At 36.1% G+C, this 115,343-nt stretch carries 104 protein-coding genes, 1 tRNA gene, 4 pseudogenes and 2 riboswitches (2 of these 111 only partly in view); of the genes and pseudogenes, 94 read left to right on the forward strand and 15 right to left on the reverse strand.

Translation table 11 applies throughout. The features are described from left to right. The 7 genes from sipW to nagB form a co-directional block, all read left to right on the forward strand. A protein-coding gene (sipW, locus tag BN1066_RS13425) for a signal peptidase I SipW (RefSeq protein ID WP_077319978.1) crosses the window boundary here: on the forward strand, window positions 1–488 show its 3' portion. 79 nt of this gene lie to the left of the window's left edge; 488 of the gene's 567 nt are visible here — the last part of the coding sequence; the start codon falls outside the window, past its left edge; the stop codon is at window positions 486–488. A 26-nt stretch (window positions 489–514) separates the two neighbouring features. Next, window positions 515–1,159 carry a TasA family protein gene (locus BN1066_RS13430; protein WP_179104396.1) on the forward strand — a complete coding sequence of 215 codons (645 nt, stop codon included), beginning with the start codon at window positions 515–517 and terminating at the stop codon, window positions 1,157–1,159. A gap of 831 nt (window positions 1,160–1,990) precedes the next feature. Beyond that, window positions 1,991–2,134: an anti-repressor SinI family protein gene (locus BN1066_RS13435; RefSeq protein WP_143695831.1), complete on the forward strand. Its 144-nt coding sequence runs from the start codon at window positions 1,991–1,993 to the stop codon at window positions 2,132–2,134. 58 nt (window positions 2,135–2,192) lie between these two features. Continuing rightward, on the forward strand, window positions 2,193–2,519 hold the full coding sequence (locus BN1066_RS13440) for a helix-turn-helix domain-containing protein (protein ID WP_077319981.1): 327 nt from the start codon (window positions 2,193–2,195) through the stop codon (window positions 2,517–2,519). 823 nt (window positions 2,520–3,342) lie between these two features. Beyond that, window positions 3,343–3,489 (forward strand): hypothetical protein, encoded by a 147-nt coding sequence (locus tag BN1066_RS20300; protein WP_179104397.1) that lies wholly within the window; start codon window positions 3,343–3,345, stop codon window positions 3,487–3,489. A 669-nt stretch (window positions 3,490–4,158) separates the two neighbouring features. Next, entirely contained in the window at window positions 4,159–5,343 is a 1,185-nt protein-coding gene (nagA, locus tag BN1066_RS13445; protein ID WP_077319982.1) for an N-acetylglucosamine-6-phosphate deacetylase, read from the forward strand. After that, window positions 5,343–6,068: a glucosamine-6-phosphate deaminase gene (gene nagB, locus BN1066_RS13450; protein ID WP_077319983.1), complete on the forward strand. Its 726-nt coding sequence runs from the start codon at window positions 5,343–5,345 to the stop codon at window positions 6,066–6,068. The genes nagA and nagB overlap by 1 nt, the downstream gene beginning before the upstream one ends. Before the next feature lie 772 nt (window positions 6,069–6,840). Here nagB and BN1066_RS13455 read toward each other — a convergent pair. Beyond that, window positions 6,841–7,473 carry a YigZ family protein gene (locus BN1066_RS13455; protein ID WP_077319984.1) on the reverse strand — a complete coding sequence of 211 codons (633 nt, stop codon included), beginning with the start codon at window positions 7,471–7,473 and terminating at the stop codon, window positions 6,841–6,843. Window positions 7,474–7,648: 175 nt separating this feature from the next. On the opposite strand from BN1066_RS13455, the gene BN1066_RS13460 reads away from it, so the two are divergent. The 3 genes from BN1066_RS13460 to BN1066_RS13470 all read left to right on the forward strand — a co-directional run bounded on the left by BN1066_RS13460 (window position 7,649) and on the right by BN1066_RS13470 (window position 10,833). After that, entirely contained in the window at window positions 7,649–8,788 is a 1,140-nt protein-coding gene (locus BN1066_RS13460) for a sensor histidine kinase (RefSeq protein ID WP_077319985.1), read from the forward strand. 112 nt (window positions 8,789–8,900) lie between these two features. After that, entirely contained in the window at window positions 8,901–9,593 is a 693-nt protein-coding gene (locus BN1066_RS13465) for a response regulator (RefSeq protein WP_077319986.1), read from the forward strand. 397 nt (window positions 9,594–9,990) lie between these two features. Beyond that, window positions 9,991–10,833, forward strand: coding sequence for a DegV family protein (locus BN1066_RS13470; protein WP_077319987.1), 843 nt, complete (start codon window positions 9,991–9,993; stop codon window positions 10,831–10,833). A 583-nt stretch (window positions 10,834–11,416) separates the two neighbouring features. Next, window positions 11,417–11,529, forward strand: a riboswitch (SAM riboswitch). Between the two features lie 515 nt (window positions 11,530–12,044). On the opposite strand, the gene BN1066_RS13475 is transcribed toward BN1066_RS13470, so the two are convergent. Both BN1066_RS13475 and BN1066_RS20305 read right to left on the reverse strand, forming a co-directional pair. After that, window positions 12,045–12,359 carry a hypothetical protein gene (locus BN1066_RS13475; RefSeq protein WP_077319988.1) on the reverse strand — a complete coding sequence of 105 codons (315 nt, stop codon included), beginning with the start codon at window positions 12,357–12,359 and terminating at the stop codon, window positions 12,045–12,047. A gap of 37 nt (window positions 12,360–12,396) precedes the next feature. Next, window positions 12,397–12,573, reverse strand: coding sequence for a hypothetical protein (locus tag BN1066_RS20305; protein WP_179104398.1), 177 nt, complete (start codon window positions 12,571–12,573; stop codon window positions 12,397–12,399). A 531-nt stretch (window positions 12,574–13,104) separates the two neighbouring features. On the opposite strand from BN1066_RS20305, the gene BN1066_RS13485 reads away from it, so the two are divergent. Further along, window positions 13,105–13,584 (forward strand): flavin reductase family protein, encoded by a 480-nt coding sequence (locus BN1066_RS13485; RefSeq protein WP_077319990.1) that lies wholly within the window; start codon window positions 13,105–13,107, stop codon window positions 13,582–13,584. A 23-nt stretch (window positions 13,585–13,607) separates the two neighbouring features. Next, window positions 13,608–15,095: a 4-hydroxyphenylacetate 3-hydroxylase family protein gene (locus tag BN1066_RS13490; protein WP_077319991.1), complete on the forward strand. Its 1,488-nt coding sequence runs from the start codon at window positions 13,608–13,610 to the stop codon at window positions 15,093–15,095. Window positions 15,096–15,166: 71 nt separating this feature from the next. Here the strand turns inward: BN1066_RS13490 and BN1066_RS13495 are convergent, their stop codons facing one another. Then, complete coding sequence (locus BN1066_RS13495) at window positions 15,167–17,665, reverse strand: YhgE/Pip domain-containing protein (RefSeq protein ID WP_077319992.1); 2,499 nt, start codon at window positions 17,663–17,665, stop codon at window positions 15,167–15,169. 494 nt (window positions 17,666–18,159) lie between these two features. Next, window positions 18,160–19,311: a DUF5011 domain-containing protein gene (locus BN1066_RS13500; protein ID WP_218668078.1), complete on the reverse strand. Its 1,152-nt coding sequence runs from the start codon at window positions 19,309–19,311 to the stop codon at window positions 18,160–18,162. A gap of 839 nt (window positions 19,312–20,150) precedes the next feature. Between BN1066_RS13500 and BN1066_RS13505 the strand changes: the two genes are divergently transcribed. Further along, window positions 20,151–21,653 (forward strand): response regulator transcription factor, encoded by a 1,503-nt coding sequence (locus BN1066_RS13505; protein ID WP_077319994.1) that lies wholly within the window; start codon window positions 20,151–20,153, stop codon window positions 21,651–21,653. A gap of 328 nt (window positions 21,654–21,981) precedes the next feature. Here the strand turns inward: BN1066_RS13505 and BN1066_RS13510 are convergent, their stop codons facing one another. From BN1066_RS13510 to BN1066_RS20870, 3 genes and pseudogenes are all read right to left on the reverse strand, one after another. After that, complete coding sequence (locus BN1066_RS13510; protein ID WP_077319995.1) at window positions 21,982–23,817, reverse strand: AMP-dependent synthetase/ligase; 1,836 nt, start codon at window positions 23,815–23,817, stop codon at window positions 21,982–21,984. Window positions 23,818–24,007: 190 nt separating this feature from the next. After that, a protein-coding gene (locus tag BN1066_RS19685; protein WP_143695710.1) for an IS3 family transposase occupies window positions 24,008–25,572 on the reverse strand; the annotation gives its coding sequence in 2 pieces (ribosomal slippage) (window positions 24,008–24,933 and window positions 24,933–25,572; 1,566 coding nt in all). Between the two features lie 190 nt (window positions 25,573–25,762). Then, window positions 25,763–26,101, reverse strand: a pseudogene (locus BN1066_RS20870) (SCP2 sterol-binding domain-containing protein). A gap of 439 nt (window positions 26,102–26,540) precedes the next feature. Here BN1066_RS20870 and BN1066_RS13535 point away from each other — a divergent pair. The 45 genes from BN1066_RS13535 (at window position 26,541) to BN1066_RS13755 (ending at window position 76,400) form a co-directional block, all read left to right on the forward strand. After that, the gene (locus BN1066_RS13535; protein ID WP_077319997.1) at window positions 26,541–27,947 is read left to right on the forward strand and encodes an ATP-dependent helicase ComFA; all 1,407 of its coding nucleotides are present in this window, start codon (window positions 26,541–26,543) and stop codon (window positions 27,945–27,947) included. Between the two features lies 1 nt (window position 27,948). Beyond that, window positions 27,949–28,626 carry a ComFC family protein gene (locus BN1066_RS13540; RefSeq protein WP_077319998.1) on the forward strand — a complete coding sequence of 226 codons (678 nt, stop codon included), beginning with the start codon at window positions 27,949–27,951 and terminating at the stop codon, window positions 28,624–28,626. A gap of 113 nt (window positions 28,627–28,739) precedes the next feature. Continuing rightward, on the forward strand, window positions 28,740–29,159 hold the full coding sequence (locus BN1066_RS13545; RefSeq protein ID WP_077319999.1) for a TIGR03826 family flagellar region protein: 420 nt from the start codon (window positions 28,740–28,742) through the stop codon (window positions 29,157–29,159). A 75-nt stretch (window positions 29,160–29,234) separates the two neighbouring features. Further along, window positions 29,235–29,495, forward strand: a complete 261-nt coding sequence (gene flgM / locus BN1066_RS13550; protein ID WP_077320000.1) for a flagellar biosynthesis anti-sigma factor FlgM — start codon at window positions 29,235–29,237, stop codon at window positions 29,493–29,495. A 33-nt stretch (window positions 29,496–29,528) separates the two neighbouring features. Further along, entirely contained in the window at window positions 29,529–30,023 is a 495-nt protein-coding gene (locus BN1066_RS13555) for a flagellar protein FlgN (protein ID WP_179104399.1), read from the forward strand. Window positions 30,024–30,037: 14 nt separating this feature from the next. Further along, window positions 30,038–31,552: a flagellar hook-associated protein FlgK gene (flgK, locus tag BN1066_RS13560; RefSeq protein WP_077320002.1), complete on the forward strand. Its 1,515-nt coding sequence runs from the start codon at window positions 30,038–30,040 to the stop codon at window positions 31,550–31,552. An 11-nt stretch (window positions 31,553–31,563) separates the two neighbouring features. Further along, window positions 31,564–32,445 carry a flagellar hook-associated protein FlgL gene (gene flgL, locus BN1066_RS13565; RefSeq protein WP_077320003.1) on the forward strand — a complete coding sequence of 294 codons (882 nt, stop codon included), beginning with the start codon at window positions 31,564–31,566 and terminating at the stop codon, window positions 32,443–32,445. A gap of 62 nt (window positions 32,446–32,507) precedes the next feature. Further along, the gene (locus BN1066_RS13570; protein ID WP_077320004.1) at window positions 32,508–33,086 is read left to right on the forward strand and encodes a DUF6470 family protein; all 579 of its coding nucleotides are present in this window, start codon (window positions 32,508–32,510) and stop codon (window positions 33,084–33,086) included. A gap of 51 nt (window positions 33,087–33,137) precedes the next feature. Beyond that, window positions 33,138–33,587: a flagellar assembly protein FliW gene (gene fliW / locus BN1066_RS13575; protein ID WP_077320005.1), complete on the forward strand. Its 450-nt coding sequence runs from the start codon at window positions 33,138–33,140 to the stop codon at window positions 33,585–33,587. A 3-nt stretch (window positions 33,588–33,590) separates the two neighbouring features. Continuing rightward, the gene (gene csrA, locus BN1066_RS13580) at window positions 33,591–33,809 is read left to right on the forward strand and encodes a carbon storage regulator CsrA (RefSeq protein WP_077320006.1); all 219 of its coding nucleotides are present in this window, start codon (window positions 33,591–33,593) and stop codon (window positions 33,807–33,809) included. Window positions 33,810–34,193: 384 nt separating this feature from the next. Continuing rightward, complete coding sequence (flaG, locus tag BN1066_RS13585; protein WP_245799788.1) at window positions 34,194–34,550, forward strand: flagellar protein FlaG; 357 nt, start codon at window positions 34,194–34,196, stop codon at window positions 34,548–34,550. Between the two features lie 30 nt (window positions 34,551–34,580). After that, window positions 34,581–36,062 carry a flagellar hook-associated protein 2 gene (locus BN1066_RS13590; RefSeq protein WP_245799789.1) on the forward strand — a complete coding sequence of 494 codons (1,482 nt, stop codon included), beginning with the start codon at window positions 34,581–34,583 and terminating at the stop codon, window positions 36,060–36,062. 22 nt (window positions 36,063–36,084) lie between these two features. Next, window positions 36,085–36,486: a flagellar export chaperone FliS gene (gene fliS / locus BN1066_RS13595; RefSeq protein ID WP_077320007.1), complete on the forward strand. Its 402-nt coding sequence runs from the start codon at window positions 36,085–36,087 to the stop codon at window positions 36,484–36,486. Next, on the forward strand, window positions 36,486–36,839 hold the full coding sequence (gene fliT / locus BN1066_RS13600) for a flagellar protein FliT (RefSeq protein WP_077320008.1): 354 nt from the start codon (window positions 36,486–36,488) through the stop codon (window positions 36,837–36,839). The genes fliS and fliT overlap by 1 nt, the downstream gene beginning before the upstream one ends. Window positions 36,840–37,673: 834 nt before the next feature. Beyond that, complete coding sequence (gene hpf, locus BN1066_RS13605) at window positions 37,674–38,225, forward strand: ribosome hibernation-promoting factor, HPF/YfiA family (protein ID WP_077320009.1); 552 nt, start codon at window positions 37,674–37,676, stop codon at window positions 38,223–38,225. A 513-nt stretch (window positions 38,226–38,738) separates the two neighbouring features. After that, complete coding sequence (locus BN1066_RS20310; protein ID WP_179104400.1) at window positions 38,739–38,879, forward strand: hypothetical protein; 141 nt, start codon at window positions 38,739–38,741, stop codon at window positions 38,877–38,879. A 1,103-nt stretch (window positions 38,880–39,982) separates the two neighbouring features. Further along, window positions 39,983–42,493 (forward strand): preprotein translocase subunit SecA, encoded by a 2,511-nt coding sequence (gene secA / locus BN1066_RS13610; RefSeq protein WP_077320010.1) that lies wholly within the window; start codon window positions 39,983–39,985, stop codon window positions 42,491–42,493. Between the two features lie 114 nt (window positions 42,494–42,607). Next, a protein-coding gene (gene prfB / locus BN1066_RS13615) for a peptide chain release factor 2 (RefSeq protein WP_143695832.1) occupies window positions 42,608–43,709 on the forward strand; the annotation gives its coding sequence in 2 pieces (ribosomal slippage) (window positions 42,608–42,679 and window positions 42,681–43,709; 1,101 coding nt in all). A gap of 268 nt (window positions 43,710–43,977) precedes the next feature. Continuing rightward, a complete protein-coding gene (gene cccB / locus BN1066_RS13620; protein WP_077320012.1) occupies window positions 43,978–44,349 on the forward strand; it encodes a cytochrome c551 in 372 nt (123 codons plus the stop codon). Window positions 44,350–44,672: 323 nt separating this feature from the next. After that, entirely contained in the window at window positions 44,673–45,359 is a 687-nt protein-coding gene (gene ftsE / locus BN1066_RS13625) for a cell division ATP-binding protein FtsE (RefSeq protein WP_077320013.1), read from the forward strand. Then, window positions 45,349–46,242, forward strand: coding sequence for a permease-like cell division protein FtsX (gene ftsX / locus BN1066_RS13630; protein ID WP_077320014.1), 894 nt, complete (start codon window positions 45,349–45,351; stop codon window positions 46,240–46,242). The genes ftsE and ftsX overlap by 11 nt, the downstream gene beginning before the upstream one ends. A 133-nt stretch (window positions 46,243–46,375) precedes the next feature. Continuing rightward, entirely contained in the window at window positions 46,376–47,797 is a 1,422-nt protein-coding gene (locus tag BN1066_RS13635; protein ID WP_077320015.1) for a murein hydrolase activator EnvC family protein, read from the forward strand. Window positions 47,798–48,270: 473 nt separating this feature from the next. After that, window positions 48,271–49,725, forward strand: a complete 1,455-nt coding sequence (locus tag BN1066_RS13640; protein ID WP_077320016.1) for a S41 family peptidase — start codon at window positions 48,271–48,273, stop codon at window positions 49,723–49,725. A 682-nt stretch (window positions 49,726–50,407) separates the two neighbouring features. Further along, window positions 50,408–51,598, forward strand: coding sequence for a PDZ domain-containing protein (locus BN1066_RS13645; RefSeq protein WP_077320017.1), 1,191 nt, complete (start codon window positions 50,408–50,410; stop codon window positions 51,596–51,598). Window positions 51,599–51,908: 310 nt separating this feature from the next. Beyond that, a complete protein-coding gene (locus tag BN1066_RS13650) occupies window positions 51,909–52,463 on the forward strand; it encodes a YkoP family protein (RefSeq protein WP_077321484.1) in 555 nt (184 codons plus the stop codon). Between the two features lie 20 nt (window positions 52,464–52,483). Continuing rightward, complete coding sequence (locus BN1066_RS13655; RefSeq protein ID WP_179104401.1) at window positions 52,484–53,629, forward strand: MGDG synthase family glycosyltransferase; 1,146 nt, start codon at window positions 52,484–52,486, stop codon at window positions 53,627–53,629. Between the two features lie 388 nt (window positions 53,630–54,017). Further along, entirely contained in the window at window positions 54,018–56,000 is a 1,983-nt protein-coding gene (gene uvrB / locus BN1066_RS13660; RefSeq protein ID WP_077320019.1) for an excinuclease ABC subunit UvrB, read from the forward strand. A gap of 4 nt (window positions 56,001–56,004) precedes the next feature. Next, window positions 56,005–58,881 carry an excinuclease ABC subunit UvrA gene (uvrA, locus tag BN1066_RS13665; protein ID WP_077320020.1) on the forward strand — a complete coding sequence of 959 codons (2,877 nt, stop codon included), beginning with the start codon at window positions 56,005–56,007 and terminating at the stop codon, window positions 58,879–58,881. Window positions 58,882–59,264: 383 nt separating this feature from the next. Next, a complete protein-coding gene (locus BN1066_RS13670; RefSeq protein ID WP_077320021.1) occupies window positions 59,265–59,618 on the forward strand; it encodes a YojF family protein in 354 nt (117 codons plus the stop codon). A gap of 323 nt (window positions 59,619–59,941) precedes the next feature. Then, the gene (bshB2, locus tag BN1066_RS13680; RefSeq protein WP_077320023.1) at window positions 59,942–60,610 is read left to right on the forward strand and encodes a bacillithiol biosynthesis deacetylase BshB2; all 669 of its coding nucleotides are present in this window, start codon (window positions 59,942–59,944) and stop codon (window positions 60,608–60,610) included. 56 nt (window positions 60,611–60,666) lie between these two features. Continuing rightward, a complete protein-coding gene (locus BN1066_RS13685) occupies window positions 60,667–61,020 on the forward strand; it encodes a phage holin family protein (protein ID WP_077320024.1) in 354 nt (117 codons plus the stop codon). Between the two features lie 982 nt (window positions 61,021–62,002). Continuing rightward, window positions 62,003–62,953 (forward strand): HPr(Ser) kinase/phosphatase, encoded by a 951-nt coding sequence (gene hprK / locus BN1066_RS13690; protein ID WP_077320025.1) that lies wholly within the window; start codon window positions 62,003–62,005, stop codon window positions 62,951–62,953. Next, window positions 62,950–63,831 carry a prolipoprotein diacylglyceryl transferase gene (lgt, locus tag BN1066_RS13695; protein ID WP_077320026.1) on the forward strand — a complete coding sequence of 294 codons (882 nt, stop codon included), beginning with the start codon at window positions 62,950–62,952 and terminating at the stop codon, window positions 63,829–63,831. Before hprK ends, lgt begins: the two co-directional genes overlap by 4 nt. 29 nt (window positions 63,832–63,860) lie before the next feature. Next, complete coding sequence (locus BN1066_RS13700; RefSeq protein WP_077320027.1) at window positions 63,861–64,823, forward strand: nucleoside recognition domain-containing protein; 963 nt, start codon at window positions 63,861–63,863, stop codon at window positions 64,821–64,823. After that, window positions 64,798–65,433 (forward strand): pyrophosphatase PpaX, encoded by a 636-nt coding sequence (ppaX, locus tag BN1066_RS13705; protein ID WP_077320028.1) that lies wholly within the window; start codon window positions 64,798–64,800, stop codon window positions 65,431–65,433. Before BN1066_RS13700 ends, ppaX begins: the two co-directional genes overlap by 26 nt. Before the next feature lie 3 nt (window positions 65,434–65,436). Next, window positions 65,437–65,946, forward strand: a complete 510-nt coding sequence (locus tag BN1066_RS13710; protein ID WP_077320029.1) for an acyltransferase — start codon at window positions 65,437–65,439, stop codon at window positions 65,944–65,946. Between the two features lie 8 nt (window positions 65,947–65,954). Further along, a complete protein-coding gene (locus BN1066_RS13715) occupies window positions 65,955–66,494 on the forward strand; it encodes a glycerol-3-phosphate responsive antiterminator (RefSeq protein ID WP_077320030.1) in 540 nt (179 codons plus the stop codon). Window positions 66,495–67,193: 699 nt separating this feature from the next. Then, on the forward strand, window positions 67,194–68,867 hold the full coding sequence (locus BN1066_RS13720; RefSeq protein ID WP_077320031.1) for a glycerol-3-phosphate dehydrogenase/oxidase: 1,674 nt from the start codon (window positions 67,194–67,196) through the stop codon (window positions 68,865–68,867). 600 nt (window positions 68,868–69,467) lie between these two features. After that, a complete protein-coding gene (locus BN1066_RS13725; protein WP_077320032.1) occupies window positions 69,468–70,469 on the forward strand; it encodes a tetratricopeptide repeat protein in 1,002 nt (333 codons plus the stop codon). Between the two features lie 59 nt (window positions 70,470–70,528). Beyond that, window positions 70,529–71,506, forward strand: coding sequence for a thioredoxin-disulfide reductase (trxB, locus tag BN1066_RS13730; RefSeq protein ID WP_281250292.1), 978 nt, complete (start codon window positions 70,529–70,531; stop codon window positions 71,504–71,506). A gap of 653 nt (window positions 71,507–72,159) precedes the next feature. Next, on the forward strand, window positions 72,160–72,618 hold the full coding sequence (locus BN1066_RS13735; RefSeq protein WP_077320034.1) for an 8-oxo-dGTP diphosphatase: 459 nt from the start codon (window positions 72,160–72,162) through the stop codon (window positions 72,616–72,618). A 493-nt stretch (window positions 72,619–73,111) separates the two neighbouring features. Further along, complete coding sequence (rapZ, locus tag BN1066_RS13740) at window positions 73,112–73,999, forward strand: RNase adapter RapZ (protein WP_077320035.1); 888 nt, start codon at window positions 73,112–73,114, stop codon at window positions 73,997–73,999. Beyond that, window positions 73,996–74,967 (forward strand): gluconeogenesis factor YvcK family protein, encoded by a 972-nt coding sequence (locus BN1066_RS13745; RefSeq protein ID WP_077320036.1) that lies wholly within the window; start codon window positions 73,996–73,998, stop codon window positions 74,965–74,967. Before rapZ ends, BN1066_RS13745 begins: the two co-directional genes overlap by 4 nt. A gap of 21 nt (window positions 74,968–74,988) precedes the next feature. Then, the gene (gene whiA, locus BN1066_RS13750; RefSeq protein WP_077320037.1) at window positions 74,989–75,933 is read left to right on the forward strand and encodes a DNA-binding protein WhiA; all 945 of its coding nucleotides are present in this window, start codon (window positions 74,989–74,991) and stop codon (window positions 75,931–75,933) included. 203 nt (window positions 75,934–76,136) lie between these two features. After that, window positions 76,137–76,400 (forward strand): HPr family phosphocarrier protein, encoded by a 264-nt coding sequence (locus BN1066_RS13755; RefSeq protein ID WP_425445281.1) that lies wholly within the window; start codon window positions 76,137–76,139, stop codon window positions 76,398–76,400. Window positions 76,401–76,442: 42 nt separating this feature from the next. On the opposite strand, the gene clpP is transcribed toward BN1066_RS13755, so the two are convergent. Further along, on the reverse strand, window positions 76,443–77,030 hold the full coding sequence (gene clpP, locus BN1066_RS13760) for an ATP-dependent Clp endopeptidase proteolytic subunit ClpP (protein ID WP_077320039.1): 588 nt from the start codon (window positions 77,028–77,030) through the stop codon (window positions 76,443–76,445). Between the two features lie 218 nt (window positions 77,031–77,248). Between clpP and BN1066_RS13765 the strand changes: the two genes are divergently transcribed. Further along, window positions 77,249–77,321, forward strand: a tRNA-Arg gene (locus BN1066_RS13765). Between the two features lie 79 nt (window positions 77,322–77,400). Here BN1066_RS13765 and BN1066_RS13770 read toward each other — a convergent pair. Then, window positions 77,401–77,700, reverse strand: a complete 300-nt coding sequence (locus tag BN1066_RS13770; RefSeq protein ID WP_245799790.1) for a tyrosine-type recombinase/integrase — start codon at window positions 77,698–77,700, stop codon at window positions 77,401–77,403. Between the two features lie 636 nt (window positions 77,701–78,336). On the opposite strand from BN1066_RS13770, the gene BN1066_RS13775 reads away from it, so the two are divergent. The 7 genes and pseudogenes from BN1066_RS13775 (at window position 78,337) to BN1066_RS13805 (ending at window position 82,615) form a co-directional block, all read left to right on the forward strand. Further along, window positions 78,337–78,843: an SAR2788 family putative toxin gene (locus tag BN1066_RS13775; protein ID WP_077320041.1), complete on the forward strand. Its 507-nt coding sequence runs from the start codon at window positions 78,337–78,339 to the stop codon at window positions 78,841–78,843. A 5-nt stretch (window positions 78,844–78,848) separates the two neighbouring features. Further along, window positions 78,849–79,376, forward strand: coding sequence for a hypothetical protein (locus tag BN1066_RS13780; protein ID WP_077320042.1), 528 nt, complete (start codon window positions 78,849–78,851; stop codon window positions 79,374–79,376). Between the two features lie 339 nt (window positions 79,377–79,715). Further along, window positions 79,716–80,543: pseudogene (locus BN1066_RS13785) on the forward strand (T7SS effector LXG polymorphic toxin); the annotation flags it as partial. Between the two features lie 136 nt (window positions 80,544–80,679). Further along, window positions 80,680–80,919, forward strand: coding sequence for a hypothetical protein (locus tag BN1066_RS13790; RefSeq protein ID WP_077320044.1), 240 nt, complete (start codon window positions 80,680–80,682; stop codon window positions 80,917–80,919). Window positions 80,920–81,679: 760 nt separating this feature from the next. Then, window positions 81,680–82,117, forward strand: coding sequence for a GH-E family nuclease (locus tag BN1066_RS21065; RefSeq protein WP_281250275.1), 438 nt, complete (start codon window positions 81,680–81,682; stop codon window positions 82,115–82,117). After that, window positions 82,011–82,229 (forward strand): GH-E family nuclease, encoded by a 219-nt coding sequence (locus BN1066_RS21070; RefSeq protein WP_281250276.1) that lies wholly within the window; start codon window positions 82,011–82,013, stop codon window positions 82,227–82,229. The genes BN1066_RS21065 and BN1066_RS21070 overlap by 107 nt, the downstream gene beginning before the upstream one ends. A 20-nt stretch (window positions 82,230–82,249) precedes the next feature. Next, a complete protein-coding gene (locus BN1066_RS13805; protein ID WP_218668079.1) occupies window positions 82,250–82,615 on the forward strand; it encodes an ankyrin repeat domain-containing protein in 366 nt (121 codons plus the stop codon). 632 nt (window positions 82,616–83,247) lie between these two features. Here the strand turns inward: BN1066_RS13805 and BN1066_RS13810 are convergent. Beyond that, a complete protein-coding gene (locus BN1066_RS13810; protein ID WP_077320046.1) occupies window positions 83,248–84,381 on the reverse strand; it encodes a zinc-dependent alcohol dehydrogenase in 1,134 nt (377 codons plus the stop codon). A 225-nt stretch (window positions 84,382–84,606) separates the two neighbouring features. Between BN1066_RS13810 and BN1066_RS13815 the strand changes: the two genes are divergently transcribed. From BN1066_RS13815 to BN1066_RS13825, 3 genes are all read left to right on the forward strand, one after another. Further along, entirely contained in the window at window positions 84,607–84,846 is a 240-nt protein-coding gene (locus tag BN1066_RS13815; protein WP_077320047.1) for a hypothetical protein, read from the forward strand. A 292-nt stretch (window positions 84,847–85,138) separates the two neighbouring features. Further along, window positions 85,139–85,354, forward strand: a complete 216-nt coding sequence (locus BN1066_RS13820) for a hypothetical protein (protein WP_077320048.1) — start codon at window positions 85,139–85,141, stop codon at window positions 85,352–85,354. Further along, on the forward strand, window positions 85,347–85,670 hold the full coding sequence (locus BN1066_RS13825) for a YolD-like family protein (RefSeq protein ID WP_143695835.1): 324 nt from the start codon (window positions 85,347–85,349) through the stop codon (window positions 85,668–85,670). Before BN1066_RS13820 ends, BN1066_RS13825 begins: the two co-directional genes overlap by 8 nt. Window positions 85,671–86,060: 390 nt before the next feature. Here BN1066_RS13825 and BN1066_RS13830 read toward each other — a convergent pair whose 3' ends face one another. After that, window positions 86,061–86,789, reverse strand: a complete 729-nt coding sequence (locus BN1066_RS13830) for a phospholipase A2 family protein (protein ID WP_077320050.1) — start codon at window positions 86,787–86,789, stop codon at window positions 86,061–86,063. Window positions 86,790–87,951: 1,162 nt separating this feature from the next. On the opposite strand from BN1066_RS13830, the pseudogene BN1066_RS19940 reads away from it, so the two are divergent. From BN1066_RS19940 to BN1066_RS20315, 5 genes and pseudogenes are all read left to right on the forward strand, one after another. Continuing rightward, window positions 87,952–88,026, forward strand: a pseudogene (locus BN1066_RS19940) (IS200/IS605 family transposase); the annotation flags it as partial. A 340-nt stretch (window positions 88,027–88,366) separates the two neighbouring features. After that, window positions 88,367–88,546, forward strand: coding sequence for a hypothetical protein (locus BN1066_RS13835; protein ID WP_077320051.1), 180 nt, complete (start codon window positions 88,367–88,369; stop codon window positions 88,544–88,546). A 211-nt stretch (window positions 88,547–88,757) separates the two neighbouring features. Beyond that, the gene (locus tag BN1066_RS13840) at window positions 88,758–89,312 is read left to right on the forward strand and encodes a sigma-70 family RNA polymerase sigma factor (RefSeq protein WP_077320052.1); all 555 of its coding nucleotides are present in this window, start codon (window positions 88,758–88,760) and stop codon (window positions 89,310–89,312) included. Further along, entirely contained in the window at window positions 89,309–89,506 is a 198-nt protein-coding gene (locus BN1066_RS13845; protein WP_077320053.1) for a hypothetical protein, read from the forward strand. Before BN1066_RS13840 ends, BN1066_RS13845 begins: the two co-directional genes overlap by 4 nt. A 1-nt stretch (window position 89,507) precedes the next feature. Continuing rightward, entirely contained in the window at window positions 89,508–89,684 is a 177-nt protein-coding gene (locus BN1066_RS20315; protein ID WP_179104402.1) for a hypothetical protein, read from the forward strand. A 575-nt stretch (window positions 89,685–90,259) separates the two neighbouring features. Here BN1066_RS20315 and BN1066_RS13850 read toward each other — a convergent pair. Beyond that, the gene (locus BN1066_RS13850) at window positions 90,260–90,823 is read right to left on the reverse strand and encodes a shikimate kinase (protein ID WP_077320054.1); all 564 of its coding nucleotides are present in this window, start codon (window positions 90,821–90,823) and stop codon (window positions 90,260–90,262) included. 155 nt (window positions 90,824–90,978) lie between these two features. On the opposite strand from BN1066_RS13850, the gene aroD reads away from it, so the two are divergent. The 17 genes and pseudogenes from aroD to BN1066_RS13945 all read left to right on the forward strand — a co-directional run bounded on the left by aroD (window position 90,979) and on the right by BN1066_RS13945 (window position 109,760). Beyond that, window positions 90,979–91,743 (forward strand): type I 3-dehydroquinate dehydratase, encoded by a 765-nt coding sequence (gene aroD, locus BN1066_RS13855; protein ID WP_179104403.1) that lies wholly within the window; start codon window positions 90,979–90,981, stop codon window positions 91,741–91,743. Between the two features lie 91 nt (window positions 91,744–91,834). After that, the gene (locus tag BN1066_RS13860; RefSeq protein ID WP_077320056.1) at window positions 91,835–92,611 is read left to right on the forward strand and encodes a 3-hydroxybutyrate dehydrogenase; all 777 of its coding nucleotides are present in this window, start codon (window positions 91,835–91,837) and stop codon (window positions 92,609–92,611) included. Between the two features lies 1 nt (window position 92,612). Beyond that, window positions 92,613–92,978: pseudogene (locus BN1066_RS13865) on the forward strand (cation acetate symporter); the annotation flags it as partial. Window positions 92,979–93,734: 756 nt separating this feature from the next. Further along, window positions 93,735–95,030: an RNA polymerase factor sigma-54 gene (rpoN, locus tag BN1066_RS13875; protein WP_077320058.1), complete on the forward strand. Its 1,296-nt coding sequence runs from the start codon at window positions 93,735–93,737 to the stop codon at window positions 95,028–95,030. 1 nt (window position 95,031) lies between these two features. Then, window positions 95,032–95,280, forward strand: coding sequence for a glutaredoxin family protein (locus BN1066_RS13880; protein ID WP_077320059.1), 249 nt, complete (start codon window positions 95,032–95,034; stop codon window positions 95,278–95,280). A gap of 402 nt (window positions 95,281–95,682) precedes the next feature. Continuing rightward, window positions 95,683–96,705 carry a sugar-binding transcriptional regulator gene (locus tag BN1066_RS13885; RefSeq protein ID WP_077320060.1) on the forward strand — a complete coding sequence of 341 codons (1,023 nt, stop codon included), beginning with the start codon at window positions 95,683–95,685 and terminating at the stop codon, window positions 96,703–96,705. A gap of 44 nt (window positions 96,706–96,749) precedes the next feature. Next, a complete protein-coding gene (gap, locus tag BN1066_RS13890) occupies window positions 96,750–97,757 on the forward strand; it encodes a type I glyceraldehyde-3-phosphate dehydrogenase (RefSeq protein ID WP_077320061.1) in 1,008 nt (335 codons plus the stop codon). A gap of 267 nt (window positions 97,758–98,024) precedes the next feature. After that, window positions 98,025–99,206 carry a phosphoglycerate kinase gene (locus BN1066_RS13895; RefSeq protein ID WP_077320062.1) on the forward strand — a complete coding sequence of 394 codons (1,182 nt, stop codon included), beginning with the start codon at window positions 98,025–98,027 and terminating at the stop codon, window positions 99,204–99,206. Between the two features lie 20 nt (window positions 99,207–99,226). Continuing rightward, the gene (tpiA, locus tag BN1066_RS13900) at window positions 99,227–99,985 is read left to right on the forward strand and encodes a triose-phosphate isomerase (protein ID WP_077320063.1); all 759 of its coding nucleotides are present in this window, start codon (window positions 99,227–99,229) and stop codon (window positions 99,983–99,985) included. Then, window positions 99,986–101,521: a 2,3-bisphosphoglycerate-independent phosphoglycerate mutase gene (gpmI, locus tag BN1066_RS13905; RefSeq protein ID WP_077320064.1), complete on the forward strand. Its 1,536-nt coding sequence runs from the start codon at window positions 99,986–99,988 to the stop codon at window positions 101,519–101,521. It begins immediately after the preceding gene. 26 nt (window positions 101,522–101,547) lie between these two features. Further along, window positions 101,548–102,837: a phosphopyruvate hydratase gene (gene eno, locus BN1066_RS13910; protein WP_077320065.1), complete on the forward strand. Its 1,290-nt coding sequence runs from the start codon at window positions 101,548–101,550 to the stop codon at window positions 102,835–102,837. A gap of 1,383 nt (window positions 102,838–104,220) precedes the next feature. Beyond that, window positions 104,221–104,331: riboswitch (TPP riboswitch) on the forward strand. Window positions 104,332–104,497: 166 nt separating this feature from the next. Next, window positions 104,498–105,496, forward strand: a complete 999-nt coding sequence (locus BN1066_RS13920) for an ABC transporter substrate-binding protein (RefSeq protein WP_077320067.1) — start codon at window positions 104,498–104,500, stop codon at window positions 105,494–105,496. A gap of 33 nt (window positions 105,497–105,529) precedes the next feature. Continuing rightward, on the forward strand, window positions 105,530–105,820 hold the full coding sequence (locus BN1066_RS13925; RefSeq protein ID WP_077320068.1) for a thiamine-binding protein: 291 nt from the start codon (window positions 105,530–105,532) through the stop codon (window positions 105,818–105,820). Beyond that, window positions 105,820–106,593 (forward strand): ABC transporter permease, encoded by a 774-nt coding sequence (locus BN1066_RS13930; RefSeq protein WP_077320069.1) that lies wholly within the window; start codon window positions 105,820–105,822, stop codon window positions 106,591–106,593. The genes BN1066_RS13925 and BN1066_RS13930 overlap by 1 nt, the downstream gene beginning before the upstream one ends. Beyond that, window positions 106,586–107,323, forward strand: coding sequence for an ABC transporter ATP-binding protein (locus BN1066_RS13935; RefSeq protein WP_077320070.1), 738 nt, complete (start codon window positions 106,586–106,588; stop codon window positions 107,321–107,323). Before BN1066_RS13930 ends, BN1066_RS13935 begins: the two co-directional genes overlap by 8 nt. Then, complete coding sequence (locus BN1066_RS13940; RefSeq protein ID WP_077320071.1) at window positions 107,323–108,099, forward strand: TatD family hydrolase; 777 nt, start codon at window positions 107,323–107,325, stop codon at window positions 108,097–108,099. Before BN1066_RS13935 ends, BN1066_RS13940 begins: the two co-directional genes overlap by 1 nt. Window positions 108,100–108,785: 686 nt before the next feature. Then, window positions 108,786–109,760 (forward strand): nucleoside hydrolase, encoded by a 975-nt coding sequence (locus BN1066_RS13945; RefSeq protein ID WP_077320072.1) that lies wholly within the window; start codon window positions 108,786–108,788, stop codon window positions 109,758–109,760. A gap of 101 nt (window positions 109,761–109,861) precedes the next feature. Here the strand turns inward: BN1066_RS13945 and ptsP are convergent, their stop codons facing one another. Both ptsP and BN1066_RS13955 read right to left on the reverse strand, forming a co-directional pair. Further along, entirely contained in the window at window positions 109,862–111,574 is a 1,713-nt protein-coding gene (ptsP, locus tag BN1066_RS13950; protein WP_077321485.1) for a phosphoenolpyruvate--protein phosphotransferase, read from the reverse strand. A gap of 240 nt (window positions 111,575–111,814) precedes the next feature. After that, window positions 111,815–112,732, reverse strand: a complete 918-nt coding sequence (locus BN1066_RS13955) for an alpha/beta hydrolase (protein WP_077320073.1) — start codon at window positions 112,730–112,732, stop codon at window positions 111,815–111,817. Between the two features lie 213 nt (window positions 112,733–112,945). On the opposite strand from BN1066_RS13955, the gene secG reads away from it, so the two are divergent. From secG to rnr, 3 genes are all read left to right on the forward strand, one after another. Then, a complete protein-coding gene (gene secG, locus BN1066_RS13960; RefSeq protein WP_077320074.1) occupies window positions 112,946–113,179 on the forward strand; it encodes a preprotein translocase subunit SecG in 234 nt (77 codons plus the stop codon). A 195-nt stretch (window positions 113,180–113,374) separates the two neighbouring features. After that, window positions 113,375–114,121: an alpha/beta hydrolase gene (locus BN1066_RS13965; RefSeq protein WP_077320075.1), complete on the forward strand. Its 747-nt coding sequence runs from the start codon at window positions 113,375–113,377 to the stop codon at window positions 114,119–114,121. Between the two features lie 50 nt (window positions 114,122–114,171). After that, window positions 114,172–115,343, forward strand: partial view of a ribonuclease R gene (rnr, locus tag BN1066_RS13970; protein WP_077320076.1) — the 5' portion only. The gene runs 997 nt beyond the window's last position; the window shows 1,172 of its 2,169 coding nt (coding positions 1–1,172); its start codon is at window positions 114,172–114,174; the stop codon falls past the right edge of the window.

Consider the following 115,343-nt stretch of genomic DNA (forward strand, 5'->3'; position numbering starts at 1 on the left):
GTCTAGTAATTGTAACGAAGTTCTCTGGAGGAGAACCAGAAGTCTTTGGATATCAAATAAAAACGGTTCTATCCGGTTCCATGGAGCCAGATATCCAGACTGGTTCTATTATAGCGGTCAAAACGGTTGAAGACGGGAGTAAATTTAAAAAAGGTGATGTAATTACATTTATGGCCGATAAAAATAAGCTGGTCACTCACCGAATTATTGATGTGAAGAAAACAAAGAATGGCGTTGCTTATACTACAAAAGGGGATAACAATAACGCAGCTGATTCTAATCCTGTTTTAGCTGATAATGTTGTGGGAGAGTACAAAGGAGTGACTATACCTTATCTTGGGTACGTTGCCAATTTTGCACAATCACCTAATAGAAGTATTTTCTTATTAATCGTTCCTGGAATTCTTTTACTTTGTTATGCTGGATTCTCGATTTGGCGAACTTTAGCTAAATTAGAAACAGTAAAAAAATCAGAGCATACAGGTTGATGAGAGGCGGTATAAGGAGAGGATATATGAAGCATAAAGTCATTTTTACTTTTATATGTACCATAATTATTTTTTGTTTTAGTAGCAAGTACGATTCCATTGTTAATGCACAGGACGGGGTTGGATTGGAAGTAGATCCTGATTCCGTTTTGTTTGATGTAAATAATATGAAGCCGGGGGACTGGGCGTCAAGAGATGTAAAAATAAAAAATCGTGGAACCCAGCCATTTATGTATAGCATAAATGTAGAGAGTAGGGGAATGAAAAAGCTATATAATGAGTTGCAGCTTGAAGTTTTCATGAAGAAAAGAGAACTGTATAGCGGGAAGTTAAATAGCTTTACAAATATAAAAGCTAGACATTTAGCGCCAGGTAAGCAAGATGATATTACGGTTACGATTCGATTCCCTGAAGAATTAGGAAATGAGTATCAAGGTCTTGAGGCTGACTTCGCAATTATTATTATTGCAGAAGGAGAAGCGAAACAACAAGATGAACAAACGGTCATTGGGAAAATTGGTACTGACAAATACGATTTTGGTTCTAAACTCCCAAATACAGCAACCAATACTTTTGTGTATATTTTACTTGGTCTATGCTTAATAGGAATAGGGATATTTTTATACTTAGTCATTAGGAAATACAAAAAGATAAAACAACTGAAAATTTAAAATTGACCCATTTTTAGCTAACGAATAATATTTTTTAAACTTGGACATTGTTTTAAAAGGCACTACAAAACTAGTTATAATACGACAAAATAAGCTAGACCTGAAACAGGAATAATATAGTATAATAGCCTTAAAGAGGTAATTAAGAAAGTACAATTTGGTAAAAATGACACATTGATTTTCATCGTAGGTTAACGCTAAAGTTAAGATAACGGGAGTGGAAAAAATGTAAAGTTCTATGTAGGAGAAACTGGGTAGTTTGCAATAAAGGCTTGGGTCGTCTACATGTGGATAACTTTATTGAAAAGTAGCATCGTTTAGCTTATGTGCTCAGAGCTGTAGCAAACTTCAATCTTTTTCCTATGATAAGTCAACACTGGCTCGAATCTAAAAGAAGCCTAACTAAAAGCGGACTTGCCGCTCAGGCGTCGGCATATCCCTATTTTAGAGGCATGTTTCCTTTATCTTGTCAAAAGTTCTTCAATTTGTATGTCGCTAAACGAATGCTTAACCTTTTTAACGGCTAGGAAACGGTATCCGTTTTTATATCATGGTTATCTTGTTGAAAATAGCTTGCATCGTCTAGCTTATATGCTAGAGCAACTAGCAAACCAGACGTGCTAGTGGTGGAGTTATTTATAGTTATTAGGATAAGGAAGCTGTGACAGCCAAACACCGTGACCTTTTAAGGATGCTGTACGCTTAGCCAGCTTAGGTCTAAAACACGTACTAAAATAAAGCGTTATCAATAGAGATAAATATATACAAGCAGAGAAAAGTTTTAGGGAATAGTTTAGAATAAATGAATAATTATATTGGGGGATGAATCGGATGAAGTTAAAACAAATTTCTTTGGATGTAGAGTGGGTGGAACTAATAAAACAAGCAAGAACATTAGGAGTGCCAATAGAGGAAATTCGACGGTTTTTACGTACGGTACAAAAATATAATAATGTCCCAAAAAATTTGTTTTAGAAATAGTATAACTCACCTCGATTATGGTATAATGCCATTTGAAAGAAGGTGACTGCTTTTGATAGGGGAAAAAATAAAAGAGCTAAGAAAAGCTAAGAAAATGTCTATTTCAGAGCTGGCAGAAAAAGCTGGGGTTGCAAAGTCATATTTGAGCTCAATTGAGCGAGGTATTCAGGTTAATCCCTCCATTCAATTTATTGAAAAAATCAGCATCGTTTTAGGTGTGTCCATAAATGAATTAATTCGAGAAAATCAGAGTAAGCAAAAAGAAGAATTAGATGAAGAATGGTTAGAAATTGTTCAGGAAGCAATGGAATCTGGTGTATCAAAAGAACAATTTAAAGAATTTCTTGAATTTAATAAGTGGCGAATTAATAAAGAGTGACCGTTAAGCAGTAAGCTGACGGTTTTTTGTTGTTTAAAATTATGATACGATACATAGTTTTATTATAGTAAAGTTTGGGGTAATATTGAAGACAAATTTTTATATTGTGTCCAAATCGTATAAGACTTCTCTTTTAACTTGCCAATGACCGATTTAACTCCACGTTTTTAGACGTTATCCGCTCTTAGCTTTATCTTTATTCGTTCATATTAAGTTTGATGTCAGCATACATCCACGTAGAAAAAGCGTTCTTCTTTTCTGAAGTTCTATTGTTTGTAAGTCGCTAACTGAGCGCTTTAAGCTTTTGTTCGGTATCGCGAAAGCAATAATTATTACGACCATTTAGCACTACAAAAAACTTAAGCTAATGGGTAGTTGATCGAAAGTAAAGAAATGGTTGTAATTAATAAAAGAATCCCTTTTTGCCCATGATTAGCATAGTATATAACGTGAAATAAAGGAAGATTTATAATAAAAAATTGAAATTACCATACTCAGAAAAACAGGTTTTCGAGCTTAAGGAAATGAATGAGTTGGAAATAGTTGTGAAAAATTTTAACGTACTTGTTGGAGGTTGTAAAAAATTATTAATTTAAAGTATAAGTAGAGGCTAAGGATTGATCTACTATATACTGGCTAGATGATTTTTCTTTATTTTCGCTTTTTTAGAAAAATAACTAAAAAGATTGTTTAACATTGTACTTTCTAGTAGAATTTATAATGGATTGAATAAAAAATGTATTTTCGCACAAAATGTTGTTGTAAAAAAGCTTGGAAATTGTCAGTTTATGAATAAATGAAATGGTAAAAGGCGGGGAAAATAATGGGTGAGCAAGAAAAGTACAAAAACTTGCTTAGGAAAGTAATTCAGGAAACGGAAAACCATAAAATTCAAACTTCAGAAGAAATGGTGAAAACGCTTATTAAAGAATTGCAAAGCAGTGCTTTAGGCAACACAGCAAATTCATAAGTTATAAGTTGCAAAAAAGCAGTATTCTCCAATAGAGATACTGCTTTTAAGTACATAATTTAGAGACTCTGTAATTGAGAAAGAAAGCCGTTGGTTACTTCAAGGAGAAAAGTGTTTTTTGAATGAAGTTACACTTTATAACGATATTGGTTAACATGAATTTTGTGAAAAAAACCACATTATATGATACGATGTTCTTAACGCAACTTAACTAAAAAGAACAGTTTAAACTAACTTAACAACTATAGAAATCAAGAAAAGTAAAATTATTTCCTAGTATATTAAGTAAGGTTAAAATTTTAGCTCAATAGAAGTTGATCAGATATTGTGAAGTATAAGTGCAACTAACGTAGTCTCCTTTGTCAAAGGCTCGAAGCCAGCTTAAGTTTTCAATAAAATAGTAAGCTATTACTGAATATGATCTAAAGCCCTTACACTAAATCGAATAAGGTACGGATGCTTCAGCCTGTCAACCCTGAGCTTTTGTTCAGGTTGTCTTTTTGTAAACGATAAAAATTGCTGAAGTCTATTTATTATTCACTTAACGGGCAAAAATTTATTATTTACTGAAGTCGCCGAACTATGTCAAATAATGGGGAATAAAAGGTCTAATGAGAGGGCTGCTTTATCTATATTGAGTTCTGTGCATCAGGAAAGGAAGCGAAGCAAATGATTAAAATTACCCCGATATTAATTAAAAATGCAAAGGTATACACGGAAGAACAAGTTATAGAGAACGGGGCTGTGTTAATGCAATCAGGGAAGATTACTGATATTTACCAGCCTGATGGTAAATATCGTAGTTTACCAGAAAATCTAAAAGTTATCGATGGAACTGGCTTATCTGTTATACCAGGGTTTATAGACGGACATATTCATGGTGCAAATGGTGCAGATGTGATGGATGCTACAGAGGAAGCCTTAGATACGATGGCTTTAGTGCTGCCTAAAGAGGGAACGACAAGCTTTTTAGCTACAACTATTACTCAAGCGCCTGAACAGATTGAACAGGCACTGATAAATGTGCGTAATTATGTTAATAAACCTGGTCAAGCAGAAATGATTGGCGTCCACTTAGAAGGTCCTTTTATTGAAAAAGAAAAAGCAGGCGCTCAGCCATTACAGTATATTATGAATCCTGATTCGGATGTATTTGATCGTTGGCAGGAATTATCTGGTAATCAAATAAAGACCATTACGATGGCCCCTGAGCTTGATCCAGATGGAAGTTTTATAAGTAAATTAGCTGCTAGTGGAGTAAATGTTTCTGCTGGGCATACAGATGCCGATTTTTCCCAGATAAAGCGTGCGATAAAACATGGAGTTCGTCAAGTTACTCATCTATGCAATGCAATGAATGGAATCCATCATCGTGATATCGGTGCAGTGGGTGCAGCAATGGAATTAGAAGAGTTACGAGCAGAATTAATTGCCGATGGGATTCATGTAGTTCCAGAAATGTTGCAAATTATTTATCGCAATATGGGAAGTAAAAGATTACTTCTTATAACAGACGCTATGCGTGCGAAATGTTTACCATCTGGGGAATACGAGTTAGGCGGTCAGCCTGTACATGTTTCAACAGATAGAGCGTTATTAGAAAATGGAACGTTGGCTGGGAGTATTTTGAAGATGCATGAGGGAGCTAAAAATATGCTTCGTCTAAACGATGTTTCATTAAAAAATATTATTGAAATGACATCCGTTAATCCGGCAAAACAAATTGACATATATGATAAAAAAGGAAGTATTACTCCTGGAAAAGATGCTGATGTACTGTTGGTGGATGAGCATTTGTCAATTAAATATACCATTTGCCGTGGAGTAATTGCATTTAAGGGAGATGAAAAGTAATGGAAATCATTAAAGTTAGGAATTATGAAGAAATGAGCGAGCGAGCGGGTGAAATGGTTATTGATACGATCAAGCAATTGAATCAGCCGGTATTAGGTCTAGCTACTGGATCTACACCAGAAGGACTATATCAGTATCTAATAGAAAAACATAAAAATAGAGAAGTATCATTTAAACATGTGACTACATTTAATTTAGATGAGTATGTAGGCTTAGAAAAAGATGATATTAATAGTTATAATTATTACATGAATGAAAAATTATTTAAGCATCTAGATATTCCACGCGAACAAACCCATTTGCCAGATGGAAATGCTTTGGATTTAAATGAAGAGGCATCAGAATATGAAGCACGTATTAAAAATGCAGGAAACATTGATTTGCAAATTCTTGGTCTTGGCTTAAACGGACATATTGGCTTTAACGAGCCGGGAACTCCTTTTACAAGCAGAACCCATATTGTGCAATTAGATGAATCAACCCGTCAAGCCAATGCGCGTTTCTTTATTTCTATAGACGAAGTACCTACACAGGCAATTACTGCAGGAATTGAAACAATTATGGAAAGTAAGCAAATTATTATGCTTGTTTCTGGTGAAAATAAAGCAGAGGCACTAGCACGTCTAGTAAATGGTGAAGTAAATGAAAATTTCCCTGCATCCATTCTCCAAAAACATGATAATGTAAAAATTATCGCGGATGAAGCTGCTTGCAAGCTGATATAGGAACTTAGTAGAAATAGGTACAATTTTCTAGATAAGAACAAAAGCTAGAAGCGCTTGGTTAGCGACGTACAAATAGCAGAACTTCTGAAAAGAAGAACGCTTTTTCTGCGTGCGATGCTTATTCAAGAAGTTTCCCTGTTCTTGAAAAACCGCGATGTATTGCTGTCGTAGCAACTCTTCCTTGAAAAAAGAACTTCGTGTGGTGTATTGCTTCGTAGCTTTCCTAGTCCTGTTACCTGAACAAATTGGGGATTTAGGAGCGATGTTCATTTATCCTAGGAAGGAGATTAAAGTTTGCTAGCAGCACAAGTGCTTAAGGAGACGATAATTTTAAAATTTATCCACCATGGGCAAACGGATAGATTTTCCTAAACAATGAAAAGCTGCCCAAAAGTTTACCCCGCATGCAAGGTGCCGTAAGACTCCCACTTCAAAATCTTGAGTTGATACAAAAGGTCTAAGTGGGAGAAAACGGCACCTAAATGCTTGATTCGTTTAACTAACATTTCTTGGGAAAGGCATTCCAAGAAATGAAGTTTCACTTTACCCCGCATGTAAGGTGCCGTAAGACTCCCACTTCAAGAGCCTGAGTTGGTACAAAGGGTCTAAGTGGGAGAGAACGGCACCTAAATGCCCGATTCGTTTAAGGGTCTTTAGGTCATACCTCCTGAGGTACTAACATTCAGTAGGAGATGGAAGAAAACTCCTACTGAATGAAGTTTCACTTTATTTATCAAGCTTTTGGGTGACAGCTATTATAAGCTGAGCAATTCTACATATCAATTTCTATATAGGTTGTATCCGCTTCTGTAATCTCTGCTTGGGCATTCGTATGATCAACAATAAACTCTCTAAATTCCTTCTCCTGTCCAACTTCTACATAGACAATAAACTCTACTTTATCTGTATAGTTAATGGTTTTAAGGATATAGTTTGATTGACGAAAGGCATGTTCCAGTTTACCGGATAATGTGTAATCCACAATAATCGAGAAGCCTTGCATTCGTTGTCTTTTTACAACTCCTGTTGCTTTTATAGCTTGAGATGTCGTATTGCCATAAGCGCGAATTAACCCACCCGCACCAAGCTTTATACCTCCATAATAGCGTGTAACAACTACAGCAGTATCTTTGAGCTGTTGTTTTTTTAAAACTTCAAGGATAGGTATTCCAGCAGTACCACTGGGTTCACCGTCATCATTTGCTTTCTGAATTTGATCGTGTTCACCAATTAAATAAGCTGAACAATTATGAGTAGCATCAAAATGTTTTTTCTTGATTTCCTGAATAAAAGCTTGGGCTTCTTCTTCAGTTTCCACTCGTTTAACATAGCCAATGAACCGGGACTTTTGGATGACTAACTCATTCATCCCTTGGTGTTTTACGGTAAAATATTTATCTAACAACTTGCATTCCCTCCTGATTAACATTCATGATAGAATAAGGAAAGCTATCAAAAGCTTAAGGAAATGAACATATTTGAGTATAAAGAAGCACAAGAATTATTCTCAAGTATGCTAAAAGACCCTATAAAAAAATCGTAGGTATGCGTATAATTATATCATAGGTTGGTGGGAAATAATGGCGCAGAGAATTAGTGAAAGAGCTTTAGACTATATTATTAATGAAATGATTGAAGTAGTAGAGAATAGTAAGGATGAGATTTTTAATATTAGCGAAGAAGCGAGAACAGAGCATGAGCATCTTGTAAAAGAATTAAAGGAAACAAAGATCAAAGTTGCGCAACATATTAAAGATGGAGATGAGCTGGAGCAAAAGGTCCGCTTTTCCCGGAGACGCTTAGCCGAAGTAAGCAAATATTTTGATCGATATTCGGAAACGGAAATACGAGAAGTATACGAAATGACTCATGCGATGCAAACGAAATTAGCTATGCTGCGTCAGGAAGAAAGTGTGTTGCGTGAAAAGCGAGATGATTTAGAACGAAGATTAGTAGCGTTAGGCCAAACGATTAAGCGGGCAGAAGGATTAGCAGGAAAAATTTCTGTCGTGCTTAATTATTTACAAGATGACTTTCAACAAGTAAATGAAATGCTTGAAGAAGCAAAAGAAAAGCAAGAATTCGGTTTGAAAATAATTGAAGCTCAAGAGGAAGAAAGACGAAAAATATCAAGAGAAATTCATGATGGACCAGCACAGATGCTGGCAAATATTTTATTACGTTCGGAACTCGTTGAGCGTACTTGCCGTAATCGAGATGTAGAGCAAGCCTTAGAAGAAATTAAAAGCGTACGTAAAATGATACGATCTTCTTTATATGAAGTACGTAGAATCATCTATGATCTTCGCCCGATGGCTTTAGATGACCTTGGACTTATTCCAACGATCAAAAAATATGTAGCTACCATTTCTGATTATAATGAGATAAAGATTGAATTTATTTCGATGGGTGAAGAAAAGCGATTACATCAAAAATATGAAATAGCTTTTTTTCGGCTAGTTCAGGAAGCGTTGCAAAATGCTGTTAAACACGCAGAAGCCTCATTAATTCAGGTAAAGTTGGAAATTGGCAAGAGTAGTTTAACTATGATTATTAAAGATAATGGAAAGGGTTTCGACCCCACGATGAAAAGGGACAAGTCATTTGGATTAATCGGTATGAGAGAGCGGGTTGAAATGCTAGAAGGAGAAATGGAGATTTCCTCCAAAATTGGAAAAGGTACAACTATTTTCATAAAGGTTCCATATACGTCAGTATAGCGGTATAATATAAAAAGATACTGAATTGTTATATTAAATATAAATATAATGCGTTCTATCATAAATAGCTTCTAGATTAAATAAAACAATTCTATATGGGAGGAACGGATACATGACTGCGGAAAGAAAATTACGAATTATATTAATTGATGACCATAAGCTGTTTCGAGAAGGGGTTAAAAGAATTTTAGATTTTGAACCTTCTTTTGAGGTGGTTGCAGAAGGTGATGATGGATCAATGGCTGCTAAGCTTGTGAAGGAGCATAATCCAGATGTCGTGCTAATGGATATTAATATGCCGAATATGAATGGTGTTCAAGCAACAACAGACCTCGTTCGCTATTTTCCTAACACGAAAGTTATTATTCTCTCTATCCACGATGATGAAAGTTATGTCACGCATGCATTAAAAACAGGAGCACAAGGTTATTTGCTTAAAGAAATGGATTCAGATGCACTTATTGAAGCAATTAAGGTTGTAAGTGACGGTGGATCTTATCTCCATCCAAGAGTTACTCATAATTTAGTGATGGAATATCGTCGTCTTGCTAAAGACCATGTTTCTTCTTTGTCTGATAATGGTGTTGAATATCGCCAACCACTTCATTTGTTGACGAAAAGGGAATGCCAAGTTTTACAATTGTTAGCAGATGGAAAAAGTAATCGGGCTGTAGCTGAAACATTATATATTAGTGAAAAAACTGTCAAAAACCATGTGAGTAATATATTGCAAAAAATGAATGTGAATGACCGTACGCAAGCTGTAGTTGCTGCTATTCGTAAAGGATGGGTTGAAGTTATTTAAAAGCACTAGTTAAATCATGTAATAAATACTCCAAACTTAAAAACTTCATTAAATAACGAAGATACATAGTGTCACCATCCTTTTTGGAAGTGGCACTTTCATCTTATTTCCCCTTTTTTCTAAATGACTTTTAGTTTTGCAAGTGATAATGTTTTAAAGTGGACGATAGATGAAGTCAAGCTTAAGAAGCGTAAGTGTATAGAACAAACAATGGAATAAAAGAAAAATCCTTTTATGGATAATGGCGAAGGAAAGGTTCTTCCTATGCTAGGTTATTTTTCTGTCTGTAAAAGAATGCATTTTTTAATACTTTCATGTAAAATAAAATGGAAACTGTTCTATTAAATGCTCATAGTTTCATAGTGAGCTAAAGTACATGAAAGAGGAGAAGGTTTGTATGAAAGTTGCTGTAATGACAGACAGCACGGCTTATATAGACAAAGAAATACGTGATAAACATCAGATTTATATGGTGCCTTTAAGTGTCCAATTTGCTGATGCTTCTTATCGTGAGGAAATTGATATTACAACAGATGAATTCTATCGGAATTTAAAAGAGAGTAAGGAATTACCAAAGACTTCTCAACCATCGATCGGAGATATTACAAGCTTACTAGAAGAACTAGCAAAAGATTATGATGCAGTTATATCTATTCATCTTTCCAGCGGCATTAGTGGTACATATCAAGCAGTGGTAAGTGCAGGGGAAATGGTAGAAGGAATTGATGTTTATGCCTATGATTCAGAAAGAAGCTGTATGGCTCAAGGTTTTCTAGTATTAGAAGCTGTTGAATTGATTGCAAAAGGGAAACAACCCGCTGAAGTTATTAAACGACTTGATGAAATTAAAGCTGCTACACGCAGTTATTTTATGGTTGATGACTTAAGTAATTTACAGCGTGGTGGGCGCTTAAATGGTGCTCAAGCAATTATTGGCAGTCTCTTACAAGTAAAGCCGATCCTGCATTTCGTAGACAAGATTATTCTACCGTTTGAAAAAATCAGAACAAAGAAAAGAGCCATCCAGCGAATACTTGATTTATTGGAGGAGGATGCTTCTCAAGGTCAGCGATTAAAAATAGCGTTTATCCATGCTAATAGGGAAGCAGAAGCAATAGAACTGCAACAAAAGTTTTTAGCTAAATATCCGGATATGGATACGACCATCAGCTATTTTGGACCGGTAATTGGTACTCATTTAGGAGAAGGTGCATTGGGAGTAACCTGGTATAAAAAATGAATGATTGGTTAGTCCATAACCTAACGGCGTATAAAAAACCTCTTCTAATTTATTATATTAGGGAGGTTTTTTAATACGTTAAATATGTTTTAACACATAAGTTAAACCGGCAAAAAGGAAAGTTTTAAATAAGCCTTATTGATGGAGCAGCACCTAATCTAGGTCAAATTGTTTTCCTTTTTATTAATAAAATAGTGATTTTTTGAAAAATTCCCTCTTGACATTCTATTATTAACGATATATAGTGGTGGTTAAGTTTAAGGGGATGTTCAAAAAGTTAAAATGACACAGCCAATTTTACCGTTGTCTAGGAATTTTCTACATTGCAACTAACTCTTTTTGAAAATTAAAAATAGTTAACTTGAGCGCTAAAGCTGTAGCAAACTCCACTAAACGAGTGCTTCTAGCTTCTGCTCTCGGCTTGCCTCTACTACACCACACACACTGCGCTAACGAAACTACGCTGCCTAGAACTTCGACTCAACAGAAGGTGGTCGTGTTGGCGTTGCAAAGGTTTCGTATCTTGGTCACCTTGGCCCTTCTTTTTGAACATTCCTTTAAATAAAAAAATATGTATATTATTTTCTTATCCAGAGAGGTGGAGGGACTGGCCCGATGAAGCCCGGCAACCTTGTGCATTCGTTGCGCATAAGGTGCCAATTCCTGCAAAACTGTTTTTGTTTTGAAAGATAAGAGAGGTGATGCAATGTCTTCTATAGCCCCTCTGTCTTTGACAGAGGGGCTTTTATAATAGTGGCGACATGAAGGTTAGCTTTTTTGTACTATAGGAAAGTATAAAACTTTAGGTTTTATAGTATAAGAAAAACTACAGCTTTCGCTAAAGACTTGGCGATAAGCTAAGTTTTTCTAAAAAAAGTAGCTTCATTATCTAGTTAAAGTGCTTAAGCGGTAGCGAACTTTAAAAATTTTTGAATTTGAACAAAAATTGCGCTTTTACAATCGTTTAACGCAAGTATTAACCAATTAAGTCAAACTGTAGTTTAACTGAACTACTGCCTTGGATAAAAGTGTACTTAATTTATCGGAAAAGAATGTTTTTATTGCTAGAAGAAAAAACTGTGGTTGTATGTTTAGCAAGTTCTTAATTCGAGATAGTCAAAAGGAATGTTGTTTTTAATGAATGTATATGGTTATGGTTGGCTGAATTCCAAGCCTTGGTTTGGGGCATTGCAACTGCCACGATATTATTTTTATCCCGCATGTAAGGTGCCGTAAGACTCCCCTACTTCAAGATTCTGATTTGGTCCAAAAGGGTCTAAGTGGTAGAAAACGGCACCTAAATGCCCGATTGGTTCAAGGGCCTTTAGGTCATACCCTTGCGGTACTAACATTCCGTGTAAAAAGCATTCCACGGAATGAAGTTTCACTTTATCCCGCATGTAAGGTGCCGTAAGACTCCCACATAAAAATCTTGAGTGATACAAAGAGTCAAAGTAGGAGAAAACGGCACCTAAATGCCCGATTGGTTCAAGGGCCTTTAGGTCATACCCTTGTGGTACTAACATTCAGTGTAAAAAGCATTCCACGGAATGAAGTTTCACTTTATCCCGCATGTAAGGTGCCGTAAGACTCCCCTACTTCAAGATTCTGATTTGGTCCAAAAGGGTCTAAGTGGTAGAAAACGGCACCTAAATGCCCGATTGGTTCAAGGGCCTTTAGGTCATACCCTTGCGGTACTAACATTCCGTGTAAAAAGCATTCCACGGAATGAAGTTTCACTTTATCCCGCATGTAAGGTGCCGTAAGACTCCCCTACTTCAAGATTCTGATTTGGTCCAAAAGGGTCTAAGTGATAGAAAACGGCACCTAAATGCCCGATTGGTTCAAGGGCCTTTAGATCATACCCTTGTTGGTACTAACATTCAGTAAGAGATGGAAGCAAACTCCTACAGAATGAAGTTTCACTTTATGAATATATTTGCTTTTTAAAATCTCCAGGGTATGGCTATGTTTAGTCTGTTAGTCGGAATATTCATTACACTTGTAACTGTGTCAAATATGTCTGCATCGAAAGGTATAGTGCTGTAAAATCCGACAAGATAGGGATACTGCATTTGTTTTTTTGATGTTTCTCTATGAGTTGTCATGAAAGGTTAGAAGAGAATTTTCAGGAAGTTCGGCAGAATAATACATTGAATTTTAATGCTTCGCTTATTTCTGGGTGGCTTATGTTTCTAAGTGTAAGTTTTTCTGCTTGCTGAATTATTTGGTCTTTGCTAGAAGTAAAAAATATATTGGAGGTTTATTTAGATGGATCAAAGAGAATTGCGAAATTGCTTTGGGCATTTTGCTACGGGTGTATGTGTAGTAACGTGGAAGGATGATAACCACAACCGAAAAGGAATCACAATTAATTCATTTACTTCTGTTTCCCTTCATCCACCTCTTGTATTAATTTCTATCAATAAGCAATCAAGGTCATTAAATAGTTTAAAAAAACAAAATTTTATAGTCAATATTTTATCTGCAGAACAAAAGGAGTATGCGATTTATTTTGCAAGACAGTCACAAGAAAATCTAGTTGTTAACTGGCAGGAGGATTCGCATATTGGTCCCAAATTGAATAATACGGTTGCAACAATGGAATGCACACCTTGGGCAGAGTATGAGGGAGGAGATCATTTGCTTCTATTAGGGCAGGTGGTAACTTTTTCTTATAACGAAAATGAATGTTTGTTGTTCCATAAAGGAAAGTTTTTACAAACAAAAGTGGAAACTGTGATTAAATAAAGGCCAAAGGAGAAAAAGTAAAAATGAGTATTCGAACAGGAAAGCAGTATCTAGAAAGTTTACGAAATAGAAAATCAAATGTGTGGTTAAATGGGGAACGGATGGGCAATATTGTAGATCATCCATATTTTTCACAGCCTATCAAGGAAATTGCCAAGCTGTACGATATGCAGCATAATCATGAATACCAAGATAAAATAACACATATTTGTGAAGAAACTGACACAAGAGTCAGTAATGCATTTTTGATACCTGCTAAAAAAGAACATTTACAAATGCGTCGACAACTCTATGAATTATGGGCAGAATCAACGTTTGGACTCATGGGGAGAACGCCAGATAGCTTAAATTCGGTTATTACTGGGATGGCTGCAAACCATTTATTTTTTCGTAAGTATGGGAATGAGTATGGAGATAATATTATCAATTATTATAAGTATATAAGAGATCATGACTTGTTTTTAACGCATGCCATTGTAAATCCGCAAAATGATAGAAGGAAAACTTCATACGAACAAGAACATGAATTTACACATTTGGGGGTTGTCAAAGAAACAGATGAAGGCTTAATTGTAAGAGGGGCTAAGATGCTGGCTACACTTGCACCAACTGTAGACGAAATTATTATTTATACGTATCCTGGTTTTAGACCAGGAGATGAAAAGTATGCTGTTGCATTTGCTTTGCCAATCGATACCCCGGGTCTTCATTTATATTGTCGGGAACCGGCACAGGACGGTCAACGTTCGACCTGGGATCACCCTTTAGCATCAAGGTTTGAAGAAGCGGACGCTTTAGTAGTATTTCATGATGTGTTCGTTCCTTGGGATCGTGTATTTATTAATCAAAATGTAGAAGCCGCTAATTTACTTTATCAAACTGCAGGTGTTAATCACCAGTCAGCACATCAATCCGTGGTAAGGGGATTTGTTAAACTCGCTTTTGTAACAGAAGTGACGTGTGCTCTTGCCGATTCGGTCGGCGTAGATGAGTTTTTGAATGTTCAAAATCAATTAGCAGAACTAATTCAAAATATAGAAACGCTTAGAGCACTCCTTTATACTGCTGAGAATCAGTACGAAATTCATTCTACAAATGAGATAATTCCTAATCCATTAGCGGTGGAAACAATGAGAGGAGTATTACCGGTTATCTATCCAAGAGCAATACAAATATTGCAAACCATTGGTGCAGGTGGCTTATTAATGTCACCATCGGAAGGGGATTTTACGAATCCTGAAATTGCTGATGATCTGCATAAATATTATACGGGGAGACGAGAAGTAACATCAGTAAAGAGAGTTAGATTATTTAAACTCGCTTGGGATCTATGTGGGGAAGCTTTTGGACAACGACTTGTCCAATATGAACGATATTACTCCGGTGATCCAGTAAGGAAAAGAGGATTATTTTATAAGCAATATAAGAAAAGTAATCCGTCCTATCCGCGAGTAGACAGAGCATTAAAAGAAGCCTTGCAGCTTTCTGCAACATTTCAAGTAAAAGCATGAAAATAGGTATAGATGTAACATGAAAAAGTTGCTCCATCGGATGGGTAACTGATGGAGCAACTTTAAAGAGCTTAGCTTACAGATTCACTTACTTTCTCGTTGTTAACATCAGCTCGTTCTCGCAGTGAACGATACTTAAACATAAAGACAAGAAATGACAATACGGCAAATAGAGCAAAATAAATCAATAAGATGCTAATATTGTCCCACATATTGGAGGTATTTCCTAGTGTAATAATATTTCGATAGCTGTTTATAGAATACGTAAATGGTAAAAAGATACTTAGATTACGTAATTCTTCTGGAAGCATATCAACTGGCAATGCTGATCCCGTTGTAGATAATTGAAGAATAACAAATGCTAACGCAAGGAATCTACCAATATTTCCAGCTAAACCTACTAAGAATAAAACAATCATTAAGAAAGTTAGGCTTACCATAATAGAAAATAAAACGAAGGAAATACTGCTTTGAACATTAAGCTTTAATACAAATAGGGTATACAAAGAGATTATTAATGCTTGGATAGTAGCAAGCATAGATATTTTTGCAACTTTTCCGGTAAACCATGCTGTTGCTGATGGAGGCAGAGTCACTGGCTTCCGATATTGAACCGCAAAAGACATGACTAAGACCCCAACATACAGTGCCAATGTTAAAATATATGGTGCGTTTGAATCACGATAAAATGGAAAACTATTAATCACTTCATTATCTAAAACGACAGGTTCAGCAAACATCGCAATATTTTCCTCTTCCGGATCGATACTGCTTGTTCGCTCAGCGCCTCCTTCTAGACCTTCATACAATTCTTCACTTCCATCAGATAGTTCCCCTAGTCCTCCGTCTACTTGTGAGATACCCTCTGTTAATGTTACCCAACCTTTTTTCACCGTTTGATTTCCTTCGCTTACTTGACTGGCACCATCGTGCAGTTTGGTTGCGCCGGCTGATAGCTCCTGCCAACCACTTTCAACTGTTTTGTTACCATCACGAATTTGTGATGAACCATCATGCATTTTCGTTGCTCCTACTGTAAGATCATTCCAACCACTTTCTACAGCTGCATTCCCATCTTTAACTCGTGTTGTCCCATCATGTAATTTAGCAGCGTTTGTCTGTAATTCTTTCCACCCGGCGGCTACTGTTTTGTTGCCGATGGCTACTTCCTTTGACCCGTCCACTAATTTACTTGCACCGTTTTGTAACTGCTGTTGTCCTTCTACAAGCTGACCGAGTCCATTGTCTAAGGCGATTACTCCAGAGTTAAAGTCATTTTTTAGTCCATCTCTTAATTCATTAGCTCCATCTACCAGTATTTGAAAATCTTTTTGTTTTTGTGGAACAGTTTTTAAATTTTCGTTTAACTGTCCTATGATCATTTTATAGAGAACATTATCTTTTAATCCATCGACACTGTTAGGTAGTTGTTCAAGAGCTACTTGCAAGTTTTGCATGGATTCAATTGTTTCATTAACACCTGTTTGTGCTTGTTGAACGCCTGCAGCTAATTGTTCGCTTCCCGGCAGAATTTTTTTATTCAATCCATCTTTTAACTGTGCACTTCCGTCTTTTGCTTGTCTGGCGCCTTCCAATAATTCTGTTGCTCCAGATCGCAGCTCACCCGCTCCATCTGCTAATTGAGAAGCACCATTTGTTAAGCGATTAATATCCGATGATTTTTCATTTAAAGCGCTTACTAGTTGGGAAGTACCATCACTTACTTGTTTAGCGCCATCTGCAAGTCTTGCAATATCACTTAATTTATTTTGTAAATTACTGAATAGGGTTCCTGTTCCGATGTTTAATTCTTGAGCGCCATTGGCAAGTCTCGTTATATCTCCCTGTTTAGAAACTAAAGATTCTTTCATTGTCCTGTTGCCGTCTTCCACTTGTTTTGCTCCATCAGCTAAACGGCCTATATCGGAGGACTTTCCATTTAATGAATCAAGAATTTGTTCAGAACCATCTTTTAATTGTCCTGTCCCATCATTCATTTGTTTAGCACCATCTGCAGCTTCTTTAAATCCATTAGCAACTTCTTTCACTTGTGAAACAACATTTTCTACATATGTTGCGGTAATTTGTGTAGATAATTGTGTTTTTAATGTTTCAGCAGCTTTATTAGTGACTTGGGCAGCCATGAAGTGCAGGCCTTCATTTTGCGTATATTTTAATTCTGGTTTTATTGGTTCGTCGTCAAGTACAGTTAATGCTTTTTCTGAAAAATCTTTAGGTACTTCAATAGTCATATAATATTTCATGTTATCCATACCATTTTTAGCTTCTTCAGACGAGACAAAATCCCAACCCAATAATTTATTTTCTTTTAAGCTGGCAATCAAGACCTCGCCGATATTTATTCTTTCTCCATCTGAAATAGCACCTTGATCGTTATTAACAACAGCAACTGGTAAATTATCTGTGTTATCATATGGTCCCCATTTCGGAGATAACATGATCATTGCATACACAAGCGGCACCAATACCCCTAGACAGACAGATAGAAGTATATACCGATTTTTGAAAATACGTTTAATTTCTGCGGAAATATAACCCGCTTTTCCCATGAAATATCCCCCTTTAAGTTGTCTCGTTCTCTTTTCATATAAGAGATTGTTAAAAAATTTGAATAAAATGATACATAGAATTTTTTTCAATGCATGTCAGAATGGATAACATTTTAGTGTTGAAGTTAAGACGATGCCAGCGGAAAAAATTTCAACGTTCAACAGATAAGGGCAACAAGAAAGTGTCTCGTCAACCAATTGTCGGCCAGCTAAGTTTCTTATTGCTTAGGAAACTCTATCCGCTTATACATGGTGGATAACTTTTTTGAAAAGTATCTTTACGTTTAGCTTCATTGCTTGTGCTTTTGTACTTCAAGGATAAGAAAGGTATCAACATATATAACCAGGATATGACATGTTAGCTTGACCTCAGCTTTTTTATTCTTTTTGGAACGTGCACTAATAGGAAAAAAATGTATGGGCTAGTTTTGCAATGGTTTTGTTAAAAAAGGCAATGAAAATCAATCAGATTTCCACTGCCTATCCTCAATCAATTAATTGAAGATATACTTGCGAAATACATGTAAAGATCCCCCTAATGCAAGTAATATTGTACCAATTAATAATGTAAACGGAATATTCGTTGCTGTATTCGGAAGAACTCCGCCTTTATTGGTATTTTCTTGTTTTGGATTATCATTGTTGTTGTTCCCAACACCTATATTATTATCATCGTCTGGCTTCTCATCGTTAACAGGTTTATCCCTATCACCCGGATTTTGATCATCGCTTGGCTTTTCACCGTCATCAGGCTTCGCCCCATCCCCCGGTTTCTCACCGTCATTAGGTGTATCTCCATCACCAGGCTTGTCACCATCACTTGGTTTATCGTCATCACCTGGATCTGCAGCTTCTTCAACATAAACAGTTCGAGTAGCTGTTGCTTTGTTTCCAGCTTTATCGGTCACTGTATATGTAATGCTATATTCACCAGCTTTATGAGTAATTACCTCTCCTGAAATCTTCATTTGTTCGGTGAGATCTCCGTCAACGTTATCTTTAGCAGTAGCACCTGGTTCGCTATACGTTTCACCAACATTTAAAGTCATTGGATTATCGCCGTTTAACGTAATAACTGGTGCATCATTATCCACTTCTTCCTCTGTTTCTTCTACCTTCACTGTCGTAAGCAGAGTATCCTCCGGTGGCGTACAGGTAACAGGTAAATTAACTGGTGTTGTGCCTAACTTTGCATGAATTTCTGCTTTTATCTCACCTACATGGATGTTTACATCCACACCGCCGGCAGTATAGCTTGCATCAATTGCACCTATACTGAATGGAATAAAAGGAGCATCATTGTCAAACGGAGTTTCCGGAATGGCAACCCCTTCTGTTCCAACTACATTCACCGTTTCATTTGCGGCTTGCAAATGAAATTGATTTAAGTGGTCATTAAACGGATTAATTAAACCCTTTAATGGAGCTAAGCTTCCAGTTACATCCACTTCAATTGCTGTTTCAATATCAGAAACGGAAAACTTCTCATGCGGATTCACCATATCCGGAATTGATACGGTAGGTGTAACCTTCATATCAATGAGAATGTCTCCTGCAATTGAAGTTTTAGCAATACATTCATAATCAAATGTTTTTGTTTCTTGTTTTGCATGTACGATTTTTAATCCGTCATTATAGAAAATCACGAAAATAATACTTAACATGATAATGGTGAGTTTTTTTGTTATTTTGTTAATGATAATCTCCTCCTTTTTTCATTTATTTCTCTTTAATTAGACATGTATCACGCTCCGTTTCATAAAAGCATTGTTGTAAACCCTTTCATTTTCTGTTAGTATGAAAACAGTTATAGTACAGAGTTGTATTTAGTAACCTGTTGTATGAAAGCTGTACTATTACTTTAAATTTTTTATACTCTTTCACCAATTCCTAAAAAAATCGTATTTTCATATAGCTCATTCAATTACACCCCTATTTTTATATGGCTGAAATAAACTTATCATAAAAACAAGTCCTAATTAATGAGGGAATAACTTTTTAAAGCAATTAGGATAGCAGTTTAAGGAATAAGTAAAATTAAATAATAGAAAGGAGCAAATGGAAGATAATTTAATTCTAAAAGAGATTAAAATTTCAAGTCGGACAATTTATATCCAAATACAACTAAATAAATCAGAATATTCTATAAATAGGGGGATTTTGCAAGGAATGCTTTTCTCCTTGAAGTGCAATAAAGGAAAAAATGCAATGTGATAAGCTGGCGAAATTTTTTCTTTTTCCTTGCACTATAAGAAAGTATAAAACTTTATGGTTTATAGTATAAGAAAAACGATAGCTTTCGCCATAAAGACTTGGCGACAAGCCAAGTTTTTCTAAAAAAAGAGGATCGTTTTTACGGCGTCTTACAACACCTTAGATGCGAGATAAAATATAAATGAATGAGGGGAGTACGAACGGTTTAAAAGCTTAATTATTTTTGAGGGAGATATAATCAATTGATGAAAAAGAAGGGGGGGAATGTTTTATGAAATTGACTTTAGACCATTATCTAGACTCCTTATTTCATCACGGATTAGTCATCATGCGAGAAAATGAACAAGCAATTCAAGATAATTGGAAAAAAATTCAACACTATTTTCAAAATACAGGTAAGAAATCGGCAAGTACTACAGTCAAATCTGTTAAAATTTTCTCGGAAGTCATTTTTGGTTATCAATACGATAAAGAGACATTAATGAGCCAATTGAGGACTGCTTGGAACAAAGAAATAGGTAATAATTCATTGAATCAATTCATTATAACACTATTAGAAAATGCGGTTCACCAAGCCACTAATTTAAACAAGGATAATAATTATAATGATCATCAAGCTATTCAATATGTTTTTACTAAAATCGGTGAACATATTCTTACAGAAAAAATAGAACACTTATTTACAATTGATACTTTTTTAGAACATCTAGTTACTTCTGAGCAGTTACCAATCGAATGGGTTGCTGTTGTAGTAAGAAGCGACAATGTATTTTATGTTGATAAATGGTTCAATAGATATCAATGTTTACTGCATACACATTATGAAATTGCAGCAGAGAATATTTTTGATTTAACGGAACAATTATTGAGATATATTACTCATTCCAATAATAAAAATGTGATTACCATTCCCTTTGAAAATATGACCTTATTGTTATGCACGGATAAAGGTAGTACAGGGCATATTGTTCCTTTTATTCACCATGCGTTACAACTTTTTCAAAGCAGTAAGACAATTTTAAATATAACTCGACAAGAACAGCGGTGGAAGGACTCTGTCATTATGTTTTTTGAATCAATTATGCAGGCAAAATCGTTTAAAGAGGCGTTAGAATTGGTAATGAAGGGGTTTACAAAATATTTACCATTTGAACGATGCGGAATTTTTTCCTATTCCCACAATGATGAAATTGGGATCGGTTTATCGGGTCATCGATTTGATATAAAAGCAATTCAAGAGATCACGGAAGATGTACGAAATTTCCCGGTCATTAATAATGGTTTAGAACTATTACGATTGTTTGGTGATGGAATTAAATTTTTACAGCCGCTTTATATACCTGATGCTAAAGATAGTTTTCCTACCACGTATATTCAGCAATTTCAATTAAAATCTGTAGTTGTAGCGCCAATTTTCAAAGCTTCCAATCATGAATTAATCGGGGCTGCTATCCTTGATCAAGGAGCAAATAAGCAGTTTACAATGTCACAGGATACGTATACGGCATTGATTAAGTTCGGACAAAGTGCTGGAGAAATTATCGGAAAATTTAAAAATAATAGTAATCATTTACATAAATCACTACATCTTTCATTAAGAGAAATTGAAGTATTAACATTGCTAGCAGAGGGGGAATCAACAAGTAGTGCTGCTGATAAATTACACTTGAGTGAGTATACGGTAAGAGATTATATTACAAAAATCATGCAGAAAATGAAGGCGAAGAATCGTACGGAAGCAGTAGCTTATGCAATTAGGCATGGAATGATCTAAAGTCATCTCTGTATAGATAAACTCGAGCAAGATAAAAAGGAGCTAATTAACTATATTTGCTCCTTTTTTCCCGTATGTAAGATCCCGTAAGACTCCCACTTCAAAAAGAAAAGTACTTATAGAATGTCAGTTTCACATGTCCAACGAAGCAAGTAGGTAGTCAGCTGTGCCATAAAACTTGTCTCCAGTCTAGTTTTCTTTATACGTTAGGAAAAGACAAAATTTTAGACAGTGGTTAAGGCGACGAAGTAGATTTTTTATGTTGAACGTATAAATGCAACCAGGTAGTATCCTGCTCTAAAGCTTGCCACGGTTAGCTAAGTTTTCTTTACCCTGCTGTGACGGCGATCCGATTATCCGTGCTTTCTTCTTTGTATATAGAATCAATTAAATCTTCATATCTGTTTTCAATAATATCTGTTTTAAGAGATAGCTTTGGGGTTAATTCTCCTCCGTCAATGGTCCATTCATTGCTAATAATAATTACTTTTTTAGGCTGTGCATAATTCGTAAATTTCTTAGTTAGCTTGATTACTTCTTCATTTAAAAGTTGTTGTACTTTTTTATCATTACATAGTGCTTCTCTGGAATTTGTATTCATTCCTCGCTTCTTGGCCCAAGGAATTAAATTTTCGTAATCTGGATTTACCAATGTAATCACGTATTTCCTTTTGTCACCAACTACAAGCGATTGACTAATATATGCACTTTCGTTTATAGCCGTTTCAACTGGAGCTGGTGCCACATTCATTCCGGTAGATAGAACAAGAATCCGCTTTTTACGGTCGATAATTTTTAAATAACCATTTTCATCTAATTTTCCAATATCGCCTGTTTTGAACCAGCCTTCTTCAAAAGCTTTTTCTGTTTCTTGGGCATTGTTATAATATCCTTCAGTAATATTAGGGCCTTTTACTAAGATTTCTCCATCTTCGGCAATTTTTAAATCGACATTAGGTAAAATTTTACCAACTGTCCCTGCTTTTGCTCGAATGATTGGATTTGAAGAAATAATAGGTGATGTTTCCGTTAACCCATAGCCTTCGAGTAATGGAATATCTAAAGCCCAGAAAAACTTTGCTATCTCTTCATTCAACGTTCCTCCACCAGATACAAGACCTCGTAATCTTCCACCTAATTGATTCTTCGCTTTTTGATAAACAAGTTTATTTGCTATTTTCCATTTACGAGCTAGGTTTTTAGGTAAATAATCTTGCGAGATATAGTGATTGATAGTTGCATTTAGATAGTATTTATATTTCTCTTCCCCGACAGATATGGCCCAATTAAAAATTTTTCGTTTTACAGCTGACCCATTTTCCATTTCACTTTGTACTTTTGTATACACTTTTTCAAATAATCTTGGAACACTTGTCATTATAGTTGGGTTGAATGTTTTTAAATCTTCTGGGATGGTTGTAATATTTTCTGCATAACTAATCGTTGTTCCAATAGATAATAGTAAATAATGACCTGCTAGCCTTTCAAAAATATGTGAAAGCGGCAAATAGGAAAGCAAAACGTCTTCAGGCAACAGTTCGACTAACCAAAATTGAACTCCTTCTATATTGGCTAAAATATTACCATGCGTTAACATGACTCCTTTTGGTTTGCCTGTTGTTCCAGAAGTGTTCATAATGGTAAGCAGCTGATCTCGATTAATATATTGACAGAATTGTTCCCAATCCGTTCGACTTTGGGTACCTCCAAGATTTTCTACTTTTTTGAATGTCATTAAATTATTGACATCCATTTGTTCTGGATACATCATAATAATATGATCTAACTGTACTCCAGTTGCGATCAACTTGTCATATTGTTCCTTGTTTTCAACGATTGCAGCTATAATATCGCAGTTTTTTAAAATATAAGCAACTTGTTGGGAAGGAATGGTAGGGTATATTGGTACGCTGACAGCCGAAATGCTTGCTAATGCAAAGTCAGAAATTGCCCACATAGGGTTACTGTCTGAAATAATAGCTACTTTTGCTTCAGGCTTTATACCAATATATGTTAAACCAGTAGCAAAGTTTTTAATTCTATTCCATAAATTTTGATACGCTATTTTTTTAATGGAACCCTTTTCCTTCCATTGGTAAGCTATATTATTAGGAAATTGTTCTACGGTACGCTTCAGCATTTGCAAAACGTTAGCTACTTTCATCTCCCATCACCTCTTTTTCAATGATTAAGCAAAAACTCGGTTAATAACTTGAAATGCGGATGATAATAATATATATTTTTATTGGGTAAATCTAATAAAATATTTATAATAATCAATAAATAAAAACCGAGCTAGCGCCAAGACTTGAACTGCCCCCTGTCAAGTAGACAGTGGAAATAATAAAAAAGATTTAAGTGGCTTTAGCTCTATATTCCATAGGGCTAAGGCCGTTTAATCGCTTTTGATACCTTTCATAATTATAAAAATGAATATACTCATCTATCGCAGTAGTAAGTTCCTCAAATGTTTTATATTTATGTAAATAATACTTCTCACATTTCAGTGTCCCAAAAAAAGACTCCATTGGTCCATTATCAATACACCGACCAACTCGTGACATGCTTTGTGTCATCTCTGCCGCATCTATTTTACGTTTGAACCCTTTAGAGGTGTATTGGAATCCACGGTCACTATGGATAAGAGGCTGTTCTTCATTCAATAGTACTGTGGCTTGATCAAGTGTCTTAAATACAAGTTGATTATTGTTGGAATGTCCTAGAACATAACTTATAATGGATCCGTCATAAAGATCACGAATCGCACTTAAATAGGCCTTTTTTGATTGGTCATACTTAAATTCTGTAACGTCCGTTACCCATTTTTCATTTGGTTTTTCGGCTTGGAATTCACGATTTAATATATTGTCTGCCACATGTTGAGGTGTAGAGCGTTTATATCGCTTCTTCTTGACACGAATGACAGAGCGTAATCCAGCCACTTTCATCAACCGATAGATTCTTTTATGATTAAGTTTCTCCTCGAACTTTCTATTCATGTGAAGGGTCATTTGACGATAACCAAATATACCACCCACTTTTTCATGGAGTATTTGCACCTCTTTGATAATTTCTTTATTCTGTATTTCTCTGGATGAAGGAGTACGATTTAGCCACTTATAGTATGCAGAACGTGCAATTCCCGCGATTTCACAAAGTAAACGAATGCTTAACCCTTCATTCTGGTGAAGCTCTTGAATAGCGACATACTTATCCTCAAATCGGATTTGGCTTATTTTCGCCTCCTTTCGATCTCCTCTAACTTTTTTAAGAAAGCATTCTCTGCACGTAAACGTTCGTTCTCCTTTGCGATTCGATGCATTTCTAACTTCATTTTTTCTTCGGAAGTTAACTCATTTTCACTTTTAGAACGTCCTCTTCTATCCTTTAACGCATCCCATCCACCATCTTCATATTTACGTACCCATTGATATATTTGTTGGTAAGACACTTGATGATTATCCGCAGTTTGTTGATAATTCTTCCCGTTCGCTAAGGCATCTTGTACCATCTCAATTCGTTCTTTCCAAGTTGTTTTTCTCCCTTTAGTCATCGAGCTCGTTCTTCCTTTCGACGTATCCTTTAATTCTCTATGACTATTATACTGCTTTATCCATTTTCGAAGTACGGATGTGCTAGATATTTTATACTTGCGAATGACCTCCCGTTGAGAATACTCCCCTGATATATAATCTTCTACAGCTGCTTGTTTTAAATCTTTAGAATATGACTTCCATGTCCTTGAGTTCTCCAATCCATTGAGACCGTATTTCTCATATTTATTAGCCCAATCATACAGAGTTACCTCCGAAATTCCGTATTTTGAACATAATTCTATTAGCGTATAATCTTCATTCTTATATGCCTTTAACACTTCATACTTAAACTGTCTAGAGTAAAATTTATATTTATTGGACATAAAAAACTCCCCTTAAGGTAATAACAGATTTTTATTTTTTAATCTGTCTACTTTAAGGGGAGCATATCAGACTCTAGCGAGCGCCAGCAATTACTAGTTAGGTCTTAGGTAAAACAGAAATTAAAGTCTGAAACCAATAGATGAGTGTTTCTATTTTTCTCAACCTTTAAATAATAAGTTTGTTTGAAGCCTATGGAACCTTCAGGCGAGATAAAATGCCTTCTAATTTTAACGCCATCCCCATATTGCCTTCGATCTTTAACTTACCGCTTAAAAAAGCTGTTATTCCATTTAATTATCCTTTCGCTAGTTTGATAAAGTTATCTGCTTTTATATGTAGCGTGCAGTCTGCTTTTTCTTCTATACCCTCTGCAATGTAGCTATTCTCATCTCGTAACACGAATTGATAGGTATCTGGATCATTATCTTTTAAATGAAATTGATATACAGCTTTGATTCCTTTAACAAGTGCTGAGTTCTCTTTGATAGCTGCGTTCATTGTTTTTATAATCTGTTTAACTTCTGACATAGGTCTTTCCTCCTTAATTTGTGATATATACTTTATCGTATAAGAAGTTCAGTTTGCTTACTACCCCGTTAATTGTCGGGTAAATGATCTTATAAATTTACATCCCCTAAAATGATATGTTATGTATTAATTTCCAGAAAAAACTTATTTAACCAACAACATGATAGTTGGATAGCGTTATATAAATGATTGCAAAACGAAATAGAACAATAATATTCCCTAGACCATCTGGAACACGAATTAAGAAAGGTTAAAATTCTATGCTATGTTATATTCAATAAACTATGTTTAGTTATTGAATATTATTTCTCCATCTTAACCTATGCGTTTTTGTCACGGGACATGGAGTTGACAATCTAGTTATCTTTCATACTTGAAAATTAGTATATTTCAAAAATAGAAGCTTTATAAATTTAACTTATAAAGGAAGTGAACCATTATGAAAGAAATAATGAATGACTCTGAATTAGAACTTGCCAAGCGATGTTCTGGAAAGCTTTTGTTGCGAAACGAAATACCTCTCAATGATCATCAATTTCACTCCTTGTTAGCAAAAGACGTATTTATCCCCATTCCATCGATTATTTCTACGACTTTTTCAAAAATGTGTCAGCGCTGTGGAAATCAAGAAAAATCTCAATTTGCATCATTAGGTATACAACATAAACAGGTCATTTGGTATTGTCGAAACTGTATAGAAATGGGAAGAGTCGTGAAAACAGAACCTCTATATCGTTGGAATGGAAAACCATTGCAATGGAAACGCCATCCCGATGTATGTACATGGAAAGGAAAGCTTACGATAGCACAAACTAATGCAGCTGAGACAATTTGCGGAGCGGTAAAACACCAGCGAGCCTCTTTGTTAGTATGGGCGGTTTGTGGATCAGGAAAAACAGAAATGTTATTTCCTGGAATCGAGGAGGCGTTACGACAAGGTATGCGAATTTGTATCGCAACACCAAGGAACGATGTCGTCCGTGAGTTGCTGCCGCGAATTCAAGGTGCATTCGCTTCTATACCTGTACAAGCATTGTATGGACAAAGTAAGGAAAAGCGAGGAACAGCCCAAATCATTATTGCAACTACGCATCAATTGCTGCGGTTTGAACACGCATTCGATTTTATGGTAATTGATGAGCTAGATGCTTTTCCTTATCACAATGATCCCTCGTTATCATTTGCGACCGCCAGAGCATTAAAACCAACTGGAACGACAATTTATCTAACTGCTACACCACGACAACAACAGCGTAGGAAAATGCAGTTAAAGCAGCTTGACCATGTGTTCGTTCCAACCCGCTATCATGGATTTCCGCTTCCAGTACCTGTCAGGCGTATATGTTTTTTCTTACAAAGGGATTTGAAACGAGGAAATGTACCGCGAGCGTTTAAAAAATGGTTGCGTCACCGAAAAAACAAACAACGGCAATTATTAATTTTTTTGCCCACCATTACTTTAACAAAATTAATGGTCCAAGATTTAACAGAGCTGCTCCGAAGTGAAAATGTGATACAAGTATCATCAGAAATAACTTCTGTTTATGCGGCCGATCCAGATCGAGAACAAAAAGTTTCCCAATTTAGAAATAAAACGCTTAAGGCTATCGTGACAACAACAATCTTAGAACGTGGTGTAACTTTCCCCTCAGTGGATGTAGCAGTTATTCATGCCGGTCATTCTGTCTTTGATGAAGCAGCGTTAGTACAAATTTCCGGAAGGGCAGGCCGAAGTGCGGATGATCCTACTGGTGAAGTTATTTTCTTTCATGATGGTAAAACAAATTCGATGGTACGGGCAATCCGAGCCATTCAAGCAATGAATCGATTAGGAGGATTTACTTAACATGAAATGCCTCTATTGCCAGCAACTAATTGTCCTGGAACTGACTTGGAAAACACTCATTTTACCCGAACGAAAACCATTATGCAGTACTTGTGAAGAATCATTGATTATTATTAAGGGTTCTCGCTGTTTTATATGCAGTCGACCGAGTGAGAGAAACAAGTGCAAAGATTGCTTATGGTGGGAGCATTTGCCTGAACGAGATACGATTCAATTTAATTATTCTGTTTATCATTACAATAACTTTATGAAGGAAATCATTAGCAGGTGGAAATACAGAGGAGATGGTGCACTTGGTTATATTTTTCAACACGTTTTTGCTGCTAACTTTGGCAAAATTCGTTCTTCCTTACCAAAAAATATCGTTGCAGTTCCAATTCCATTAAGCGAGCCAAGACAATTAGAACGAGGTTTTAATCAAGCGGCAATGCTTGCGAAATTTCTTTCCGTTCGATCTATGGAAATATTAGAGCGTTCAACTAGCGAAAAGCAGTCTAAGAAAACAAGGAACGAAAGAATTCAATCAGTAAATCCATTTATTGTGGAAAAAGCTATTAACAAACCAGTCATTTTGGTCGATGATATATATACAACCGGTACTACATTAAGGCATGCTGGTAAAGTTCTATTGGAGCAAGGCTGTCCTTTTGTTTGCGCTTTAACACTAATTCGAGGATAACGAATGTTCATGTTATACTTAAACTTGGAATAAATGACGTTTCAACTTGATGAAAAATGATTCGATAATAGAAATATTTTGATCATCTATTTTTTGGAAGCGGGGGAATAATCATGGCAGAACTGGCAAACTGTGCACAATGTGGTAACTTATTTTTAAAAGGAACCCGAACCATTTGCAGAGCGTGCTATGAAAAAGAAGAAGAAGCATTTCAAAAGGTATATCAGTTTATGCGCCAAAGGAAAAACCGAGAAGCAACTATGACGGAAATTGTTGAGCATACAGGAGTAGAAGAGGAACTAATTATTAAATTTATTAAAGAAAAACGATTATTGCCTACAGAATTTCCGAATATCGGCTATCCTTGTAGTCATTGCGGTAAAAAAATTACTTCAGGAAATTTGTGCCAAGCTTGTCTTGAAAAGCTGCGGAAAGATTTAGAACAACATGAAGAACTGGAAGATAGGATGAATGAAAAGGAAGAGCGAGAAAAAAAACGAACCTATTATATGTTTGATGATAAAGAGCTTTAAAATTATTTTTTTATAGCCGATATAAAAAACAGAGTCAAAGTAATCGGAAAGAGCTGTAAAAGAGGTGAGACGGAAGTGAAAATTAATGGTCCAAATCAATTTAATTTTAATCCGTATAAAAAACCATATCATAAGCAAATGGATGTTAAGCAAGAAATGAAGAATGATCAGATTGAAATATCAAATCGAGCAAAGCAGTTGCAACAAGAAGAAAAACCAAGCCCTCAACGAGCTGAAAAAGTGGAGCGATTAAAAGAGGTTGTTGCCTCAGGTGAATATGAAATAAACTATGAAAAAACAGCACAAAAAATGTTGGATTTCTGGAGAGGAAAATAGGTGTAATCTTTTACTTTGGAAGGAGGTTTTTGCTTGACAGTACCGGCAATTATACATGCGTTAGAAAAACTTCTTGAACTCCATAACGGGCTACTTGAACTTTCTAGAAAAAAGACAGAGGCTGTTAAAACTGGTTCGATGGATACATTAATGACGTTAATAGCTCAAGAAAGAAAGCAAATTCGTAAAGTTGAAAAAGCGGAAACAGAGCGAATGAAGCTGGTGACAGAGTGGTTTGCAGCAAATGATTTAGCAGAAGAAGAACATACGATCACAATGTTGCTGAACAGACTGGAGACCGGACAACTGAAAACAAAATTGCTCGATATAACAACAAGGCTCACAGAAGTAGTTACTTTACTTAAACAACAAGAGGGATTAAATTATGCGCTGATTCAGCAATCGATGCAATTTGTTCAGTATTCTCTAGATCTTATAAACCCAACGATTCAATCGATTAACTATGGGAGTGCAAGTGATAAGCAAAATGAATCGGCTACACAGTCTTTATTCGATTCCAAAGCATAATAAGGAGGTAGGGCATGAGTACTTTTCACGGATTAGAGATGGCAAAACAAGCGCTTTTTGCCCAACAAGCAGCGCTATATACTACTGGGCATAATATATCTAATGCTAATACGAAAGGTTATACGAGACAACGGGTGAATTTTGAAACAATGCCACCATACCCAGCAGCTTCCCGAAATCGTCCGGAAATTCCAGGTCAAATGGGAACTGGTGTGCAAGTTGGGTCTGTTCAACGTATGCGAACGAAGTTTTTAGATTATCAATTTCGCTCTGAAAATAGCAGACAAAGTTATTGGTCCACAAAAGCAGATGCCTTAAGCAGAATGGAGACACTTTTAAATGAACCATCTAAAAGTGGACTTAGCAAAACAATTGATGAGTTCTGGAATGCATTACAGGATTTAGCCGTTAATCCCGATAATTCAGGTGCCAGATCGGTTGTAGCTCACCGAGGTTTAGCGGTTACAGAAGCTTTCAATCATTTATCCAAATCATTATCGTCGAATCGTGCTGACTTACGAAGCCAAATTGATACGACAGTTGGCGATACAAATTCTTTATTAAGACAAATAGCCAGCTTAAATGAACAGATTAGCGAACTGGAACCGCACGGTTATTTACCAAATGACTTATATGATCGAAGAGACAATTTAATTGATGAACTATCCAGTAAACTCAATATTAAAGTAACCTATTCTAAAAGTAGTGAAACTTCGCCTAATATTGCTGATGGAATTGCTACGATTGAACTTGTCAATGATGATGGAGAATCCTTTCAGCCTAGTATTATCTTAGTAGATGATGAACAAGTCAATGAATTGGCCGTTACTTATGGTAATGATGATTATTCGGCTGTTAATTCTGTTACAGTAAATGGTACAGAAGCGGATATCTTGTCTTCTAATGGAACATTAAAAGGGTTAATTGAATCGTATGGTCATGATTTTGATGGCGATGGTAATGTTATTGGTACATATACGGATATGCTCCGTGACTTAGATAAAATGGCAAATACAATAGTTGAAGAATTTAATAAAGTTCACCGAAGTGGAAAAGCACTTGATGGAACAGATGGAATCGACTTTTTTGTGTTTAAAAATGGAATGACTGGTGCTGCAGGCATTACTGTTAATCAAGAAATTATGGATAATCGTGATAAAATCGCAGCCAGTACGAATGAGACAGACGGAGAAGGAGCAAATGCAAAAGCACTTGCTGAAGTTTTTAACAATAGAAATTTAGACGGTAATCCATTAGGCAACAATACATCGATAAAAAGTTTTTTTCAATCCATAATTGGTGAGATGGGGGTAAAGGCACAAGAAGCAAATAATAGGATGGAAAACACGGCAGTACTTCGTTCGCAAGTAGAGGAAAAACGCATGTCTGTTAGCAGTGTATCGTTAGATGAAGAAATGACAAACATGATTAAATTTCAACATGCATATAATGCAGCTGCAAGAAGTATGACGACTATTGATGAGATGCTTGATCGGATTATTAATAACATGGGACTTGTTGGAAGGTAGGAGATTAGGATATGAGAATTACGCAAAACATGCTCTCAAATAATATGTTGCGCAATTTATCCAATAGTTATATGAAGCTCGATAAATATATGGAGCAATTATACACTGGTAAGAAAATAAACCGTCCATCTGATAACCCGGTTGTTGCGATGAAGGGAATCAATTATCGCAGTCAAGTAAATGAAGCAGAGCAATATTTACGTAACACAAGTGAAGGACATAATTGGATGGATAATTCAGATGCTGCTTTAGATAAAGCTACAAAGGCGATGCAAAAATTACGTGAATTGGCAGTAAAAGCGAGTAATGCTACCAATGATAGAGAAGAATATGCAAGTATTAAAAGTGAAGCAGAACAGTTAAAAGAACATTTAAAAAGTATAGCTGATACACAAGTCAATGGAAGATACCTCTTTAACGGAACAGATACAACCAATTCTCCGTTTGATAAAAATGGTAACTTTTCGCCTAATACTAACCCGGTGCATATCCCGGTGGCAGCTGGTATTGATTTGCAAGTTAATGTTAATGGAGAATCTGTATTTGGCAATGGCTTTTTTGATACGATTGACTCTTTTATTCAAAAACTGGAAAACTCAGATGTAGACGGAATTGGAGAGAGTATTGGTGAAAGTATCGGTGAAATCGAGACAGCGATCAATCAAATTATTGATTCCAGAGCAGACTTGGGAGCAAGAATGAATCGGTTGGAGCTCATTGAAAATCGACTCAGTGAACAAAAAAATATTGCTACTAAAACAATGTCTGATAATGAAGATGTTAACTATGCAGAAGCGATTACCAATTTAATTACTCAGGAAAGTTTGCATCGAGCAGCAATGGCCACAGGCTCACGAATTATTCAGCCCACGCTCATTGATTTTCTGAGATAGCCGAAGACCCTGTCCCGTTTGGGTGACAGGGTTTTGTCCATAAGAAAGGGAGCTGTTTAACGATGAAAATGCCACAACTCCGAATGCAATCACAAATGGCGCAAATTGAGATTCAGCAAACTCCTGGCAAGCAGGTGATCCGTCAGCCAAAAGCAGATATATCGATTCAGCAACCAAAACCGGAAATAAGGATGCGAACCACACCGTCAAGACTAACAATTGACCAAACAAAAGCTTTTGAAGATATGAATTTAATGAATATTTTAAAACGTAATGAAAAATTTGCTCAGGAGGGAAAACAGGCTGTCTTAGACGGAATAGCCCGACGAGCACAACAAGGGACAGAATTAATGAAAATTGAACATAAAGGAAAACCGGCGATTACACAAGCAGTACAAAATGCTTTTCCGCCGATGAAAAGATTAGGTATTACCTTTATTCCATCTCCTTTTTCGGTAAAAACGAGCTACCAGCCTTCACAACTGCAAATTGATGTAAAAACTCATCGACCAATTACTAAAGCAAGACCGAAGCAAGTAGAGCATGATTATGAAAAAGGTGAGGTAAACATTCGGATGAAGCAATATCAACATCTTACCATTGAAGTTGCTTATCCAGATGAGGAAGCACAGAACGTTTAATTTAAGTTTGCTGTAAGGTTATTACGAAGGCCTTAAGGAAGGAGATTCTATATGCTACTCGGAACAAAATATTTTGGTGAAATAGATGTAACACCTACAAATATGATTCATTTTCCAACCGGTATCTTGGGATTCCCGCAAGAGACGGAATTTGTTCTACTCGATTTTCCCGACAATCCATTATTTCAAATTTTACAATCCATTAAAAGGAAAGAGATTGCGTTTATCGTTGTTAACCCATACCAATTGTATGGGGATTATACATTTAAACTGGATGATGGAATTGTAAAAGCATTAGAGCTATCGGATGAAACAGAAATTGTTGTGCTTTCTATTGTCACATTGAAGCAGCCGTTTGACACTAGCACGATGAATCTGCAAGCGCCCATTATTATCAATGCTAATAAACAACAAGGAAAGCAATTTGTTATTAATTCAGATAAATATTCAACAAGAGTTTCAATAACTGCATTGAACTCTCCAAGTGGGAAAGGGGAATAAGGAATGCTTGTATTAACGAGAAAACGAAATGAATCCATTCAGCTTGGAGAGGATATTGAAGTTAAAGTGCTTGCTATTGAAGGCGATCAAGTGAAAATTGGCATTAGCGCTCCTGCTTCAATGGATATTTATCGAAAAGAGCTCTATTTAGAGATAAAACATGAAAATAATCAGGCAGCCAAGATTCCAAATGGATTCATTGATATGTTAAAACAAAAATAACTTCTGTTTTTATCGGAAAGAGATCTCTATCGAGCAATCGATTGAAGAAAAATTTTATTCTGAATCTAAGTGTTACAAGACTGCCGTTTTAAGAGTTATAGATAAGAAGTCTTAGCGGGACTAAATATCCTATTCGTTCAGGGAGACAGGGCAAGAAAAAACATTGCAAGCGACTTATCGTATTTCTCAAGAATGCCCCAGAAATGTTAGCCTTTGTTCCACTATAGGAAATTATAAAACTTTAGGCTTTTTCTAACAGCAAGGAGAAAGTTGCTCTTAGAATGAAGTTTACTTTTAGGAATTGCATCGTTTAATAAAATCACTAGTTTACTTCAACCTTTTTATTTATATACCGATATAAAAATAAAAAGGTTGTGAAGTAAGATGGATATGCGGTTAGAGCAAATAGGAACGGGGGTACCTGTTAAGCTTCGAAATCAACATAATAGCGGAACAGTCGATGCGAAACTTAATCATGAACAGACGAATGAAGATAAAAAATTTAGCTTAGGGATGACAAAAAATAATATTAAAACGGCGGTCACCAAGCTAAATGAATTTATCGAACCGCTCAGAACAGATTTGCAATTTACCTATCATGAAAAACTGGGCGAATATTATGTAAAGGTGATTAATCCGTTAACAAAGGAAGTAATTAAAGAAATTCCTCCGAAAAAAATGCTGGATATGTATGCAGATATGGCAGAATTTATGGGGATTTTAATTGACGAAAAAATTTAGAAGGCTAATTTTGATAAAGGGGAGAGCATAATGGTAATGCGAGTCGGCGTTGGTTTAGCTAGTGGTATGGAACTTGAAAAGATGGTAGAGAAATTAATATCGGCAGAACGAATTCCATTAGATAAAATGGAACAGGATCGAACAAAACTTGAATGGAAACGCGATGCCTTTCGAAAAATTAACACTAAGCTTAGCGAATTGGATAATCTAATTCGGAATGAGATGAAATATAGCACAACCTATAATTCAAAGATCGTCAGCTCATCCCTTGAGGATGCAGTTACAGCAACAGCAACTACAGCAACATCCAATGGAACATATCAGGTAAGAGTGGATCAATTAGCAAGCTCGGCAATTAATGTAAGTAAAAACCCGATTGATATTGATCCGACTCAACCGTTAACAGCTGGTGAAGTAATCGCTTTTAGTACAGTAAATAAAGAAGGAAAAGAAGAGAAATATACGTATACCATCCAAGCGGGCGATACACTGAACACAGTTATGGAAAAAATTTCCAAAGATGATAATAATGTGCGTATGTTTTATGATGAGGCGAGTAAAAAAGTAATTATGGAAACAACACGAACCGGTAACTTTAATGAAAATGGAAGCGAAATTATATTTGCAGACACTTCATTTTTAGCTACAACTCTGAAGATGGATATGGCTAATGAAAAAGGTGGGAATAATGCCAAGTTTGAATATAATAATAGTGGAATTATTATGGAATCAAAAACAAATTCCTATACGATAAATGGTATTAACTTACAATTTAAAAATACTACCAATGGTAAAAACGCCAGTTTAACGATTGACAATGATGTAGAAGCTGCTTATGAAAAGATTAAGAATTTCGTGGATAAATATAATGAGGTTGTGGAGGCATTTAATTCTCCGCAGTTTGAGAGAATTTATCGAGATTATCAACCATTGACCGATAAACAAAAGGAAGAAATGTCGGATAAACAAATTGAACTATGGGAAGAACGTGCTAAAAGTGGTTTATTACGTGGTGAACCTGTTATCACTAATGGGCTTTATAGTTTACGGCAAAGCTGGTATCAAAAAGTGGAAACTGGTGGAGAATATACGTCACTGACACAGTTAGGTATTAGTACATCACCTAATTATTTAGATGGCGGAAAGTTAATTATAGAAGATCCGGATAAACTAAAGGATGCACTTCGCGATAATCCGGAAGAAGTACGAAAGTTATTTTACAACAGGGAAGAGGGTGAATCTCGGGGACTTATCAACAGGCTCGAGGATTCGGTTAATAGGACGATGCAGCAAATTGGGGATAAAGCTGGAAAAGCCACAACTCTTTCATTAGATAGTTATACTTTAGGGAAGCAAATGAAGGAGTTAGATGAGCGTATCGAAGCGTATGAGAATCGGATTGAGCGAGTGGAAAAACGGTATTGGGCTCAATTTACAGCAATGGAGAAGGCAATTTCACAAATGAATCAGCAATCGATGATGTTATTATCTCAATTTGGCGGTGGCATGTAAAAATGGACAAGGAGTGAATAAAATGTCACGGAATAAGCAGCAGCAAGCATATCAAAATACGGCAGTAAATACTGCATCAAGTTCAGAACTGACATTAATGCTGTATAATGGCTGCATCAAGTTTATTAAGCAAGCAATAAAGGATATTGAGGCGAATGACTTTGAAGCAAAAAATACGAATATCCAAAAAGCACAAAACATTATTCGCGAATTAATGATCACGTTAAATCCTCAAGTTGCTATCTCGGAACAAATTATGACACTTTATGAATATATGCTTCACCGCTTAAGAGAAGCAAATATGCATAATGACAACAAAGTGTTGGAGGAAGTGTTAGACTTTACTGTGGAATTTCGCGATACATGGAAACAGGTAATATTGGAAACGAGAAAGAAACAATATGCTAAGGGTGTACATGTTTAATGAATCGCTTAATCCCATTATTGGAACTTACAGAGAAGTTGCATGATATTCTAATGCAGAAGATGGAGCCTAAAAATCGTGATGTACTAATTTCACAGGTCAATAAGTTAATTAAGGAACGAGGTTTTCAACTGGATAAGCTAACCCCTCCCTACTCAGAGGAAGAAAAAACAACTGGGCAAACGATTATTCAATTAAACCAAGTTATTGAACGAGAAATGTTAGCGTTGTTTAATGATTTAAAATCTGAGATGAAGCAAGTGAAAAAGCAGAAACACTCCAATCGTAAATATCGTAATCCTTATGCGACAATGCAAGCAAGCGACGGTATATTTTTAGATCGGAAAAATTAAACACCGCATTTCTAGCACTCTAGAAATGCGGTGTTATTTTTTATACTATAAGAAAGTATAAAATTTTTTAGGGTTTATCGTATAAGAAAAACTACAGCTTTCGCTAAAGACTTGGCGATAAGCCAAGTTTTTTTAAGAGAACAATATCCGTTTTTAATTTGCGGATAATTTTTTGAGAGAAGTAGTTTCGTTGCTAGTTTAAGCGCTCAAGTTGAGCAAATTTCGAACTTTTTCCTACGATAAGTCAACATCGGCTCGAATCTAAAGGAAGGCCGATTAAAAGTGAGCTTTCCGCTCAGAACGGCATCGGCATCCCCCTGTTTTAGAGGCATGTTTTCTTTATCTCGTCAGAAGTTCCCCAGTTTGTACGGCGCTAACCGAGTGCTTCTGGCATTTGTTATTTTTGACTAGGAAATGAACCTAGTTCAACCCGGATAGGCGCTGGAACTCTGGTAAGGGCGTGAAGGGACTTGGAGTTGCTAGTTGTTGGCACTTGGATATGGGTATATGGTAAACAAAAATTATCTATAATTAACAACTAACAAATCACCAACGCGAGAAACCTTGCTGCTAACAATATGTCTCGTAATGACAATGCATGTCTACATTCCTTTTTCACAATTCCTAACTAACTGTACATCGTATTTCTGCAAATAACCACAGCCTAAGATTTGTTTAAAAATATGTAAATATCATGTAAATGGTTGAAATCTATGTACAACAAGTGATACATACCGATTATCTAACAGAGAATTTACATTTTTATAGTTTTAACAGGAAATTCGTCGGGAAACATTGTATAATATAGGTATAAGGTGAAAGGAGGACACTTGTATGAAATTTAACATTCGTGGTGAAAATGTTGAGGTGACAGGGGCTATACGTGACTACGTAGAGAAAAAAATTGGAAAACTAGAAAGGTATTTTGATACTCCACCAACCTCAGAGGTACATGTTAATCTAAGTGTCTATAATGATGAACAGAGAATTGAAGTCACGATTCCGATGACTAATTTATTACTACGCGGTGAGGTGGAGCATACAGACCTTTATGCTGCGATTGACTTAGTTGTTGATAAACTTGAAAGACAAATTAGAAAACATAAAACGAAAGTGAATAGAAAGTTCAGGCAGAAAGGTTCGCCAAAACATGTCTTTGCAGAATTAGAAAAGGATGCTTTAAATAAGGAAGAAGAGTCTTCTGAAATAGAAATCGTTCGTACAAAAAGGTTTGATTTAAAGCCGATGGATTCAGAAGAAGCGATTCTGCAAATGGATATGCTCGGTCATTCCTTTTTTGTATTTGAAAACGCATCTAATGGTGAAACAAATGTTGTATACCGACGGAACGACGGAAAATACGGCTTAATTGAACCAAATGCATAAAGCGATTACATGTATAAAAAGACAGTCTATGGACTGTCTTTTTATGTTATCCTAGCAAGTTAGTGAAAGTCCTACCTGAGTAAGCGGCAAGACGTTTGATAGTTGATAGGAGACTGGAGAAGAAATTCTAAGGTTTGAGCCCTGTGCAGAGTAACTCTCTTGCTGATGAGAGAAAACCTCACGTATAGTTGGAGAAGGGGGAACAGGAAAAGGATTACCCCCAGAGCTCTGGTCTAGTAAGGTGAAAACCCTGAAACCCGAGGGTGAGAAGTCAATATACAATTCCTGTTTTTTATTCTATTGCAAAAATGTCGAGATTTGACGATGATAACTCTAAAATTAAAAAATAGCAGTAAATAATTTCGTATTTAGTAAATAAAAACACCTTATTGTTCGTTACGATCTTATAAATTTTTAAAAATATTGTCGAACACATGCCTAAAATTGAAAAATGGCAATTAGCTAATCAAGTCTTTACATGATATAACTAATATCGAGTGAGGAGGTGGCAAATTGCATAGAAATGAATCGATTTATTTAAACCGATTAAGTAGAAAAATAGATCAACATGAGAAGGCAATTGCACAGCTTGCAGAAATTGTTGGGGTGTTAAATCAAAAGCTCGCTTTATTAAGAAAAAGCGGTAAGCATTAGCAGGATTTTCTGTTAGTCAATTCTTATAATGACGACTTTTAACACGAATCTTTTGAAAATTTCAATTAAAGTCAAATCATCATAACTATTTCCTCGCTTTATACAAACTTCCTAACTTATCCTCAAAGTTCCCTCTGATGAAAAAAGAGCGGTTCATCCCCTGACCGTTCTTTTTTCTACGTTTCTGAAAAATTATAAATAAGTGTTTTATACTATAGGAAAGGATAAAACTTTAGGCTTTATCCCGCATGTAAGGTGCCGTAAGACTCCCACTTCAAAATCTTGAGTTGATACAAAAGGTCTAAGTGGGAGAAAACGGCACCTAAATGCCCGATTCGTTCAACTAACATCCAGTAGGAGATGGAAGAAAACTCCTACTGAATGAAGGTTCATTTTATTTAATAGTTATGCGAATTAGCTTCTTATATGAAATAGCAGATATCAGCATAGAAATTAATTCAACTTATTCACTATAAAGAAAATAGTTTTTATCCAAAGATGTACCCACCATTTTTGCTTTTAAAATGTAGACAAGAAGAGGAAGGCTAATTGGAAGTTGTCATCTTTATTTAGAAAGTGTTATGATTAATAATGGCTGATAATAACAAAAAATAAAACATACCGTTTAAAAGGAAAAGCTTTTTATTATAGAAAAGAGTGAATGTTAATGCAGTACATGAAATATGTGAGGGCAACTTATCTTAGCATGACTTTTCCCTTTTACAACGGTAACTCTTTTAGGTTTTGTGATAAAAACGTAAAATGAAAGGATTAGCTGCTCGAAAAAATGAGTACACATAAACGTAATAATTTATTTTACTATAGGAAAGTTTAAAATTTTAGGTTTATCCCGCATGTAAGGTGCCGTAAGATTCCCACTTCAAGATCCTTTAGTTTGATACAAAGAGTCAAGTGGGAGAAAACCCGATTGGTTCAAGGGCCTTTAGGTCCTACCCTTGTGGTACGAACATTCAGTAGGAGAAGGAAGAAAACTCCTACTGAATGAAGTTTCACTTTATAGTATAAGAAAAACTACAGCTTTCGCTAAAGACTTGGCGACAAGCCCGGTTTTTCTAATTGATAAATGTAGAGGTGCATGAATAATGGCTGGAATATTACAGAAAATTTTTGGCGATGGTAATCAACGACAATTGAAACGATTGCAGAAGATCGTTGATAATATTGAAGCATTAGAGTCGGAATATGAAAAACTCCCTGATCAAGAACTACAAAACAAAACAGAAGAATTTAAAACAAGATACGAAGATGGCGAATCACTTGATGATCTGCTTGTTGAAGCTTATGCAGTTGTTCGTGAAGGATCTAAGCGTGTATTAGGTATGCGTCCCTTCCAAACGCAGTTAATGGGAGCAATTGCTCTTCATGAAGGTAATATTGCAGAAATGAAAACTGGTGAAGGGAAAACATTAGCATCCACTATGCCTGCTTATTTAAATGCAATTTCTGGAAAAGGAGTTCATATTATAACTGTTAACGATTATTTGGCTAGCCGTGATGCTAAAGAAATGGGTGTTCTCTATGAATTTCTTGGATTAACAGTCGGTCTTAATGGTAATGGGTTGTCAAAGGAAGAAAAGCGTGAAGCATATCAATGCGATATTACGTATGGGACGAATAATGAGTTTGGTTTTGACTATTTACGAGATAATATGGTTCTATATAAGGAACAAATGGTACAGCGTTCTCTAAACTTTGCCATTATCGATGAGGTGGATTCCATTTTAATTGATGAGGCGAGAACACCATTAATTATTTCCGGATCTGCTAAAAAATCAGCTAATTTATATCAGCAAGCAAACGCCTTTGTAAATACACTCTCGAAAGATGATTACTCCTATGATGAAAAGACAAAAGGAGTACAGCTTACCGAAGAAGGAATTAACAAGGCTGAACGTTATTTTGCTGTTGAAAACTTGTTCGATTTAAAGCATGTTTCGTTAACACACCATATAAATCAAGCACTAAAAGCACATGTTTCGATGCATCGGGATGATGACTATGTCGTGGAAGATGGTGAAGTAATTATTGTCGACCAATTTACAGGTCGTTTAATGAAAGGACGTCGATATAGCGATGGACTACATCAAGCTATCGAAGCAAAAGAGGGACTGCAAATTCAAAATGAAAGTATGACATTAGCCTCCATTACTTTTCAAAACTTCTTCCGTATGTATAACAAGCTTGCTGGGATGACCGGTACTGCGAAAACGGAGGAAGAGGAGTTTAGGAATATATATAATATGGATGTTATTGCAATTCCAACGAACAAACCAGTTATTCGAGAAGACAAGCCCGATTTAATATATAAAACAATGGAAGGCAAATTTAAAGCAGTCATTGAAGAGATTAAACGGAGACATGAAACCGGGCAGCCTGTACTAGTTGGTACAGTTGCTGTTGAGACATCTGAGTTGATTTCTAAAATGTTAAAAAGAGCCGGCATCAAGCATGAAGTACTGAATGCGAAAAACCATTTTCGTGAGGCAGAGATTATAGAGAATGCTGGTCAACGCGGTTCAGTAACCATCGCTACAAATATGGCCGGACGTGGTACTGATATTAAACTAGGAGAAGGTGTTGTTGAACTAGGTGGACTTGCTGTTATTGGCACGGAGCGTCATGAATCACGAAGAATTGACAATCAGTTGCGAGGTCGTTCAGGTCGACAAGGAGATCCTGGAGTGTCTCAATTTTATTTGTCCATGGAAGATGAATTAATGCGTCGATTTGGTTCGGATAACTTACGCTCTATGATGGATCGTTTAGGAATGGATGATTCTCAGCCGATTGAAAGTAAGATGGTTTCCCGTGCTGTGGAATCTGCCCAAAAGCGTGTAGAAGGAAATAACTTTGACGCACGTAAAACGGTTCTTGCCTATGATGATGTATTACGAGAACAGCGTGAAATTATTTATAAGCAGCGCTTTGAAGTCATTGAAGCTGATGATGAGCTTCGAGAAATTGTTGAAAATATGATTTTATCTACAGTGGAGCGAGTTGTTACTGCTCATACACAAGATGATGACGAGGACAATTGGGATTATCCGTCCATCGTTGAATTCGTTCAAGGAAATTTGTTGAATGCAGATCAAGTTACAGAAGATGATCTGAAGGGCAAAGATCAAGAAGAAATTATCGAGTGGATTATGGACAAAGTAAAAGCTCGCTACGATGAAAAAGAACAAGAGCTAACAAAAGAACAGATGCGTGAATTTGAAAAGGTTATTGTGTTACGTACGGTTGATACGAAATGGATGGATCATATTGACCAGATGGATCAGCTTCGCCAAGGTATCCATTTGCGAGCATATGGACAAAACGATCCGCTTCGTGAATATCAGTTAGAAGGCTTTGCAATGTTCGAGGAAATGATTAAGAGCATTGAAGAAGAAGTTTCCAAATATATTATGAAAGCAGAAATCCGCGATAATTTACAGCGACAAGAAGTTGTTAAAAATACACAAGCTATTTCTGGTGGACAAGAAGAGAAAAAGAAAACACGCAAACCATTTGTAAAAAAACAAGATATCGGTAGAAATGATCCTTGCCCATGTGGAAGTGGGAAAAAATATAAAAATTGTCACGGTAGATAATAAGTAAAAGCACTCCCATTTTTTGGATGGGGAGTGCTTTCCTTCCGCTTTCTGATAAAATGCACATGGGTTTAACAAAATAAAAATCAGTAGACAATGTTTGAGGTGATTGCATTGGAATTAGTTGAAATTAAAAATGAATTAGATAAGATGCGTAATCGAATTAATGATTTTAGGGGGTCTCTTTGACTTAGAAGCCAAAACAGCCCGGATTAAGGAATTAGAACTGCAAATGACTGCTCCTGGTTTTTGGGATGACCAAGATAAAGCACAACAGATTATTAATGAAGTAAACCATTTAAAAGAGTATGTGAACAGCTTTTCTGAACTAGAGACAGAGCATGATAATTTAGTAGTTTCTTATGAGCTTGTGAAGGAAGAAAATGATCAGGAATTATTTGACGAATTAATTGAAGAACTTCAGCAATTACGAAAAAAACTGAATGATTTTGAATTACAAATTTTATTAAGCGAACCGTATGATCAGAATAATGCAATTTTGGAGCTTCATCCAGGAGCTGGTGGTACGGAGTCTCAGGATTGGGGCAGCATGTTATTAAGAATGTATCAGCGCTGGGCAGAGAAGAAAAATTTCCAAGTAGAGACAATCCACTATTTAGCTGGTGATGAAGCTGGAATAAAGAGTGTAACATTGCTTATTAAAGGACATAATGCGTATGGTTATTTGAAAGCAGAAAAAGGTGTCCATCGATTGGTTCGCATATCGCCATTCGATTCTTCCGGAAGACGTCATACATCATTTGTCTCTTGTGATGTTACCCCTGAATTTAACGATGATGTGGACATTGAAGTAAAACCAGAGGATATTAAAATCGATACGTATCGGGCTAGCGGAGCAGGTGGTCAACACGTAAATACCACAGATTCTGCTGTTCGAATTACCCATATTCCGACCAATATTATAGTGACATGTCAGAATGAACGTTCACAAATAAAAAACCGCGAATCAGCCATGAAAATGTTAAAGTCAAAATTATACCAACTAGAAATTGAAAAACAACGGCAAGAGTTAGCCGAGATTCGTGGTGAACAGAAAGAAATCGGCTGGGGCAGCCAAATTCGTTCTTACGTATTCCATCCATATTCGATGGTAAAGGATCATCGTACCAATTTAGAAATTGGTAATACACAATCCGTAATGGATGGTGATATTGACCCATTTATCGATGCTTACTTACGTCAGCAAGTAAATTAAAATGGAGGATAGATCTCCACTTTATGTCTAACGTGGTTCTCCTTCTAAAAAATCATTGAAAATGTATATCTCGGTAACAAAAGGTATGTTTGTAATGAATATAAATTATTTCATAAATTAGTCATAATTAGCTTCTGACATTGATATGACTGCTTCAGCCATCAACCAGTAGCAATATTTGGTAACTGAAAGAGTTTTAAAAGCTATAGAATCAGTTATAATAGAGTTGATGAACTATTAATCAATTTTCTGTTAGGGGGATGAAGCTATGAAAAAGTGGCTATTAGCAATGCTTTTTGGCTCGACATTAGTGCTAGGTGCATGTGGGGGCGGCAATGATGACGATGCATCAAAAGAGCCAGCTGATAAAGGAGATGCTAATACGGAAGAATCTGCTGAAAAAGAAGGCGGTGCTGTAGATACTGCTTCTGCTGAAAAAGTGTATGAAAGTAACTGTGCAAGCTGTCACGGCGCAGATTTATCTGGAGCGAATGGTCCAGATTTAACGAAGGTTGGTTCAAAGCTTTCTTCTGATGAAATTGCTGACATTATTGAAAACGGCCAAGGAAGTATGCCTCCAGGTATGGCAGAAGGTGACGACGTTCAGCTACTTGCAAGCTGGTTGGCTGAAAAGAAATAATTGTAAATGAAAACAAAACCTGCTTGATGGTTGTGAAATCATGAAGCAGGTTTTTTTATACTATAGAAAACTAAAAAACTTTAGTAAATTTATTTGAAAATTCGTATATTTGAATAATGGGAATAGGTAAATATACCCTTGACATTACTAAATATAACAAAGTATTACGTAAAACACCGACTTTTGAAATGTAAATGTAATAATTTTATGTCTAAAAATCGTGGCGAAAGATGTTATAATAGGGTTTGAAACTAATAAGGTTAATTATATTAATAGAAACTACAACGAAGAATCAACAACTAATAGATAAAGGTGATTTTACGATGATACAGATGAAAGATGTACATAAAGTATATGATAACGGTGTTACGGCATTAAGTGGCATAAACATAGATATTAAACGCGGTGAATTTGTTTACATAGTTGGACCAAGCGGTGCAGGAAAATCTACTTTTATCAGGTTGATATTTAGAGAAGTAAAACCAACGCAAGGGACTATTTATGTGAACTCTGTAAATATTAATGAGCTAAAAGAAAAGAAAGTTCCGTTTCTTCGCAGGGATGTCGGAGTTGTTTATCAGGATTTTAAACTATTGCCTAAACTAACAGTCTATGAAAATGTTGCGTTTGCAATGGAAGTTATTGAGTCCCCACCGACTATTATTCGAACTAGAGTGATGGAGGTTCTGGATCAAGTAGGTCTAAAACATAAGGCGAGATCGTTTCCTGATGAATTGTCCGGTGGAGAACAGCAACGTGTATCTATTGCCAGAGCGATTGTTAATCATCCAAAGATTGTAATTGCTGATGAGCCAACAGGAAATCTAGACCCAGAAACGTCATGGGGGATTATGAGAATATTGCAAGAAATAAATGATAGAGGTACAACGGTTATTATGGCAACACATAGTAAAGAAATTGTTAATACATTTAAAAACCGAGTAGTCGCAATAGAGGGCGGAGTAATTGTTAGAGATGAACAACGAGGTGATTACGGCTATGAAGTTTAGAACATTAGTGCGTCATTTACGCGAAGGAATTAAAAGTATTGGCCGTAATGGCTGGATGACAGTAGCTTCTATAGGTGCTGTTACAACAACATTGATTTTAGTAGCTGTTTTTTTGGCGGTAATGCTTAATTTGAATCAAATGGCTGACAATATTGAAAATGATGTTCAAATCGATGTAATGATTGAACCAACCGCTGGGCAAGAAGATATTCAAAATTTGGGAAAAGCGATTCAGCAAATTGCTGGGGTAGAATCGGCGGTGTTCTCTTCTAAAGACGATGAGTTGAAAAAATTAATTAACAGCATGGGCGAAGATGGAGAAGCCTGGGAAATGTTTGAACAGGATAACCCGTTAAATCACGTATATATTGTCAAAACCAATGACCCTAAAGACACTGTTGCCGTAGCGAAGAAGCTTGAGGGAATGGATAATGTCCAGAAGGTTGTTTACGGTCAAGGGGTCGTGGAAAGGCTGTTTGAATTTAATAAATATGCAAGAACGGTTGGGCTAGTTTTAATTATAGGATTAATATTTACAGCCATTTTCCTGATTTCTAACACGATAAAAATAACGATTATGGCTCGTAGTAAAGAAATTGGCATTATGAAACTAGTAGGAGCGACCAATGGCTTTATTCGATGGCCATTTTTGGTGGAAGGCCTCCTTCTCGGTGTACTGGGGTCGATTATACCGATCCTCGTAGTCCTGACCGGATATTACTATTTGGAAAATGTCGTTAGTAAGCAAATACGTTATAAATTTGTCGAATTCTTGCCTTATACTCCGTTTGCATTTCAGCTCTCGCTAATTATATTAGCAATTGGAGCAGTTATTGGTGTTTGGGGAAGTGTGATGAGTGTTCGTAAATACTTAAAGGTATGAGTTGTTTCCTGCGAACACATAAAAACTTCGCTATTTGAGGTTAAGTTGTTAATCAAAAAAAATGAGTAGAGATGGCTAACCTCTCTACTCATAAAAATAGATTTATATAACAAGAGGAAGGGGAAGGAATATAATGAAAAAGTTTCCAGTATTATTATCAACTATGTTAGCAGCTTCTACGATAACTTTATCTACGACTTCTATATCCGCTGAGACAACGAATGACCTCAATAAGAAGATTAATGAGCTCGAACAGCAACAAAAAGAGCTGGAAAATAAAAGAAGTAATCTTCAAGGTGACTCTGATAAAACAGATAAAAAAATTAAAGCTAATCTCAATGAGCAAAACTCTGTAGAAACGGATATGAATTCGCTAGATAAAGAGCTTGAAACTACGTTGGAAGAAATTAAAACGAAAGAATCCAAGATTGATGAAACAAATAAACAAATGGAACAATTAACAGCTCAAATCGAAAAATTAAAAAATGAAATAGTTGTTTTACAGGAACGGATAAAAAAACGCGAAGCAATGTTAAAAGATCGGTTGCGTAATATTCAAGAGAACGGCGGAGAAATGAAATACATAGAAGTAATTTTAGGATCGAAAAGCTTTGGAGATTTCATCAGTCGTTCCACGGCTGTAAATACAATTATGGATCAAGATAAATCAATTATGGAACAGCATACGGCAGATAAGGTTGCCGTAGAAAAAAATAAAGTAGACGTAGAGAACAAAAAAGGTGAAGTTGAGCAGAAAAAGCGCTCATTACAAGGGCAAAAACAAGAACTAGTTGCATTAAAAGGAAAATTAAGTGACCAGTTGTCAGAAAAAGAAACATTGATGGCTAGTCTACAAGATGAACAAAAAGAATTAGAACAATACAAAGTAAGTGTTGAAAAAGAGCAGGAAATTCTAGCTAACCAAGCTGCTGCAGCTGAAAAAGCAAAACAACTTGCGCAAGCGCAAAAAAGTGAATTAGAACAATTAGCAAAACAAAAAGCAGAGCAGCAACAAACGAAGCGATCAAGTGGTGCAGCAAAATCATCAGGTGGAAGCTCATCATCCAACGGCGGATCATCATCTTCCGCTGGTTCAAGTCCGAGTGTTTCAGCGCCTGATTCCAGTTCAACACCTTCAAAGACTGGTTCAGGCCTGAGTTACCCAGTTTCAGCTGGTATTACTTCTGGTTATGGTCATCGCTGGGGAGAATTGCATGCAGGGATTGACTTTGGTGTGCCAATTGGAACGCCAGTACGAACTGCAGCCCCGGGTGTTGTCATTCAAACAAATACAGATGGACAACCTGGTATGTCTGGATATGGCAATGTTGTATTAGTTTCCCACTATATTAATGGAACTTCTTATACAACACTGTATGCTCACTTAGATAGTATTAATGTAAGCCAGGGGCAGACAGTGAGCGCTGGTCAAGTTATTGGCAGCTCTGGTAATACCGGTCAATCTACTGGTCCACATTTGCATTTTGAAGTACATCGCGGTGGCTGGAATGCAGCAAAAAGTAATTCTATTGACCCTTTAAGTATGTTGAACTAAATGAATAATAAGAAAAACATCAAGTCAAATTCAATTTGACTTGATGTTTTTTCTATAGGAACCTGTATAATTATATAATAAGGTAAGTAAAAATTATAGTCATAAATAAATGTTCGTGTTATGCTTTTCTTATGCGTTTCAAAAGTTAAACGAACTTTTTTAGCTTTAACTGGGGAATCGTGTTACAGTGATATATATTAAATATTGGCTTTCTAAAAGATTTTATATAACGTTGATTACGGAAGTTTCATTTTCTGAGTAATCTATGAGGTAAGTAAGGAAGTCGGTTATGTTCTGGAAGTTAAAAGCTTTTTTAAAATTGTTCTGTACGGATCGTGAAAGTTCTAGTGTCAATCAAGTTGCAAATGGAATGTGTCGATAATTAAGAATAACTGTTACATTTTTATGATAGGCTACATGAACTAGTAGATGTGGATCACGAATTAAAATGTTAAAATAGTTGAGGTGAAATAATGAAATTAAGAAAGCTACATATTGCATTACTTCTTATCGTAGCGTTAGTACTTGGTCTGGTTGGTGGATATGTTGGAGTGAAGTTAGCACAGACAAAAACACCACAAATGAAACAATCTGCCAGTCTGGTTGAGGAAACAAATGATTCTGATACGAATCGTTCAACAAATGTAGAGAAAATAGATCAAGCGTTTCAATTAATTAAAGAAAATTACTTGGAAGATGTAGAAGATAAGCAATTGATAGAAGGAGCCATTCAGGGAATGCTTGCTACGTTAAAAGATCCATATAGCGCTTATATGGATGCGGAAACAATGAAACAGTTCAACGAACAAATCGAGTCTTCCTTTGAAGGGATTGGCGCCGAAATTAACAAAATAGACGATGTATTAACGATTGTTGCACCAATAAAAGACTCACCAGCAGAAAAATCAGGTTTGCGACCAAATGACCAAGTTCTCGAAGTGGATGGTAAAAGCATTGAAGGATTAAGTCAAAATGAAGCAGTAGCTAAAATTCGTGGAGAAAAAGGTTCTAAAGTAAAGCTGAAAATACGTCGTCCGGGAGTTAAAGACACTTTTAATGTAACTATTGTAAGAGATACGATTCCGCTTGAAACTGTTTATAGTAAAACAGAAACGATCAATGGCAAAAAAACAGGCATACTAGAAGTTACTAACTTCTCTGAACATACTGCTGAAGAATTTAATGAACAGCTGCAAACGATGGAAAAGGATGGAATTGAAGGCTTGGTTATCGATGTTCGGGGCAATCCAGGTGGACTACTAAATGTAGTAGAAGATATGTTAAAACAATTTGTTCCAAAAGACATGCCTTATTTGCAAGTAGAGGATCAAGACGGTAAAAAGACTCCATATTATTCAGACTTGAAAAAGAAAAAAGAATATCCGATTAGTGTTATTATTGATGAAGGAAGTGCTTCTGCTTCGGAAATTTTAGCAGTCGCATTGAAAGAAATGGATTATGACATTGTTGGACAGCCGAGCTTTGGAAAAGGAACGATTCAACAAGCTGTACCATTAGGCGACGACAGCACTATCAAATTAACACTGTTTAAATGGCTCTCACCTAAGGGAAATTGGATCCACGAAAAAGGTGTGAAGCCGACAGTAGAAGTAAAACAGCCTGAATATTATTATACAAGTCCGGTTCAAATTGAGGAACCATTGACGGAAGATCAAACTGACGATAAAATAAAAAATATACAAATTATGTTAGAGGGCTTAGATTACAAGACCGGTAGAACAGATGGCTATTTTAATTCACAAACCAAAGAAGCTGTAAAGCAGTTTCAAACAGATAATGGCTTAACAGCTACTGGCAAGATTGATGAAAAAACAGCAAAGTCAATTGAGACGAAGATCATCGATAGGATTCGAAATGGTAAAGATGATCAACAACTGGAAAAAGCGTTAAAGGAACTATACCGTTAAATAAAAGAAAAGATGATAAATGTTGGTTGTAATCCGCGGGTAATTATCTCGCGGATTTTTCCCGAATAGGTTTAAGACAAGCCAGCAGCAATTCAGATTTCGGATAAGAAAGATGTAATGATACATTAGAACAATAGCGTAGGCGTTCGTTTAGCGATATACATACTGGAGAACTTAAAGTAAAACTTTATTTAAGGAATGCTCTTGTCCTTGAAAAACTGTGAAGTTTCGCTTCTGTAGTCTTGCTTGTCTTGAAAAATTGCGAAGTATCGCTGTCGTAGTTGTCTCTTATCCTTGAAAAAGGAGAGCACTTTTTCTGCATGCGGTGTATAGTTGTCATAGCAACTCTGTCCTGTCGACCAAAACGAATCGGAGTTTAGGGGCCGTTTCTTCCCTAAATTCACAACATAATAAGCTTTTTTGCAAATGTGAGAAATATGCCTCTAAACAGGGATATGCCGACTCCTGAGCGGCAAGAACACTTTTAGTTGGCCTTCCTTTAGATTAGAGCCGATGTTGACTTATCGTAGCGTAGGAAGAAAATCGAATTTTGTTAGTTGTTGAGCTCATAAGCGAGGCGAAGCTATTTTAAAAAAACATTCGCCATTGAAGAATCGGATCTAGTTTCCTAAATGGAAATAAAATTGCACTAAGGAAAAATGTAGCAATGAGGTGATCAGAGATGTGGGAAGCATGGCTAGTTGAAAGCGCAAAAGGAATAGGACGATTATTTTTAACCCCGTTATTATATTGGGCTGTTTTACTAGTTCTTTTGGCTGGAGCAAAAAGAATTAAGAGCGAAAGACTGGATTTTGGCATTAAAATTTATGATTTGTTCTCTGAGTGGAAGCATACGTTGTTGCCCGCTGTGCTGATGGGTTTGGCACTTTCAGCTTTTACAGTTGGTGTCGGAGTTGTTCTTACCGTTCCTGCTATTTTGCTTCTTAGTATCATTACAATCCTTGTTAGTATGAATGGCAAGTTCTCATTCCTTTCAGCAAGTTATACATTAGGAATAACTTATCTATTCCTGTTATTTCTTCCAGAGTTGGCAAAACAACTTCCTTTTTTACAGTCTGAATGGATTGGGGATATAAATCTTTCTGGTTTAGTAAGCTTATTAGCTTTATTATTATTTGCTGAAAGTTTGCTTCTATTTAGAGCACGAAATGATATTAGTTATCCAGAATTAAGTCTAGGACATCGTGGTGGTTGGATCGGTCAACATCGCTTGAAAAAAATGACTGTCCTTCCTTTTTTTACACTCCTACCCACTGGTTCAATCACATCATTTGCTGATTATTGGCCATACTTTACAATTGGTGGAGAGGAATATAGTTTGATACTTATTCCATTTGTGCTAGGTTTTGAACAGGTAGTTAGGGGGCAGGACCCAAAAATAGCAGCTGTAAAGATAGCTCGTTCTACATTGCTTCTAAGTATTTTAGTTGGCTTATTTGCATGCTTAAGTATTTATTATTCTTGGGCTTCTCTTATCGGAGTTGTCGTTGCTGTTGTCGGTAGAGAGCTTATTAATTATCTTCATCGTATGAAAGACGAAGCCAAGTCCGGCTTTTTTCAATCAACGGATCAAGCATTAAAGATACTTGTTGTGCTACCAAATTCGCCTGCTGACCGTATGGAAATAGAAGCAGGTGAATGGATAACAAAGGTAAATGGCAGAAAAGTTAATAGCATGGCGCAATTTTATGAGGCATTGCAAACAAATGGAGCTTTTTTTAAATTAGAAGTCATTAATAAAGCTGGAGAGGTGCGTATACTTCAGGGGGCTTGGTATGAAGGGGATCACCATGGATTAGGAATTCTATGCACCAGTACACCGCATTATAAAGAAAAACATAACATTGTTTGAAATAGTAACATAATTTAACCTGACTTTGAGATGATAAAAAATCTAAAAAGGCAGGTTTTTCTAATACGTTAAAAAGGGGATGTACTTAAGAGGTAATTTCAATGTCGTAAAAACGATAAGAAAAATTAACAGTTTCTAAATCCAAGGGGTGATCGATTAACAGGATGGAATTCTGTTTTGATTGAGAAACTAACCCAAACAAAGATGACTTTCTCTTTTCGTTAACAATCTCCAAGAACTTCCTTTAATAATTTGAACTATTTATATACAAACTAATCGTAAGTAAAGTTTTGGAGTGTTAATCATGTTAATAAAGAGCTGTTTGTTAAGCTTTTGGACAAGGATCGATCCTATTTATTTTGCCTGTTCCAGATTAACCTATATTGTTGACCCCAATCAAAACCGAACCGTGTTACGGGCGAGATTGACGAAATATAAAGGAGCAACTGTAGTACTATCTGATGGAACCGTGCTACAAAAAAATGATGTCCTACTTAAAATACATCTGCACAACGTAAAACTGTTAAAAGAATTATCTACCGTTACCAACGATATAAAACGTGCTGTATTCATTTATCATATTATTAAGCAAGCAATGCCCAGCTTAGCAATGTATATTCAATCACACCCAAGCAGTGAAAAAGTAAAGGGTGTTATTGGTATAACCAATTTATCAAGAGGAACAGAGCGTCTCGGTTTTGAAAAAGCTCCATTGAAAAATGCGCTTTATCGATTTTTTAAACAGGTGACTTTACTCCCAATTAATTCGTTTACGGGAACTAAAAAAATCAATCCTGTATATTTGTTCATGTCAAAAAGGAAACTATTAACTATATATGCAAGAGAAGCATCCATAAAACTATAGAGAATAGGATGGAACAATCAATGAATCGTAGCCAACAAGTAGATGCCTTGTTTTTCCCCTTTCTACAAATTCCAAGCGGGCACCATCATGTTGCTGATGCCTTAATAGCAGAATATAAGCAAGTTTATCCAACAAAATCTGTAGAAAAAATAGATATACTCGCTTATGGCTATGGAAATATTGAAAAACTCGTATCTTCTATTTATCTTAAATGGATTACTCATTTTCCCAACCTGTATGATCGGTTGTATTCCCAACTGGCCTATAAGCAACCACTGAAACGAACAAGACAACGGCATTATGAATTAATTTTTCGTTCAGTTGTGAAGAAGTTAATGAAGGAAGCCCAACCGGAGATGATTTTTTTTACCCATGCATTACCTTCCAATATAGTTAGCGTATTGAAACAAGAAGGAATAGTAACTGCGACGACAGTCAATGTTTACACGGATTTTTTTATAAATTGTCTATGGGGAATTAATGGAATTGATTATCATTTTGTTCCATCAATTGCGATGAAAGATGTTTTAATACGTCTGGGAGTAAAGGAAAAAAATATCTTTATTACAGGTATTCCGATTCATCCAGCTCTTTCAAAAAACGATTTTGTAGCTGAGGAGAAACGGAGAATTAAGCTGCTAATTAGTGGTGGCAGTTTAGGAACCGGGGGTATTCAGCATTTATTATCATCTGTACATTTGTCAAGGCTGGAGCATGTATATGTATTATGTGGAAAGAATCATGAACTATATAACCAGCTTATCTCAGCTAACTGTGCTAACATTACTCCATTAACGTATATAAGTTCAAAAAAGCAAATTAATCATTTATATGAACAGGTAGATGCTGTTGTTACGAAGCCCGGTGGAGTGACGATCAGTGAATCCCTAATGAAAGGCAAGCCAATCTTTGTTTGTGATGCATTACCAGGACAAGAACGAATTAATTTACAGGAGCTAACTCGTTTATGTTTAGTTCAACAACTTGATAAAAGGAAGTCGTTTGAACAGCAAATTTTCGATTTTTTTGTTAATATAGATAGACAACAACAGTTTCACCAGCATCTGGATGCATATTTCCACGTTATGGATAAAGAATCCATTACGAGCATTATAAAACGAATAAGCCAACACACGATCGATAATCGAAGTCGGGAAATTAATTAAATAAAATTATAGAGCTATGAGCACGATTCAGTGCTGATAGTTTTTTACTGTTTAGGACAACTATATCCGTTTTACATGATGGATAACTTTTAGAAAAGCATCTTCTTCTAGCACAAGCCTTCGTGCAGCTAGCAACCTTCGATCTCCTTCCTATCATTTTAACATCGGCTCGAATCTAAAGGAAAGCCGACTAAAAACGGGTTTGCTGTTCAGGCGTCGGTATCCCCTTGTTTTTAGAGGCATGTTTTCTTTATCTCGACGTATTTTCCATTGCCAATTTCTTTATTTCACCTAAAAATAAACGAATATTTGTTCGTTTTTCTGTTAAAATGAACAAGTTTTATGGTAGAATAAAAAATAGTTAACGACGGATCGGAGGAGAAAACTAGTGCAGAATCAGTTTGAACTAGTGGCCAACTATGAACCAAGAGGAGATCAACCTCAAGCAATTAAAGAAATCGTGGAACGGGTAAAGGCTGGCCAGAGGCATCAAACATTGTTGGGTGCCACGGGTACAGGAAAAACCTTTACCATGTCCAATGTCATAAAGGAATTAAACCGGCCAACGTTAGTGATTGCTCATAATAAAACATTAGCTGGCCAGTTATACAGTGAGTTTAAAGAGTTTTTTCCTAATAATGCGGTAGAGTACTTTGTTAGCTATTATGATTACTATCAACCAGAGGCATATGTACCTTCTACCGATACATTTATTGAAAAAGATGCAAGTATCAATGATGAAATAGATAAGCTCAGACACTCGGCTACCTCCGCGTTGTTTGAACGGAGAGATGTGCTTATCGTTGCAAGTGTGTCTTGTATTTACGGGTTAGGTTCGCCCGAGGAATATAAAAGTCAAGTGCTGTCTATTCGAGCTGGCATGGAAAAAGACCGTGATCAATTGTTACGTGAGCTTGTAAGTATTCAATACGCACGCAATGATATTGATTTTCAGCGTGGAACGTTTCGAGTACGGGGCGATTCCGTAGAAATTATTCCGGCATCCAAAGAAGAACATTGTATTCGGATTGAGTTTTTTGGTGATGAGGTGGATCGCATTCGTGAAGTTGATGCACTAACTGGAGAAATAATTGGCGACAGAGAGCATGTCGCTGTTTTCCCGGCGTCCCACTTCGTAACTAGAGAGGAAAAGATGAAGCTTGCGATTAAAAATATTGAAAAGGAACTGGAGGAACGGCTAAAAGAACTCCGAGATCAAGGAAAGTTGCTTGAAGCACAGCGTCTGGAACAACGTACGAATTATGATTTAGAAATGATGAATGAGATGGGTTTTTGTTCAGGTATTGAAAATTACTCGCGCCATCTCACGTTGCGTGAACCAGGTTCGACACCATATACATTGCTCGATTATTTTCCCGATGATTTTCTAGTTTTTATCGATGAATCACATGTTACATTGCCACAGATTCGTGGAATGTATAATGGGGACCAAGCTCGTAAACAAGTGTTAGTTGACCATGGATTTAGACTGCCATCTGCGTTAGATAACCGGCCATTACGTTTTGAGGAGTTTGAAAAAGCGACGAATCAGCTCGTGTACGTTTCTGCTACCCCAGGTCCATATGAATTGGAACATTCGCCTGTAATGACAGAACAGATCATTCGTCCAACGGGATTATTAGATCCAATTGTCGAGGTACGTCCAATCGAAGGACAAATTGATGATTTAATTGGCGAAATTCATAAGCGTACAGAGAAAAATGAGCGTGTGCTTGTAACTACCTTGACGAAGAAAATGTCTGAAGATCTCACCGATTATTTAAAAGAGATTGGAATCAAAGTTGCTTATTTGCATTCAGAAATTAAGACATTAGAACGAATCGAGTTAATTCGTGATTTGCGGATTGGCAAATATGATGTACTTGTTGGCATAAATTTATTACGTGAAGGTCTAGATATTCCAGAAGTTTCGTTAGTTGCTATTTTGGATGCAGATAAGGAAGGATTCCTGCGTTCAGAACGATCTCTGATTCAGACGATGGGACGAGCAGCTCGTAATGAAAATGGCATGGTTATCATGTATGCAGATAGAATAACAAATTCGATGCGAGTGGCTATTGATGAGACAAATCGACGCCGTGAAAAGCAGAAGGAACATAATAAAAAGCATCATATCACACCAACTACAATTAAAAAGGAAGTAAGAGATGTTATACGAGCAACTGTTGCCGCAGAAGAACAAGAAAGTTATGAAACTACAACGAAAAGCATTAGTAATTTAACTAAGAAAAATAAAGAAAAAGTAATTGCCGACATGGAAAAAGAAATGAAGGAAGCCGCTAAAGCGCTGGACTTTGAAAAAGCGGCAGAGCTTCGTGATATTATACTTGAATTAAAAGCAGGAAGGTGATGAAATGCCTAGTAAATTTATTACCATTCAAGGCGCTAGAGCTCATAATTTAAAAAACGTTAATGTAAACATACCAAAAAATAAGCTTGTTGTTCTCACCGGCCTGTCTGGTTCAGGGAAGTCTTCACTTGCTTTTGATACGATCTATGCGGAAGGGCAACGCCGTTATGTTGAATCCCTTTCCGCATATGCTCGTCAGTTTTTAGGGCAAATGGAGAAGCCGGATGTTGACGCTATTGATGGCTTGTCACCAGCAATATCCATAGATCAGAAGACAACGAGTAAAAATCCAAGATCGACGGTAGGAACAGTGACGGAAATCTATGATTATTTACGATTGTTATTTGCCCGGGTTGGACATCCAACTTGTCCTAAGCATGGAATTGAAATAACCTCACAAACCGTACAACAGATGGTCGATCGTATTATGGAATACCCGGAACGAACGAAGATGCAAATCCTTGCTCCAGTTGTTTCTGGAAGAAAAGGAGAGCATGTAAAAGTTTTGGAAAAATTAAAGCAAGAAGGGTATGTGCGTATTCGTATTGATAAAGAAATGCGGGAAGTAACAGAAGACATTAAGCTGGAAAAGAATAAAAAGCATTCCATTGAAGTAGTTGTGGATCGAATTGTTGTCAAGGAAGGCATTGAGGGACGCTTAAGTGACTCTATTGAGACTGCTCTCGCCTTAGGAGAAGGTAAAATTATTGTCGATGTTATCGGTCAGGAAGAAATGACATTTAGCGAAAATCATGCTTGTCCAATTTGTGGATTTTCCATTGGCGAATTAGAACCGAGGCTATTTTCCTTTAATAGTCCATACGGTGCTTGTCCTACTTGCGATGGGCTGGGAACAAATTTAGAAGTAGATTTAGATCTAGTGATTCCGGATTGGAATAAGTCGTTAAATGAGCATGCACTTGCTCCGTGGAAACCGATCAGCTCGCAATATTATCCTCAACTATTAAAAAGCGTCTGTGAACATTATGATATTGATATGGATAAACCAGTTAAAGATATTCCAAAAGAAAAAATGGACAAAATCCTTTACGGCAGTGGTAAGGAAAAAATTCACTTTTACTATGTTAATGACTTTGGCAATGTACGAGATAGCGATATTGTTTTTGAAGGGGTAGTGAATAATGTAGCTAGACGCTACCGAGAGACTTCCTCCGAGTTTATTCGAGAAAATTTAGAGCAGTACATGGCGCAAAAAGCTTGTCCTGCATGTAAAGGATATCGTTTAAAACAAGAAGCTCTTGCTGTTCAAATAAATGGGTTGCACATTAGCGAGGTTACTAATTTCTCTATCGTTGAAGCACAAAACTTTTTCCAATCGCTTCAATTATCAACAAAAGAAATGCAAATTGCAAAAATGATCTTGAAAGAAATCTGCAATCGATTGGAATTTTTAAACAATGTTGGTTTAGATTATTTAACACTATCCCGATCTGCAGGTACACTTTCGGGTGGAGAAGCACAGCGCATTCGTTTAGCAACTCAAATTGGCTCGGCGTTAACTGGAGTCCTGTATGTATTGGACGAGCCTTCCATCGGCTTACATCAACGAGATAATGATCGGTTAATTGAAACATTAAAAAGCATGAGGGATTTGGATAACACCTTGATTGTTGTTGAACACGATGAAGATACGATGCTTGCTGCTGATTGGTTAATTGATATTGGACCGGGCGCCGGAGAGCATGGCGGAGCAATTGTTGCAAGTGATACGCCTGAAAAGGTAATGGAAAATCCAAATTCATTGACAGGACAATATCTATCTGGAAACAAATTCATACCATTACCAGTAAAACGGCGTAAACAGGATAAGCGTACCATTGAAATTGTCGGAGCAGAAGAAAATAATTTAAAAAAGGTTTCTGTGAAAATACCAATTGGTTTAATGACAGTCGTTACAGGCGTATCTGGTTCAGGAAAAAGTACACTGGTGAATGAAATTTTATATAAAGCTTTAGCGAAAGAACTTTATACAGGAAAACATAAGCCTGGAAAACACAAAAAAATAAAGGGTATGGAACATATTGAAAAAGTAATTGATATTGACCAATCACCAATTGGCAGAACCCCTCGTTCCAATCCAGCAACCTATACAGGTGTATTTGATGATATTCGTGATGTATTTGCGCAGACAAATGAAGCGAAAATTAGAGGCTATAAGAAGGGGAGATTCAGCTTTAATGTCAAAGGTGGACGTTGTGAAGCCTGTCATGGGGATGGTATTATCAAGATTGAAATGCATTTTCTTCCAGATGTTTATGTACCGTGTGAAGTATGTCATGGCAGTCGCTATAATCGAGAAACCTTAGAAGTGAAATATAAGGGAAAAAATATAGCAGATGTATTGGAAATGACGATTGAAGAAGCATTAGAGTTTTTCGCTAACATCCCAAAAATTAAGCGGAAATTACAAACGATCTATGATGTCGGGCTCGGTTATATTAAGCTTGGCCAACCGGCAACTACCTTATCTGGCGGTGAAGCTCAACGTGTTAAACTTGCTAGTGAATTACACCGTCGCTCTAATGGAAAATCGCTTTATATATTGGATGAGCCAACTACAGGGCTGCATGCAGATGATATCAGCCGATTGCTGAATGTGTTACAGCGCCTGGTAGATAATGGCGATACGGTTTTAATTATTGAACATAATTTAGATGTTATTAAGACAGCAGACCATATTATCGATTTAGGTCCTGAAGGCGGTGCTGGTGGCGGGCAAATTATTGCAACAGGTACTCCAGAACAAATTGCCAAAACAGAAGCCTCTTATACTGGGAAGTATTTAAAACATGTGTTAGAACGTGATAAAAAACGAATGGAAAATGCAATACAAGCTAAAGAGCAGTTTTCAACGAAATAGTTCAGTAGTCGCGTACAATATATAAAAGAAGAGATAGTCTCGAGGTGACCTTGAGGCTTTTTTTCTGAAATTTTGTAAGGAAATTCACAGTCTGTCTGACGATTATAAAACGAGAAGCAGAATTTACTATTTCTTAGAAGGAGGTAAGAGACATCACTAGTGTGAAGAATAAGTATACATTTATCTAAGAAGCGACACAGTGGAAATTTTATTATCAAAGTGTAATCAAGGTAATCTTAATCTTTGGGTGTCCAACATTTAAGGCGCCTATCACTTCAATGATTTTTTCCATTGACTTCTCCATTTCAAATGCAGGTATATTTTTTGACGGTTTTCATAACTTTCGATAAGCTAAAAGAAGCAGAAAATGGGGAGGAACCGAGATGAAACCAATAGAGATAGAAAAAGTACAACATTGGTTAGATACATTTTTAAATAAAGCTGTTTATATTCACGTTGAAACTACAAATGGAGCATATGCCAGTCATTTGGACAAGAAAGCCTATAATGTAGGCGCCTATGTGCGAAATGTCCAAATTACGTATGTGCAAGCTAAAATCGTAGTAGAAGGAAATACTTATCGAGTCGGGTTAAAAACTGCTAATGGATGGATATATGCGGAAGGGTTAACGGATTGGACCATTCATGAAGGAGCTAAATTATTACTTGCCGGTCATGATCATAAAGGGCGTTTAATGGTGGCATTACAAATTAGTGAAACTCCATTCGATTATTAGAGAGGATATTGAAAAAGGTTGTTAAAAATGACACATTGAGATCCAAGTCGACAGGACGTGCTAGTGTCGGCGTTGCAACAGGACAAGAAAAGCTTCTTGAATCGGCATCGCACGCAGAAAAAGCGTTCTTCTTTTTCAAGGACAAGAAAAGCTACGTAGCGATGTACTGCGGTTTTTCAGGGACAGAGTATGCTTCGACAGTAATGCATCACACGTAGAAAAAGTACACTGCATTTTTAAGAACGTCTACGATTTTAACTAACCTGGTTCTTTTTACCCTCTTTTTGAACACATACTTAAACAAAGAAAAACAGGTGATAAATATGGAAAAACATGTTGTTGTTATATTACCACATCCAGATGATGAATCATTTGGGGCTGCGGGATCAATTGCTCATTTTCGCAGTCAAGGAGTTCCTGTGACATATTTATGTGGTACATTAGGAGAAATGGGAAGAAATATGGGGAATCCTCCTTTTGCTAATCGAGAGACTCTTCCACAAATTCGCAAACAAGAATTGCAGAATGCCTGTAAGGTGTTGGATATGGAATTAGTGATGCTCGGTTATCGAGATAAAACGCTAGAGTTTGAGGAACAGACGAAAGTTGCCAAACATTTAAAAGATATTTTAGATGAAATAGCGCCTAGTTTAGTTATCACACATTATCCAGGCTATGCTGTACACCCAGATCATAACGCATTAGGAGCGGCTGCTATTAGAGCAGTAGCATCAATGAATGATACCAAACGCCCGACTGTATGGGCACAAGCGTTTGCCCGTGGATTTAAAGAGGAGTTAGGTGAGCCGGATATCATAAATGATATAGCAGATTATTTTGAAAAGAAAATGGAAGCTATTTTATGTCATGAATCACAAGCAAGCGGAATTATAGGTAAATTAAAAGACTATAAACAATTAGGAGCGGATATTTTACAAGAGGCAAAAGAACGGTTTGGTAAAGAAGAATTCTTTATTTGGAAGTTTGAATAAGTGTCAATTGGAAATAATTATGTTAAGGCGTTTAAACAAAGGAGAGGATATTAGAGATGACTAGATGGCTCTTGTCAATTGTTCTTAATGCAGTGGCACTGATTGCTGTAGCGCAATTGTTTGCTTCTTTTCATTTGGAAGGTTTTGGAACAGCTCTAATTGCCAGCTTTATCCTATCTATTTTGAATATCATTGTCAAGCCGATTTTAATTGTTTTAACATTACCGATCACAGTGCTTACGCTAGGATTCTTCTTATTTGTCATAAATGCTATTACATTGATGCTTACACAAGTAATTATAGGGGACTCCTTTGTGATCAATGGTTTTGGAACAGCTGTAATTGCAGCAATAATTATTTCCATCATTAATTTACTACTAAATCGATTAGTACAAGATTCCGTTCGTTAACACAAATAAAAGTGAATGGTATTAGACTTGCGGACAGTACAGATTCCCTTTTACCCCGCATGTAAGGTGCCGTAAGACTCTCCCTTCAAGAGTATAGGCAATACGAAGAAGTGAACGTGTGAGAAACGGCACCTAAATGCCCGATTCGTTCAACTAACATTCCGTGTAAAAAGCGTTCCACGGAATGAAGTTTCACTTTACCCCGCATGTAAGGTGCCGTAAGACTCTCCCTTCAAGAGTATAGGCAATACGAAGAAGTGAACGTGTGAGAGAACGGCACCTAAATGCCCGATTCGTTCAACTAACATTCCGTGTAAAAAGCGTTCCACGGAATGAAGTTTCACTTTACCCCGCATGTAAGGTGCCGTAAGACTCTCCCTTCAAGAGTATAGGCAATACGAAGAAGTGAACGTGTGAGAAACGGCACCTAAATGCCCGATTCGTTCGGGAGGCCTTTAAGTCATACCTTTAAGGTACTAATATTCAGTAAGGGATGAAGAAAAAGCCTTACTAAATGAAATTTCATTGTATATTTATCACCATGGCTCTTCATACAAGATGGTAAAAAGAGTCATTTAGCAGAGAACCAGATACTGCAAGATTTATAAATCTCTTTTATTGGCGAGAGTCTATCTTACCCAAAAGAAAGGTCGCATGGCAATGAACTATTCTATCTTTAGCTCTGATTATGTTGCAGACAATAGCTATCATACTTGATCGTAGGCAATTAAGTCTACGATTTTTTTGTGGGATATGCTACAATGAAGAAAACTTTTGCTTGTTATAATGAGGTGAATGCGAGATATAAAACATACTAAAAAGTTGGCTAGAAGAAGTCTGAGAATGACTTATTTAGCCTGTTTGGTTATAAATCTGATTGTACATACTTATTCAAGACTGGAACATGCATTACTTCACCGTAGGACGATATTTTTGTAATAAGTCGAAACATCAAGATGTTTTGTACAAGGAGGATAAATAAATGGCAACTGTTCGTACGAAGGATTTATTGGAAAACTTTAATCTGACTCTTGTAGCAGGGAAAGATGGACTTTATAGAGAAATTACTACCGGAGATATCTCCCGACCTGGCATTGAAATGACTGGATACTTTAAATATTATCCAAAAGAAAGGCTACAGTTAATAGGCAGAACAGAAATGGCTTACTTTTTGGAATTAAGTGATGATGAAAAGTTAGATCGCGTGACTAAACTATGCACAGATATTACTCCCGGGATAGTTGTGACAAGGAATATGGAAATCCCTCAAGTATTCATTGATGCGGCTAATGAGTCAGGTGTGCCTATCCTTCACTCCCCTCGAAAGACGACCCGTGTTATTAGCAGGTTAACGAACTTTCTGGAAGCTAAATTTGCTCCATTTACAGCAATACATGGTGTGCTTGTCGATGTCTATGGAGTAGGTGTTCTCATAACAGGACAAAGCGGCGTTGGAAAAAGTGAAACAGCATTAGAGTTAGTCAAACGAGGACATCGACTGGTTGCAGATGATAGTGTGGAAATCCGACAAGAAGATTACGACAGTTTAATTGGAAACCCGCCTCCATTGATTGAACATCTCTTAGAAATCCGCGGACTTGGTATTATTAATGTAATGACTTTATTTGGAGCAGGATCAGTACGCAATTATAAAAAAATATCCTTAATTATTAATCTAGAAAATTGGGATGAACATAAACAATATGATAGGCTAGGTTTGGATGAAGATAAAATGAAGATCATGGATGTTGAATTACCAAAAGCAACCATTCCAGTGCGTCCAGGCCGAAACTTAGCGGTTATTATTGAAGTTGCTGCCATGAACTTCCGGCTAAAGCGTATGGGCGTAAATGCGGCAGAAGAATTTTCTGAACGTCTCACAAATATGATTGATCAAGAAAGTGGCGAATATAGTCAAGGAGGGGACTTATGAGTTGTTCAGCACCTGTACTAGATAGGGTATTTTTGCAAATTGGCCCTCTGTCGATATATTGGTATGGAGTGATTATCGCTGCCGGTGCATTTTTAGGGTTGATTTTAGCTAATCGAGAAGCGAATCGCTTAGCCATGAAAAAAGATATTATGGTTGATTTAGTCGTTTTTGCGATTCCGATTGCAATTATTTCAGCTAGAATTTACTATGTTATTTTTGAATGGGATCGATATGTAGGTAGTTCATGGATGGATATTTTTGCCATATGGGAAGGGGGAATTGCAATTCATGGAGCGCTCATTGGTTCCGTTTTAACAGCGATTGTCTACGCCCGGGTTAAAAATGTATCTTTTTGGCAACTTGCTGATATCGCTGCACCAAGTATTATCTTAGGGCAAGCAATTGGTCGTTGGGGTAATTTTATGAACCAGGAAGCACATGGAGGGCCAATCTCGAAAGCAACGTATGAGAGTTTTCATCAGTATTTGCCTGATTTTATTATGAATCAAATGTGTATTGATGGTGTCATGTATCACCCTACCTTTTTGTATGAATCGGTCTGGAATTTACTTGTGTTTGCTTTTCTTTTACTATTACGGAAATATAACCCGATCAGAGGAGAAATCTTCCTTAGCTATGCAATTGCCTATTCCATTGGTCGCTTTTTCATAGAAGGAATGCGAACGGATAGTCTCTACGTATTGGGTTCTCTTCGCCAGGCCCAAGTAATTTCAATAGTCATTATTGTTATTGCTGTGATATTGATTATTTATCGGCGAAAAACCGAGCATGTACGTTATTTGGATATAACAGAACAAGCTAAAAAGTCATCAGGAACCGGAGCAAAGAAAAAAGGGAAAAACAAAAAAAAGAAATAAGCAGTGCTTACGAGAGAGGGAATACGGAAATGAAAAGTATTTTACTACGTGGGGTACAGCAAGGCTTACATACAACCTGGACATTAGGAAAAGTGATCTTCCCGATAACTTTAATTGTGACTATTTTACAATTCACACCAATTCTTCCTTGGGTGATAAAGCAATTAACGCCACTGATGGGCTTGATCGGACTTTCCGGTGAGGCTGCAGTTCCTTTAGTGTTGGGAAATACTTTAAATTTATATGCCGGGATCGCTGCAATTGTTTCCTTTGATTTTACAGTGAAAGAAGTATTTATTATGGCGATTATGCTATCATTTAGCCATAATCTATTTATTGAATCAGCCGTTGCTTCGAGAGTTGGAGTTAGCTGGTGGTTAATTGTAGCCATTCGAGTCAGTTTAGCATTAATCGCTGCAATTGTCATTAATGTTATTTGGAATGGTGGTTCAGAGCAAGCTGTATACGGGTTTATTTCTAATACAGAACCGAGTTTAAATGGCTGGTTTGAAATTGTTATACATGGTTTACAAACGGCAATTGTAGCTATTGCGCAATTAGCATTAATCGTTCTTCCGTTAATGATCATGATGCAATTTCTACGGGAAATGGGGTGGCTTACAAAGCTTTCGCAAATATTTGCACCATTTACAAAAGCCCTAGGAATGAAAGAAAATACATCGATGACAATGGTAGCAGGACTTACGATTGGGCTAGCCTATGGCGCTGGCGTGATGATTCAGGCTGTCAAAGAAGATGGAGTGGAGAAGAAGGACATGATGCTTGCACTTATCTTTCTAGTCTCCTGTCACGCAGTAGTGGAGGATACGTTAGTATTTATTCCACTAGGGATCCCTGTATGGCCATTATTAGTTATTCGATTAGTAACAGCCATTTTATTAACCATGATTGTTGCTTTTATTTGGAAACGAGTAGATAAGAACAGAAGAAAGGAATCAGCAACAAATGAGCATTCGTACAATACTTTTTGACTTAGATGGTACATTAATCGATACCAATGAATTGATCATTGCTTCGTTTTTGCATACATTTGAACATTATAATTATCAGTTTTCAAGACAGGAAATTATTGAATTTATTGGTCCACCCCTATTTGATACGTTTCACAGCATTAACCCAGAAAAAGCAGAGCGTATGGTAGAAACTTACCGAACACATAATATGAACGAGCATGATCATTATGTAAAGGCATTTCCATATGTAGAAGAAACATTACAGCAGCTAAAGGCAAAGGATATCAAGCTAGGGGTCGTGACAACTAAAATGCGCCAGGCAGTAGCTAAGGGGTTGGCGATTACTCAAATCGGTGATTACTTTGATACAGTGATTACTTTAGATGATGTTAACAAGCCAAAGCCAGATGCAGAACCTGTGCTAAAAGCAATGGCTGAATTAAATGCTGATACAACATCCACTCTAATGGTCGGTGATAATTCCCATGATATACAATCAGGGCACAATGCCAGTGTTAAAACGGCTGCAGTAGCATGGTCGTATAAAGGCAAGAAGCGATTAATGCAATACAATCCAACTTATATGCTGGAGGATATGCGTGATCTTTTATCTATTACAGGAGTGTAAATAATGCGAAAAACAAAACGTTATCCTGTGAAACATACAAATGCGTTATGGCAAATTTATGATACGGTATCATTTTGGAAAGTGATGAAAAACTTTGTTGTCATCCAAGTTGCCAGATACACGCCGTTTTTGTCAGTGAAAAACTGGCTTTATCGTCAGCTTCTATCAATGGAAGTCGGAGAACATACGGCTTTTGCTTTAATGGTAATGCCAGATATTATGTTTCCTGAAAAAATTAAAATTGGGGATAACAGCGTTATCGGATATAATACAACGATATTGGCGCATGAATATTTAATTAAAGAATACCGAATCGGTGAAGTAACGATTGGCAACGAAGTAATGATCGGTGCTAATACAACGATTTTGCCCGGCGTGACAATTGGTGATAGAGCAGTTATTTCTGCAGGCACATTAGTGCATAAGGACGTTCCTGCCGGTGCTTTTGTAGGTGGAAATCCAATGCGCATTATTTATACAAAAGAAGAAATGGAAGCACGTAATAAAGAGTAGGTGATAGCTTGCATGTACCAACAGGTATTTTACCAGCGATCCGCAAACTGAAGGATTTTGATAGAGCATTAGAAACCTCATATCCAACCATTGTTATTTTAGAGACACGTTTATCACAAATTAAAAATTTGGTTACTTACTCCAAACGAGCGAATAAAAACATTTTAGTTCATTTCGATTTAATCCAAGGATTAAAATCAGATGATTACGGAATGGAATACGTTCTACGGGAAATAAAGCCGAATGGGATCTTATCGACAAGAGCCAATGTGATCAAAATGGCTAAAAAACATGATATGTTGGCGATTCAACGTGTTTTTTTACTGGACAGTTTAGCTTTAGAACAGAATATTAAGCTGATTAAAAGCGTACAGCCCGATTGTATTGAAGTGTTGCCAGGAATCATTCCAACCATGATTCACTATTTATCCGAGGAAACCGGCTTGCCAGTTATTGCAGGAGGTCTTATTAAGACAGATGATCAAGTGCAACAGGCATTAGAAGCAGGAGCTATTGGTGTATCGACATCGAACACCGATCTTTGGTGAAAATGAAATAATATTTTTCAAAAATAGGATAAAAACAGGGTATGAGTAAAATATCTATGGGGAAATAGATGATTCTCGCCTTTGGTAGAATAGTTTTTGAGAGAAAAGAAATAAAAAGCGATTTTCTTTTTTGAGGACAAGGAAGGCTTTTGCAGGATTACATCATATTTTTCAGGTAGGCCCGAGATGACAGCCTTTATTCTACTTCTCATTAATTTGTCGGATGGGGAAAAAAGCATCAGGCAGTAAGGAATACGAACTTAAAATAAGCATTTGCTAGTTTACGACACCTTACATTCAGGGTAAAAGCCAGAAAATCACAAGGTGAGAGTGACTCCCTTAAATACGTGACAGACTCTAAAACAAGCAAATCGTTGTTGATCAAGAGTAATTATGTTATACTTACAGTAAGTTAATATTTGGACGGAGAATTGGAGAAACCGCAAAGCGACTAATATAGTACATATTAGTTTGTTTTGCGGTTTTATTTTTTCCGTTAAGAGAAGATAAAGGATTAGCACAGAAACCGATTAGGCGACAAGGTTCTAAGGTAAAAGTGCAACTGTTCAATTATCTGCGTCATAGACTTGTTACTAGTCAAGTTTTCAATACATGTTTGTTAAAACCAATACTTTCGTCCATACTGATACATGGCTTTTTACAAAAAAGGGTAAATATAATTATGGGAGTGAGTTAGTGATGAATACTTTTTCTAGTTATCGTCGAGAAGAACGTTTTAAAAAAATGCAAGAGGCAAAGTTAGATCTGTTAGTTATAGGAGGTGGCATTACTGGTTCAGGAATTGCCTTAGATGCAGTGACAAGAGGATTAAATACGGCATTAGTCGAGATGCAGGATTTTGCAGCCGGAACATCAAGTCGATCGACAAAATTAGTACATGGTGGGCTTCGCTATCTCAAACAATTTGAAGTGAAAATGGTTGCAGAAGTTGGGCATGAACGAGCAATTGTATATGAAAATGGCCCTCATGTAACTACACCAGAATGGATGATGCTTCCTTTCCATAGGGGGGGGACATTTGGTCCGTTTACTACAAATATAGGATTAAGAGTTTACGACATGCTTGCAGGGGTAAAAAAATCAGAACGGCGTAAAATGTTAAACCCGGAGGAAGCACTGGCAAAGGAGCCTTTAATTAAAAAAGAAGGCTTAAAGGGAGCAGGATACTATGTGGAATATAAAACAGATGACGCTCGACTAACGATCGAAGTACTAAAAAAGGCTGTACAAAAAGGAGTTATCGCAACAAACTATGCTAAAGTAATCGAATTTATATACGATGATAATAAACGAATAATTGGAGTAGTAATTGAAGATCAAATTCATAAACGACAATACAAGGTATATGCAAAAAAGATTATTAATGCAGGTGGTCCATGGGTTGACGAATTAAGAGAGATTGACGGATCGAGAAAAGGAAAAGCGTTACATTTAACAAAAGGTGTACATCTTGTGTTTTCCAAACGGGTCTTTCCATTACAACAGGCAATTTATTTTGATGCACCGGATGGCCGTATGGTCTTTGCGATACCTAGAGAAGATGTTACCTATGTTGGAACGACAGATACGACTTATTGTGGTGATATAGCCAATCCTAAAATGACAGTGGCAGATCGTGATTATATTTTACAGGCTATTCAATATATGTTCCCTACATTAAATATTCGTGCCGATCATGTGGAATCAAGTTGGGCTGGTTTACGTCCATTAATTGCAGAAGAAGGGGCAGACAATCCAAGTGAAATTTCCCGTAAGGATGAGATTTTTATCTCTGATTCTGGTTTAATCTCCATGGCAGGGGGTAAGCTAACAGGCTATCGTAAAATGGCTGAGGAGGCAGTTGATACGGTTACGAACCAATTAAAACAAGAAAAGGGAATTCTCTTTTCGAAGTCGGATACGGTTCATCTGCCAATTTCAGGTGGAGAAGTTGGTGGCTCCGAGGGCTTTGCGAGATTTATGGAAAGAAAAATACAAGAAGCAGTGGTAGAAGGTATGGAAGAATCAGCTGCTCGCCGCTTAATCCAACGATATGGAGCTAATTTTGAAGTTATTATGGAGCTTTATCGAACGAAACAAGAAGAAGCAAAGCAAGCAGAAATTGATTTGTTAGTATTTGTGGAATTATTATATGCCTTAGAATATGAGGCTGCCTATAAACCGGTTGACTTTTTTATTAGACGTACAGGAGCTTTATTCTTTGAAATTGAATGGGTTCGTTCTCACCAAGTAAAAGTGGTAGAGTATATGGCAAAAACTTTAAATTGGTCTGAGGAACAAAAGCACGCATACGTGGAAGAATTAACACAAGCGTTGCATGAAGCTGTTCACCCACAAACGGAAGAAAATTAATCAATGAACTGGAAGTCCATTATGGATTTCCAGTTTTTTAATATATAAGAAATGATATCTATTTTTACATGGTCGATACTTTTTTGAAAGTAGCTCCCGTGTCTAGCTCAATTGCATAAGCTGTAGCAAACTTTGATCTTCTTATTACGATAAGTCAACAACATTGACTTCTTGATATCACCATAGATAAAATTTTTAGCACTGAATTTAAAAAACGACGAATGTTTAAAAGGTGCCGTAAGACTCCCACTTCAAGAGCCTAAGTTGGTACAAAAGGGTCTAAGCGGGAGAAAACGGCACCTAAATGCCCGATTCGTTCAAAGGCCTTTAGGTCATACCCTTGTGGTACTAACATTCAGTAGGAAGGTTGGAAGAAAACTCCTACTTAATGAAATTTAACTTTATAGAAGTTAATTCCATGAAGTGAAAATTCTTTAAGAATAAGTGGAAAGGCAAGTTCCTATATCCATGGTTCAAGCCTGGACAAATTTCATTATTGATAGGATTGGCGTCATAATATGGTATATATTTAGGTCTGTATAAAACTGATGGCAAATATGGTATACTTTGTTCGTATGTTTATAGACGAGGGGGATATATATGTCACAAGTTACAAATAAATCAAATGAAAAACAAAATAACGTTCTCCCTTTTATTCCTGAAGGTGATTTTTACTTCACAAAAGGTATAGAAGCTTTTCAAAAAAGAAAATTTGATGTCGCTATAAAATGGTTAAAAAAAGCAATTGAGCAAAAACCAACTGAAGCATTATATAAATGTCAGTTATCTATTATCTATACAGAGATCGGAGCATACCATGCAGCAAATGAAGTGTTGACAAATGTGTTGCAGACATCGGAATATGTCGACTGTTATTATTTGCTGGCCAATAATTATGCACATCTTGGTTTGTTGAATGATGCAAAAAAATTTGCTGATCTTTATTTAGAAAAGGAACCAAATGGTGACTTTAAAGTTGAAGTCATGCATTTATTAGCATTAATTGATATTGAAGAAGATGATGAGGATTGGGATTTGGAAGACGAAGATGAACTGCTGATTTATCAGGAAACCGTCTTTTATCATATGGAATATGAAGAATGGGAAAAAGCAATTCCCGTCTTGGAAGAGATGCTCTTTCTATTTCCAGAGCATCCTAATACAAACCATGACTATACCCAAGCCCTGTTTTTTTCTGGTTATAAAACAAAAGCACTAGAGATGGAGCTAAAAGAATTAGATGAAAATCCGAATTCTTTATCTTGCCATCTGAATTTAGCATTATTTTATTATGAATTAGAAATGAATGAAGAATATCATTTGCATATTCAGGCATTACTAAACGTATACCCAATTCATGAACAGCAAAAATTACGTATTGCTGTCACGCTTGCTCGAACAAATAATCATGCTGAAGCACTGATGCGATTTCAATCTCTGGTTAAAGGGAAAGTAAAAGGACATCCTTCTTATTTTCGCTGGTATGCTTTATCCACGTATCGCTCTGGAGAACAAGCAAAAGCCGTTTCCATTTGGCAGGAAGGATGTAAAAGACATCCAAATTTATTAAGTGAAATAATGCCTTGGGAGGAAAATAAGTAAGTGTGAGCATAATATTAGACGAAAAGTCTTACGTTTATTAAGCTAAATATGGCTGAATTATAAGTAGAAAAGGGGCGAATAAAATGTCCGATCACAAAATGTATGATGTTATTATTGCAGGCGCTGGTCCTGCCGGTATGACAGCTGCTGTTTATGCTTCTCGGGCTAATTTAGAAACATTGATGATTGAACGTGGTATTCCAGGAGGACAAATGGCCAATACAGAAGATGTTGAAAATTATCCTGGATATGAGCATATCCTTGGTCCGGAGTTATCCAATAAAATGTTTGAACACGCTAAAAAATTTGGTGCTGAATACGCTTATGGTGATATTAAAGAAGTTATTGATCATGGCGATTATAAAACGATTGTAGCTGGAGATAAGGAATACAATACAAGGTCCGTAATTATTACGACTGGTGCCCAATATAAAAAGCTAGGCATTCCAGGTGAAGAAGAATTAGGCGGCCGTGGCGTATCCTATTGTGCTGTTTGTGATGGTGCATTCTTTAAAGGGAAAAACTTGATCGTGATTGGCGGAGGTGACTCTGCGGTTGAAGAAGGTATATATTTAACCCGATTTGCTAATAAAGTGACCATTGTTCATCGTCGTGATGAATTAAGAGCACAACGTATTTTACAGGATCGCGCATTTGATAATGAGAAGATCGAGTTTATTTGGGATACAGTGGTTGAAAAAATCAATGAACAGGATGGAAAAGTCGGTAGTGTAACGTTAAAAAATAAAAAAACGGGCGAAGTATATGATCACGATATCGACGGTGTATTCGTATATATTGGTATGGTTCCATTGAGTGAGCCTTTTAAATCTCTTGGCATTACCAATGAAGATGGATATATCCCAACAAATGAAAATATGGAAACCCCAATACCAGGCATTTTTGCTGCTGGCGACATACGTGAAAAAACATTACGACAAATTGTTACAGCAACTGGTGATGGAAGTATAGCAGCAGAATCAGCAATAAAGTATGTTGAAGATGTGAAGGAAGAAATGAAAGCAGCCAATTCCTAAAAGCTTTAAGAAAAATTTACTATGAGTAACTGCTTTTTAACCGCGCTGTAATATGTGCGAAATAATCGTGGGGTATAATATAAACTAACTAATTGACCCCCTTTTAATAGATAGATTAGTTATTTGGCGCAGGTATGTATAAACCTGTGCTTTTTTTGTTTTCTAATAAAATTATATCCGTTTCTACCCTTGTTGATAACTTTTTTTGAAAAGTAGCATTGCCTAGTGTGAGCGCTAGCTTAAGTTTTTTTCCGTTACTCAAAAAGTCAGTAGAAAAAAATACTTCGGGTTTTTTCGTATGTTAGGATGGATTAAATTTTAGCTTAGGAGTTCATTCGACACCGTAAACTTTTTTAAGATATACATATATATATATGTGTAACTAGGATCTCGTCTCGCCGCTAAATTTTACATCTTTTAAGAAATGAAAATTTATGACTATAGATTTGGTGAATTCCAATTATTAACATGAATGAAGTTTTATTATATTCTTTTTTTAAACACAGACTTTAAGTATAACATTATTGACTATATATGATGTTAGCGGTTATCCCCATTTGCAGTTACGTAAGTTTCCTTTTATAGTTGAAACTAGTATAATATAAATTGGTATGGATAGATAGTCCATTGTTGTGAATTTAGAGGTGATTGGAATGCAACAGGTTACAAACTGCATAGTAATAGATCAAAATCAACTGTTAGTTTTAAAAAAGCCCAAGCATGGATGGTATGCAATTCCCGGAGGAAAGATGGAATTTGGCGAAACCATTCGTGAATCTGTAATTAGAGAATATAAAGAGGAAACGGGATTGCAACTTCATGATCCAAGATTAGCTGGAGTGTTTACATTTACAGTGTTAGATGAAGATGAGTCTAAACGAGAATGGATGATGTACACATTCATCTGCCATAAATACAGTGGAAAGCTTGTTGAATTTTGCAGAGAAGGTGAACTGGAATGGGTAGATATTAAAGAAATAAAGAATTTACCGATGGCTGAAGGAGATCGAATGATATATCAGTATATATTCAATAGTGATCATATAGTAACTGGAACGTTTAATTATACAAAAGCGGACGAATTAATCAGTTATCGTATTGACCCATTGTAAATTATTATAAGTGAAATCTTATTCAGTTAGCGGTTTCTTCATCCTCTACTGATAAGAAGTAGAACAAACGGCAAAATTGCAACTCTTGAAAAAGAAGTACGTTTTTTCTTCGTGCGAAGTATGCTATCGTAGTCTTTCTTGTCCTTGAAAACCGCGGTGTATTACTGTCGTAGCAACTCTGTCCTTTCAACCGAAACGAATCGGGCATGTAGGTGCCGCCTTCTCCCTTTTAGACTTCTTCATATCCCTACAACCCTTAAAGCGATAGTCTTACGGCACCTTACATGCGGGGCAATATAATAACATATTGACAATATATACAGAACAGGAAACGATGTATCCAATCTTGAGAATTAATTGACGAAAACAAAATGTCTTTGCCTTATCCTATCTTAAAGAGGTGACTAGCAAAGACATACCGTTTAACATAGTATAAGTTAGACTGAGTAATTTCAATTCAACTAGATCCAGACTAAAGAGGGAGATAGAGTAAATGAGTGAAAAACAAGAAACAAAATTAGTTATTATAACAGGGATGTCAGGAGCTGGTAAAACAGTTGCTGTGCAAAGTTTTGAAGATTTAGGTTATTACTGTGTAGACAATCTTCCTCCTACATTGTTACCTAAATTTATTGAACTAATGAAGGATTCTACAAATAATATTCAAAAGGTTGCACTTGTAATGGATTTACGTGCTCGTGAATTTTTTGATTCTTTATTTGAGGCATTGGATGTATTGGCAGTTGAAGATTGGCTTGATGAGCATATTCTCTTTTTAGATGCCAAGGATGAAAAACTTGTAAGCCGGTATAAGGAAACAAGGCGTTCCCATCCTTTAGCAGTAGGTGGACTTCCTTTAAATGGTATTCGTAAAGAACGGGAAATTTTAGATGAGTTAAGAGGAAGAGCTCAGCGGATTATTGATACAACCAACCTTAAACCAAAAGAGCTCCGCGAAAAGATCGTGCAGGCTTATTCTGAAGAAGAAGAGGAAGTCTTTTCTATTCATTTTGTTTCTTTTGGCTTTAAGTACGGTTTACCGATAGATGCTGATTTAGTATTTGATGTTCGTTTTCTACCAAATCCTCATTATGTTACTAATTTACAGCCTTTAACAGGTTTGAACAAAGACGTTGCTTCTTATGTATTTCGCTGGACAGATACGGAAAAATTTAATTCCAAAGTACTTGATTTACTTCAATTCATGCTTCCGCAGTATAAAAAAGAAGGGAAGTCGCAATTAGTAGTCGCTATTGGGTGTACAGGTGGACAACATCGATCTGTCGCACTTACTGAATATTTTGCAAAGGAATTAAGTGAGGGCTATATTACTCATGTTACACATCGTGATATTGACAAAAGAAAGGGACATCATAAATGAATTCAGAAAAACTCCCACGAGTAGTCGTTGTTGGCGGTGGAACAGGGATGCCTGTTTTACTACGTGGTTTGAAAAACCTCCCCATTCAATTGACTGCCCTTGTTACAGTTGCAGATGATGGAGGAAGTACAGGAAGACTGCGTGATGAAATGGATATACCTGCACCAGGGGATATCCGTAATGTGATAGCTGCTTTGTCTGATGCTGAGCCAATGCTAATTGAATTATTTCAACATCGCTTTAATGTAGGGAATGGATTATCTGGTCATTCCCTGGGCAATTTATTATTAGCGGCGATGACTTCCATTGCCGGAGATTTTAATCAGGGAATAAGAGAAATTTCCCGTGTTTTAAATGTGAAAGGAAAAATTTACCCTATATCTAATGATAGTATGTCACTCCATGCAGAAATGGAAGATGGTACGATCGTGTCAGGAGAATCTAATATTCCTTTAGCTAATAAGAGAATCAAGCGTGTATTTTTAAGCCCGCAGCCTGTTCATCCATTACCAAATGCCGTTAACGCTTTAAAAAAAGCGGATATGATTGTAATTGCGCCTGGAAGTCTATATACAAGTATTATGCCAACCATTATCATGCCGCAAATAGCAGAGGCAATCCGTGGAACAAAAGGGAAAGTAGTTTATGTATGTAATGTGATGACACAGGCTGGAGAAACAACTGGCTATACTGCTGCAGACCATGTGCAAGCTATCTGTGATCATATTGGAGAAAATAGTGTGGATTCCATAGTGGTACATAATGAGCCGATAGAAAAAACAATTCGAGCGATATATGCAGAAGAAAACGCAGAGCCAGTTATTTATGATACAGAACGTTTATTAGAGATGGGTCTAAGAATTATTGAAGGTGATATTATTGATCCGTCGCAATCCGCGTTAAGACATGATAATCATAAAGTAGCAGCGTTATTGTATTCTATTTTAAAAGAGAATGAAGCTGTTTAAGCACATGAAGGGGGGGATAACATGTCCTTTGCTTCGGAAATAAAAAAAGAATTAACAGCGATCGAGATAGATGAGTGCTGTAAATATGCTGAATTAGCTGCACTGGTCCGTATGAATGGAGCCGTTTCTTTATCCAAGCATAAGTACACATTAGATGTACAGACAGAAAATGCTGCTATTGCCAGACGCATTTATATGCTGATTAAAGCGGCCTATGATGTCCGTGTAGAACTGTTAGTGAGAAAGAAAATGAAGCTAAAAAAGAATAATGTTTATATTGTTCGTCTTAAAGAGGATGTTCGTTCCTTATTGCTGGATTTACGCATTTTACAAGAGCCTTTGAGTTTCACGCGAACTATTTCTAATGAGTTTCTAAAGAACACCTGCTGTAAAAGAGCTTATTTACGAGGTGCATTTTTGGCTGGGGGCTCCATTAATAATCCGGAAACATCTTCATACCATTTAGAAATTTTTAATTTTTATGAAGAACATAATGATGCGTTATGCGAACTGATTAATGATTTTGGTTTGCATGCACGTAAACTGGAACGAAAGAATGGTTATATCGTTTACATCAAAGAAGCAGAAAAAATTACAGAATTTCTCAGTATTGTCGGTGCATATAATGCACTGTTCAAGTTTGAAGACGTTCGTATTTTACGTGATATGAGAAACTCTGTAAACCGGATTGTTAATTGCGAAACAGCTAATTTAAATAAGACAATTGGTGCTGCATTTAGACAAATTGAGAACATTCAATTAATTGATCGAACCATTGGGCTTGATCAATTGCCAGAGAAACTAAGAGAAATTGCTGTCCTTCGGATCCAGCATCAGGATGTATCTTTAAAAGAGCTCGGTGAGTTATTAGAAAGCGGTAAAATATCTAAATCTGGTGTTAATCACCGATTAAAGAAAATCGATGAATACGCAGAAAGAATTAAAAAGGGAGAACTGTTTACCTAAGCTTTGCTTGTAAAAAAAACCATGGTATAATACAGCTACATGATGAGCAATGAATTCGTTTGATTTAACACGTATAAAATAGTTTTTATGAAGGAGCCGTTGATGACGGTTCCCTTCAAATAGTAACGTATTTGCTAAACGAACTTTGCTTCATTTATAATATAATACGATAATTATGAGAACGCTTTCGCTTATGAGGAGGGATGAGAGAGTTGATTGAGAGACTGATTAAGGTAGAATTGCCGACAGGATTGCAGGCAAGACCTGCTGCTGAATTTGTCCAAGAAGCAAACCAGTATGTTTCTCATGTGTTTATTGAAAAAAATGGGAAAAAAGTGAATGCGAAGAGTATTATGGGACTGATGAGTATAGCTATAACTGCTGGTGAAGAAATCACAATCATTGCAGACGGGGCGGATGAAGAAAAAGCGATTACTCAATTAACGGATTTCGTTTCCGGAAAATAAATAAATGCCCTTTTCGATCATTGAAAAGGGCATTTATTATTTTTATTCAGGTTTACGTTCTAACACTTTATCAATTAAACCGTATTCGACAGCTTTTTGGGCAGTCATAAAGTTATCACGATCTGTATCACGTTCAATGACTTCTAGCGGTTGTCCAGTCCGATCAGCAAGAATTTCATTGATTTTTTCTTTCATTTGCAAAATTCTGCGTGCATGAATTTCAATGTCCGTTGCTTGACCTTGTGTACCACCAAGTGGCTGATGAATCATTACCTCACTATTTGGCAATGCATAGCGTTTCCCTTTTGCTCCAGCAGTGAGCAAGAATGCTCCCATCGAAGCAGCCATACCTGTGCAGATCGTTGATACGTCTGACTTGATAAATTGCATCGTATCATAAATAGCCATTCCAGCTGTAATCGATCCACCTGGTGAATTAATATATAGGGAAATATCTTTTTCCGGATCTTCTGCTTCTAAGAATAATAGTTGTGCTACAATAGAGTTTGCTACATTATCGTCAATGGCACTACCAAGCATAATAATACGGTCTTTTAATAAACGTGAATAAATGTCATAGGCGCGTTCACCGCGATTTGTTTGTTCTATAACTGTTGGTATTAAATTCATAAAAATCCTCCTCATCTATTCAAATATCCATCAATTGGATATAATTATCATAACTAATAGGTCAAAAAAGGTCAAACAAAAACATTTGATAAGATGAAAATACACTTACATTCATTTCCATTTCCCATAAAAATAAACATAAAAATGAAAAAAGGGCTTGTCTAACAGGGAAATAAGGGTTATAATATTCTATGTGTCTTTATTAGAATATAATACTTGCGCCCGTAGCTCAGGGGATAGAGCAACGGTTTCCGGTACCGTGAGTCGGGGGTTCGAATCCCTCCGGGCGTGCTACTTTCAATTCTTTATGTGGCAAGGGATAGAGCGCAACTCTATCCCTTGCCTTTTTTCTTTGTTTTTGTTGATTTGGTCACGTATTGGTCACATCATTTTCAAAATCGGCATTCTTCAAGTTCAAGAACATTTCATCTAATGTTTGTACTGCTGATTCCTGCATATTCAGAAGCATATGGGAATATGTGTCTAGTGTCACTTCTATGCTTGAATGACCTAATCGTTCCTGAACAACTTTAGGATGTTCTTTTTGGCTAAATAACAAACTAGCATGAGTATGCCTTAAATCGTGGAATCGTATCTTCTTTAATTTTATACCATTCTTTATTAGTTTGTCTCGTCTTAATCTGAAAGCTCTTCCTAAATTTGTCGGCAAAATAAAAGTACCTCGGTTGGTCGCAACTCCGAACCCCTAATCATCATAATCTTTTCCATACTTCATTTTTTGTTCAATTTGTTTAGCTTTATACTTTTTTAACTCAAACATTAATCTCTCACTCATTGTTATTGACCGATAACTAGAGCTGTTTTTCAAGTCCACACAATCCCAAAATTCTTGTAAATGAAGTGGTCTTAAGAACTAGCTGCCAAGGAAGAAAAACAGCTTAAAGAAGAACACAGCAACTTAGATAACAAAGGTAGTGGAAAATACGATATCAAAGACATGGACGAGTTCCAGGAAAAGCAGGTAATTAGAAATTGAAAACGCACTCAAAGGAATTGGGAGAAAAGCAAAGTTATGGTCACGGATTAATACAATATAAAACATAGGGGAGAAAAATCTATGAAAAAACATTAATATATTCTATTATAATTGCACTTTTTATCACTCTAATACCGGGTAATTTGATTTTTGCTCAGAATCTTAGTGAAAATATAGAAACTAAAATACATAATAATATCGTTTCATCTAATCAAGTTCAAACAATTGAATACAAAGAAAATGGTATGAATACAGTTGAATTTACACTAGATTCAGAGTGAAGTGAATTTTAATCCTGAAAATGGCAAGATGACAGCTAAAGCATTATTGGAGACTGAGCATGGGGAAAATATAGAAAAAAACTTTGATATTGTTTTAACAGAAATTGTTGGTGAAGATATTAGAGCAGTTTTTACTGATATTGAAACTGGAGAAGTGTACAATGTAAATACTACTGAAGTATCTGCTGCAGCTTTACCTCTTGTGCCAATACTTATTAGATTCGTAGTTAAATATGGATTGAAAAAAGCCGTAAAATCATTTGGAAAGAAGGCTATAAATAGATCAATAAAGAAAACTGAATCTGTTGCAAGAGTTGCTTCAAAAGCTTTAGGGTATATAGAAACTAATTTTAAATCACATGGAGCAAAAGTTTACAAAAGAGGTAAAAAAGCAAAAGGGCCTAAATATATAAGTAGAGATGTTGATAAACATTCAGGAGGAAGTTGGAAGGGCGCAAAGACCATAAAAGCTTTGGGAAAAAAGGAAACAAGATCAGGAACGTATGATGCACTTTTGAGAAGAATAGGTGACTAAACTTTATGGATAGACTTACAAGATTTAAAGTGGATTTTTGTAATTTGGATAATACTCCTTACCATCAGGTTTCTAGTAATTTTAGATTGAGAGTTCTTTCAGATACATTTTATAAGAAAAACGAACTTTTATTAAAAGAGCTTATCTTTTTAATTTTTAATAAAGAATCTAGAATTGATAGTACGTTTATTTCCGGTTATATAGTAAATGGTAAAAGAAGAAGAGAAAAAGTTGGATTAGGTAAAATATTCAAATTAAAAAACTGGAAAGAAATAATTGTAAAAGATGAAGTGTTTGGAGAAGAAGTGGTTTTTGCAACTGTAAAAGGATTAGACCGATATAATATATATAAGTACTGTTTGAAAGTAACATCTGGCTATATGAATAGTGCATATATTATTTTTTATAATGATAGTTTTATGTTATATCTAAGTAGTGATGTTCTCGATATTATTTCACATGATGATAAACTGATTAATGATCTAAAGTTAAAATTACCAAAAGAAATTATAGATCATTACTACGATAATTGAGATTGACATTTCTTATCCAATAGGATAACAACTAATATTGTTCAGTTTACGCCCTATCTATTTGGATAGGGCGTAATTACTGTAATAAATTATTTAATAAACAATTTCGTATATTACATACTTTTAGGTATAATTCAACTAAAGGGGTTATATTGAAATTATTACCAATGGGGATGGGAGGAGATGTCCAATCAAGGCGCTGTATGTAGGGGAATGTCATCGCTTCATTGACAAAACATTGGCGCAGCTAGAACAGATACATACACAAATCAAAAACATCCAGAAAAGCATAGAGGGCATTATTGCCTTAGAAAAAGCTTTTAAAGAAAAACGGCTAATTCTATTCGAACCTTTTATAAAGAGGTACACCAGCCGTTTCTGTTGTTTCTAGAGGGTTTCATTGATAATTATTCGAATACGTTACGAGAGATAAAAAAGTCTATTGATGAACTGGAACCGGACAGGAATGGCGTTATTCGAGAGGACTTTCTTGCAGATGGTGTTCAAGGAGGACTTAAACGGGCGGAGCATGTTGCAATGATGCTAACTGATGAAGCAAATGCTGTTCTTCGATCGGTTAGAGATATTATTGATGTTAGGGATTTAGATGACGGGGAGTTTCTGGATAAAGTACAACATGCAAAGAAAATGACGCACAAGACCATCGAAAAGCTATATCTATTTGATCGGCACAATACAGCTAAGCTAGAGCCTGTGGAGCAAGATCTCCATACAATGAAAAACTATGTAAGTCGAATTAGAGAGCTAGGAAACAACGGCCAGATAAATATTGCAACGTATCAGGCGAGAAAGATAGCTGATCAAAAGATTCATCAAAAGCTGATGCAAGGTCTTATGAAAAAGGCTGGAAAAAATGCCATAGATTTAGAAGTAATCACGGGAGAGCTTGGCAAACGGTTATTTTCAAAGTTTATCCCACTAGCAACCATTCCAATTAACTATTTACAGAAACATTTTGGACTGAAAACAATGGATTATAGTTATCGTGCTATGCAGGCCGTACTAGCAGCAACGAGGGATAGTTTAACTGCAAGTGAGTTTTCAACCATTGAGCATCTTGTTGTTTCAAAAGTAAAGGTTTCGGATTACAAGGGAGTAAGGCAAGGAATTTATTATACCTTAGCTGATGGCAGAATAGAAGTATAGGGTAAGTAACGCTAAGTTGCAGTGAATTTAAAGTTATTTTACTCAAATTAAACAAAAGATATTCGATATTAATTACTTTTATTGGAAATTATGATAATAATTATTTAAAAACTTATTTATAAAGAGGTGGTAATTTATGTTATATAGAGCTTTTAAATTTGGTCTTTCGTTATCAATTCCTGGTTTTATGATGCTATTCTTTGCTAGAATTGTATCTGATTTTGATATTTCTCAGTATGATTATTCAGATATAAAGAGTTTCCCAGGTATTTTTGATATTAGCGCATATTATATCCCTATTTCTTTCTTAATTATTGGATTACCTTTTGTGATTATTATTCCATTTATTTGGCTTAGTAGATGGGCTAAAAAATAATAAAAGAATCGTGTGGTAAATCCACACGATTCTTTTATTATTTTAGTACTATTCTTGACTCTAGTCCTGTTTTCTTTTTATTTGTTGCTTTTTTACGTCCATCAATACTTATCCATTCTCTCATAGTAACTTTATAGTGTTTGTATACATTTCTTACCTGGAATTGTCCTTTTTTACCCTTAGGTATTTTTTCTAGAGGCTGTAGTTGTTATTTTTGTTTGTTTCCCTAGACTTCCCTTTATGCTGGTTTTCGGTATCCCACCACTTACACTAAATGACGATGTTGATGACTCAGTTTTTTTGAATGTTCCTGGTCCGTGGAAGGCACCTCCTTTATTTTTCCATTTACCATAAGTTGTTTTAGAATACTTTGCATTGCCAGTTTGTAACCAATAAGTATAGGTCGGGTCGTTTCCAGATAGAAAATGTTGAATTGTATGTTCATTTGGGCCGGATATTTCTTCTATACTTTCAACCATTTTTGCGTTAATATTTTTGCTTATTAAACCATCATCTTGTAATTCCTTTAATAGTTTCTCTTTTTCTTCGTTTCAGTTTTATTGCTTGTTTCTGTTGATGCGAAGCTATTTGATGGTAGGATAAATCCCAATACAAGTGTTACAACAAAAATAATAAAAAAACTAGTAAGTTCCAATCAGAATCTGGAAGTGTAAAATATGAAATAAGTGACACCATTCCTGCCATTCGACCTAATCCAAAGGAGCCGAAAAAAAGCTGGTTAGAAAAAGCAGCAGATGGTGTGAAAGATACATTTGTAAAAGCAGGAGAATTTGGAGCAGCAGCTGTAAAAGAAACAGCGGACTTTCTCATTTTAGATGATGTTAAAACGGTAATGGATCCAAAGGCTTCTACAATGGATAAAGTAATTTCTGGAGCTTCTATTATTCCAGCGGGGAAAGTTTTAAAGCTGGTAAAAGCTGGCAAAGGTGCGTTTGAATTTTCGAATAAAGGTAAACATACAGCGAAAAGAGTTAATAAGCCGTATTCAAACCCCAAAAATAGACCAAAGTATGGAAAAGGACAAGTTGAAAAGGTTTGGGGAGATGCACAGGACATAGATGGAAAGGTGTATGATCCAAACACTGGTGAAGAATTGTTTTGGAATAAAAGTAAAACTAGAGCTGGTCAATGGGATATGGCGCATACACCTGAAAATAAATATAGTAAGTGGACATAAAAAATATATTGAAGGTGAATTAATAAAAGAAGAGTTTTTGAAGTGGTACAGGAATCCTAAAAATTATAGACCAGAAGGTCCTTCTGCAAATAGAAGTCATAAATACGAATAAAAAGATTAGGAGATGGTAGAATGCCAACTGAAAAGGCAGATCTTTTTACTTTAGCGAAGTTTGGAGACTTAAAATCATTTAAAGAAAAATTTGATATTGAGTTAATAAATAGAAAAAGCGATGATGGTTCAGGCTTATTACATTATGCTATATTAGGAAATAATTTTGATATTTCTTCCTTTCTTATTGAAAAAGGTATTGATATAAATATGAGAAATACTGATGGGCAGACTGCGTTACATCTTATATGTATGAATCAAGATTTAAAAGTTGCAGACAAGCTATTACAAAGAGGTATAGACATGAACATAAAAGACAAATATGAAAATAACGCATTGTGGGTTGCCGTAAAGGAAAGAATTATAAAATGGTGGAGTTACTTATGAATTACAATTCAGATATTTTAAACAAAAATAAAGCTGGAAGGTCTCCTTTGGATTTTGCAAAGTAAGTAGGTAACGAAAGGTTAATAAATATACTTACAAGAAAATAATTTAAAATTAATTAGGTCTACTCATAGGCTTTTCCTGTGGGACGCAGTTACTTTTCCAAAAAGAAAAAAAGCTCTCTATAAAAACTAGAGAGCTAAGCTAAAAATTGCTTTATCCCTTGTAATATGCGCATTTTGAAATCCCTTATTTCCTTATAGAGCGCCCTTAGTGGGTTTCCCGTGAGTCGGGGGTTCGAATCCCTCCGGGCGTGCTACTTGTCGTTATAATATGGCTTTATAGCAGCTATTCAACCGGAAAGTTACCGAAAAAGACACACAATAGACAGAAACGAAGAACGCTTCTTTAATTACACCCATGTAATTAAAGAAGCGTTTTTTATGTTCGTATGAAATGCGTATTTTAAAAAAATTAGTTCTATACTAAATGTGGTGGTGTCTTTTACCTCGGTTTATAAGCAAACAAAAAAGTTTAGTGTCTCCTGTAAATTTTAAAAACGAAGAACGCCTACCCCTAGCTAGGCGTTCTTCACTGTATTTATACAACTAATATGAGGAAGAAGTGTTTGTTTATGGCTTTAGAATTACTTTAATACAATCATCCTTTCGTTTATTAAATAAATCATACCCTTTGGCAGCTGCTGCTAAAGGGAGGGAATGGGTAATGATAGATGTTGGATCAATTCGGTCTTGTACGATTTGATCATATAGTTTTTTCATGTATGCTCTTGCTGGTGCTTGCCCCATTTTTAAGGTCACATTTCGAGCAAAAAATGCTCCAAGAGGAAACATATTGTATAATCCGCCATACACTCCTGTAAGTTGAACGGTTCCTGCTTTTCGCACCGCTTTTGTAGCCATTTGGATGGCGCCAAGCGGTCCGCCTTGCAATTTCAGCTTTTGCCCGACATATTCTAAAGGCGATTTTTTACCATCCATTCCAACACAATCAATCACAACATCAGCTCCGCCCTTCGTAATTTCTTTTAATGTCTCTCCCATATCGCTATCTTTCGTAAAATTGTAGATTTCACTACCGGTTATTTTTTTGGCATGATTTAAACGATAATCCAGGTAGTCTACTGCAATTACTCGCTCAGCACCTTTATTCCATGCAAATTGTTGTACCATAATTCCTACTGGCCCACAGCCTAATACAATAACGGTATCTTTCGGTTTGACGTTAGCATGTTCTACACTCCAGTAAGCGGTCGGTAACACGTCAGATAAAAATAATAGCTTTTCATCCTCTAGCTCACAGTCTTCCGGAATTAGAAATGGTGTATAGTTTCCAAAAGGAACTCTTAAATATTCAGCTTGGCCTCCTGGATAATTACCGAACTTTTCCGAGTAGCCGAATAGACCTCCTGCGTCGTAATGTGGGTTAGAATTATCACATTGGCTTTCCAAATGCTGATTGCAATATTTACAGCTACCACAAGCGACGGTGAAGGGGATAACAACACGATCTCCTTTTTTAACCTTTGTGACTTCTTTACCAACTTCTTCAACAATTCCCATCGGTTCATGACCAATAACATAACCATTTGGCAACGAGAAATGGCCTTGATATAAATGAAGATCGGAGCCGCATATTGCTGTAGAAGAGATTTTTACAATAATATCTTCACTATCTTGAAGCTTCGGGAATTCAATTGACTTAACAGCTATTTTTTGCTTTCCTTGGTACGTAACTGCTTTCATTTTTACCCTCCATACTAACTATTCATCCTGTTTAGTATGGAACGTATAATTAAAAAAATGTAGCCTTTATTGATATTAGAAATCTCAGATGGAATGAGGGCAGACTAATTCTCGGTAAAAACTGGAAGTGGTACTAATCTTCCAAAAATAAGTACTTCCACGGGATGAAGTTTCACATTAGCTATTTTTTATATTGTTTTGGGTAACCTAATATGGGTGATAATTATGAAAGCAACGGAGACAGAAAGTAAACAATTTGATAAAGCACTAGATACATTTATTGAACTATATAATAATTTGGAAGCAGATGTACCGGTTATTCAATTCAGCAATGATGTTCTGCAGCAGATTGAGCAAGCCAAACAAGTCTATGGGAATGATGTCATCGATGAAAAAATTAACATCGTTATCAGAGAATTATTGTCTTGGTTAGATCTAACTCATCAAAAAGATCAAAAACCTTAAAGAAAACTGATGATAAACTTTAGCGCAGTCGACTACCTGGCTATACTTATACTTTTGATATAAAGATTTTCGCTACGTCGTGATGACTTCTGCGCAAAAATTTTATGTTTTTCTTATGTAAATGGATAGTAATAAGCTTATGTTTCAAGTGACTTTTGATTTTTTCGTGCTAAAACTATTAATTGTATAAGAATAAGTGGAAATATGCAAAAATTTCCAGTAAAAAAACGCACCTATGTTCGTGTTTTTTGTGGTATAATGAGAACAAACGTTCCTGAAGGAGGCTATATTCATGAGAGGGATTCTTCAGTGGTCGATGGTAAGTAAGCAAAAACTTGTACTATTTTATATGGATAATAATGGTCAAGTTACACAACGGCTAATACGAGTGATTGATATAGGTGAAAAATCAATATTAGCGTATTGTTTCTATCGAAAACAAGTTCGACGATTTAATTATAGCAATATTCTCTCCTGTGGACGAGTTAAGAGAAAGGAAAGTGCGTAAAGTGCGAGTAAATGATCGTGGCTCTATCAAGTGGACAGCGATGATGCTTCCAGAGCATGCAGAGCTATTAACGAAAATGTGGGAAAAATTAGAGCAAAAAAATATGCCTTTGCTGGATGAACAAAAGTTGGTAGAGATGGATGCTCAACTACAATTAGCTATTTGCAATAATCTTACCGTTGAAGTTAAACATTATAATGGACGTGACTATTTAACAAGTAAAGGAAAACTGAAATATATTACGAAAGACATGCTATATTTGGATACAGATATTAAAATTAAACGCCAGCATGTTTTAGATGTATGGATCGATTAAAATGGGTTGTAAAACAGTTTAAGCGTACATTCTTATAGCGAACTGCTGGATACTTAAATGTTATGTAACATCCAGATCGGATGATTTTACCAGCGATCTTGATGAAACCTATGCGCATAGTTTAGGTTTGGTGTTTTTTCATTTTCTCCGGCATACAAAGGCGGCTTAACTTTTTGAAATTGCTTCATTGTATCTATGTTCAGATGTTGATTTAGCCTGGGCATGGTAGGTTGGGAGGCAAGCTCATCCTTATTCAAAATAGTTGTTAGAGCTGGATTATGTTTTAAGTTGTCCGCATAATCATCAGCGTGATAGCCAGCCGCCTCCTAATAAAGAAAAATAGTGGGTAAAAATCATCCTTCGATGGCTGCACCCACTATTTTAGTATATTTACTTCGTCTTACATTTGGAAGCGTTGTAAACGAAAGGCGCTTGAACCAATCTTTTTGCGATTGGTGACCCCTTAGCAGTTTCTGCGCAAACTACTAGTCTTAAATCACAGCAAGCATCCCAACTGCCGAAAGATTTCCAACATCTGTCGTGAGCTCTGCAACACTTATCAAGCTGATTTTTCGGTGTTCCACCGCCATATTTCAATCCATCTCCACAACCAGGCCCACAATGTTTATATCCACCAGGTACACAAAAATTAACTTGGGGACTTATCGTAGAAAACGGTTTGAAGTTAGGATTGTCAATTTCATTTGTATAATCATTTTCTTCAAGAACCTGCTTCCCAGTTGTTTTAGTTACTAAATGACGTAAACCATCATTAGCATAGAAATAACTTGCTTCTTCTCCGTTATTATTTACCCTTATAAAAAATTCATCGTATACTTTTTCTTTACCCTTGGTTTCGGCAAAGACATTTACAATTTCTAATTTGTTATCAACTCGGAGTGTGGTCGTTTTTCCTGATAAAAGTTGTGTTGCGTTGTCTTTCGGAATATCGTGTGCGACAAATTCGTAAATTGATTCAACCATTAATTGGTTGGGTTTAAAAGTCATTAAATTTTGAAGTTTCTCAACTAACGCATTAAATTGTTTTTGGTTTAGTAAATAAGTAAATACCTTCGTAATGACATCTTTTTCTTTAATAAATGACCCATTGATAATCATATGATTTTCTCCTTTCGATTATGGAAAGTAGGGGATTTACAGCCACACTTAGTCGTTGGCTGTCCGTTTTCAAGATAAAGCAACATCATGCACCCGGCATCATATCCGCAACATGAACAATTTACCCACCCCAAAACTCAGGGATCGCTTAGTGTTCTCATTTGCTGTTGTCTTCTCCTCATCTATAAATAACCTCCTTTCAAGGTTGTTACTTATAAAGGAGGTTTGATTAAGAAAAAAATCAACGTTTGAATTGAAATTTAAAAAATAGGACCTCCTTATACTAGAAGAATTAGGTTACAGCTCATTTGAAAAAGAAGACGTTGAAATACTCTCCCCCCATCTATCCTTGGGGTTAACTCGTAAGGTTAAATCATAACTAGCAATTTGTCATTATAAACCGGAAGAAGATATTTTTTATGGTCCTGTGCTAACTGCAGCATTAGCAGATTGTTTAGCTCATAAATCACACTTTCTAATAGGAACGGTGCTTTTTATCAAATATAGGAAACAGAAGATTAGATTAAAAATAATTTATCTGCAATTGGTGCAAATTTTAATTGTGAAATACATACAAAGGATGATTATATAAGTAACTAATTAACATTACTTGATCCATATGCAAGACAAAAAAATAAGAGATTTTTTAAATTAGTGAGTAAATGTGATGCGAGGGGTTGCACGTTGGACTCTTAAGGCTGAGGTCGGTAATAAAGGCTTCTAGTTACAGAGCAAAACACCCGTTTACACTGGCGGTTTTGATTCAATTAGTTTCCACTCATTCACATTTGCATTGAAAATTTCTATGTTTTTGCTATTCCCATTTTCAGTTTGGTTCTAATAACAGAAAACTATATAATGAAAGATATAAATTTAGCAAGGAGGTTTTTCATGAACGGCTTAGAAATTTTCTTAATTGTAGGCATATTATCCATTATTACCTTTTATTTCATTTCTCGGACTTTACTAAACAAAAAATATAAAAAATCACATACCTGACTCCGGCAATAGCTGTAACTGTGGCTTCTCTTAGTTTCTTGGTTTTAACTTTTATTTTAAATAAAGATGGCTGGGTAATTATGGGGAATTATTTCTTTGTTATCGTTATTGTATCAGGTGCTTTAATAGGGACATTCCTTCCATTTATCCATTCAAAATATAGACAGTGAAAAGAAATAAAAATCAAATTCAAGAATATATCAGGAATCATAAGGAAGGTTATATGAGTGATCAATAAATATTAACGCCAGTAATCGGAAATAGAAGGCTTCGGATGAAATTGTAATTGTGAACGCTTCCTTAGGCGTTACACTAAATCCTCATGACCAAAAATATTCTAGGAAGTACCCCTTAATTCTTCTTTTGGGTCGTTTTTGTCGACTGCCATTATACAAGATTTAAGGAGGTGCTTTCTTTTTTATGTCTGAGTGATATTGCTCTGAAAGTGACCAGAAGTAAAGAATTCAATTAGTTATGTAAAAAATTCAATAAATAATACACTTCTCAAAAGTACAATATATGGCTATGTTGCTTTTTCACTATCCCCCTTCACTTTATAAATAAAAAGGAGGGATAGAATGAATGAAAAACTAATTATTAAACCGACTGAAATTGGATCTGTTTTTAAAACACTATCCACGTTTCCTGAAAATCTCAATGTCATTAATGCAAAAGAGATATGGGAACAATCAAAACAAGGACAGGGGACTACAGTGGCAATGATAGATACAGGTGTTGAGAAAGGCATCCGGGCATAGTAAATAACATCATAGGTGGGTATAATTTTACAAAAGATGATAACGCTGATCCATTAGTATTTAAAGATAGAGGAATGGTAAAAATAAAAGTAACATTGTTGCTTATAATAAATTAAATAGATTGGTTATTTTTATTTTTTGAATTTACAGGATTATATGGTTGAATTTTCTTATATTAAATCCTCTTTATTAGAAAAAGGGAGGGTTTAATATGAATGTTAATAAAAATAGATATCCAGAAGTCAAAAGTTTTATTGAGCGTAATGCATGCATAAAAAACAACAAGATTGTAACTTCCTTTTTTCAAGAAGCAGAAAATCAAGAAATATTAAATAATTACTTGAAATATCCTACAGCCTATAATAAAAATTTGGTGGATAGGGCATACAGGCTTCATCATGCGAAGATTAGAATAATAGCTTACCTTTCATCCCTCATTCGTTTTTCAACCATTGATCTTATGAGGCGTTATAGAAAGCATAAGCAACGATTTATTCTTTCGCAACCTATAGAGAATGTACACCATTCATATTTATTAAATGTTGAGGAAAATTTAAATTTAAGCCAAAGCATTAGCAATTATGCCGTGTATAAAAAATATAAAACTTTGACTGTAAAGCAAAAAAAGGTGCTAAATTTAAAATACTGTAAGAATATGAATATTACAGAAATTGCTGAATTATTCAATGAATCTAGTCAAAACATTTCCAAGATTCATAAAACAGGTATTAAAAAACTTCAAAAGGCATTAAGGGATAATTCATGAAAGTTACTGATATATTTACTATTGAAGAACTGTTAGAAAAAATGAATCCTAAAATTCAAAAACACTTAAAAACTGTACCGAACGAAATACGTGATGATGTAGAACAAGAATTAAAAATAAAAATAATAAATTCTTTAGATAACATAAATATTTCAAACATCCCAGGGTTCTTTGATTTAATAGGAGGAGATTAAAATGAAAGATAATCAAGTAACGGACATACTAAATTTTTTAACATTAATTCGCTCTACAATGTCGATGTGTTCAAATTCTTTAGACTGTTGTAGTAATGAAGAAAAGGATTTTTTTAACACTTTACTAATAGATTTAGCAAATATAAATAAAAAAATCGAAGAGTATTTTAATAAATAGTTTACTTTCTTCTATAGACAAATCTCTTTATTTATTAGAAAAAAAGGAGGTGAGAGAAATGGCAGAAAAACCTAAAAAGTAACGCCTGAGTATCATGGTGGGAACGGATAGACGTTGTTGTTCTCATAATCTTTTTTGTCCAATAATTTATTATCCTGGCCAATCTGGGAAAGGTACTTGTAGCGTTTGTTAATTTATAAGTTAAAAGAGCAAAAAATAACCTTCATGATCGATGAGGTAGGAGCTAGATTAGATAACACCAACTCCATCATAAGGATGGGTATCTATCGACCACCGTGTAAACTGTGGTCATTTTTTATTTGCTACTTGTAGCACTCCATACAGGACGAACGTGTATGAAACAACTCGTCCATTTTATTGATGGTTCGCACGTACCTTTTAGCCTTTGTTCCACTGCTTAACTGTCAGAAGCGAAAAGTCCTGCTGAATAAGAAGTTTCACCTTATTTAATTGTGGCTATTTATCGAAGGGAAGATAGCGCTTTAATTGATCGTCCGAGAAGGCACAACCTCGGACGATGATCTATTATTACATTAAAACAACCATGAAAGCTGTTATGGTTTTGCTTGGGGTTCGTAAATATCCCATGCTGTTTTCAGTGCATTAACAATGTATTCTGCGGCGTCTTCTACCATAAACGCATCTGTTTTTACAGTGGAATGATGTTCTTGATAGATAGCTTTTCTTTCATTAAACAGCTGTTTTATCTCTTCTAAGCTTTTCCCTTGTAGAATCGGTCTGCTATCAATTAATAAGCTAATTCGATCTTTCCACGACTCCCATGATAAATCTAAATAAAAAACGATACATTCCTTCAAGCAAATGTCTCTTATTTCTTTTTGTAGAAAAGCACCGCCACCTAAGGAAATAATTTTAAGTTTTTGCTTGCATAAGTCATATATAATTTCTTTTTCCTTTTTTCTGAAATTATCTTCTCCATAGGTTGCAAAAATATCTACGGTGGACATGCCGAAAGCTTCTTCAATGACTTGATCTACATCTATAAAATCACGATATAACTTAGCAGCTACTGCTTTTCCAATAGAAGTCTTACCGACTCCCATAAAACCTATTAATACAATACTTTTTTGTCTTAAGGGTGTTTCTTTCGTGCACATAGGTAACCTCTTTCTATTTAACTGCATTTTTTACTCATTATAAGTGATATTCTTACTACTTGCACGTCAAATATTAAGTTTCTTCCAATTCTATGTTGGCAACATTTCTTATAACATTTATAATAAGTAGTTAATATGAAAAGGTGGAGATAAATTTGAACGTTGTTACAGTAAACGGTGTATCTATTGGTAAAGGTATTCCTAAAGTAATCATTCCATTAATGGGAACAACACTTGAGGAATTAAAATTGGAAATAGCTACCGTAAAACAGGAACAACCCGATATCATTGAGTGGCGGGTTGATGCGCTTAACGAAGCCAATAATATTCATGCGGTGCTTCACGCGCTTTCGGAAATAAAGCCATTACTTGAAGAAGTTCCATTGCTTTTTACATTTCGCTCGTTTAAAGAGGGAGGCGAAAAAAAAACAACGTTGGAATTTTACGATAAACTATTACAAAAGGTTATCGAATCCAACAATATTGATCTCATTGACATTGAATTATTTACAGGAGGTAACGTACAAACATTAGTCCAAAAAGCAAAACAGCATCATATTTCTGTACTTTTATCCAACCATGATTTTAAAGCAACTCCTTCTACAGATGAGATGCTATCTCGTTTATTGGCAATGCAAAATGCTGGAGCAGATATTACAAAACTGGCAGTGATGCCCAATAATATGGGGGATGTACTGCGGTTATTAACGGTTGCAGAAATGATGAAAACATTACATGCTACGCAACCATTTATAACCATTGCCATGGGGTCATTAGGTGTATTAAGCAGAATTGCCGGTGAATTTGTAGGATCTGCTGCCTCGTTTGGCTCTGGAAAACAAGCTTCAGCTCCAGGACAGATTACGGCAGCGGAACTTAAATACATACTTAAAAAAATTCATATGTATTTACAAGCTTAACATATTTACATATCAAAATATATTTTTGTTAAGCTATTTAAATAAGCAGGAAAAGAATACGAGAACTTTCTACATGGTAGGGGGAATAAAATTGGTAGCAAAAAAGGTTGTCCTCATAACTGGAGCTACGAGTGGGATCGGCTACGGAATCGGTGTGGAATTTTTAAAACAAAAAGCTTCTGTTGTATTTACGGATGTAAATGAAGCTCGGGTACAAGAAATTGCTGCAAGCTGGAGGGAAAAAGGTTATGATTGTTTAGGAATTCCATGTGATGTAACAGATGAATTACAATTAAAGGGAGCGATAGAACAAACTGTTACATGCTACGGAAAACTTGATGTTTTAATTAATAATGCTGGTATACAGCATGTAGCTTCGATTGAAGAGTTTCCTACTAAAAAATTTGAATTAATGACAAAAATCATGCTCGTTGCTCCGTTTGTAGCTATCAAACATGTATTTCCAATCATGAAACAACAAGGAATAGGAAGAATCATTAATATGTCTTCCATTAATGGGGTTATTGGTTTTGCTGGTAAAGTAGCGTATAATAGCGCCAAACATGGGTTAATTGGCTTAACAAAAGTGGCAGCGTTGGAAGGAGCAGCATATGGTATCACGGTAAACGCAGTTTGTCCTGGATATGTGGATACGCCACTAGTTCGAAATCAGATGGAGGATTTAGCAAGAAATCGAAATGTGCCTTTGGAAAAAGTGCTTGAAGAGGTCATTTATCCAATCGTCCCACAGAAGCGACTGTTAACGATACAGGAAATCGCTGATTACACTATCTTTTTAGCTACTGATAAAGCAAAGGGTGTTACTGGACAAGCTGTTCTAATTGATGGTGGGTATACTGCACAATAACTTTAGATGCAGTAAAAATGTAGCAGTAAGTTTACAGGCGCTTTGTGTGGCTACAAGTGCCAACTTACCAGTTATTTTGTATACTATTTATTGGAAGCGCTTTAATGCATATAGAGCAGTAACAGCTATGGCTTTTGGACTGCTTTCATCGTTAATTTTAATATCCATCAGCCCAAATATGTTTTCACCAGTGGACGGAAAAGGAATTTTTATTGGTGCTCCGATATTTCCATTGACAAACCCAGCAATTATTTCCGTACCATTCGGGTTTTTAGGAGGATATTTAGGGACGCTATTGTCTAAAGAAAAAGATGTACGCCAATTTGCAAAAGTTCAAGTAAAAGCAAATACAGGATATCGAGAATAAATTGCTTTTTAAAGGTAGATAGCTTGGCGACCTAATTTATCTGCGTGTTTATTTTCTTTTTCGGTATCCATTTAATGAAAAAATACGGAAAATGAGAAGAATGCTAATTTATTGTTGATAATAGCGGCACATACTTCTCATTTTTTGTACTATAGGAAAGTATAAAACTTTAGGCTTTATAGTATAAGAAAAACTATCGCTTTTGCCATAGAGACTTGGCGACAAGCCAAGTTTTTCTAATCTAATTTTTTCTATTGCGTCTACTACCAATTGCGAATCGTAACGAAAAGCTAATATTTCATCAGGAAACTTTTCTTTGCATACAATTAGAGCGTGGATAACTGCATAAAATTTTGCTTCGTGATTAGAAAGAATACCTAATGAAAAAGCATACTGGTAATAGTTTTTTCCTTGTTTTATATAGACACCAGCCCCATTTGATCAGGATCCCCTGTGGATGCACCATCTGTATATACGGTAATCATTAAACATTCGCTCCCACTACGTACTATCCTATTAATTATAACCCTGACAGTAAGAAAAGCCATGAATCAAAGCATAGTTATATTGGGATATATTTATAGTCGGGCATTAACGTCAAAACGGTTTCATACCTTATATTTTGTTATTCCGCTATTAATCATATGAAAGTGACCGTTTATTGTCTTCATTAACTCAAGTGGGAAGTATTAAGCTAGAAGGTTTTATGATTTTGTGGCAAAATAAAAGAAACGGCAGATGAATAGGAGGGTAATCATGAAGTTACAACTTGTAAATGAACAGGTATTAGAATGGAAAATGAATCAATCATTAATGCAATCCATTCAAATACTTCAACTTTCCAGTATGGAATTAATGGAATATATAAAGGAAATAGAAAAAGAAAATCCATTAATTGAAGAAGTAAACTATCATGATGAGATATTCTCATATCGTTCGTCTTCCAACAATGATTCATTAACTCCAGGTGAGATAAATGCCAGCGAGTTAACAATGTATGATCAGCTAAAAAGCCAACTTTATACGCTTCATATCCCAGAAGAATTGAGACCAATTGTTTTATTTGGAATCGACTCCATTAATGAAAACGGTTACCTTGATATCGACATGTCTCTTTGGGGTGAGCAATGTCAGGCAACAGAAGAGCAGGTAGATCAGGCGTTACATATCATTCAATCTTTGGAGCCGGCAGGTATTGGCGCTAGGTCATTAAGTGAATGTATCAAATTGCAACTTGATATACGAGAAGATGATGTACCTTTTTTATATGATTTAATGGAAAATCATTTAGAATGGATAGCTGAAGAAAATATTGATCTAATATCCTTACATTATGACAAAGACCCTTTAAATGTAAAAGATTTATTAGAACAAATCAAGGCTTGCCACCCAAAACCGGGGCATTTACTAGATAAAAAGATTGATAACTATGTCATTCCGGAGGCAACGATTTATAAAGAAGACGGAAAGTGGCAATTATCTTTTTATTCATGGTCTTCTCCTAAGATTACGATTAATGAAGATTACTACTCTATAAAAGATATGAATATAGAAAAGCAAACAGCAAATTATATTAAACAAAAACAACATCAAATAGAAATGATTAAGAAAGCGATTGCTTATCGCAGCACCACCTTAGAACGAGTTATTCAATGTATGCTAGAAAAGCAACTGTTATTTTTGGAACATGGTATCCATATGCTAAAGCCATTAACTTTAAAAGACATTGCCGATGAATTAGGACTGCATATATCAACGATAAGCCGAGCGATTTCACATAAATATGTGCAAACACCAACTGGAATAGTACCATTAAACTTTTTTTTGCAATCTGGAATTCAACAAAATAATGGTTCCAAGACAGCAGCAGTTGCTGTCAAGCAATTAATTGCTGAATTAATTGAGAAAGAGGATAAACGAAAGCCTCTATCTGATGAAAAGATCACAAAAAAACTCAAGACGAATTATGGTATCGAAATAGCTCGACGAACTGTAATGAAATACCGCGAGCAGTTGCAATTACCGTCATCAACAAAAAGAAAGGAGAAATAACTTGCCTACTGTTATTCTATACATAAAAGAATCTTGTCCATTATGCGATGATGCAAAGCTTATGCTAGAAATATTACAAGACGAGTATTCGTATCACATTGAAATTCGTGATATTTATACAAATGATGATTGGTTAGAACAGTATCATCTGCTTATTCCGTGTATTGAGGTAAATGGTAAGACCTTAGATGCTTCACAGCTTGATTGGCATACGCTGGAACAATTTGTACAAAGGTATTTAAGCAGATGATAAGGAGTACATAGTTTTAGCGCCTGCTGTTAAACAGAGGCGCTTAGTTTGTTGATAAAGATAAATGAACAAGTAAGATATTCTTTACATGTAAAATAGGCAATAGATAATCGAGGTGAGTCATCATAAAAAAGTTGGGTTTTTTCACGAGTAAACATAGAATAAATGCAAGTCTACTTCTTAAGAAGACAATCAAAAATAGGTTGAATATAATGATCTTTCCGCATAATGTAAAAGGGATTGAAGTAGTTTACTTCACATAAATGTAACAATCATATTGGTTGTGAAATTATTCAAATTTGATATAATGAAAATTGAAAGAAGTACTTATTTTTTTGTAGCTCCCGGGACATAATATTACCATCCGGGATCGATTGTGACCCGAGAGAAGGAGTCCTTGCCATGAGAGAATTAATTGATTTACAAAAAAGATTATTGCCTGATGTGTTAGAAATTATGCAACAGCGCTATGCTATTTTACGTAGCATTGATGTCCTCCAACCAATTGGCAGAAGGGCACTTGCCGAAAACACAAATTTAACCGAACGAAGTGTAAGAAGTGAAATAGAATTCTTGCAAGGACAAGACTTAATTCGAATCACATCTAAAGGTATGTTTATCACAAAAGAGGGAAAATTAATTCTTGAACGATTATCCTCATTTATGAGTGATATTATGGGACTGCGTGTTTTAGAAACTAAACTTAGGGATACATTATCTATAAAGCAGGTGATTGTTGTTCCCGGAAACAGTGATAAGCATGAATGGGTTAAACAAGAGATGGGCAAAGCGTGTGTTCATCATTTGAAAACAATGATTGGCGATAATTCAATTATTGCAGTTACTGGTGGTACAACAATGGCCGCAGTAGCTACTATGATGACACCATTACAACAAAACACTTCAGCTCTATTTGTCCCGGCTCGTGGCGGAATTGGTGAAAAGGTAGAAAATCAGGCGAATACAATTGCTGCGGAAATGGCAAGAAAAGCAAATGGCGAGTATCGTCTGCTATATGTTCCAGACCCGTTGAGTGAATCAGCTTATCAATCAATTATTCAAGAGCCTATGGTAAATGAAACATTAAAGCAAATAAGAAGTGCAACGATTGTAATGCATGGGATTGGCGATGCTTTAACAATGGCTTACCGCAGAAAAACACCAGAAGTCATTATTAAAAAATTACAGCAGCATGAAGCGGTAAGTGAGGCGTTTGGTTACTATTTTGATGAAAACGGGAATATTGTACATAAGGTACGGACGGTAGGAATTCAACTTGAAGATTTACAACGTATCCCTTATGTTATAACGATCGCCGGCGGAAAATCCAAATCACAAGCCATTGCATCGTACTTCAAACGAGGAAAAAGTGATCTGCTCATTACAGATGAAGCAGCAGCAGAGGAGATTTTAAGGGGGATTTAAAACCCTTTAAATATAAATTAAATATTTTTTTAGGAGGAATATACATGGCAGTAAAAGTAGGAATTAATGGTTTTGGAAGAATAGGACGTCTTGTATTTCGTCTAGCTTTACAAAACGATGAAGTAGAAGTGGTAGCAATAAATGACCTCACAGATGCTAACATGCTTGCTCATTTATTAAAGTATGACTCTATCCATGGAATTTTAGAAGAAGAAGTTTCTGTAAATGGTTCAAATATTGTTGTTGGTGGTAAAGAAATTAAAGTTCTTTCTGAAAGTGATCCAGCAAAACTAGGCTGGGGAGATTTAGGCGTAGACATCGTTCTTGAATCTACAGGTAGATTCAGAAAAAGAGAAGACGCTCAAAAACATATTGACGCTGGTGCAAAGAAAGTCATTATTTCCGCACCTGGTCAAAACGAAGATTTAACAATCGTTATGGGTGTTAATGACAAAGAATACGATCCAGCTAAGCATCATGTTGTTTCCAATGCTTCTTGTACGACTAACTGCTTAGCACCATATGCTAAAGTATTACATGATAAATTTGGAATTAAACGTGGTCTAATGACTACTATTCACTCTTATACAAATGACCAACAAATTCTTGATTTACCGCATAAAGACTATCGTCGTGCTCGTGCAGCAGCTCAAAACATCATTCCTACAACAACTGGTGCTGCTAAAGCAGTAGGTAAAGTACTACCAGAATTAAATGGTAAATTAAACGGTGGCGCTGTACGTGTTCCTACTCCAGACGGTTCTTTAGTAGATCTTGTTGCTGAATTAGAGAAAAATGTAACAGCGGAAGAAGTAAATGCTGCATTAAAAGAAGCTGCTGAAGGTGAATTAAAAGGTGTTCTTGAATATAGTGAAGCACCATTAGTATCTTCTGATATTGTTGGTAATACACATTCTTCTATTGTAGACGGACTATCTACACTTGTTCTTGAAGATAACTTAGTTAAAGTTATCTCATGGTATGATAATGAAATGGGCTATTCTGCTCGTTGTGTTGATCTAGCCGTATTATTGAACAATAAAGGACTATAAGAAAAAATAGCGGGGGAGGAACATGAACGAATCCTCCTCCGTTTTTCCTTCTTTGGTTTAAATATCTTTTTGAGTTGTAGATCGGAAAATGGGGACCTAGTAAAGTCTATGACTACAACGACTCAGATAGAACTTTTTTAAGAAGTTTCTTTCTTGCTGGTCAAAGGTTATAGTAGCTTTAAATGATTGTTTCGGATGAAAAAGTTCTTGGTAATTTTCATCGAGGCAAGAGAAGAACTACATATCCTAAAATAGGAGGCAAAGAAAATGAATAAAATGTCAGTTAAAGATCTTGACGTAAAAGGAAAGAAAGTATTTTGCCGTGTGGACTTTAACGTACCAATGAAAGACGGAAAAGTAACGGATGATACTAGAATTAGAGCAGCTCTACCGACTATTGAGTATCTTTCTAATCAAGGTGCCATTACAATTTTAGCTAGCCATCTCGGTCGTCCAAAAGGTAAAGTTGTAGAAGAATTACGTTTAGACCCCGTAGCTAAAAGGTTAAGTGATTTAATAGGTAAAGAAATTGTTAAGACCGATGCTGTTTATGGAGAAGAAGTCAATCAAGCAATTGCACAAGCAAGCGAAGGCGATATTATTTTAATTGAAAATGTTCGCTTCGAAGCTGGAGAAGAAAAGAATGACGAACAGCTGTCTCAAGCATTTGCCGATATGGCAGACTGTTATGTAAATGATGCGTTTGGAGCAGCCCATCGTGCTCATGCTTCCACAACTGGTGTAGCAGAAAAACTCCCTGCAGCGGCTGGCTTCTTAATGGAAAAAGAATTATCCGTATTAGGCCAAGCATTAGAAAATCCGAAACGTCCATTTACTGCAATTATTGGCGGGGCAAAGGTAAAAGATAAAATTAATGTAATTGATAATTTACTTGAAAAAGTAGATCATCTCATCATTGGTGGTGGTCTAGCCTATACATTCATTAAAGCGCAAGGGTACGAAATCGGAAATTCTTTATTGGAAGAAGATAAAATCGATCTTGCTAAACAATTTATGCATAAAGCGAAAGATAAAGGCGTTGAATTTGTTTTGCCTATTGATGTAGTAGTTGCTGATGCGTTTAAAGAAGATGCGAATAAAAAAGAAGTAGATATTGATCAAATTCCAGCTGATTGGCAAGCACTAGATATCGGCCCTAAAACTGCTGAAAAATATGCACAAATTGTAGCTAACTCTAAACTAATCATTTGGAACGGTCCAATGGGTGTATTTGAAATGGACGCTTTTGCTAATGGAACAAAAGCAGTTGCTGAAGCACTAGCGAATACAGAAGGCTATACAGTGATTGGTGGTGGCGATTCAGCTGCAGCAGTGGAGAAATTTGAATTAAGTGATAAAATGGATCATGTATCAACAGGTGGAGGTGCTTCCTTAGAATTTATGGAAGGAAAGACTTTGCCAGGTGTTGCTGCATTAACGGATAAATAAAAAACATATGAGGTGAGACGATGCGCAAAAAGGTAATTGCTGGAAACTGGAAAATGAATAAACTCGCAAAAGAAGCAAATCAATTTGTTGATGAGGTTCTACCAAAATTACCCGATTCTGATCAGGTAGAAGCAATTGTTTGTGCGCCATTTCCTTTCCTAGCTAATCTTGTTGATAAAGCGAAAGGTACAAAGTTACAGATTGCTGCTCAAACGATGCACTATGAAAAAAATGGGGCATTCACTGGTGAAGTGAGTCCGGAAATGCTCGCTGATTTAGGTGTAACACATGTTATCATTGGACATTCTGAACGAAGAGAATATTTTAATGAGACAGATGAAACAGTGAATAAAAAAACGCATGCTGCACACCAATATAATTTAACACCAATTGTTTGCGTTGGTGAAACATTAGAACAGCGTGAAGCGAATGAAACGATGAATCATGTAGAAAATCAAGTAACAAAAGCATTAAAAGGACTAACAGAAGAGCAAATAGTACAAACAATTATCGCATATGAACCTATCTGGGCTATAGGAACAGGAAAAACAGCTTCCAGTGAACAAGCGAATGAAGTCTGTACACATATTCGCCAAGTTATCGAAAAAATCACATCGAGTGAAATTGCAGAACAGGTAATTATCCAATATGGTGGCAGCGTCAAACCAGCAAATATTAAAGAACTATTAGCTCAATCAGATATTGATGGGGCACTAGTTGGTGGTGCTAGCCTTGAAGCAGACTCGTTCTTGCAATTAGTGGGGGCAGGTGCAAAATAAATGAAACAGGATAAATTAGCGGCTTTAATCATCTTAGATGGTTTTGGTCTTCGTGATGAACTAAAAGGAAATGCAGTTAAGCAAGCTAATACTCCTAATTTTGACCGTTATTGGAGCCAATTTGCTCACAATCAGCTTAGAGCTAGTGGAGAAGCGGTTGGATTACCAGAAGGTCAAATGGGAAATTCTGAAGTTGGTCACTTAAATATTGGTGCCGGTAGAATTGTTTATCAAAGTTTAACTCGCGTGAACTTGTCGATTAAAGAAGGAGAGTTCTTTGAAAAAGAAGCCTTCATTAAATCAATGCAACATGCGAAGGAAAACAATAAGGCATTGCATGTTTTTGGGTTGCTATCTGACGGTGGAGTTCATAGTCACATCAATCATTTATTTGCTTTATTGAAATTAGCAAAAGATCAAGGTTTAGAAAAAGTATATATTCATGCATTCCTTGATGGACGTGATGTTGGCCCCCAAACTGCTAAAATCTATATTAAACAAACATTAGATAAGATTAAAGAATATGGAGTCGGTCAATTTGCTACGATTTCTGGACGTTATTATTCCATGGATCGGGACAAACGTTGGGATCGTGTGAAAAAAGCGTATGATGCAATGGTTTATGGCGAAGGACCAACATATAAAGATCCATTTGCCGTAGTCGATGATTCTTATGCAAATGAAATCTATGATGAGTTCGTCATCCCATCTGTTATGGTCGATGAAACTGGCAAACCAGTAGGAACAGTTGAAGATGGAGACTCAATTATTTTCTATAATTTCCGACCAGACCGGGCAATTCAAATATCACGTACCTTTGCAGATAAAGATTTTCGTGAATTTGATCGAGGCGACAAAGTACCAAAAAACCTGGATTTTGTTATGCTGACGAACTTTAGTGAAACTGTAGATGGGTATGTAGCTTATGAACCAGTTAATTTAGATAATACCGTTGGTGAGGTCTTATCACAGAACGGTCTAAATCAATTACGAATTGCGGAGACAGAAAAATACCCTCACGTTACTTATTTTATGAGTGGAGGAAGAGAAGAAGAGTTTCCAGGAGAGAAACGAATTCTAATTAATTCTCCGAAGGTTGCAACCTATGACCTTAAACCTGAAATGAGCGCTTATGAAGTAACAGACGCGTTGCTTAAAGAGCTTGAATCAGGTGAGCTCAATGCGATTATTTTAAATTTCGCCAACCCAGATATGGTTGGACATTCCGGGAAATTAGAACCAACAATTAAAGCAATTGAAGCAGTTGATGAATGCCTTGGAAAAATAGTCGATAAAATTTTAGAACTTGGTGGTAATGCAATTATTACTGCTGATCACGGAAACTCTGAAGAGGTAGTTACATTAGAAGGAAAACCAATGACAGCTCATACAACTAATCCTGTACCTGTGATCGTAACAAAGGAAAATGTAACATTACGTGATGGAGGTATTTTAGCAGACTTATCTCCAACATTGCTTGACTTATTAGATGTTGAAAAGCCAGAAGAAATGACAGGTAGTTCATTAATTAAATAAATTGATTGATAAAGGAGACAAATATTATGCCATATATTACAGATGTTTATGCTCGTGAAGTATTAGATTCTCGCGGAAATCCAACTGTGGAGGTAGAAGTGTTTACAGAATCAGGCGCTTTTGGTTCAGCACTAGTACCAAGCGGTGCTTCAACTGGGGAGTATGAAGCAGTTGAATTACGCGATGGTGATGAAAATCGTTATTTAGGAAAAGGTGTTTTAAAAGCAGTACAAAATGTGAATGAAATTATTGCACCTGAATTAATTGGCATTGATGTGACACGTCAAAATATTATCGATTCCCTAATGATTGAGCTTGATGGAACAGATAATAAAGGAAAGCTTGGAGCTAATGCTATCCTTGGAGTTTCTATGGCTGTTGCACATGCTGCTGCAAGTTATTTAGAAATGCCGCTTTATAACTATCTCGGAGGATTTAACGCAAAAACATTGCCTACTCCAATGATGAACATTCTAAATGGTGGAGAGCATGCAGATAACAACGTAGATATTCAAGAATTCATGATCATGCCTGTAGGAGCAGAAACATTTAAAGAAGCATTACGTACCGGAGCAGAAATTTTTCATTCCTTGAAAAAAGTATTAAAGTCAAAAGGATACAATACAGCTGTTGGTGATGAAGGTGGATTTGCACCAAACCTTTCCTCTAACGAAGAGGCATTACAAACAATTGTAGAAGCAATTGAAGCTGCTGGATATAAAACAGGAGAAGAAGTTAAACTTGCAATGGACGTCGCTGCTTCTGAAATGTATGAAAATGGCAAATACAATTTGAAAGGCGAAGGTGTTGTTCGTACTGCTGAAGAAATGGTTGACTGGTATGAAGATATGATTAATAAATATCCAATCATTTCTATTGAAGACGGCTTAGACGAAAATGACTGGGAAGGATTTAAACTTCTAACGGAACGCCTTGGCAAAAAGGTTCAACTAGTTGGAGACGACTTGTTTGTTACAAATACAGCTAAACTATCTAAAGGTATTGAACAAGGTATTGGAAACTCTATTTTAGTAAAAGTAAACCAAATCGGTACATTAACAGAAACATTTGAAGCAATCGAAATGGCAAAACGTGCAGGCTATACTGCAGTTATTTCTCATCGTTCTGGTGAAACAGAGGATGCAACCATTGCTGATATTGCTGTAGCAACCAATGCAGGCCAAATTAAAACGGGTGCACCTTCACGTACAGACCGTGTAGCTAAGTACAATCAATTACTACGTATTGAAGATGAACTAGCTGGCATGGGTGAATACGCTGGAAAAACTGCATTCTATAATCTAAACACAAAATAATAAAGAACAAATCTTGATATGCTCCCCTAAGGTAGACAGATTAAAAAGATAAAAAATCTGTTTCCCTTCGGGGATTTTTTTATGCCTAATGTAAGGCGAGTAAGGTAAAGAATATAAGTTCGAAGGTTCTGTATCATTTCTAAGGGAACACTTTATGCGTACTTAAAGCAACTCCACAAAGGGGGGATTTTTTCGAAGTAACGGGCTAGAAGAAACAGCCGGATACATATAAATAAAAGTTGTTTAAGGGTAAACTAGAATAATGTCGACAGGTTAATATATATCTTTATTATGATAGGTGATAGCATAGCAATTAGTGGTTACTTAAATTTTTAATGAGGGGGTTTTTTCATTTGAATAAGACTAAAAATTGGATGCAAATCTTTAATCCTAGTTGGGGAAGGCACGAATTAAGTTATAACGATGATACAAGAAAAGGTGATTAGATGAGAGATAAGAGAAAACGTAAAATACATTTCGTAGGATATCTTATTTTCTTGGTTTTACTCTTCTTTTGCTATTTTCTTTTACCTGGAGAACAATTTTTAATTTCTCTATGGATATTAATTGGTTTACTTGCAGTGTTTAACATTTATTTGTTTTTTGTACCTTCTGATGATAATAAAATGTGACTGATACGTAATGGAAGATATCCTGTTGTAAGGTGTGCGTAAGAATCTTACTTCACGAGTTATAGGGAATACAAAGAAGGCTAAGTGGGAGATAACGGCAGCTACATCCCGATTCGTTTAGGTTGACAGAGAGAGTAGGCTTCGATAGCGATACAGCGAGGTTTTTCAAGACAGAGTATGCTTTGATAGCCACATCACGATTTTCCAAGGAAGGAAAGCTTCGGTAGCAATACATCAGGACTTTTAAAGGAGGACAAGGAAAACTTCAACAGCGACATATCGTGGTCAAGGTTTAGCCTGTGTTTTACTTCTCAATAAGGGATGCAGGAAAAGACTACTGAATGAATACATTATAAGGAGGATCTCTTCTAGCTCACCCTCTTTTCGTTCATCTTTTTACTCGAGTATTTTACACCTTCCGATATACAGTATCTTTATTCAACCGTTAGATTATCCATTCGTAACTTTAGGCTGAACTCTTCTTCTGTTAACTAATTTGATAATTGCTTATCTCCTTTAAATTAATAGAAATCTTACTATTGCATCCTTTTACCATCACAAGGAAAGAAATAGCCTCTTTTACATGAGGATGGAATTTTATAGAAACAAAGAGAACGTCTAATTTAAGCAGCATACAGATAAAATATTCCCCATATAAAAGCGGAATTAGAAACGGGTCGTCTTTTGGAAAATGCTTGATTAATGGACATGAATATGGCATAGTTACTAATGGATAAACAAAAAATAAACATAAGCGTTGTAGGGGAACCAGTGTTGCTGGTTGAGATTGTATCCATAAGATACTAGACTCTTAGAACCTGATCTGGGTAAAGCCAGCGTAGGGAACATGTTTTGATTAGCAATAGTTGCATGTGCGAAAGCCCTAGGTGTACGAAACCACCTAAGGCTTTTTTTACGTGAGGAAGAAGGAGTCGACGTTTTAGTTTAGCGCAACCAGGCAGGTCGCCAGTGTACGTCCGTTTTCGATTTTATACCTTACATAGCTATGTTTGTACAAGGAGGAAATTATGTTGAAGAGACTCATTATTTTTGCCCTTATCACTGCTTTACTTACAGCCTGTAATACAAATGGAGAAGAGAAGAAGAAAAAAGGTGATCAAGCTAAAGAACTAAAAAAAGTATCTGTAGTTTTGGATTGGACACCAAACACAAACCATACCGGACTATATGTAGCGAAAGAAAAAGGGTATTTTAAAGATGAAGGACTCGATGTAGAAATTAAGATGCCTGGAGAAGCAGGAGCAGACCAGCTAGTAGCATCAGGAAAAGCAGATTTTGGTGTTAGTTATCAGGAAGGAATTACAGAGGCACGGGTTCAAGATATTCCGATCATCTCCATTGCAGCAATCATTCAACATAACACATCCGGGTTTGCTTCGTTAAAAGAAAAAAACATTACGAAGCCAAAAGACTTCGAAGATAAAACATATGGAGGATGGGGTGCTCCTGTAGAAAAAGCGGTACTCAGTTCGTTAATGAAGCAAGAAGATGCTAATGTGGAAAAAGTAAATATTGTTAATATGGGGGAGACGGACTTTTTTACAGCTGTAAATCGAGATATTGATTTCGCTTGGATTTATTACGGGTGGACAGGAGTAGAAGCAGAGCTCCGAAATGAAGAATTAAATATGATTTACCTCACAGATTACTCGGAGAAACTAGATTATTACACGCCTGTTTTAGCAACAAATGAAGACATGATTAAAAAAGATCCCGAAACCATTAAAAAATTTTTATCGGCAGTAACAAAAGGATATGAACTAGCGATTGACAATCCAGAAGAAGCCGCAAATATTTTAATCGAAGCAGTTCCTGATCTTGATGAAGAACTGGTAAAAGCAAGTCAAAAATGGCTAGCTGATAAGTATCAAGATGATGCAAAGAGATGGGGAGAGCAACAACTGGAAGTTTGGGATAATTACGCATCTTGGATGTATGAAAATAAATTATTAGATAAACCATTAGATAGTGAAAAAGCATTTACCAATGAATTTTTACCTAAATAAATATTAAATTAACTATTCAAAGGAGGAATCGTCATGGCCAATTCCCTTGTGAGCATTCAGATTATCCCAAAAACAAAAAATGGGGAAGATGTTATACCTTATGTAGATGAAGCAATTGCAATTATTGATCAAGCTGAAGTCCGTTATCAAGTCAATCCATTGGAAACGACAATGGAGGGTGAGTTATCCGAGTTATTAACTGTCATTGAAAAAATGAATGAGCGAATGACTGAACTTGGATGCCCAAGTGTAATTTCACAAGTAAAAATATTTTATCAGCCTACAGGTGCTTCGATGGATAAATTAACGGAGAAGTATCGCTAATGAGGAAGAAATTATTAAAGGGATGGCGGCCGGTTTTGGTCCTCATCCTTTTCATGCTTAGCTGGGAGTTTATCTGTTCTTGGTTTCATGTACCTGAGTGGTTACTTCCTGCACCATCAATTATTTTACAAGAAGCGATTACAGGCTGGTCAGACTATGTTCATCATTTAGTCTCGACGATTCAGTTAACGATTGTTGGATTTTTAGTCGGCAGTAGTGTTGGTATTTTGGTTGCTGTTTGTCTCCATCTTATACCTGGGATGCGCGAGGCCTTTTATCCAATTTTAATTATTTCCCAAAATATTCCAATTATCATCTTGGCACCATTGCTTGTTATTTGGTTCGGATTTGGAATATTGCCTAAGATAATTGTTATTATACTAGTTTGCTTTTTTCCTATTACCATTGCTGCTCTTGATGGATTTCGGCAAACAAGTGAGGAATTAAAGCATTATATGCAAATGGCAGGTGCAAATAAACAGCAAATTTTCTTGAAGCTGGAGTGGCCATATGCACTGCCCTCATTATTTAGTGGATTAAAAATATCTGCCACGTATAGTGTGATGGGAACGGTCATTTCAGAGTGGCTAGGTTCTAGTGAAGGTATCGGATATTACATGACTTTAGCCTCTTCTTCGTTTCGGACAGATCGTGTATTTGTAGCTATTTTATTTATCGTCGTATTAAGTTTGTTATTTTTTCTGCTGCTAACGTATTTAGAACAAAAAGTTATTCGTTGGAAGCTGATTGAAGAAGGAGATCACCATGGGTAAATTAGAAATTGAAAGGATTCAAAAATCATATGGCGATAATCAAGTATTAGCCGACATTTCCTTTACCGTCCAAGATGGAGAATTTGTCGCTATCCTAGGGCCATCTGGAAGCGGGAAAAGTACATTGTTTCGTCTAATAGGCGGAATTAGTACACCAGATGCCGGTACCATTCGCCTCAATCATAAAGATATAACAGGTTTACGCGGCTTTATTAGCTATATGCCACAGGCTAGTTCACTTCTGCCTTGGCGGACGGTCTTAAAAAATGTCATGCTTGGAAAAGAAATTGTAGATAGTAAAACGAATGAAGAGCAAGCATTAGAAATGATTGCTCGTGCTGGGCTGGCAGGCTATGAGTATGCTTACCCACATCAATTATCAGGTGGGATGAAACAACGGGTTTCTTTTCTTCGCAGCATGCTTAGCCCACAGCCAATTATTTGCTTAGATGAACCATTTTCGGCACTAGATGAATGGACAAGACTGGAAATGCAAAAGTGGTTGTTATCGATATGGGAACAGTATCAGCGTTCGATTTTGTTTGTGACTCATCATATTGAAGAAGCGCTGTTTTTAGCTGATCGAATTATCGTTTTGTCAGAAAAACCAGCGCTAGTGAAGAAGGAAGTTTTTATCCCCTTTGAACGACCTCGGTCAGAAGACATTGTATTAAGTAAAGCATTTTTAGAGTATAAGAAAATGATTTATCATGAATTGAGGGGATCATAATGCAAGGAAAAATTATTGATGCGCATATTCATTTAGACATGTATACGAAGGACGAGCAAAATCAAATCTTAATCGACTTGGAGCAAGAAAAAATTACGGCTGTCATCTCTGTATCTAACCATTTAGCTTCATCCATTGCAAATTTGCGGCTAGCCGAACAATATGAAAAAATTTATCCGGCATTTGGATTTCATCCGGAGCAGGAACTGCCATCTGAAGAGGAACTTGAAGAATTAATCCAGTTTATTCAACAATATAAGGATCAAGCAATCGCCATAGGGGAAGTTGGTTTACCTTACTATATGCGCCAGAAAGCAGTAAAAATGAACATAGAGCCCTATTTAGAGCTGCTGGAAGTCTTTATAAAGCTTAGTAAACAATGGGATAAACCGATTAGCTTACATGCTGTCTATGAGGATGCTGATTTAGTCTGTGACCTGTTGGAAAAGCACTCTATAGATAAAGCGCATTTTCATTGGTTTAAAGGTAGTTATCAAACGATAGAACGCATGATCCAAAATGGCTACTTTATTTCTATCACTCCTGACATATGCTATGAAAAAGAGATTCAACAGCTTGTAAAAGAATATCCTCTTACTCATATAATGGTAGAAACAGACGGTCCTTGGCCATTTACTGGACCATTTGCCAATCAATTAACCAGTCCTGTTATGATCCATGATACGATTATAAAAATTGCACAAATAAAAAAGCAGTCGATTGCAAATGTATACGAACAGATTTTTACTACAACGAAGCAGTTTTTTGCGCTATAACGCTTATTCCACCTTTGTCTGTCAATATACAGATTAAAATAGATTGTACCCAATTGCTCTACGATTCTTGGTATATATTCATTATCATAGCAGGTTATTAGTCATTTAGAACCAAATTTTAACAATGCGTGAATAGGACAATACCGTAGAGAAATATAAATAGAATAAATGTTATTATAAGGAAATAGAGCCTTTTTATCCCTCATTTTTGGATAGTAAAGTTCCTACTTCAGATTAATTGTTAGTTGAAAGGGACAAGTGGGGACTACTGTATGTTAGCGAGAATAAACTCTAGTTATATGAAGTTTATCCCGCATGTAAGGTGCCGTAAGCCTCCCACTTCAAGAGCCTGAGTTGGTTAAAAAGAGTCTAAGTGGGAGAGAACGGCACCTAAATGCCCGATTCGTTTAACTAACATTCCGTGTAAAAAGCATTCCACGGAATGAAGTTTCACTTTATCCCGTATGTAACTGGAGTAAGACCATCACTTGAATGCTACGAGGTGAATCCTAAGAGGATAAGTTGGAAAATCCAACTACAAGTCAAATGCCCGATTCTGTTCAGAGGCCTTTAGGTCATACCCTTGCGGTACGGTACTAACAATCAGTGGAATTAAAAGAATATCCCCACTGATTGAAGGTTTATTTTATTAAACGTATATAAGTAATGGCTAAGGGTGGGGGAAGATGACGAAAAAAGTGTTATTGTTTGGCGATGTTGGTATTGATGATACGGTTGCACTTATTTATGCATATTTTAATGCTGCTATTGATATTGTAGGAATTGTAGCAGACTATGGCAATATTTCAAGGCAGAATGCACTGATTAATATTCATTATGTAAAAAGTCTCTTTCCTTCAGAGGAAGTAAAGAAGATTAAAGTGATTGCCGGAGCTCATATTCCAATGACTGGTGAAGATCCAAAATATGTACCGGAAATCCATGGGGAATATGGATTGGGTCCGATCATTCCTCCTAAGATGCTGCATGATGGAATAAGTGATAATTTTTTTGAAGTTGTCGAGATTATTAAAAAATATAAAGAAGAAGATTTAATTATTGTTAATATTGGCAGATTAACTTCTTTAGCCAGTTTATTTATCTTGTATGAATCATTAATGAACACTGTAAAAGCGTATTACATTATGGGAGGAGCATTCTGGATTCCTGGTAATATTACAGCAGTTTCGGAAGCAAATTTTTATGGTGACCCTGCCGCAGCCCAAGTGGTTTTAGCAAACGCAAAAAATGTTAAGATTATTCCTTTAAATGCAACAAATCAAGCGATTGCTACCCCAAAGATGGTAAACTATATTGATCAAGTAGGTAAAGTACCTCTCATTAAAATATTGCTAGATTATTATTATGATTTTTACAAGAAGCGAAATCCATCTATCCAAGGATCCCCTTTACATGATGTACTGACACTGATGGCAGTGATTCATCCAGGTATGTTGACATATCAAAGTCATCCTGTCTATATTGTTCAGGATGTTGCAGGAATAGCAAGAGGCCAGAGCATTGCTGATATTCGTCCATATGTCGATTTGAAAAGTGATACCCAAGGAGATTCAGTGGTTGGCGGAGAAGTTCATGAAATTGCTTTTGAATTGGATTACGCTACCTTTTATTATGATTTTATGTCGGTGATGACTAAATGAAATAGCTGGATAATAAAACGTATTTTGTTTAGATATCACATCTAAAAGCAACTTCAAAAAAATACCGCAGAGCAACTAGCTAGCACTGCGGTATTAAAGGCTTATTCTGTTTTTTCCTTAATAAATTGTACCACTTCTTCAGCAGTTCCCATGGAAAGAATTTTTTCTTTATAGGAAGCTAAGTTCGCCTTATCCAGTTTGCGGATTTGTGTACGTGCAGGCAGAATTGAAGTTGCACTCATACTGAATTCATCTAGGCCGAGTCCAAGTAAAATTGGAATGGCAATCGGGTCACCGGCCATTTCACCACACATACCAACCCATTTTCCTTCACTATGTGCCGATTCAATAACGTTATTGATCAAGTTAAGAATAGCAGGATGATATGGTTGATATAAGTAAGAAACTTGTTCATTCATCCGGTCTGCTGCCATGGTGTATTGGATTAAATCATTGGTACCGATACTGAAGAAATCGACTTCTTTGGCAAACTGCTTGGCAATAACTGCAGTTGATGGGATTTCAACCATAATACCGATTTCAATTTCATCTGATACTTCAAAGCCTTCTTTTTTAAGTGCTTCTTTTTCATCCAATAGAATTGCTTTTGCACTTCTGAATTCTTCCAGTGTAGCGATCATTGGAAACATGATTTTTAAATTTCCGTATACGCTAGCGCGGAGCAACGCGCGTAGCTGTGGTCGAAATACATGTTCGTTTTCTAAGCAAAAGCGAATAGCGCGGAAACCAAGAAATGGATTTAGTTCTTTTGGCAAATCCAGATAATTTAACTCCTTATCGCCGCCAACGTCAAGTGTTCGAACGACAACTGGTTTATCTTGCATTTGCTCTAAAACAGACTTATATGCTGTAAATTGCTCTTCTTCTGTTGGCAGTTGGCTTTTACCCATATATAAGAATTCGGTTCGGTATAATCCAATAGCTTCTCCACCATTATCTAATACCCCAATAACATCATCTGGTGTACCGATATTAGCAGCTAACTCTACTTGGTCTCCGTCGGCAGTTATTGTTGGTTCATTTTTTAATTTTGCCCATTCTTGCTTTTGTTTAGCAAATTCCTCTTGTTTTTTATGATATAAAGCTATTTCATCTTGTGTCGGGTTAACAATAACTAATCCTTCATTTCCATCAACAATGATCATTTCGTCTTTGTTAACGGTGGTGGTAATCTCTTTTGTTCCAACTACTGCAGGGATTTCAAGGGAACGAGCCATAATAGCAGAGTGAGAAGTACGACCACCAATATCAGTTGCAAAGCCTTTAACAAACTCACGGTTTAACTGGGCAGTGTCTGACGGTGTTAAATCATTGGCAATAACAATAACTTCTTCGTCAATTAAAGCAGGATCCGGAATGGAAACTCCTAATAAGTGGGCTTTGACTCTTGTAGTTACATCATGAATGTCAGCAGCACGCTCACGCATATATTCGTTATCCATGTTTTTAAACATATCAATAAACATTGTTGCAACTTCATCTAAAGCAGCTTCTGCAATGACTTTTTCTGATTCGATTTTATCTTTCATTGGATTAATTAATTCAGGATCACTAAGAACTAATAAATGGGCAGAAAAAATCTCTGCATGTTCATCTCCAATATTCTCTTTCGTATGTGCTTTAATTTTCTCCAGTTCCTGTTTTGAAACTTCAAGTGCTTTTTCCAAGCGCTCTATTTCAAATAGAGGATTATCTGTAGAAGCTTTTTCAAATGATAAATCTGGGGTCTCCAGCCGATATGCTTTTGCAATAGCTATCCCTGAAGATGCTGCGATTCCTTGAATGTTAGCCATATTCATATTCCAACCTTTCTTCATATCAATCACCATTTCTATTTTAACTGCTTGTGCATCATGGTACAAGCAATTACAAGCTAAATTTAAAAAAGTTTGTCGAAAAAAGAAGAAAATTTATACTGACTTTGTTTAAAATTTCAATAAAAGTTAATTAAATCCATAATTTAACCGTTATATAAGATAAAAACGAATAGTTATTGAAAGACATTTATTCATTTTTATGGTCGTCTTATTCCTTTATATAGTTTCCGTATTAATCCAGTGAACCATTGCATTATAGACTTCCTGATTATTGGAATCATTAATTAATTCATGACGACCATCGGAAAATAACATGGTTGTAATCTGTATTAATCCTGCTTGCTTGTATAAATCAGCCGTTTTCCAAATTCCTTTTGCATAATCTCCAACAGGATCTTGCTCTCCACTAATAAGCAGTAACGGGAGATCTTGACGGATTCGTTTATTTTTTTCTTTTGACTGGATAGAGATAATACCATCTAACAGATCATAAAAAAATTTGCCTGTCGGAACAAAGCCGGTATAAGGATCTTGCATATAATCATCAACCGTTGCACGCGAGTTGCTGAGCCAATCAAACCCGGTATTTGGTTTCTTAACCTTACGATTAAAGGAACCAAATACTAACTTATTCATGAATGGAGATTTTTCTTTAGGAGGAAGGAAAGAGGCAATTTCTCGACCAACGATTGTTTTTAGTAGAGGGAAATATCCTGTCCCAGAAAGGACGGCACCTGCTATTAAGTTACTATGCGTTTGAATATAAGAACGAACAATAAATGATCCCATACTATGGCCAAAAAGATATAGAGGTAATTCAGGATGTTTCTTTTTTATTTGTTTAGATATATTTAGAAAGTCATCAACAGCTCTAAAAAAACCATTTTGATCAGCAAAATAACCAAGCATTCCTTGGCGTTTGCCGGTTTCCCCATGTCCCTGATGGTCGTTACCGTAAACAATAAAACCATGAGAGGTTAAGTATGTTGCAAAGTTATCATACCTTTCTATATGTTCCATCATGCCGTGAGCAATTTGGATTACAGCTTTCGCTTTTACTGACGGAAGCTCCCATTTCTTTACATGAATATCGAGATTATCCGGGGTGCGGTACCAAAACGTTTGTTTTTTCATTTTATCCCAACCTCCTTCTTTATATTCTATCTTAAATATAAATTTACACTTCGTCTACTTAAAAAGACTTGCTATGATTACAGGATTTATGCTACAGTTATAAATAAATACATATATGAAATTACATGTATGTAAATCCATGTATGCTCCTGGTAGCATACGATTCGTACAGAGGTTCAGCTGGTTATATGTTACAGGGGGTATCACGTAAATATGCTAGGAATTGTAAATGTATTATTAGTTATTGATGGAATTATCATGATTATACTGATTTTATTGCAGTCAGGTAAAAGTGAAGGTCTATCCGGTGCAATTTCCGGAGGAGCAGAGCAATTATTTGGCAAGCAAAAAGCAAGGGGCATTGACCTTGTGTTACATCGCGGAACAATTGTCACAGCGGTTATATTTTTTGTACTAGCTTTTCTAAGCGCATATGTTTTACAATAGATACAAACCCTTATCGCTTCAAAGTGGTAAGGGTTTTTATAATTGGTGAGTCTCGATAGACGATGGGCTGTATTGCTTGAATAAAACAATAGTTTCATGTAAATCTTCCAAAACGAAAGGTTTGTTATATAGGGAAAGATTCAATTACAATGAAAAAGGGTAAACTAGTTTAGAAGCAGAAGGAGTTAGAGAATAATGAAAGTAAAACAACCTCAACCATTTACGTTTGAAGCAGGTCCACGTGCGGTATTATTATTACATGGCTTTACTGGTCATTCCGCTGATGTCCGCATGTTGGGGAGATATCTTGAAAAGCGTGGGTATACGAGCCATGCCCCAATTTATCGCGGACATGGGTTACCGCCAGAAGAAATTTTAAAATCAAATCCAGACCAGTGGTGGGAGGATGTATTACAAGCATATAACCATTTAAAACAATTAGGCTATAAAGAAATAGCCGTGTCCGGACTTTCTTTAGGTGGTGTGCTTGGGTTAAAACTTGCTTACACGGAGCAAACGAAAGCAGTTATTCCTATGTGTGCACCAATGTTCTTTGACAATGAAACTCAGCTTACAAAGGGATTCCAAGCATTTGCAAGAGAATATAAGCAGTTAGAACGTAAAGAAGCACAAGTAATTAAAGAAGAAGTGGAAGTATTAATGGAAAATTCCACTACATTATTCGAGCAGCTAGCTAAACTGATTGAAGAAGTAAAAAATAATGTCGACACGATTTACACTCCTACAATGGTCGTTCAAGCTAGAAAAGACCAAATGATTAATCCGGATAGTGCAAATTATATCTATGAGAATGTAGAAGCAGAACATAAAACCATTCATTGGTATGAAGAATCTGGCCACGTTATTACGATGGATAAAGAAAAAGACCAAGTATTTGAAGATATTTATCAGTTTCTGGAAACACTAAACTGGGAACAATGATTATATTTACCATAAAAGGATAACAATACTAGAAAGAAGGTGAAAAGAGAATGAAAGAGAGAATCCAAAACTACTTTAAAGAAAATGGAACAAAACCATTAACTGTAAATGAAATTGAAGAAGCTCTGCAAATTGAAACGGCTGACGAATTTAAAGAGCTCATTAAAGCTTTAAATATATTAGAAGAAGAAGGAGAGCTTGTTCGTACTCGTAAGAATCGTTTTGGCTTGCCGGAAAAAATGAATTTGATTCGCGGCAGAATTCAAATGCATGCAAAAGGGTTCGCTTTTTTAATTCCGGATGATGATACTCGGGATGATGTTTATATTCATCATTCTGACCTAGGTTCGGCGATGAATGGTGATAAAGTTCTTGTTCGAATTGAAAAAAGAGATCAAGATGGTATTCGCTCAGAAGGGACAGTAATCCGTATTTTAGAACGAGCTACCCTTCAGGTTGTTGGTACATTTGAAGATAATCGTTCCTTTGGATTTGTTATTGCGGATGATAAACGCATTCCAAACGATATATTTATTCCTAAAGACATGACAAATGGGGCAGTGAGCGGTCATAAGGTCATTGCTCATATTACTAAATATCCGGAAGGCAGAAAAAGTGCTGAAGGTGAGATTATTCATATACTTGGACATAAAAACGATCCAGGTATTGATATTATGTCCATTATTTATAAACATGGAATAAAAATGGATTTTCCTCAAGAGGTGTTAGATCAGGCAGCAAATACGCCTGATACTATTTCTGAAGATGAGATCAAAGATAGACGAGATTTAAGGAACGAAACGATTGTAACGATCGATGGAGCTGATGCGAAGGACTTGGATGATGCGGTTTCTGTGAAGAAATTAGATAATGGAAACTATTTACTCGGAGTTTATATTGCTGATGTAAGCTATTATGTAGATAAAGGCAGCCCCATTGACCAAGAAGCGTTGGAAAGGGGGACAAGTGTTTATTTGGTTGACCGTGTGATCCCGATGATTCCACATCGCTTATCGAATGGAATTTGTTCCTTAAACCCCCAGGTTGACCGGTTGACATTAGGATGTGAAATGGAAATTGATGCTTATGGAAATGTCGTCGATCATGATATTTTTCAAAGCGTTATCCGTACGAATGCACGCATGACGTATTACGATGTCAATCAAATCCTCGTCCATAAAGATGAAGTATTGCGTGAGCAGTATAAGGAACTCGTTCCACT

Origin of the sequence: Virgibacillus proomii (assembly GCF_900162615.1) — a bacterium.
Taxonomy (GTDB): Bacteria; Bacillota; Bacilli; order Bacillales; family Amphibacillaceae; genus Virgibacillus; species Virgibacillus proomii.

Bases quoted from the DNA above. Each gene is read 5' to 3' on its own strand.
- BN1066_RS13430 (WP_179104396.1), top strand. From the start codon at position 515: ATGAAGCATAAAGTCATTTTTACTTTTATATGTACCATAATTATTTTT.
- BN1066_RS13435 (WP_143695831.1), top strand. From the start codon at position 1,991: ATGAAGTTAAAACAAATTTCTTTGGATGTAGAGTGGGTGGAACTAATA.
- BN1066_RS20300 (WP_179104397.1), top strand. From the start codon at position 3,343: ATGGGTGAGCAAGAAAAGTACAAAAACTTGCTTAGGAAAGTAATTCAG.
- nagA (WP_077319982.1), top strand. From the start codon at position 4,159: ATGATTAAAATTACCCCGATATTAATTAAAAATGCAAAGGTATACACG.
- nagB (WP_077319983.1), top strand. From the start codon at position 5,343: ATGGAAATCATTAAAGTTAGGAATTATGAAGAAATGAGCGAGCGAGCG.
- BN1066_RS13460 (WP_077319985.1), top strand. From the start codon at position 7,649: ATGGCGCAGAGAATTAGTGAAAGAGCTTTAGACTATATTATTAATGAA.
- BN1066_RS13465 (WP_077319986.1), top strand. From the start codon at position 8,901: ATGACTGCGGAAAGAAAATTACGAATTATATTAATTGATGACCATAAG.
- BN1066_RS13470 (WP_077319987.1), top strand. From the start codon at position 9,991: ATGAAAGTTGCTGTAATGACAGACAGCACGGCTTATATAGACAAAGAA.
- BN1066_RS13475 (WP_077319988.1), bottom strand. From the start codon at position 12,359: ATGTTAGTACCACAAGGGTATGACCTAAAGGCCCTTGAACCAATCGGG.
- BN1066_RS13485 (WP_077319990.1), top strand. From the start codon at position 13,105: ATGGATCAAAGAGAATTGCGAAATTGCTTTGGGCATTTTGCTACGGGT.
- BN1066_RS13490 (WP_077319991.1), top strand. From the start codon at position 13,608: ATGAGTATTCGAACAGGAAAGCAGTATCTAGAAAGTTTACGAAATAGA.
- BN1066_RS13495 (WP_077319992.1), bottom strand. From the start codon at position 17,665: ATGGGAAAAGCGGGTTATATTTCCGCAGAAATTAAACGTATTTTCAAA.
- BN1066_RS13505 (WP_077319994.1), top strand. From the start codon at position 20,151: ATGAAATTGACTTTAGACCATTATCTAGACTCCTTATTTCATCACGGA.
- BN1066_RS13510 (WP_077319995.1), bottom strand. From the start codon at position 23,817: ATGAAAGTAGCTAACGTTTTGCAAATGCTGAAGCGTACCGTAGAACAA.
- BN1066_RS13535 (WP_077319997.1), top strand. From the start codon at position 26,541: ATGAAAGAAATAATGAATGACTCTGAATTAGAACTTGCCAAGCGATGT.
- BN1066_RS13540 (WP_077319998.1), top strand. From the start codon at position 27,949: ATGAAATGCCTCTATTGCCAGCAACTAATTGTCCTGGAACTGACTTGG.
- BN1066_RS13545 (WP_077319999.1), top strand. From the start codon at position 28,740: ATGGCAGAACTGGCAAACTGTGCACAATGTGGTAACTTATTTTTAAAA.
- flgK (WP_077320002.1), top strand. From the start codon at position 30,038: ATGAGTACTTTTCACGGATTAGAGATGGCAAAACAAGCGCTTTTTGCC.
- flgL (WP_077320003.1), top strand. From the start codon at position 31,564: ATGAGAATTACGCAAAACATGCTCTCAAATAATATGTTGCGCAATTTA.
- BN1066_RS13570 (WP_077320004.1), top strand. From the start codon at position 32,508: ATGAAAATGCCACAACTCCGAATGCAATCACAAATGGCGCAAATTGAG.
- fliW (WP_077320005.1), top strand. From the start codon at position 33,138: ATGCTACTCGGAACAAAATATTTTGGTGAAATAGATGTAACACCTACA.
- csrA (WP_077320006.1), top strand. From the start codon at position 33,591: ATGCTTGTATTAACGAGAAAACGAAATGAATCCATTCAGCTTGGAGAG.
- flaG (WP_245799788.1), top strand. From the start codon at position 34,194: ATGGATATGCGGTTAGAGCAAATAGGAACGGGGGTACCTGTTAAGCTT.
- BN1066_RS13590 (WP_245799789.1), top strand. From the start codon at position 34,581: ATGGTAATGCGAGTCGGCGTTGGTTTAGCTAGTGGTATGGAACTTGAA.
- fliS (WP_077320007.1), top strand. From the start codon at position 36,085: ATGTCACGGAATAAGCAGCAGCAAGCATATCAAAATACGGCAGTAAAT.
- fliT (WP_077320008.1), top strand. From the start codon at position 36,486: ATGAATCGCTTAATCCCATTATTGGAACTTACAGAGAAGTTGCATGAT.
- hpf (WP_077320009.1), top strand. From the start codon at position 37,674: ATGAAATTTAACATTCGTGGTGAAAATGTTGAGGTGACAGGGGCTATA.
- secA (WP_077320010.1), top strand. From the start codon at position 39,983: ATGGCTGGAATATTACAGAAAATTTTTGGCGATGGTAATCAACGACAA.
- cccB (WP_077320012.1), top strand. From the start codon at position 43,978: ATGAAAAAGTGGCTATTAGCAATGCTTTTTGGCTCGACATTAGTGCTA.
- ftsE (WP_077320013.1), top strand. From the start codon at position 44,673: ATGATACAGATGAAAGATGTACATAAAGTATATGATAACGGTGTTACG.
- ftsX (WP_077320014.1), top strand. From the start codon at position 45,349: ATGAAGTTTAGAACATTAGTGCGTCATTTACGCGAAGGAATTAAAAGT.
- BN1066_RS13635 (WP_077320015.1), top strand. From the start codon at position 46,376: ATGAAAAAGTTTCCAGTATTATTATCAACTATGTTAGCAGCTTCTACG.
- BN1066_RS13640 (WP_077320016.1), top strand. From the start codon at position 48,271: ATGAAATTAAGAAAGCTACATATTGCATTACTTCTTATCGTAGCGTTA.
- BN1066_RS13645 (WP_077320017.1), top strand. From the start codon at position 50,408: ATGTGGGAAGCATGGCTAGTTGAAAGCGCAAAAGGAATAGGACGATTA.
- BN1066_RS13655 (WP_179104401.1), top strand. From the start codon at position 52,484: ATGAATCGTAGCCAACAAGTAGATGCCTTGTTTTTCCCCTTTCTACAA.
- uvrA (WP_077320020.1), top strand. From the start codon at position 56,005: ATGCCTAGTAAATTTATTACCATTCAAGGCGCTAGAGCTCATAATTTA.
- BN1066_RS13670 (WP_077320021.1), top strand. From the start codon at position 59,265: ATGAAACCAATAGAGATAGAAAAAGTACAACATTGGTTAGATACATTT.
- bshB2 (WP_077320023.1), top strand. From the start codon at position 59,942: ATGGAAAAACATGTTGTTGTTATATTACCACATCCAGATGATGAATCA.
- BN1066_RS13685 (WP_077320024.1), top strand. From the start codon at position 60,667: ATGACTAGATGGCTCTTGTCAATTGTTCTTAATGCAGTGGCACTGATT.
- hprK (WP_077320025.1), top strand. From the start codon at position 62,003: ATGGCAACTGTTCGTACGAAGGATTTATTGGAAAACTTTAATCTGACT.
- lgt (WP_077320026.1), top strand. From the start codon at position 62,950: ATGAGTTGTTCAGCACCTGTACTAGATAGGGTATTTTTGCAAATTGGC.
- BN1066_RS13700 (WP_077320027.1), top strand. From the start codon at position 63,861: ATGAAAAGTATTTTACTACGTGGGGTACAGCAAGGCTTACATACAACC.
- ppaX (WP_077320028.1), top strand. From the start codon at position 64,798: ATGAGCATTCGTACAATACTTTTTGACTTAGATGGTACATTAATCGAT.
- BN1066_RS13710 (WP_077320029.1), top strand. From the start codon at position 65,437: ATGCGAAAAACAAAACGTTATCCTGTGAAACATACAAATGCGTTATGG.
- BN1066_RS13720 (WP_077320031.1), top strand. From the start codon at position 67,194: ATGAATACTTTTTCTAGTTATCGTCGAGAAGAACGTTTTAAAAAAATG.
- BN1066_RS13725 (WP_077320032.1), top strand. From the start codon at position 69,468: ATGTCACAAGTTACAAATAAATCAAATGAAAAACAAAATAACGTTCTC.
- BN1066_RS13735 (WP_077320034.1), top strand. From the start codon at position 72,160: ATGCAACAGGTTACAAACTGCATAGTAATAGATCAAAATCAACTGTTA.
- rapZ (WP_077320035.1), top strand. From the start codon at position 73,112: ATGAGTGAAAAACAAGAAACAAAATTAGTTATTATAACAGGGATGTCA.
- BN1066_RS13745 (WP_077320036.1), top strand. From the start codon at position 73,996: ATGAATTCAGAAAAACTCCCACGAGTAGTCGTTGTTGGCGGTGGAACA.
- whiA (WP_077320037.1), top strand. From the start codon at position 74,989: ATGTCCTTTGCTTCGGAAATAAAAAAAGAATTAACAGCGATCGAGATA.
- BN1066_RS13755 (WP_425445281.1), top strand. From the start codon at position 76,137: ATGAGAGAGTTGATTGAGAGACTGATTAAGGTAGAATTGCCGACAGGA.
- clpP (WP_077320039.1), bottom strand. From the start codon at position 77,030: ATGAATTTAATACCAACAGTTATAGAACAAACAAATCGCGGTGAACGC.
- BN1066_RS13775 (WP_077320041.1), top strand. From the start codon at position 78,337: ATGACAGCTAAAGCATTATTGGAGACTGAGCATGGGGAAAATATAGAA.
- BN1066_RS13780 (WP_077320042.1), top strand. From the start codon at position 78,849: ATGGATAGACTTACAAGATTTAAAGTGGATTTTTGTAATTTGGATAAT.
- BN1066_RS13790 (WP_077320044.1), top strand. From the start codon at position 80,680: ATGTTATATAGAGCTTTTAAATTTGGTCTTTCGTTATCAATTCCTGGT.
- BN1066_RS21070 (WP_281250276.1), top strand. From the start codon at position 82,011: ATGATCCAAACACTGGTGAAGAATTGTTTTGGAATAAAAGTAAAACTA.
- BN1066_RS13805 (WP_218668079.1), top strand. From the start codon at position 82,250: ATGCCAACTGAAAAGGCAGATCTTTTTACTTTAGCGAAGTTTGGAGAC.
- BN1066_RS13810 (WP_077320046.1), bottom strand. From the start codon at position 84,381: ATGAAAGCAGTTACGTACCAAGGAAAGCAAAAAATAGCTGTTAAGTCA.
- BN1066_RS13815 (WP_077320047.1), top strand. From the start codon at position 84,607: ATGAAAGCAACGGAGACAGAAAGTAAACAATTTGATAAAGCACTAGAT.
- BN1066_RS13820 (WP_077320048.1), top strand. From the start codon at position 85,139: ATGAGAGGGATTCTTCAGTGGTCGATGGTAAGTAAGCAAAAACTTGTA.
- BN1066_RS13830 (WP_077320050.1), bottom strand. From the start codon at position 86,789: ATGATTATCAATGGGTCATTTATTAAAGAAAAAGATGTCATTACGAAG.
- BN1066_RS13835 (WP_077320051.1), top strand. From the start codon at position 88,367: ATGAATGAAAAACTAATTATTAAACCGACTGAAATTGGATCTGTTTTT.
- BN1066_RS13840 (WP_077320052.1), top strand. From the start codon at position 88,758: ATGAATGTTAATAAAAATAGATATCCAGAAGTCAAAAGTTTTATTGAG.
- BN1066_RS13845 (WP_077320053.1), top strand. From the start codon at position 89,309: ATGAAAGTTACTGATATATTTACTATTGAAGAACTGTTAGAAAAAATG.
- BN1066_RS20315 (WP_179104402.1), top strand. From the start codon at position 89,508: ATGAAAGATAATCAAGTAACGGACATACTAAATTTTTTAACATTAATT.
- BN1066_RS13850 (WP_077320054.1), bottom strand. From the start codon at position 90,823: ATGTGCACGAAAGAAACACCCTTAAGACAAAAAAGTATTGTATTAATA.
- rpoN (WP_077320058.1), top strand. From the start codon at position 93,735: ATGAAGTTACAACTTGTAAATGAACAGGTATTAGAATGGAAAATGAAT.
- BN1066_RS13885 (WP_077320060.1), top strand. From the start codon at position 95,683: ATGAGAGAATTAATTGATTTACAAAAAAGATTATTGCCTGATGTGTTA.
- gap (WP_077320061.1), top strand. From the start codon at position 96,750: ATGGCAGTAAAAGTAGGAATTAATGGTTTTGGAAGAATAGGACGTCTT.
- BN1066_RS13895 (WP_077320062.1), top strand. From the start codon at position 98,025: ATGAATAAAATGTCAGTTAAAGATCTTGACGTAAAAGGAAAGAAAGTA.
- tpiA (WP_077320063.1), top strand. From the start codon at position 99,227: ATGCGCAAAAAGGTAATTGCTGGAAACTGGAAAATGAATAAACTCGCA.
- gpmI (WP_077320064.1), top strand. From the start codon at position 99,986: ATGAAACAGGATAAATTAGCGGCTTTAATCATCTTAGATGGTTTTGGT.
- eno (WP_077320065.1), top strand. From the start codon at position 101,548: ATGCCATATATTACAGATGTTTATGCTCGTGAAGTATTAGATTCTCGC.
- BN1066_RS13920 (WP_077320067.1), top strand. From the start codon at position 104,498: ATGTTGAAGAGACTCATTATTTTTGCCCTTATCACTGCTTTACTTACA.
- BN1066_RS13925 (WP_077320068.1), top strand. From the start codon at position 105,530: ATGGCCAATTCCCTTGTGAGCATTCAGATTATCCCAAAAACAAAAAAT.
- BN1066_RS13930 (WP_077320069.1), top strand. From the start codon at position 105,820: ATGAGGAAGAAATTATTAAAGGGATGGCGGCCGGTTTTGGTCCTCATC.
- BN1066_RS13935 (WP_077320070.1), top strand. From the start codon at position 106,586: ATGGGTAAATTAGAAATTGAAAGGATTCAAAAATCATATGGCGATAAT.
- BN1066_RS13940 (WP_077320071.1), top strand. From the start codon at position 107,323: ATGCAAGGAAAAATTATTGATGCGCATATTCATTTAGACATGTATACG.
- BN1066_RS13945 (WP_077320072.1), top strand. From the start codon at position 108,786: ATGACGAAAAAAGTGTTATTGTTTGGCGATGTTGGTATTGATGATACG.
- ptsP (WP_077321485.1), bottom strand. From the start codon at position 111,574: ATGGCTAACATTCAAGGAATCGCAGCATCTTCAGGGATAGCTATTGCA.
- BN1066_RS13955 (WP_077320073.1), bottom strand. From the start codon at position 112,732: ATGAAAAAACAAACGTTTTGGTACCGCACCCCGGATAATCTCGATATT.
- secG (WP_077320074.1), top strand. From the start codon at position 112,946: ATGCTAGGAATTGTAAATGTATTATTAGTTATTGATGGAATTATCATG.
- BN1066_RS13965 (WP_077320075.1), top strand. From the start codon at position 113,375: ATGAAAGTAAAACAACCTCAACCATTTACGTTTGAAGCAGGTCCACGT.